Annotated in this window: 92 protein-coding genes and 1 tRNA gene (2 of these 93 cut by a window edge); 44 read left to right on the forward strand and 49 right to left on the reverse strand. The window is 33.1% G+C overall.

Annotated elements, in window-relative coordinates:
* Together EG348_RS02880 and EG348_RS02885 are read left to right on the forward strand one after the other, a co-directional pair.
* A protein-coding gene (locus tag EG348_RS02880) for an MBL fold metallo-hydrolase (protein ID WP_123980496.1) crosses the window boundary here: on the forward strand, positions 1 to 457 show its 3' portion. Its footprint begins 182 nt before the window's first position; the window shows 457 of its 639 coding nt (coding positions 183-639); the start codon falls outside the window, past its left edge; the stop codon is at positions 455 to 457.
* A 24-nt stretch (positions 458 to 481) separates the two neighbouring features.
* Entirely contained in the window at positions 482 to 1069 is a 588-nt protein-coding gene (locus tag EG348_RS02885) for a leucine-rich repeat domain-containing protein (RefSeq protein ID WP_123980498.1), read from the forward strand.
* A gap of 70 nt (positions 1070 to 1139) precedes the next feature.
* On the opposite strand, the gene EG348_RS02890 is transcribed toward EG348_RS02885, so the two are convergent.
* The 3 genes from EG348_RS02890 to EG348_RS02900 are packed head-to-tail and all read right to left on the reverse strand — an operon-like array spanning position 1140 to position 6306.
* Complete coding sequence (locus EG348_RS02890; protein WP_123980500.1) at positions 1140 to 3575, reverse strand: TonB-dependent receptor; 2436 nt, start codon at positions 3573 to 3575, stop codon at positions 1140 to 1142.
* Between the two features lie 26 nt (positions 3576 to 3601).
* Positions 3602 to 5074 carry a trehalase family glycosidase gene (locus EG348_RS02895; protein WP_123980502.1) on the reverse strand — a complete coding sequence of 491 codons (1473 nt, stop codon included), beginning with the start codon at positions 5072 to 5074 and terminating at the stop codon, positions 3602 to 3604.
* Between the two features lie 2 nt (positions 5075 to 5076).
* Positions 5077 to 6306 carry an MFS transporter gene (locus EG348_RS02900; protein ID WP_123980504.1) on the reverse strand — a complete coding sequence of 410 codons (1230 nt, stop codon included), beginning with the start codon at positions 6304 to 6306 and terminating at the stop codon, positions 5077 to 5079.
* 122 nt (positions 6307 to 6428) lie between these two features.
* Here EG348_RS02900 and EG348_RS02905 point away from each other — a divergent pair, with 122 nt between their 5' ends.
* Positions 6429 to 7334 carry an AraC family transcriptional regulator gene (locus tag EG348_RS02905; RefSeq protein WP_123980507.1) on the forward strand — a complete coding sequence of 302 codons (906 nt, stop codon included), beginning with the start codon at positions 6429 to 6431 and terminating at the stop codon, positions 7332 to 7334.
* A gap of 214 nt (positions 7335 to 7548) precedes the next feature.
* On the opposite strand, the gene EG348_RS02910 is transcribed toward EG348_RS02905, so the two are convergent.
* Entirely contained in the window at positions 7549 to 8103 is a 555-nt protein-coding gene (locus EG348_RS02910) for a thioredoxin family protein (RefSeq protein WP_123980509.1), read from the reverse strand.
* A gap of 301 nt (positions 8104 to 8404) precedes the next feature.
* Here EG348_RS02910 and EG348_RS02915 point away from each other — a divergent pair, with 301 nt between their 5' ends.
* From EG348_RS02915 to EG348_RS02930, 4 genes are all read left to right on the forward strand, one after another.
* The gene (locus EG348_RS02915) at positions 8405 to 9001 is read left to right on the forward strand and encodes a TetR/AcrR family transcriptional regulator (protein ID WP_123980511.1); all 597 of its coding nucleotides are present in this window, start codon (positions 8405 to 8407) and stop codon (positions 8999 to 9001) included.
* Between the two features lie 363 nt (positions 9002 to 9364).
* Positions 9365 to 10525, forward strand: a complete 1161-nt coding sequence (locus tag EG348_RS02920) for an efflux RND transporter periplasmic adaptor subunit (RefSeq protein WP_123980513.1) — start codon at positions 9365 to 9367, stop codon at positions 10523 to 10525.
* A gap of 45 nt (positions 10526 to 10570) precedes the next feature.
* Positions 10571 to 13753, forward strand: a complete 3183-nt coding sequence (locus EG348_RS02925; protein ID WP_123980515.1) for an efflux RND transporter permease subunit — start codon at positions 10571 to 10573, stop codon at positions 13751 to 13753.
* A 321-nt stretch (positions 13754 to 14074) separates the two neighbouring features.
* Positions 14075 to 15487, forward strand: a complete 1413-nt coding sequence (locus tag EG348_RS02930; RefSeq protein ID WP_123980517.1) for an efflux transporter outer membrane subunit — start codon at positions 14075 to 14077, stop codon at positions 15485 to 15487.
* A gap of 353 nt (positions 15488 to 15840) precedes the next feature.
* On the opposite strand, the gene miaA is transcribed toward EG348_RS02930, so the two are convergent.
* Positions 15841 to 16761, reverse strand: a complete 921-nt coding sequence (gene miaA / locus EG348_RS02935) for a tRNA (adenosine(37)-N6)-dimethylallyltransferase MiaA (RefSeq protein WP_123980519.1) — start codon at positions 16759 to 16761, stop codon at positions 15841 to 15843.
* A gap of 227 nt (positions 16762 to 16988) precedes the next feature.
* Here miaA and EG348_RS02940 point away from each other — a divergent pair, with 227 nt between their 5' ends.
* The 4 genes from EG348_RS02940 to EG348_RS21610 all read left to right on the forward strand — a co-directional run bounded on the left by EG348_RS02940 (position 16989) and on the right by EG348_RS21610 (position 19858).
* Positions 16989 to 17846 (forward strand): YicC/YloC family endoribonuclease, encoded by an 858-nt coding sequence (locus EG348_RS02940; protein ID WP_123980521.1) that lies wholly within the window; start codon positions 16989 to 16991, stop codon positions 17844 to 17846.
* A gap of 93 nt (positions 17847 to 17939) precedes the next feature.
* Entirely contained in the window at positions 17940 to 18512 is a 573-nt protein-coding gene (gene gmk, locus EG348_RS02945) for a guanylate kinase (protein ID WP_123980523.1), read from the forward strand.
* 99 nt (positions 18513 to 18611) lie between these two features.
* Positions 18612 to 19631: a quinolinate synthase NadA gene (nadA, locus tag EG348_RS02950; RefSeq protein WP_123980525.1), complete on the forward strand. Its 1020-nt coding sequence runs from the start codon at positions 18612 to 18614 to the stop codon at positions 19629 to 19631.
* A gap of 65 nt (positions 19632 to 19696) precedes the next feature.
* Positions 19697 to 19858 carry a bacteriocin-like protein gene (locus EG348_RS21610; RefSeq protein ID WP_164463244.1) on the forward strand — a complete coding sequence of 54 codons (162 nt, stop codon included), beginning with the start codon at positions 19697 to 19699 and terminating at the stop codon, positions 19856 to 19858.
* Between the two features lie 233 nt (positions 19859 to 20091).
* On the opposite strand, the gene EG348_RS02955 is transcribed toward EG348_RS21610, so the two are convergent.
* From EG348_RS02955 to EG348_RS21615, 4 genes are all read right to left on the reverse strand, one after another.
* Positions 20092 to 20277 (reverse strand): hypothetical protein, encoded by a 186-nt coding sequence (locus EG348_RS02955; protein ID WP_123980527.1) that lies wholly within the window; start codon positions 20275 to 20277, stop codon positions 20092 to 20094.
* A 54-nt stretch (positions 20278 to 20331) separates the two neighbouring features.
* The gene (locus EG348_RS02960) at positions 20332 to 20553 is read right to left on the reverse strand and encodes a bacteriocin-like protein (RefSeq protein WP_123980529.1); all 222 of its coding nucleotides are present in this window, start codon (positions 20551 to 20553) and stop codon (positions 20332 to 20334) included.
* Between the two features lie 8 nt (positions 20554 to 20561).
* The gene (locus EG348_RS02965; RefSeq protein WP_123980531.1) at positions 20562 to 20774 is read right to left on the reverse strand and encodes a bacteriocin-like protein; all 213 of its coding nucleotides are present in this window, start codon (positions 20772 to 20774) and stop codon (positions 20562 to 20564) included.
* 80 nt (positions 20775 to 20854) lie between these two features.
* Positions 20855 to 21028, reverse strand: coding sequence for a hypothetical protein (locus tag EG348_RS21615; RefSeq protein WP_164463245.1), 174 nt, complete (start codon positions 21026 to 21028; stop codon positions 20855 to 20857).
* Between the two features lie 61 nt (positions 21029 to 21089).
* On the opposite strand from EG348_RS21615, the gene thrA reads away from it, so the two are divergent.
* The 8 genes from thrA (at position 21090) to EG348_RS03005 (ending at position 29286) form a co-directional block, all read left to right on the forward strand.
* Positions 21090 to 23537, forward strand: a complete 2448-nt coding sequence (gene thrA, locus EG348_RS02970; RefSeq protein ID WP_123985010.1) for a bifunctional aspartate kinase/homoserine dehydrogenase I — start codon at positions 21090 to 21092, stop codon at positions 23535 to 23537.
* A gap of 10 nt (positions 23538 to 23547) precedes the next feature.
* The gene (locus EG348_RS02975; RefSeq protein WP_123980533.1) at positions 23548 to 24474 is read left to right on the forward strand and encodes a homoserine kinase; all 927 of its coding nucleotides are present in this window, start codon (positions 23548 to 23550) and stop codon (positions 24472 to 24474) included.
* Between the two features lie 25 nt (positions 24475 to 24499).
* On the forward strand, positions 24500 to 25804 hold the full coding sequence (thrC, locus tag EG348_RS02980) for a threonine synthase (RefSeq protein WP_123985011.1): 1305 nt from the start codon (positions 24500 to 24502) through the stop codon (positions 25802 to 25804).
* Positions 25805 to 25809: 5 nt separating this feature from the next.
* Complete coding sequence (gene folB, locus EG348_RS02985; RefSeq protein ID WP_123980535.1) at positions 25810 to 26178, forward strand: dihydroneopterin aldolase; 369 nt, start codon at positions 25810 to 25812, stop codon at positions 26176 to 26178.
* 37 nt (positions 26179 to 26215) lie between these two features.
* Complete coding sequence (locus EG348_RS02990) at positions 26216 to 27580, forward strand: DUF4403 family protein (protein ID WP_123980537.1); 1365 nt, start codon at positions 26216 to 26218, stop codon at positions 27578 to 27580.
* A gap of 36 nt (positions 27581 to 27616) precedes the next feature.
* Positions 27617 to 28117: an RDD family protein gene (locus tag EG348_RS02995; RefSeq protein ID WP_123980540.1), complete on the forward strand. Its 501-nt coding sequence runs from the start codon at positions 27617 to 27619 to the stop codon at positions 28115 to 28117.
* A gap of 60 nt (positions 28118 to 28177) precedes the next feature.
* Positions 28178 to 28248, forward strand: a tRNA-Cys gene (locus tag EG348_RS03000).
* A 96-nt stretch (positions 28249 to 28344) separates the two neighbouring features.
* On the forward strand, positions 28345 to 29286 hold the full coding sequence (locus tag EG348_RS03005; RefSeq protein WP_123980542.1) for a DUF5655 domain-containing protein: 942 nt from the start codon (positions 28345 to 28347) through the stop codon (positions 29284 to 29286).
* 38 nt (positions 29287 to 29324) lie between these two features.
* On the opposite strand, the gene EG348_RS03010 is transcribed toward EG348_RS03005, so the two are convergent.
* From EG348_RS03010 to EG348_RS03080, 16 genes are all read right to left on the reverse strand, one after another.
* Complete coding sequence (locus EG348_RS03010; RefSeq protein WP_123980544.1) at positions 29325 to 29708, reverse strand: DUF2750 domain-containing protein; 384 nt, start codon at positions 29706 to 29708, stop codon at positions 29325 to 29327.
* Between the two features lie 7 nt (positions 29709 to 29715).
* Positions 29716 to 33390 (reverse strand): DUF6443 domain-containing protein, encoded by a 3675-nt coding sequence (locus tag EG348_RS03015; RefSeq protein ID WP_123980545.1) that lies wholly within the window; start codon positions 33388 to 33390, stop codon positions 29716 to 29718.
* 8 nt (positions 33391 to 33398) lie between these two features.
* A complete protein-coding gene (locus tag EG348_RS03020) occupies positions 33399 to 36782 on the reverse strand; it encodes a hypothetical protein (protein ID WP_123980547.1) in 3384 nt (1127 codons plus the stop codon).
* A 9-nt stretch (positions 36783 to 36791) separates the two neighbouring features.
* Positions 36792 to 38336, reverse strand: coding sequence for a T9SS type A sorting domain-containing protein (locus tag EG348_RS03025; protein WP_123980549.1), 1545 nt, complete (start codon positions 38334 to 38336; stop codon positions 36792 to 36794).
* 535 nt (positions 38337 to 38871) lie between these two features.
* Positions 38872 to 40551: an NUMOD4 domain-containing protein gene (locus tag EG348_RS03030; protein WP_123980551.1), complete on the reverse strand. Its 1680-nt coding sequence runs from the start codon at positions 40549 to 40551 to the stop codon at positions 38872 to 38874.
* 1075 nt (positions 40552 to 41626) lie between these two features.
* The gene (locus EG348_RS03035; protein ID WP_123980553.1) at positions 41627 to 42364 is read right to left on the reverse strand and encodes a hypothetical protein; all 738 of its coding nucleotides are present in this window, start codon (positions 42362 to 42364) and stop codon (positions 41627 to 41629) included.
* Between the two features lie 147 nt (positions 42365 to 42511).
* Entirely contained in the window at positions 42512 to 43102 is a 591-nt protein-coding gene (locus EG348_RS03040; protein WP_123980555.1) for a hypothetical protein, read from the reverse strand.
* A 138-nt stretch (positions 43103 to 43240) separates the two neighbouring features.
* A complete protein-coding gene (locus EG348_RS03045; RefSeq protein WP_123980557.1) occupies positions 43241 to 46069 on the reverse strand; it encodes a type I restriction endonuclease subunit R in 2829 nt (942 codons plus the stop codon).
* Positions 46070 to 46074: 5 nt separating this feature from the next.
* A complete protein-coding gene (locus tag EG348_RS03050) occupies positions 46075 to 46701 on the reverse strand; it encodes an abortive infection family protein (RefSeq protein WP_123980559.1) in 627 nt (208 codons plus the stop codon).
* Positions 46701 to 47963, reverse strand: coding sequence for a restriction endonuclease subunit S (locus EG348_RS03055; protein ID WP_123980561.1), 1263 nt, complete (start codon positions 47961 to 47963; stop codon positions 46701 to 46703). The genes EG348_RS03050 and EG348_RS03055 overlap by 1 nt, the downstream gene beginning before the upstream one ends.
* A gap of 1 nt (position 47964) precedes the next feature.
* The gene (locus EG348_RS03060; protein ID WP_123980563.1) at positions 47965 to 49557 is read right to left on the reverse strand and encodes a type I restriction-modification system subunit M; all 1593 of its coding nucleotides are present in this window, start codon (positions 49555 to 49557) and stop codon (positions 47965 to 47967) included.
* A 269-nt stretch (positions 49558 to 49826) separates the two neighbouring features.
* Positions 49827 to 50777, reverse strand: a complete 951-nt coding sequence (locus EG348_RS03065) for a hypothetical protein (protein ID WP_123980564.1) — start codon at positions 50775 to 50777, stop codon at positions 49827 to 49829.
* Positions 50778 to 50836: 59 nt separating this feature from the next.
* Positions 50837 to 50989 carry a hypothetical protein gene (locus EG348_RS21620; protein ID WP_164463246.1) on the reverse strand — a complete coding sequence of 51 codons (153 nt, stop codon included), beginning with the start codon at positions 50987 to 50989 and terminating at the stop codon, positions 50837 to 50839.
* Positions 50990 to 50991: 2 nt separating this feature from the next.
* Positions 50992 to 51276: a helix-turn-helix domain-containing protein gene (locus EG348_RS03070; protein WP_123980566.1), complete on the reverse strand. Its 285-nt coding sequence runs from the start codon at positions 51274 to 51276 to the stop codon at positions 50992 to 50994.
* 105 nt (positions 51277 to 51381) lie between these two features.
* Entirely contained in the window at positions 51382 to 52323 is a 942-nt protein-coding gene (locus EG348_RS03075) for a hypothetical protein (protein WP_123980568.1), read from the reverse strand.
* 79 nt (positions 52324 to 52402) lie between these two features.
* Positions 52403 to 53698, reverse strand: coding sequence for a phage integrase SAM-like domain-containing protein (locus EG348_RS03080; protein ID WP_164463247.1), 1296 nt, complete (start codon positions 53696 to 53698; stop codon positions 52403 to 52405).
* 599 nt (positions 53699 to 54297) lie between these two features.
* Here EG348_RS03080 and EG348_RS03085 point away from each other — a divergent pair.
* Positions 54298 to 55125 carry a glycosyltransferase gene (locus tag EG348_RS03085; RefSeq protein ID WP_123980572.1) on the forward strand — a complete coding sequence of 276 codons (828 nt, stop codon included), beginning with the start codon at positions 54298 to 54300 and terminating at the stop codon, positions 55123 to 55125.
* Positions 55126 to 55489: 364 nt separating this feature from the next.
* Here the strand turns inward: EG348_RS03085 and EG348_RS03090 are convergent, their stop codons facing one another.
* On the reverse strand, positions 55490 to 55939 hold the full coding sequence (locus tag EG348_RS03090) for a hypothetical protein (RefSeq protein ID WP_123980574.1): 450 nt from the start codon (positions 55937 to 55939) through the stop codon (positions 55490 to 55492).
* Positions 55940 to 56249: 310 nt separating this feature from the next.
* Here EG348_RS03090 and EG348_RS03095 point away from each other — a divergent pair, with 310 nt between their 5' ends.
* The 8 genes from EG348_RS03095 to EG348_RS03130 all read left to right on the forward strand — a co-directional run bounded on the left by EG348_RS03095 (position 56250) and on the right by EG348_RS03130 (position 65753).
* Positions 56250 to 56795, forward strand: a complete 546-nt coding sequence (locus tag EG348_RS03095) for a YMGG-like glycine zipper-containing protein (protein ID WP_123980576.1) — start codon at positions 56250 to 56252, stop codon at positions 56793 to 56795.
* 55 nt (positions 56796 to 56850) lie between these two features.
* Positions 56851 to 58485: an LIC_10190 family membrane protein gene (locus tag EG348_RS03100; RefSeq protein ID WP_123980578.1), complete on the forward strand. Its 1635-nt coding sequence runs from the start codon at positions 56851 to 56853 to the stop codon at positions 58483 to 58485.
* Between the two features lie 50 nt (positions 58486 to 58535).
* Positions 58536 to 59606 (forward strand): chorismate synthase, encoded by a 1071-nt coding sequence (gene aroC, locus EG348_RS03105; RefSeq protein WP_123980580.1) that lies wholly within the window; start codon positions 58536 to 58538, stop codon positions 59604 to 59606.
* Between the two features lie 15 nt (positions 59607 to 59621).
* Positions 59622 to 60185 carry a thioredoxin family protein gene (locus tag EG348_RS03110; RefSeq protein ID WP_123980582.1) on the forward strand — a complete coding sequence of 188 codons (564 nt, stop codon included), beginning with the start codon at positions 59622 to 59624 and terminating at the stop codon, positions 60183 to 60185.
* Positions 60186 to 60358: 173 nt separating this feature from the next.
* Entirely contained in the window at positions 60359 to 60898 is a 540-nt protein-coding gene (locus EG348_RS03115) for a TlpA family protein disulfide reductase (RefSeq protein WP_123980584.1), read from the forward strand.
* Between the two features lie 85 nt (positions 60899 to 60983).
* On the forward strand, positions 60984 to 61331 hold the full coding sequence (locus EG348_RS03120; RefSeq protein WP_123980586.1) for a YkvA family protein: 348 nt from the start codon (positions 60984 to 60986) through the stop codon (positions 61329 to 61331).
* Between the two features lie 167 nt (positions 61332 to 61498).
* A complete protein-coding gene (pyrF, locus tag EG348_RS03125; RefSeq protein WP_123980588.1) occupies positions 61499 to 62878 on the forward strand; it encodes an orotidine-5'-phosphate decarboxylase in 1380 nt (459 codons plus the stop codon).
* 52 nt (positions 62879 to 62930) lie between these two features.
* Positions 62931 to 65753, forward strand: coding sequence for an aminopeptidase (locus EG348_RS03130; RefSeq protein WP_228414828.1), 2823 nt, complete (start codon positions 62931 to 62933; stop codon positions 65751 to 65753).
* A gap of 51 nt (positions 65754 to 65804) precedes the next feature.
* Here the strand turns inward: EG348_RS03130 and EG348_RS03135 are convergent, their stop codons facing one another.
* Together EG348_RS03135 and EG348_RS03140 are read right to left on the reverse strand one after the other, a co-directional pair.
* Positions 65805 to 66671: a lamin tail domain-containing protein gene (locus EG348_RS03135; protein ID WP_123980591.1), complete on the reverse strand. Its 867-nt coding sequence runs from the start codon at positions 66669 to 66671 to the stop codon at positions 65805 to 65807.
* Positions 66672 to 66894: 223 nt separating this feature from the next.
* On the reverse strand, positions 66895 to 67716 hold the full coding sequence (locus tag EG348_RS03140) for a T9SS type A sorting domain-containing protein (protein ID WP_123980593.1): 822 nt from the start codon (positions 67714 to 67716) through the stop codon (positions 66895 to 66897).
* 186 nt (positions 67717 to 67902) lie between these two features.
* Here EG348_RS03140 and EG348_RS03145 point away from each other — a divergent pair, with 186 nt between their 5' ends.
* The gene (locus EG348_RS03145; RefSeq protein WP_228414829.1) at positions 67903 to 71100 is read left to right on the forward strand and encodes a hypothetical protein; all 3198 of its coding nucleotides are present in this window, start codon (positions 67903 to 67905) and stop codon (positions 71098 to 71100) included.
* Between the two features lie 85 nt (positions 71101 to 71185).
* Here EG348_RS03145 and EG348_RS03150 read toward each other — a convergent pair whose 3' ends face one another.
* Positions 71186 to 73150, reverse strand: coding sequence for a T9SS type A sorting domain-containing protein (locus EG348_RS03150; protein WP_123980595.1), 1965 nt, complete (start codon positions 73148 to 73150; stop codon positions 71186 to 71188).
* A 201-nt stretch (positions 73151 to 73351) separates the two neighbouring features.
* Here EG348_RS03150 and dusB point away from each other — a divergent pair, with 201 nt between their 5' ends.
* Positions 73352 to 74347: a tRNA dihydrouridine synthase DusB gene (gene dusB / locus EG348_RS03155; protein WP_123980597.1), complete on the forward strand. Its 996-nt coding sequence runs from the start codon at positions 73352 to 73354 to the stop codon at positions 74345 to 74347.
* A gap of 56 nt (positions 74348 to 74403) precedes the next feature.
* On the opposite strand, the gene deoC is transcribed toward dusB, so the two are convergent.
* The 5 genes from deoC to EG348_RS03180 form a co-directional block, all read right to left on the reverse strand.
* Positions 74404 to 75150 carry a deoxyribose-phosphate aldolase gene (deoC, locus tag EG348_RS03160; protein WP_123980599.1) on the reverse strand — a complete coding sequence of 249 codons (747 nt, stop codon included), beginning with the start codon at positions 75148 to 75150 and terminating at the stop codon, positions 74404 to 74406.
* Positions 75151 to 75153: 3 nt separating this feature from the next.
* Positions 75154 to 75624 carry an Lrp/AsnC family transcriptional regulator gene (locus tag EG348_RS03165; RefSeq protein ID WP_066755185.1) on the reverse strand — a complete coding sequence of 157 codons (471 nt, stop codon included), beginning with the start codon at positions 75622 to 75624 and terminating at the stop codon, positions 75154 to 75156.
* Positions 75625 to 75664: 40 nt separating this feature from the next.
* The gene (locus EG348_RS03170; RefSeq protein ID WP_123980600.1) at positions 75665 to 76594 is read right to left on the reverse strand and encodes an endonuclease/exonuclease/phosphatase family protein; all 930 of its coding nucleotides are present in this window, start codon (positions 76592 to 76594) and stop codon (positions 75665 to 75667) included.
* Positions 76595 to 76966: 372 nt separating this feature from the next.
* Complete coding sequence (gene trmD, locus EG348_RS03175; RefSeq protein ID WP_123980602.1) at positions 76967 to 77644, reverse strand: tRNA (guanosine(37)-N1)-methyltransferase TrmD; 678 nt, start codon at positions 77642 to 77644, stop codon at positions 76967 to 76969.
* Complete coding sequence (locus tag EG348_RS03180) at positions 77641 to 78903, reverse strand: NAD(P)/FAD-dependent oxidoreductase (RefSeq protein WP_123980604.1); 1263 nt, start codon at positions 78901 to 78903, stop codon at positions 77641 to 77643. The genes trmD and EG348_RS03180 overlap by 4 nt, the downstream gene beginning before the upstream one ends.
* A 65-nt stretch (positions 78904 to 78968) precedes the next feature.
* Here EG348_RS03180 and EG348_RS03185 point away from each other — a divergent pair, with 65 nt between their 5' ends.
* The gene (locus EG348_RS03185; protein WP_123980607.1) at positions 78969 to 79832 is read left to right on the forward strand and encodes a glycoside hydrolase family 25 protein; all 864 of its coding nucleotides are present in this window, start codon (positions 78969 to 78971) and stop codon (positions 79830 to 79832) included.
* Between the two features lies 1 nt (position 79833).
* Here EG348_RS03185 and EG348_RS03190 read toward each other — a convergent pair whose 3' ends face one another.
* The 4 genes from EG348_RS03190 to EG348_RS03205 all read right to left on the reverse strand — a co-directional run bounded on the left by EG348_RS03190 (position 79834) and on the right by EG348_RS03205 (position 84128).
* Positions 79834 to 81480: an alpha/beta fold hydrolase gene (locus EG348_RS03190; protein WP_164463248.1), complete on the reverse strand. Its 1647-nt coding sequence runs from the start codon at positions 81478 to 81480 to the stop codon at positions 79834 to 79836.
* 125 nt (positions 81481 to 81605) lie between these two features.
* A complete protein-coding gene (locus EG348_RS03195; protein ID WP_123980611.1) occupies positions 81606 to 82121 on the reverse strand; it encodes a 5' nucleotidase, NT5C type in 516 nt (171 codons plus the stop codon).
* Positions 82122 to 82178: 57 nt separating this feature from the next.
* Entirely contained in the window at positions 82179 to 83312 is a 1134-nt protein-coding gene (locus EG348_RS03200) for an 8-amino-7-oxononanoate synthase (protein ID WP_123980613.1), read from the reverse strand.
* A 297-nt stretch (positions 83313 to 83609) separates the two neighbouring features.
* On the reverse strand, positions 83610 to 84128 hold the full coding sequence (locus EG348_RS03205; protein ID WP_317126997.1) for a DUF1761 domain-containing protein: 519 nt from the start codon (positions 84126 to 84128) through the stop codon (positions 83610 to 83612).
* A gap of 274 nt (positions 84129 to 84402) precedes the next feature.
* On the opposite strand from EG348_RS03205, the gene EG348_RS03210 reads away from it, so the two are divergent.
* Positions 84403 to 86289 (forward strand): ABC-F family ATP-binding cassette domain-containing protein, encoded by a 1887-nt coding sequence (locus tag EG348_RS03210; protein ID WP_123980615.1) that lies wholly within the window; start codon positions 84403 to 84405, stop codon positions 86287 to 86289.
* 163 nt (positions 86290 to 86452) lie between these two features.
* Here the strand turns inward: EG348_RS03210 and EG348_RS03215 are convergent, their stop codons facing one another.
* Positions 86453 to 87511 carry a Gfo/Idh/MocA family oxidoreductase gene (locus EG348_RS03215; RefSeq protein ID WP_123980617.1) on the reverse strand — a complete coding sequence of 353 codons (1059 nt, stop codon included), beginning with the start codon at positions 87509 to 87511 and terminating at the stop codon, positions 86453 to 86455.
* Between the two features lie 188 nt (positions 87512 to 87699).
* On the opposite strand from EG348_RS03215, the gene EG348_RS03220 reads away from it, so the two are divergent.
* The 3 genes from EG348_RS03220 (at position 87700) to EG348_RS03230 (ending at position 91288) form a co-directional block, all read left to right on the forward strand.
* The gene (locus EG348_RS03220; RefSeq protein ID WP_123980619.1) at positions 87700 to 89925 is read left to right on the forward strand and encodes a TonB-dependent siderophore receptor; all 2226 of its coding nucleotides are present in this window, start codon (positions 87700 to 87702) and stop codon (positions 89923 to 89925) included.
* Positions 89926 to 90019: 94 nt separating this feature from the next.
* On the forward strand, positions 90020 to 90535 hold the full coding sequence (locus tag EG348_RS03225; RefSeq protein WP_123980622.1) for a hypothetical protein: 516 nt from the start codon (positions 90020 to 90022) through the stop codon (positions 90533 to 90535).
* A 162-nt stretch (positions 90536 to 90697) separates the two neighbouring features.
* The gene (locus EG348_RS03230) at positions 90698 to 91288 is read left to right on the forward strand and encodes a hypothetical protein (protein WP_123980624.1); all 591 of its coding nucleotides are present in this window, start codon (positions 90698 to 90700) and stop codon (positions 91286 to 91288) included.
* Between the two features lie 106 nt (positions 91289 to 91394).
* On the opposite strand, the gene EG348_RS03235 is transcribed toward EG348_RS03230, so the two are convergent.
* Entirely contained in the window at positions 91395 to 92030 is a 636-nt protein-coding gene (locus EG348_RS03235; protein WP_123980626.1) for a peroxiredoxin, read from the reverse strand.
* Positions 92031 to 92129: 99 nt separating this feature from the next.
* Between EG348_RS03235 and EG348_RS03240 the strand changes: the two genes are divergently transcribed.
* Positions 92130 to 93008, forward strand: a complete 879-nt coding sequence (locus EG348_RS03240; RefSeq protein WP_123980628.1) for a mechanosensitive ion channel family protein — start codon at positions 92130 to 92132, stop codon at positions 93006 to 93008.
* Between the two features lie 237 nt (positions 93009 to 93245).
* Here EG348_RS03240 and sucC read toward each other — a convergent pair whose 3' ends face one another.
* From sucC to EG348_RS03280, 8 genes are all read right to left on the reverse strand, one after another.
* A complete protein-coding gene (gene sucC, locus EG348_RS03245; RefSeq protein WP_123980630.1) occupies positions 93246 to 94436 on the reverse strand; it encodes an ADP-forming succinate--CoA ligase subunit beta in 1191 nt (396 codons plus the stop codon).
* A gap of 423 nt (positions 94437 to 94859) precedes the next feature.
* Entirely contained in the window at positions 94860 to 96137 is a 1278-nt protein-coding gene (locus EG348_RS03250) for a chloride channel protein (RefSeq protein WP_123980632.1), read from the reverse strand.
* Between the two features lie 76 nt (positions 96138 to 96213).
* Positions 96214 to 96900 (reverse strand): hypothetical protein, encoded by a 687-nt coding sequence (locus tag EG348_RS03255; RefSeq protein WP_123980635.1) that lies wholly within the window; start codon positions 96898 to 96900, stop codon positions 96214 to 96216.
* A gap of 70 nt (positions 96901 to 96970) precedes the next feature.
* Positions 96971 to 97357, reverse strand: a complete 387-nt coding sequence (locus EG348_RS03260; RefSeq protein WP_123980637.1) for a DUF423 domain-containing protein — start codon at positions 97355 to 97357, stop codon at positions 96971 to 96973.
* A 1-nt stretch (position 97358) separates the two neighbouring features.
* Positions 97359 to 97997, reverse strand: a complete 639-nt coding sequence (locus EG348_RS03265; protein ID WP_123980638.1) for an RloB family protein — start codon at positions 97995 to 97997, stop codon at positions 97359 to 97361.
* Positions 97984 to 99279, reverse strand: coding sequence for an AAA family ATPase (locus tag EG348_RS03270; protein ID WP_123980640.1), 1296 nt, complete (start codon positions 99277 to 99279; stop codon positions 97984 to 97986). Before EG348_RS03270 ends, EG348_RS03265 begins: the two co-directional genes overlap by 14 nt.
* Before the next feature lie 62 nt (positions 99280 to 99341).
* The gene (locus tag EG348_RS03275; protein ID WP_123980642.1) at positions 99342 to 100412 is read right to left on the reverse strand and encodes a hypothetical protein; all 1071 of its coding nucleotides are present in this window, start codon (positions 100410 to 100412) and stop codon (positions 99342 to 99344) included.
* A 166-nt stretch (positions 100413 to 100578) separates the two neighbouring features.
* The gene (locus EG348_RS03280) at positions 100579 to 101907 is read right to left on the reverse strand and encodes a hydroxymethylglutaryl-CoA reductase, degradative (protein WP_123980644.1); all 1329 of its coding nucleotides are present in this window, start codon (positions 101905 to 101907) and stop codon (positions 100579 to 100581) included.
* Positions 101908 to 102108: 201 nt separating this feature from the next.
* On the opposite strand from EG348_RS03280, the gene EG348_RS03285 reads away from it, so the two are divergent.
* From EG348_RS03285 to recA, 7 genes are all read left to right on the forward strand, one after another.
* On the forward strand, positions 102109 to 103368 hold the full coding sequence (locus tag EG348_RS03285; RefSeq protein ID WP_123980646.1) for a putative DNA modification/repair radical SAM protein: 1260 nt from the start codon (positions 102109 to 102111) through the stop codon (positions 103366 to 103368).
* A gap of 117 nt (positions 103369 to 103485) precedes the next feature.
* Complete coding sequence (locus tag EG348_RS03290; RefSeq protein WP_123980648.1) at positions 103486 to 104244, forward strand: TIGR03915 family putative DNA repair protein; 759 nt, start codon at positions 103486 to 103488, stop codon at positions 104242 to 104244.
* 297 nt (positions 104245 to 104541) lie between these two features.
* On the forward strand, positions 104542 to 105528 hold the full coding sequence (gene pfkA, locus EG348_RS03295) for a 6-phosphofructokinase (protein ID WP_123980650.1): 987 nt from the start codon (positions 104542 to 104544) through the stop codon (positions 105526 to 105528).
* 26 nt (positions 105529 to 105554) lie between these two features.
* Entirely contained in the window at positions 105555 to 106559 is a 1005-nt protein-coding gene (gene gap / locus EG348_RS03300) for a type I glyceraldehyde-3-phosphate dehydrogenase (protein ID WP_072410691.1), read from the forward strand.
* 388 nt (positions 106560 to 106947) lie between these two features.
* The gene (locus EG348_RS03305) at positions 106948 to 107724 is read left to right on the forward strand and encodes a LuxR C-terminal-related transcriptional regulator (protein WP_123980652.1); all 777 of its coding nucleotides are present in this window, start codon (positions 106948 to 106950) and stop codon (positions 107722 to 107724) included.
* Positions 107725 to 107864: 140 nt separating this feature from the next.
* A complete protein-coding gene (locus EG348_RS03310; protein WP_123980654.1) occupies positions 107865 to 109061 on the forward strand; it encodes an oxygenase MpaB family protein in 1197 nt (398 codons plus the stop codon).
* A 475-nt stretch (positions 109062 to 109536) separates the two neighbouring features.
* Positions 109537 to 110544: a recombinase RecA gene (recA, locus tag EG348_RS03315; RefSeq protein ID WP_123980656.1), complete on the forward strand. Its 1008-nt coding sequence runs from the start codon at positions 109537 to 109539 to the stop codon at positions 110542 to 110544.
* Between the two features lie 59 nt (positions 110545 to 110603).
* Here the strand turns inward: recA and EG348_RS03320 are convergent, their stop codons facing one another.
* Positions 110604 to 113501: an alpha/beta hydrolase family protein gene (locus tag EG348_RS03320; protein ID WP_123980659.1), complete on the reverse strand. Its 2898-nt coding sequence runs from the start codon at positions 113499 to 113501 to the stop codon at positions 110604 to 110606.
* Between the two features lie 298 nt (positions 113502 to 113799).
* Here EG348_RS03320 and htpG point away from each other — a divergent pair, with 298 nt between their 5' ends.
* Positions 113800 to 115343, forward strand: the 5' portion of a protein-coding gene (gene htpG, locus EG348_RS03325) for a molecular chaperone HtpG (protein ID WP_123980661.1). Its footprint extends 349 nt past the window's final position; 1544 of the gene's 1893 nt are visible here — the first part of the coding sequence; it begins with the start codon at positions 113800 to 113802; the stop codon falls past the right edge of the window.

The following is a 115343-nucleotide window of genomic DNA, read 5'->3' on the forward strand; positions in this document are numbered from 1 at the left end:
CCATATCGATCATGTTTTAGGCTTGCAATGGGCTTTTGATACATTTAAAGTTCCTGTAACGATGCATCAGGATGATCAAGAAGTATTGGATATGCTCCAAGCAAGCGGAATGAGATTCGGTTTTCAAATTGATCCTGTAAAAGTTGAAGTAGAATACGTAAATGAAGGCGATGAATTGGAACTAGACGGAGAAAAATTTAAAATTTATCATGTTCCGGGACATTCTCCGGGAAGCGTAGTTTATCATAACGAAAATCAGAAATTCATGATCTCTGGTGATGTTCTTTTTGAACAAAGTATTGGGAGAACCGATCTTTACAAAGGAAACTACGAGCAATTAATTGATGGAATTAAAACTAAGCTTTTTATTCTTGATGATGAAACACAAGTTTTCTCTGGTCATGGAAATCCTACGTCGATTGGATTTGAGAAGGAACATAATCCGTTTTTGAAGTAAAAAAGAAACAAAATATCCCAAAAGATGCGCTTCTTTAAAAAAACTAAATTTTTAGCATTAAGTGATGCAATTCAAAATCCAAAGGATTGCAAAAAACTAAGTCTAATATTTATAGAATACAATCTAAAGGATAAAGGTGCTATTTTTTCACATTTCATCAACTTAAGAACCTTAGAAATTCAGGCTGATCCTTCTATTTATAATTTGGATGATTTTGAACTTCCCGAAGAAATTGCCAGCTTAAAAAAATTAAAAAAGATTTCACTTCTAAATCTTCCATTCAAAACCTTTCCTGAATGGCTTACTCAAATAAAATCATTAAAATATTTAATGGTTAGAGGAAATGATATAGATTCAATTCCGGACTCAATATGTCAATTAGAAAATTTAAAAACGCTACGTATTGAAAATTGCAAGTTGAATAAATTACCTTCAACATTAAATCAAATGCAAAACTTAAGAAGTTTAGGACTTTGTAGTACAGAATTAACAGATCTCAACCCTGATCTATTTCCCAAGAATTTAAAAGAAATAAGTTTATCTGGTTCAAGAAAATTCGATGATGATGATTTGGAAAGTTTGAAAAAAGCAATGAGAAGAACTAAGATATAATTTGTCAAAATTAAGAAACCGTCAGAAAAATCTGACGGTTTCTTAATTTGATATGAAAAAAACTAATTGTTTAGAAGTCAAAGGCAACTGACGCTCTTACAGCAGCACCCATAATTGGTCTAGCCATAATTGTCGTACTACCCGCTTGTTGTACAGATTGTGATCTTGGATCTCCTTCTGTAATTCCGATGGTATTGAAAACGTTTGTTGCGTCAACTGCAAAACGTATTTTTCCTAACTGATAAGACATTCCGGCACCAACTTCACCAAATGCAGGCAAAGTATCCTGATTGGTTTGATCCTGAAAACGCTTACCATAATAATTGTAGCTTACATACGTTCTCCATTCTTTTGTAATATTTATGGCTGGCGAAATATTAAAATATAATTTCGGAATTCTTCTTACTACATTCCCTTCCAAAACACTTCCCGCTTCCAAACCATCATATTTAGGATTTTGAATCGTTCCGTTAAAAGTAAGCTCTACAACATTATTAAACAATCGTGCATATCCTTCCAGCTCAACCCCAAAGTTTTTCGTATTGGCGAAGGTATTTTCTGAAGTTCCATTAGAGAAAACATCTGTAAACGAAAGGTTTTTAAGTGTAGAATAAAAAGGAATTACAGCAATATCAAATGTTCTTGAATAATATTTATATCCAACTTCCAATTGATTGGTTGATACAGATTTCAAAGGCTGATCCGGTGTCGGGTTAGAGAAATAATTATAATACGCTTCTTCGTTCGGAGATCTGAAACCATTAGAAAAACGCGCATACACTGCATTTTCCTTGTTGATTTTATAATTTGCAGCAAGGGTGAAAGAAACTTTATCAATATTGTAATTCCAATACGTGTATTTATTTCCTAAAACACTCATATTATCGTCCGCTGTTGTTGTTAAAAAACTATGAGTTCCGTCTGTCGTTAACCCTGAATTATTAAGATTGGCAGTCGTTGTGTTTGCAAAATTTCCTTTATAATAATCATGGCTGTAACGAAGTCCTGCATTAATACTTAAATCATCCGTAATATTGTAGTCTAAATTTGCATAAAGATCATTCAAACTTCCTTGAGTTTGTGTATCTCTCTGAAGGAAAGTCATATCTGTAACACCGTTGTATGTTTTAGAATATCCAACACTGTTTGGATTTAATGAAGTATCAACCAAATTAAGAAGCTCCGGTCTGTCTGTTGCTGTCGTTAAAATATTGCTCCAGTTCCAGTATTGATGGGATTTCCAATTGGATTTATAGAAACCTGCCGTTACATTTCCTTTATCGAATTTATAATTGAACTGTAAGTCATTCACAAAATTATTCATCTGCTTATCAATTGCCCAAAAACCTAATTCCTGTACAAATTGTGGATTTACAATAGCTCCGTTGCTTACTAATGAATATTGATAATTATTTCCTGCGATCCCATTATCACTTGCGAATTTAGCACCTGTTGCAGGTCCGCCAGCCGGGAAAATCCCAGTGTAATTCATATTGATATTGGTATATCTTGTTTTGTTTAAAACAGTGAAATTATTTCCAAGATCATATTTAAATTCTGCTCCCAACACATCAACTTTCGGATGAATTCCATCTTCTAAATTTCTGTTGAAAAAACCGCCTCCGGCTTGAGGAATATCCAACTGGCTGATCGCTCGGTAGCTGTACGTTCCATAATTTGCATCAAAACCGGCAAATTCTTTTATATCGTTTCCATCTCTTGTCAAAGGAATCGGAAGATAGAATGTATTTCTGTCGTCCAGTTTTTTATAATACACTTTAGCATAGCCTTTATCGAAAACGTATTTCAGATTCATTCTGATTTGTCCACCCTGATTGGCTTTAAACCCTGTTTTTCTGATTCCGTCATCACTTCTATAGAAACCACCGACATTGAAGAATAATTTATCCTGAACCAAAGCACCTCCAACATTAAGATCAGTACGCATCAAACCGTAAGTACTCGTCTCAAGTTTTGCGCTTCCTCTAAAATCGTTACCTCCTTCTTTTGTAATAAAGTTGATCAAACCTCCCGGAGAATTGGTTGCATAAATAGATCCCGAACCTCCTCTCAAAGCTTCTAATCTGCTTACTGAATTATCTACACGGAAGAAATTATCCGCATTCGCAAATTGCAAAGCTCCATCTTCAAAAACGGGTAATCCATCTTCCTGAACCTGCACAAATTCGTACGCTCCTGCAGAAGGAATACCTCTCGCGAAAAGGTTGTTTCCTACTTCACCACCAGAAGTTTCAACTGCAAAACCGGGAACTCTCTGTAATAAAGCCGCCGCACTGATTGGGTTTTGTTTCTGAATTTCTTTTGCACTGAATGTAGAAATTGCGGTACTGGATTCTATTTTCTTTTTAGGATTTGAGTTACCAGTGATCACAACTTGTTCAATAGATGCCGATCTGGTAGAATCCTGTGGAGTTTCCTGAGCATACGCATTATTGAAGTAAAGCGTTGCAATACCGGCAATTAAAAAGATCGATTTTTTTTTCATAGCCCTATGATTTTTTATAGTTAGTTTTAATTTTGTTTTAATTTTAAATAAACACCGTTCGTCCAGCCAAAACCGTCCTGATTAGGATATTCTCCGCCACCTGCAATGGTTTCTGTATCCAGAGCATTGTATTTTTCCATTAATTTTCCGGTGTTCTTGTAAACTCGTTCTACATTAGCACACCAGTTATTTTTAATTTTCTCGGCCAGATCATCAAATCCATAATTTTTCATTGATTTAAAACCTAACCATTGATACGGTGCCCAAGCATTCGGTAAATCCCATTGTTGCCCTGAGTTTTTGGTTGTAGTAACCAATCCGCCTTGATACAAGAACTTTTCTTCTATATTTTTTGCAACAGATTTCGCCTGTTCGTCACTGGCCAAACCAAGAAATAAAGGATAAAGAGCAGCAATATGTTCAGACGGTGTTGTTGTGTGTTTTTTTGTGTGATAATCTTTATACATGTTTTCATCCCAAAAGTATTTATCGATCATCTGTCTTCGCTTTACCGCTCTTTGAGTAAAGTAAATCTCCTTTTCTGTTAAATTCTGTAGCGCTGAAGATCTCGCCAATGTTTTTTCCAAATGCCATATAAGACAGTTGACATCAACCTCAGCAAGATTCAGAGTTTCTATTGTTTGTATCGTTTCTCCATCTGCAAACCATCTGCTTGAAAAATCCCAACCAGATTCGCAGGCGCTTCTTATATTTCTGTAAAATTCGTCTCCTGTATTTTCGCTGTCTTCAATATCAATTAAATAACTTTCGGGACGAGGTACATTTTCAGCATCATAATAACGGTTTAAAATATCGCCGTCTTTAGTTTTGACAACTCTCTTTGTATTAGAACCATTTTCCAAGCCTTCTTCACCATTCATCCAGAAAGCATATTCTTTTTCCAGTGTATCGTGATATTTGATATAAATATTTTCGTCTTTTGTTGTTTCAAAAAGCAAATCAAGCATCAAAGAAAAATACGGTGGCTGGGAACGGCTTAAAAAATGAGTTCTGCTCGCATTCGGAACAAATCCTACGGTTTGAATTAAATAAGAACAGTTTTCAATGATATTTTCCATCATTTCAACTCTTCCCGAAACCTGTAATCCAAGCATGATAAAATAACTGTCCCAATAGAAAAACTCGTTGAAACGCCCGCCTGGAACTACATAAGGTTTTGGAAGTTTTAATAATGTTCCTCTTTCTTCGTAAGCAGTTCTTGTCAGTTCCTCCCAAAGTTTTTCGATATGTTCGTTAATTGGCAACTGTTTTTCTCTCTTAATCGAAATTTTAGCGCCCAAAAAATCGAAATTTGACATCACAAAAGCTTTTAAATCAAAACTTTCTGTATCTTTTTCCTTATCATATTTTGAATTAATTTCAGAAATAGAAAATAATGGAACCGCATCTGTCATCATCTTTTGATCTTCAAAAACTTTAGATCTTTGAACATCATCAAAAAGAGCCTGAATTTCGTTTATGTAAAGTTGATTACTCATTTTTATTTTTTAGGATTTATTTTTAATTTATTCATGAAAATTGCTGAAACGATCAACATTGAAAGTGGAATTAATGAAAGGTAAAACGCCTGTTGTCCGCTAAATTTTTCAAATACCAAACCTGTGATTATCGAACCAATCGTTCCTCCGATTGCAGAAAAAACGACAATCAAACCAGACATTGCACTGTGTAAATATTTTGGAATTGATGCTAAGATCACAGAGTTGATACTTGGATAAATTGGAGCCAATAAACCGCCCATTAATGGAAATAAATACACAACCAATGGAGCATTCAGCCAAGTCGTTCCTGTATCAATATGAATATTGTGAGTTAATGGTAAAACCAACAAAATACTTATTGCAAAACCAATCACACAAAAGGAAACAACGTAAATCCAGCTAAATTTTTTCGAGAAAAAACCCGATAAAAATCTTCCTAACGCAAAAGCTCCCGCCAAAACCGCACCCGCCTGAATACTCATCGAAGTCGGAACTTTTAGGATTTCTTTATAAAAAGTTGGTGTCCATGTTTGAAAGCTCTGCTCTACCAACACAAAAAGAAAAGCACATAATAAAAAGAACAATACTTTTCTGTAACTGAATAAACTTGCGCTGTTTCTCAAATCTCCAAGCAAGTCTGTTTTTTCGCTTTTTGCTTCATTTTCATTCAACTTAGAAAAGAAAAGAAATAAAAATGATAATGTCGAAAGTGCACCTAATACCCAATAAACATTCAGCCAATGTGTAGATTTTGGGTTATGGTCGTCGATAAATAAGCTGAATAAAACATTTCCAACCAACACTCCGATCATGAAAAATCCTTCCAGATATCCCATAAAACTTGAGTGTTCTTTATCTGTATTCGTCACCAATCCGATGGATGTGAAAACCGAAATTTTAATCAAAGCGAAAGAAATTCCGACAATCGTAAATAGCAATTTGAAAAACCAGAACTCATTAGAAAAAGGCATTACAAAACACATGCAACTCACCAAAAATAAAGCGATCAACATTGATTTTTTAATACCAATCTTTGGTAAAAAAGATGCTAAAATGAACGAACAAATAGCAATCGGAAGATCTTTAAAACCTTCCAAAACACTTGCAGAAGATTTCGAAATACCGAAATTTTGCTGCATTTGTAATATTACCGTTCCCACAGAATTCAAAAGAATTGCGAAAACGAAATAATTTAAAAACAAAACCGCCTTTATGTTGAAATTTTTCATTAAATAATTTCTTGGTGGCTAAGATAGAAGCATTTATGTTAACGTTAATTTAACACAGTAAATGAATATTTGAACTATATTAATATAATTATTATTTTAGACGATAAAATACGATTAACTGAATGAAAGTTACATTTGAACGAGTGATCCCCGATGAAAAGAGCTCTTTTCGCACAATTCACAATAATTCTCCTATTTCAGAATTCAAATGGGAGTACCATTATCATCCGGAAATTGAGCTCGTGTGTATCATTTCGGGGAACGGAACGCGCCATGTCGGCTATCATAAAAGTAATTACACCAATGGTGATTTGGTATTGATTGGTTCCAATATTCCGCATTCCGGATTCGGTTTAAACTCTATTGATCCTCACGAGGAAATTGTTTTACAGTTCAAGGAAGAGATTCTGCAGTTTCCGCAACAGGAAGTTGAAGCGAGATCTATTAAAAACTTGTTGGAACTTTCAAAATATGGCATTCAATTTCATACCAAGATCAAAAAAGCAATGCTTCCAAGGTTAAAATTAATGTTGGAATGTGAAGGTTATAAAAGATATTTATTGTTGTTAGAAATTCTTTTCGAGCTTTCAAAATGTACTGATTATGAGCTTTTAAACAAGGAAATTATGCCGTACACGATTATTTCAAGAAATAAAACCCGTCTGGAAAATATTTTCACCTTTGTAGAACATAATTATGACAAAGAAATTAATATTGAAGATGTTGCAAAACTGGCGAATCTCACCCTTCCCGCTTTCTGTAATTTTTTCAAAAAAGCTACACAGATTACTTTTACTGAATTTGTGAATAGATATCGTATTAATAAGGCTTGTTTGTTAATGGCTCAAGATAAAAGTATTTCTGAATGCAGTTACAGCTGCGGTTTTAATAATGTAACTTACTTTAACAGAATGTTTAAAAAATATACGCAGAAAACACCTTCTGAGTTTATTAAAAATTATTCTCCTGGTAAGGTCGATGTAGATTCAAAGGTTGAAAATAAGGTTAAAATTAAGGCTAGTTTTTAAGACTAAAATTGTGGATAACTTTGTGGATAACCATGTTGATAACTTTTCAACCCAATAAAAAGTAATAAATTTAAACTTATTAAAATCTACACAAAACCTATATAAACAGATAGTTACAGTAGATCATTCTAGTAAAAATAATTTGTTAACAATTTTAAACAAAAAAGCTGTTCGATAATAGAACAGCTTTATATATTTTAAACAAAATGAAAAATTATTTCCATTTAATATTACAACCCATGCTCGGTCTTTGAAGCTCTTCCTGAGGTTCACCTAATAACAGATTTTCGAAAGCAATAATAAGATCTTCACCTGTAACATCTTTATTGTTTCCAGGTCTTGAATCATCCATTTGTCCTCTGTAGATGAGGTCTAATTTCTCATCAAAGAAGAAGAAATCCGGTGTACATGCAGCTTCGTAAGCTTTTGCAATTGCCTGGCTTTCGTCATATAAATAAGGAAAGTCAAAGTTTTTTTCAATTTGGAATTCAATCATTTTCTCCGGAGAGTCAGCCGGATATTTTTCTACATTATTAGCATTGATCGCAATGAATTCTATTCCTCTTTCATTATAGTCTTCATATAATTCATTCAATTTATCAATTACATGAAGAACGAACGGGCAATGGTTGCACATAAAGATAACCAATGTTCCTTTTTTACCTTTCAAATCATCCAATGATTGGATTTCATTACTTTTTGAAGGGTTCGGAAGCTCAAAAAAAGGAGCTTTTGTTCCTAATGCGATCATATTTGAGGGAGTATTCATATCTTTTTTATTTAGGCACAAAGATAAATATTTCTTTTATTATATAGGTAAGGAAGCTTGAAGCGGAAAGAAAGAAGTTACGCAATTTAAAAACATTTATAATTCAATCGACTCAGGCTATTTATCCTATTAATTTTTACAATAATTTCAAAATCATCTCCTTAAACTCCCATTTTTACTGCATTCACCTATTTATAAAATTACTTTAAAATCTTTAGCCAGTCTTAAATAGTAAAATACATTTGGAAGATATACTTAAAAGTTTGTAGTTTTGCTAACACTGTTAGTAAAATAAAAAATCATGGGCTTACATGAACGTCGTCAAAGAGAAAAAGAATCAATACGTGCCAATATTTTGGATGCGGCTTTTTCTTTGGCTAAAACGGAAGGTTGGGCCTCGCTTTCAATCCGTAAAATTGCAGACGCTATAGAATACAGTGCTCCAGTAGTTTACGATTATTTTGAGAACAAAGAAGCTATTCTGTATGAAATTTCACTGAATGGTTTTCACTGTTTACACATAGAATTATTAAAAGCTCAGAAAAAGCATGATACTCCCGAAGAACAATTAACTGCAATAGTTGATGCATATTGGAAGTTTGCTTTTAAGAATAAAGAATATTATCAATTAATGTTTGGTCTTGGGATGCAATGCAGTGGAAAAGGTCTTATGAAAGAAGAATTTTCTTCGTTTCAGGATATGATCTACGATTGCACTTATGAGATCATCAAGAAAAACGGATCTAATCCGGATAATGCTTGTCACATGTCTCACGCATTATTTTCGGCTGTACATGGTTTGATCTCTATTATGATGATGCGTAACGATGATATCCCTTCTACAATGAATAAAACTACATTAGACGAAACGGTTTCGGCTTTTGTTAAATCTTTGTAAATTTTTTTTGAACTAAAAATTAACACCGTTAGGAAAAGTAACATGGAATAATTAACATTATTCAATTTTATTTAAATTAAAAAAGAAAAAACTTTAAAATGAAGACTAATTTCATAGCATTACTTTATGTAATTTTCTTTCCTTACCATTAACACTGTTAGGAAAAATAACACCAGGCACATCATTTATACATTTAAAATCAACATTAAAAAAATTATAATCATGTAGACAATAATTTACTCAATATTAAGAATTCTGTAATTTTTTTTGAACTAATCATTAACACTGTTAGGAAAAATAACGGAATTTAAATTAAAAACAATACTACTTAATCTAACACTTCATTAAAAATTTAAACTTAAAATGAAAACACTTGCAAAAACAAGGATTATCATACTAATTTCAAGTATTATCCTTTTACAGAATTGCACCAAGGCAGCCGAAGGATCAAACGCTGCTCCACCTGCACCAGAATTGCCAGTTTATACCGTAATTACATCTCCTGCAACAGTTTATCAGGAATTCCCGACAGCTTTAGAAGGAAAAAATAATGTAGAGATAAGATCTCAGGTTGACGGATATTTAGATAGAATTTATGTAGAGGAAGGTGCTTATGTAAAAGCCGGACAACCTTTATTTAAAATAGATTCAAGAGCTTATGGTGAGCAAATGAATATGGCACAAGCCAATTTACAGGTTGCCAATGCAAACATTCAGAAAGCTAAAGTTGAGGTTGACAGACTTCAGCCTTTGGTAAGCGCAAAAGTAGTTTCTGATGTTCAGATGAAAACTGCAAAAGCAAATTACGCAGCAGCTGTTGCGGCAGCAGCTCAGGCAAAAGCTTCTGTTGGCGGAGCTAGAATCAATGTAGGCTTTACTACGATCACAGCGCCGGTTAGCGGATACATTGGAAGAATTCCTTACAAAAAAGGAAGCCTAATTTCAAGAACAGACCCAAGTCCATTGACTTTATTATCTGATATCAGCGAAATTTATGCGTATTTCTCTTTAAGCGAACTGGATTTTATTGCTTTTCAAAATAAATATCCCGGAGCAACTTTAAACGAGAAACTGAAAAACATGCCGATGGTAGATTTGGTTATCGCAGACAACAGTACGTATCCTGAAAAAGGTAAAATGAGCATTGTTGACGGACAGTTTGACAAAAGTACAGGAGCAATCAGCGTTCGCGCCGTGTTCCCGAATGCAAACGGAACATTGAGAACAGGAAATACTGGTAGAGTTCGTATGCCTCAGTTATTCACAAGTACACTTGTTATTCCACAGGAAGCAACTTTTGAAATCCAGGACAAAACCTACGTTTATGTAGTTGGAAAGGATAAAAAAGTAACCGGAAAACCTGTAAAAATCTCTGGAAAAACAGACAGCTATTACTTCATTTCAGAAGGACTTGCTGTCGGAGATAAAATCGTATTTACAGGAATCGGAGCATTGAAAGACGGTGTTGCCATTAAGCCAAAAGTTATTTCTTCTGATAGCCTTTTGAGAGCAAAACCTTTGTAACAATCCTTTTCAAAAAAACAGAAGACTTAAAAAAATAAACTTCTTATGTTAAAACAATTTATAGAAAGACCGGTACTTTCAACGGTCATCTCCATCATACTCTTACTCTTGGGAGCGATGTCGGTTTTCAACCTTCCGGTGACCTTATTTCCGGATATTGCACCTCCAAGTGTTCAGGTGACGGCATTTTATCCGGGAGCGAATGCAGAAGTTGTTGCCCGTTCGGTAGCGGTTCCTATTGAAGAAGCGGTGAATGGAGTGGAGAACATGACGTACATGACCTCCAACTCAAGTAACGACGGATCAATGACCTTGAGTGTATTTTTCAAACAAGGTTCAGACCCTGATAACGCTGCGGTAAACGTTCAAAACCGTGTATCAAAAGCGATGAGCCAGCTTCCGCAAGAAGTTGTACAGGCGGGAATCTCAACGCAGAAAGTTCAGAACAGTATGATCATGTTCATGGGATTATCCAGTGATGATCCAAAGCAATATGATGAGCTTTTCTTACAGAATTACCTTAAAATCAATGTAATTCCTCAAATTCAGCGTATTCCGGGGGTTGCACAGGCTCAGGTTTTCGGAACTAGAGATTACTCGATGAGAATTTGGTTAAAACCAGACAGATTAGCAGCTAATGGTCTTTCTCCACAGGAAGTTTTGGCGGCTATCAAAGACCATAACCTTGAAGCTGCTCCAGGACGTCTTGGACAGGGAAGTAAAGAAACTTACGAATATATTTTAAAGTATAAAGGTAAATTAAACAAAAACGAAGACTACGAAAACATCGCCATTAAAGCCAATAATGACGGTTCATTTTTAAGATTGAAAGATCTTGCAAGAGTAGAATTCGGTTCATATACTTACACAGCAGCGAACAGAGTTGACGGGAAACCGGTTGCAGGTTTTGCCATCTTACAAACTGCAGGTTCAAACGCGAACGAAATTTTAACTGAAATTGAAAAACAGGTTGATCAGTTTTCAACAACGCTTCCAAAAGGAGTAAAACCGATCATCATGTACAACTCTAAAGATTTCTTGGATGCGTCTATTCATCAGGTTGTTGAAACTTTAGTGATTGCATTTATTCTGGTATTTATTGTAGTATATATTTTCCTTCAGGATTTTAGATCTACATTAATTCCTGCAATTGCGGTTCCGGTTGCGATTATCGGTACGTTCTTCTTCCTTCAATTATTTGGTTTCAGTATTAATATGTTGACATTGTTCGCATTAGTACTCGCCATTGGTATTGTGGTGGATGATGCAATTGTCGTCGTTGAAGCCGTCCATTCCAAAATGGAGCAGACAGGAATGCCTGTAGAACAAGCGACTACGAATTCGATGAGTGAAATTTCCGGTGCCATTATTTCGATTACATTGGTGATGTGTGCGGTATTTATTCCGGTTGGTTTCATGCAGGGTCCTGCGGGAGTTTTCTACAGACAGTTTGCCTTTACATTGGTAATTGCGATCATGATTTCAGCAGTTAATGCATTAACATTAAGTCCGGCTTTATGTGCATTATTATTAAATGATCCTCAGGGAGAACATGGCGAACACGGTCATAGAAAAGGTTTTGGAGCTAAATTTTTCAATGCATTTAATGCAAGTTTCAACAAAATGACCAGAAAATATATTTACAGCCTTAAATTTTTAATTAAAAACAAGTGGGTAGCCGTTTCAGGTTTAGCGCTTATTATTGCTGCAAGTATTTTCTTAATTAATAAAGCTCCGACAGGATTTATTCCTACCGAAGATCAAGGTTTCGTTTTGTATGCAGTAAATACACCTCCGGGAAGTTCATTGGAAAGAACGCACAGAGCGACAGAACAAATCGATAAGATTGTAAATGGTGAAAAAGCCACCAATCACCTTTGGGTAGCCGATGGAATGAACTTCATCAGTAACGCTAACGCTTCTCCTTATTCTGCAGGTTTTATTAAACTGAAAGATTATGACAAACGTGGCGATATGAAAGATCCAGACCAAATTGCAGCTGCATTGACCGGAAAAGTAGCCCAGGTGAAAGATGCCAACGCATTCTTCTTCAACTTCCCTACGGTACAAGGTTTTGGTAACGTTTCAGGGTTTGAATTTATGCTTCAGGATAAAACCAACGGTTCTTTCGAGCAATTGGGGACTACCACTCAGGCGTTTATCGGAGAATTAATGAAACGTCCGGAAATTGCATTTGCCTTTACAACGTATGCGGCCGGAAATCCGCAATATACAATTGATGTTAATGCTGATAAAGCCAATCAATTGGGAGTTTCTATAACAGAATTGATGCAGACGATGCAGATTTATTACGGAAGTAGCTTCGTTTCAGATTTCAACAGATTCGGGAAATACTACAGAGTAATGGCTCAGGCAGATGTTCCTTATCGTACGGATGCGAATTCTCTGGAAGGAATTTATGTTAAAAATAATACAGGCGAAATGGTTCCTGTAAAGACTTTAGTGACTTTAAAAAGAACCTTCGGACCTGAAACTGTGACAAGAAACAACTTATTCAACGCTGTTACCATTAACGGAACTCCAAAACCTGGTTATAGTACAGGAGATGCGATTAAAGCAGTTGAAGAAGTAGCAAAACAATCACTTCCAAGAGGTTACGGTTACGAATGGACAGGTATTACCCGTGAAGAGATCAAAACTGGTGGACAAACAGCTTTTGTATTCATGTTAAGTATCTTATTCGTATACTTCTTATTGGCAGCTCAGTATGAAAGTTACATTCTGCCGTTTGCGGTTATTTTGACGGTTCCTACAGGAATTTTCGGAGTATTTGCTTTCACAGGATTAGCAGGAATTGATAATAATATTTACGTTCAGGTTGGATTGATTATGCTCGTCGGATTATTAGCCAAAAACGCGATTCTGATTGTAGAATTTGCCGTACAAAGAAGAAAAGCAGGAAAATCATTAATTGAATCTGCTCTTCAGGCTTCAAGATTACGTCTAAGACCAATTTTGATGACCTCATTTGCCTTTATCATCGGTATGCTTCCATTAGTTTGGACGCAGGGTGCGGCGGCAAAAGGTAACCACTCTATCGGTATCAGTACAGTTGGAGGGATGTTTACAGGAGTTGTATTCGGGATTTTCATCATTCCGGTGATGTATGTGATCTTCCAATATTTACATGAAAAAATGCCAAGCAGAAAACAAAAAAGACTGTTAAAACAAAAACAACAGGAAGAACTTTTAGCAACTGCTCATTAATAAAAATGAACTACAAACTTTGAGAGATTTGGCTTAACCACAAACAACACAAATATTTTCACAAATAAACACAATCATCTGTGAAAATCCGTGAAATCTGTGGTCAAAACAAAAAATAGAGAAGCAACTATTCAAACTACTATCATAAAAAGCAAAGTATTTTCTCCTACTAAAGACATCTTTGTTTTAAAATAAAACCTCTCAAAGTTTTGTATTCAATTAAAAGTTTAAAAACTATGAAATCGCCATCACTTGGAAACGAAAATTTCAATAAAACCCAGCGATTACATGTAACCTTTTAATAAAAATAAATATCTTCATATGAAAAGAATAAAGAATATTTTTCTCACATTTATATTGGCTATAGGCTCGGTTTCATGTGTCTCCAAATTGGCATATACAGAACCGGAGCTTGAGCTTCCAGAGAAATTCCAATACACAGCAACGGCAGATACAGCAAGTGTTGCCAATCTGGAATGGAAACAATTTTTCAGCGACCCTATTTTACAAGGTTTGATTGAAAAAGGAATTAAAAATAATTACGATCTACAAATTGCTTTAAAACAAGTCGCTTCTTCACAGGAAAGACTGAAACAGGCGAAATATCTTCAATATCCGGATGTTGGTTTCGGAGTTTCAGCGCAGATTTCAAAACCGTCAAAAAACAGTATGAATGGACAAAGCTTAAATCTATTTTTAGGGCAAAGCCATGTTGAAGATTACAACGCAGCCTTCAATCTCTCTTGGGAAGCTGATATTTGGGGTAAAATTAAAAATCAACAAGAGGTTTCAAGAATGCAGTATCTGCAGACTTATGAAGCTACAAAAGCAATTCAGACGCAAGTCGTTGCAGCAATTGCTCAAGGTTATTATAATTTGTTGATGCTTGACAAACAAATGAATATTGCAAAATCTAATTTAGAATTAAGCAATAACACCTTGTCTATCACAGAAAAGATGTGGCAAAGTGGTGATACAACTTCATTGGGCGTTCAGCAGGCAACTGCTCAGAAGCAATCTACGGAACTTTTGATCACTCAATTGGAACAAAATATTGCCATTCAGGAAAATGCATTGAGTATTTTGGTGGGTGAGAATCCAAATAAAGTGACCAGAACCATCGAAATGTCCGACACTTCATTACCTCAAAATATTTCTACAGGACTTCCTGCAGCGATGGTAAGCCGTCGTCCGGATGTTCGTCAACAGGAATTGGTATTGTTGGAATCCAATTCAATGGTCGGAATTGCTCAGGCAAATATGTATCCGGCATTGAAAATCACAGCTAACGGTGGCGTAAATTCATTTAAAATTGATAACTGGTTTCAGATTCCGGCTTCATTATTCGGATCTGTGTTGGGAGGATTAACTCAGCCTATTTTCCAGAAAAGACAATTGAAAACAGATTTAAATGTTGCTAAAATTCAGAGAGAGAAAAACGTTTTGGCGTTCCGTCAATCTGTTTTGAATGCAGTAGGTGAAGTTTCTGATGCTTTGGTTTCAAATGAAAGTTTAAAAGTTCAGGAACAGAAAGCAACAGAACAAGTTGCAACGTTGAAAAACGGAATTAAAAGTGCCGAAATGCTTTATAAAGGCGGAATGGCAAATTACCTGGAAGTAATTACAGCTCAGGGAAATTCTCTACAGGCTGAATTGAATCTTGCGTCCGTAAAAAGACAGAGATTAAGCAGTATTGTAGATTTATACCGAGCTCTAGGTGGCGGTTGGAAGTAGTAAATTAAATTAATATTGTTTGAAGTGCGGTTTTTCGGAATCGCACTTTTTTTTGTTTTAAATTGAGTTGCCTATTTGCCGTTCGCACTGTCATTCAGAGCGAAACGCAGTGAAGCGCGGAATCTAAGCTATGTTTGTAAAGATTCTTCCTTCGTCAGAATGACAATTGAACCATTAAGATTGAATTTATTTTTAAACGCAAAGGTTTAATATAAAAGAGTAATAATTTTAAGGTGCAAAGAAAAGCGACAAAGTCGCTGATAAAGATAGCTTTGTAAGAATCAATTTTATTGATTCAATTCTTTGCTCCTTAAAATATTCAGAATTAAAAATAAATCTTTGCGTTAAATAAATTACTCGCCAATTTCCCGATTAATATACTCAATCAAGCCATCAAAATCCTCCTGAGAATATCCTAATTGCAAATAATGAATATCATCCGCTTTTCTATACCAAGTCAGTTGACGTTTTGCATATCTTCGGCTGTTTTTCTTGATTTCAGAAACGGCAAAATCCAAATCCCATTCTCCATCAAAATATTTGAATAATTCTGCATATCCAACCGTATTTAAAGCGGTCAATCCTTTGAATTTCTCCAAACCTTCTGCTTCCTCCAACAAGCCTTTTTCCATCATAATATCCACTCTCCTGTTGATTCTGTCGTACAGTTCTTCTCGTGGAGCTTCAATTCCGATTCGGATCACATTGAAATCTCTTGAATCTTGTGAAACAGCAATTAATTCAGAATATTTTTTATTCGTTTGCCAAATAACATCAATAGATCGGAAAAGTCTTCGATGATTGTGAAAATCTACTACCGCAAAATACTGAGGATCGAGTTCTTTCAGGATTTCCTGTAATTTTTCAATTCCTTCGTTATCCAGAATCTTTTGGAGTTTGCTTTGATTTTCTTCATTAGCTTCAGGTAAATCATTCAGCCCTTCAATCACCGCTTTTTCATACATCATGCTTCCGCCAACCAAAATCACGGTATCATATTTTTTGAAAAGTTCTTTGAGTTTTTTTAAGGCATCTTCCTCATATTGCCCGATAGAATAATATTCCTGAACCGAAAGATTTCCAATAAAATGATGAGTTGCTTGCTCTAATTCTTCCTGCGAAGGCGAAGCGGTACCGATTTTCATTTCCTTAAAAAATTGGCGAGAATCACAGGAAATGATCTCTGTGCTGAAATGGTTGGCCAAATCAATTGCCAATCTTGTTTTTCCAATTCCGGTGGGACCTACAACAGAAATTAAGTTTTTCTTTTTCACAGCGCTAATTTACGAAAATTGATTTTTTGTTTTAACCACAAAAGTCATAAAAGACTTTCTTTGATTTTTAGATATTTAAAAGCTCAAAAAAAGTGGAACGTAAACTTTTTTTCTCTTTTGAAAACTAAATATTTTTAAACTTTTCTTTTGAGACTTTTGTGGTTAAAATTGAATATAGTGAGAACACATACACTTAAATGTTTATCTTTGTACGACAATAAAAAACTATGATTTTATCAATGACCGGTTTCGGTAGAGCCGAAGATGTTTTTGAAGGAAAAAAAATAACCGTAGATGTTAAATCACTGAACAGCAAAAGCTTTGATTTAAATATAAAAATACCGTTACGCTATAAAGAGAAAGAATTCGAGATCAGAAAAATTCTTAACGATAGAATTATCCGAGGAAAAGTGGATTGCTATATCAATATAGAAAATCTTGAAGAATCCAATGATGTGAAAATCAATAAAAAACTGATTGATTCTTACATGAATGAACTTCGAAATATTGCTTCGGATGCTCCGGAATTTGAGTACCTTAAAATGGCGGTAAGACTTCCTGATGCCATCACATCAAGACCAGATGAATTAACGGATGGCGAATGGGAATCTTTAGCAAAAATTGTTAATAATGCAATTGACAAGTTTGAAGAGTTCAGAAAAACGGAAGGGAAAACCTTACACCAAGAACTTGAGAAAAATATTAAAAATATCGACAAATATTTGTCCGAAGTAATTCCTTTTGAAGAAGTGAGAATCCAGAGTGTGAAAGAGCGTTACCAAAAATCTTTAAAAGAATTTGAAAACGTTGATGAAACTCGTTTCTATCAGGAAATGGCTTATTTCACAGAGAAATTGGATATTGCTGAGGAAAAAGTAAGATTGACTCAACACTTAAAATATTATCAGGAAGTAATGGATAATGAAGATTTCAACGGAAAAAAATTAGGTTTTATTTCCCAGGAAATCGGAAGAGAGATCAATACATTAGGTTCAAAAGCCAATCATGCTGAGATCCAAAAATTGGTCGTGATGATGAAGGATGATTTGGAAAAAATTAAAGAACAAACTCTAAACGTTTTGTAAAAAGTTATACGTTATTAATGATGAGTTATAAGTTGCTTCTTGCACATTTTCAATGACTCATCATTCATAACTTATCATTCATAACTAAAAAAAATGAATAAAGTTATCATATTTTCAGCGCCGTCTGGAAGCGGAAAAACTACATTAGTAAAGCATTCTTTGGAGATATTTAATGAGCTTCAGTTTTCAATTTCTTGCACGACAAGACAACCGAGAGGAAATGAAGCCCATGCAGTGGATTATCATTTTTTAAGTCCTGATGAATTCAGACAGAAAATTTCGGAAGATGCTTTTGTAGAATTTGAAGAAGTGTATACTGATAAATATTACGGTACTTTAAAGTCTGAAGTTGAAAAGATCTGGAATCAGGGGAAAGTTGTGATTTTTGATGTTGATGTAAAAGGTGGAATTTCTTTAAAAAAGTATTTTGGAGAAAAAGCCTTATCTATTTTCATTGAACCGCCTTCCATTGAAGAATTGGAACGAAGATTGATTTCCAGAAACACTGATGATGCAGAGACCATCAAAACCCGCGTAGAAAAGGCAGAAGAAGAAATGTCTTACGCAAAAGAATTTGATAAAATCGTGATCAATAACGATTTAGATATTGCAAAAGAAGAAATAGAAAGTTTAATAAAAAAATTTATAGAAGAAACTAGAAGTTAGAGATTAGAAGTTAGTAAAAAATGCCGGCAAATTCCGGAGCGAATCTAACTTCTAATTTCTAAAATCGAACTTCTATAATCAAAAAACATTGAGGTTGATATGAGTACCGAAACATTAGAAAGAGCTAAATCTGCGATTCCTGTAAGAGGATTTTTGGATATAAAAGATTTGGTAATTCCTCAAGGAGAAGAATTGGTGAAAGCTATTCTTAAATTGAAAGAAGAAAAAAATGCGGTTATTTTAGCGCATTATTACCAACCTGGAGAGATTCAGGATATTGCTGATTTCCTTGGAGATTCTCTGCAATTGGCGAGACAGGCAAAAGATACCAACGCTGATATGATCGTATTCTGTGGAGTACATTTCATGGCAGAAGCGGCGAAGATCTTGAATCCAACTAAAAAAGTAGTTCTTCCCGATACAATGGCGGGATGCTCTTTGGCAGACGGCTGTTCAGGAGAAGGTTTGAGAAAAATGCGTGAGCAGCATCCCAATGCTTTGATCGCAACTTACATCAACTGTAACGCTGAAACAAAAGCTGAAAGTGATATTATTGTAACAAGCTCAAACGCCGAAACAGTGATTGAAGCGTTGCCAAAAGACCGACCAATTATTTTCGCACCGGATAAAAACTTAGGAAGATATTTATCTCAGAAAACGGGTCGTGACATGATCCTTTGGGACGGAAGCTGCATCGTGCATGAAGCATTTTCAATGGAAAGGATTGCTCAACAATTAGCTGATAATCCTGATGCAAAATTGATTGCTCACCCTGAAAGTGAAGAATCAGTGCTGAAATTGGCTCATTTTATTGGCTCTACTTCTGCTCTTCTCAACTATGTTGAAAAAGAAGATTGCCAGAAATTCATCATTGCAACAGAGGAAGGAATTCTTCACGAAATGAGAAAGCGTGCGCCACATAAAGAATTGATTCCTGCTTTAGTTTTTGACGAAAGCTGTAACTGCTCAGAATGTTTCTACATGAAACGTAATACAATGGAAAAATTGTACTTATGTATGAAATATGAATTACCTGAGATCCTTATCGACGAAGAACTTCGTTTGAGAGCACTGAAGCCAATTGAGGCGATGCTAGATCTTTCGAAAAGTATAAAATAATTTTTTTCACTAACTATTGAATTTTTATTATATTTGATTCGAATCTCATAAAAATATTATTCAATATGAAAAATTTGAAAAAATTAGACAGAAATAGTTTAAAAAATTTAAATGGAGGTAGTGGATTTTGCAATTTAAACTGCAAAATCAACGAAACTTGTGGAATCGGCTGTGGAGGATGGCCTATATGTGTTCCAAAAGGAGAATACATTCCAGAACCTTGTTAAAAAGATTAAAGCACTGTTTTTACAGTGCTTTTTTTTATTAAACCATAGGTGCATAACAAGTTCCTCCAGGCTTTCGCCAACATCCCCATCCTCCTGAACGGAAGCACACATAAGCTTCACCGCCGCATGCGTCTATCTGAACTTGTGTAAAACCTCCCTAGATTTTCGTTTGTTCTATTCTTGACAATTTTTTTAGATTTTTCATAATGTATTTGATTTTGATGTCTAAACTATTATTGAGGAAAGCAATCCATACTTACCAACACTTTTGATTTACAACATGCCGGCAAAGCATCAAAAGCTTCACATGATTTTGGAAATCCTGGTCCGTAAGGTCCTGGAGGACATACATAATTACAAGTTGCACCACCATTAATCAATTTCAAATTTTCTCTGTTAATTCTTTTTATATTTTTCATAATATTTTGATTTAGTTTAGTTTAAAATATAAATTTCAGTTTTTACAATACTTTTTAGATCGCAGAGATTTGAACAAAGCAATCTACACTCACCATCACACACATTTTACAGGTCTCTGATAAACCAAAATAGGCTTCACAAGAAGCACTAGAGGAATCCGGCCATCCTCCTCCAGGTCCAAAAACCAGATGGGAAGGACATCCCTCACAACGTGAAACTCCAGCTCCATTAACCTGTTCTAAACTTCGTCTGTTTAATTTTCTCAAGTTTTTCATGGTACTATTTATTTTGATATTTGAACCGATACGAAACACTCCATGCTAACAAGAACACATTTTCTACAAGTCTCCGGAAGTCCCCAGTAAGCTTCACAAGAATGCGTCTCATTAGACCCAAAAGCACCAGTCGGACATCCGTTACAATGTGAAATTGGCGGAACCCCTGCTCCATTAATTTGTTCCAAATTTCTTCTGTTTAATTTTTTAAGATTTTTCATAATTATTTGATTTAGTTTAGCTTATAAATTTAATAAATATTTCTAATAAATCACAATATATTGAAAAATAATATTTTTAATTAAAATTTTTTATTTAAAAATAATTTGTACATTTGTTTCACAACAATGAAATGTACAAGAAACATATCTGATATTTCTACTCCGAAGTTTTCTACTTCTGAAGTATCTTCTGTTTCTACAGCTACAACTACTACCCCATAACGGGGTAAATTTTCACATATCATCACCGGCATCCGTGCTCTTTTTTTAAAGAGTGAAAAATTCTATTGTCAATAATTCAAAAAATCAAAAATGATGAAAGTCCTCAAATTCGGCGGAACATCTGTAGCCAACTCAGAAAATATTCTGAAAGTAGAAAATATCATTAAAAAAGAATCTTCACAGAAAATAGTTGTTGTAGTTTCAGCGTTACATGGCATAACAGATCAGCTGATAAAAGCAGCCGAACAAGCATCAAATAAAGACGATAACTATATTTCTATTATTAAAATAATTGAAGAAAAACATTTAAATCTTGTAAAAGAACTTATCCCTATTTTAGAACAAAGTGCTTGGCTGAGTTTTGTAAAAAAACATTTTAATGACATCGAAGACCTATGCAACGGCATATTTGTTTTAGGTGAATTTACAGGTCGTACCAAAGACAAAATTACCTCTTACGGAGAATTTTTATCCTCAAATATTATTGCTGCAAGATTTAAATTTGAAAAATTAGATGCCGTCTGGATGAATTCGGCGGATCATATTATCACAAATAGCAACTTCACCAATGCAAAAGTTGATTTTGAAGCCACTGAAAGAAATTTAATTCAATATTTTGAAGAAAACCAGCATCAAATCATTGTAGTTCCAGGCTTTATTGCTAAAGATCATAAAGGAAATATGACAACCTTGGGAAGAGGCGGATCAGATTACACAGCATCAATATTTGCTTCACTACTCAATGCAGAAGAACTCCAAATATGGACTGACGTAAGTGGAATGATGACTGCAGATCCCAAGCTTTCGCCCAATGCGAAACCTATTCCTGAAATTTCTTATCAGGAAGCTATGGAACTTTCTCATTTTGGAGCAAAAGTTCTTTATCCGCCAACAATTCAGCCGGTTATGGTGAAAAATATTGATTTAAGGATTAAAAATACTTTTGATCCCGAAGCTTCAGGTACTTTAATATCTCATAACATTAAAATTTCAGAAGGTGAAGAACAGCAAGTCGCAGTCGGAATTTCTAATATGAGTAACATCGCCCTTCTTACTTTAGAAGGCAGCGGAATGGTCGGAATTCCCGGCATTTCAGCAAAACTGTTTCAATGTCTTAGTCATGAAAAAATAAATGTAATCCTGATTACTCAAAGTTCTTCAGAACATTCAATTACGATTGCGATCAATGAAAAAGATACTTTTAATGCAGAAAATGCCATCAATTTTTCTTTTGAGGATGATTTAAAATTAAAAAGAATCTCGCCTGTAAAAATAGAATCCGGACTTTCAATTGTCGCTCTGGTTGGAGAAAATATGAAAAGCCGAAGCGGTGTTAGCGCCAAAATGTTTGGTTGTTTAGGAAATAACGGAATCAATATCAGAGCCATTGCTCAAGGTTCTTCAGAGCGAAATATCAGCATTGTGATCTCAGAAAAAGATATTAAAAAAGCTGTAAATGTACTTCATGAAGAGTTTTTTGAATCAGAAATAAAACAGGTACATCTTTATATTTGCGGAACAGGAAATGTAGGTTCAAAGTTGATCCAGCAGATTTATGACCAAAATAAATATCTGCAGGAAAATCTGTTAATTAATTTAAGAATTGCAGGAATTTCCAATAGCCGTAAAATGGCATTTTCAGATAAGGGAATTTCACAAAATGAATTGAATAAAAAACTAGAAAATGGTGAAAAAGCTTCTATTAATAAATTTGCAGAAGAAATTATTTCAAGAAACCTTCGAAACTCCGTTTTTGTAGATGTAACCGCCAACACAGAAGTTCCCGAAATGTATGAAACTGTATTAAAAAGAAGCATAAATATTATCGCATGCAATAAAATTGCTGCATCCTCTGATTTTGAAAAATATAAATCATTAAAAAATACTGCTAAAAACCACAGTTGCAAATTTTTCTTTGAAACCAATGTGGGAGCAGGTCTTCCTATTATCGGAACCATTAATGACCTGATAAGAAGTGGTGATCAAATTACTTCTATCCAAGCTGTATTAAGCGGGACATTAAATTTTGTTTTCAATAATTATGATGGAAGCAAAACATTTTCTGAGGTCGTAGCCGAAGCACAAAAACAAGGTTTCACAGAACCAGATCCAAGACTTGATTTGGCAGGAACAGATGTTGCGCGTAAAATTTTAATCTTGGCAAGAGAAGCCGGATATCCGCTTCAGTTTGATGAAATAGAGAATATCCAATTTCTTCCTGAAGAGTGCATGAAAGGGAATGTTGATGATTTTTATAGCATGATGGTTCAATATGAAGATCATTTTAAAAAGATTTTAGATGAAGCTAAAAAAGATGGCAAAATTTTAAAATATGTTGCCGAATTTAAAGGCGGAAAAGCCAAAGTCGGACTAAAGCACATCGCACCGGAAAGTGACCTTTTTCACCTTTATGGCAAAGACAATATTGTCATCCTAAAAACTTTACGCTATTCTGAACAGCCATTAGTCGTAAAAGGAGCTGGTGCAGGCGCGGAAGTAACAGCAAGCGGAGTTTTTGCAGATATCGTTCGTTCAGTTTAAATAATAAAATATGAAAAAGATAAAAATAAGAGTTCCCGCAACAGTCGCAAATTTGGTTTGTGGTTTCGATATTTTGGGAATGGCGATCAATCAGCCTTATGATGAAATGGAGTTTAAACTATTGGAAAATCCCGACATCATTATAAAACACACAGATAATTTCGGACTTCCTGAAAAAGCGGAAGAAAATGTTGCCGGAGTTGTTCTTTTAAAAATTCAGGAGCATTTGAAGCTTAAAAATGGCTTTGAAGTGATTATTCATAAAAATATAAAACCGGGAAGCGGGCTTGGCTCCAGTGCGGCTAGCGCCACCGGAGCTGCCTTTGGAGCGAATGCTTTATTAGGAAATATTTTATCTCAAAACGAACTGATCCATTTTGCGATGTTTGGAGAAGAATTAGCTTCAGGAGTGAGACATGCAGACAATATTGCACCATGCCTTCTAGGTGGAATAACATTAGTAAAATCAACCGATCCTATTGATATTATTCCGTTAAACTGTCCCAATCTATTTGTTGCAGCCGTACATCCTCAAGTTGAAGTAAAAACATCTGATGCGAGACAAATTTTAAAGAAAAATATTTTACTGAAAGACGCCGTACAACAATGGGGAAATATTGCAGGTTTGGTAGCCGGAATTGAAAAAAACGATCATGCTTTGATCGGAAGAAGCCTGAACGATGTTATTATAGAGCCTGTAAGAAGTATTTTAATTCCGAAATTTGATGAAGTTAAAGCAAAAAGCTTACAATTGGGAGCTTTAGGTGGTGGAATTTCCGGTTCTGGCCCATCTATTTTTATGTTGACAGAAAAGGAAGAAAATGCACAGAAAATTGCTGAAATGATGAAATCGATTTATGATGAAATTGATATTGACAGCTTCGTGTATGTCTCAAAAATCAATCCTTCAGGAATTGAAATCATTAATGAAGATTAGAATTAATTCAATTAAAACCAAGACAATGATCTACTATAATTTAAAAGATAAAAAAGAACAGGTTAATTTTAAAACTGCCACTATTAAAGGACAGGGAAACGAAAAAGGTTTGTTTTTTCCTGAAAAAATCCCTCAAGTTGAAAAAGATTTTTTTGAAAATTTAAATCAATTCTCGGATCAAGAAATTGCATTTAGATGCATGAAAGATTTCGTTGGTGATGAGATTCCTGAATCATTATTAAAAGAAATAGTTAGAGAAACAATCGATTTTGAGATTCCGTTGAAAAAAATCAATGATAACATTTCTGTGTTAGAACTTTTTCATGGTCCTACACTGGCGTTTAAAGATATTGGGGCTCGATTTATGAGTCAGTGCCTCTCCTATTTTTTAAAGGATGAAAATAAGAAAGTTACTGTTTTGGTAGCGACTTCCGGAGATACAGGCGGTGCTGTTGCTCATGGTTTTTATAAAACTTCGGGAGTAAATGTGGTTATTTTATATCCAAAAAACAGAGTGAGCCAAGTTCAGGAAAAGCAATTGACTGCATTGGGAGAAAATATTTCCGCCATTGAGGTCAACGGAACTTTTGATGACTGTCAGAATATGGTGAAACAGGCATTTTCAGATGAAAAAATTAACTCAAATTTATTTTTAACTTCAGCTAATTCTATCAATGTGGCGAGATGGCTTCCACAGCAGATTTACTACCTTTTAGCTTTAAAACAATGGCAAAAGATCAACACTGAAAATCCTGTAATTTGTGTTCCGAGCGGGAATTTTGGGAATATTTGTGCGGGAGTTTTGGCACATTTCAGAGGGTTACCTGTGGAACATTTTATAGCAGCCTGTAATGAAAATGATGTTGTTCCCAATTATTTAAATACACAAAATTTAGAATATAAAGATACTGTTGCAACCCTGTCAAATGCTATGGATGTTGGAAATCCAAGCAATTTTACGCGAATTTTAGAACTTTTTCACCATCAATTTAATGATCTTAAAAATACAATTTCAGGGTATTCTATTAGTGATGATGAAACTTTAAAAACCATTTCAAAAGTTTACAAAAATTACGGATATATGCTGGAACCTCACAGCGCGGTTGCTTTTGCTTCGTTAGAAAAATATTTAGAAGAAAATCCGGGTAAAAAAGGCTTTATTCTAGGCACGGCTCATCCTGTAAAGTTTCCTGATGCGGTGGAAAAAGCTACTAACATGAAAATTGAAGTTCCGGAATCATTGGCTGAATTAATGAGTAAAGAGAAAAAAACTGTAGAAATTAACGCAGATTTTGAAGAATTAAAACGATTTTTGCTTGATAAAAATTAAACGCAATGAGCAAAATCTATCTTGAAGATGTAAAAATATATGCCTATCACGGAGTTCTGCCAGAGGAAAATATCATCGGAACTTACTATATAATGAATCTGGAACTTCACACGGATTTGTGGAAAGCTTCAGAATCGGATGATTTGAATGATACGATAAGTTATGCAGATATCAACACGATCGTTCATGATGAAATGAAGATTAAATCTAAATTGCTGGAGCATGTTGCAGGAAGAATTATTTCAAAAATTCATGAAAAATTTTCTCAGATTTCTTATATTAAATTAAAAATCACCAAAACTGCTCCACCAATGCAAGGCGAAATGAAAGGCGCAAGTATTGAACTGGAAAAAAGTTTTAAACCTGAAAATTAAAATATCCTTATTTTCGTATTCTAAAAAACATAAGAAATTGAAATTCATCAAAATATTATTTCTATTAACGTGTATCAATATTTTTGGACAGACCAATGTTGATAATCAATTGGCGATGTATAATTTTCCGAAGATAAAATCCAGCATTACGATGCCGGTGACTATTCCGCTTTCGGAAATCAACAATATGATCAACGCTTCTGTGAAAGACCTCATCTATCAGGATGATTCTTACACCGATAACAATAATGATCAATTTAAAGTAAAAGTCTGGAAAACCCGTGCCATTCGAGTAGTTGGTGGAACTAATCAAAATTTATTAATTGAAGTTCCATTGAAAATCTGGGCAGAAAAAGGTATCGGAACCTTCGGAGTTTATACCTATCAGAATACCACTTTTGAAACGGTGATGTCGTTCAACACTTCTATAAGTTTTAAAAATAACTGGACTATTGTGACCAATACGCAACCCAATGGTTTTAAATGGGTTACAAAACCTGTTTTGGATTATGGAAAAATTAAAATCCCGATCACTTCTTTGGTTGAAAAAAGTTTAAAGGAACAACAGGAAAAATTCTGTAAAACCCTTGACCAACAAATGGCTACACAGTTGAATTTTCAACAGTACGCAATGATGGCTTGGAATGTTTTTACGCAGCCTTTTAATATTTCTGAAGAATATAATACGTGGCTGAAGGTAACGCCGATCAATATTAACATAACTCCATTAAAATTTTACGGAAACCAAATTGACACCAATATTGGAATTGATGTCTATTCTGAAACCTTCACAGGCAGTAAACCGGAATCTTCACAGCCTGTAAGAACAGCGAGTAGTTTTAATACAATTCCTGTTTTGGCAGATAAATTTTCACTTCAGACCACCGCTAATATTCCTTTTTCGGAGGCTACGAGTATTGCAAGAAAAACTTTTATGAATAAAGAGTTTGATCTACGAGGTTCTAAAGTGAAAATTACTGATATCAGGGTGTACGGGGAAGAAAATAAAATCATGATTGAAGCTCAAACCGACGGTTATGTAAAAGGCAAAGCCATTATTTCCGGAGTTCCTGTGTATGATGAAACAAAAAGAAAAATTGTTTTGTCTAATACCAAGTTTAAATTAAAAACTATCAATATTCTTCAAAAAACGGCTTCCGTTTTATTCCAAGGGAAAATTGTTAAAATGATTGAAGAAGAATATGGAATTCCTACTCAAGAATTGGAAGAAACATCACGAAAAAGCATTGAGGAAGCCTTTAATAAAGAATATTATAAAGGATTGAATATGAGAGGAAAGGTTTTTAGCCTAAAGCCAACCAATATTCTACTAAATCCCTCCGGGATTACCGCCGTTATTGACATTAATGCAACTTTAAAACTGATCGTCAACGGAATGTAAATTAAAAAAACTAAATTTAAAACTATAAACTAAACCATGAGAAAAATTTTAAGAATTGTTGAAGATAATAGAGCCTCTTCAGGAGTCAGATTTGTTAATTACACTGTAGATTTAATTGTTTTAATTGTCATAAATACTATCCTTTCCTTTGTCTCAGTCTGGATTTATAATTATACCTCAATAAATTTTTTCTACTTTTATAATAATGGAGGCTTACTTTGGGAGTTTTTTTGCGGAAATTTGGTAAGCTTCATTTACTACTTTCTATGGGAAAATTATTCAAATGGAAGAACTGTAGGGAAATATATTACCAATACTATGGCTATTAGCACAGATGGTGTAGATATGACAACTCAACAAGTTTTATATAGAACTTTATGTAGAATAGTACCATTTGATGCTCTTTCATTTTTAGGAGGCGGAAATGGATGGCATGACAACTGGACAGATACAAGAGTAATTAATATAAAAAATTATGTCGCTGAAAAACAGGCAAAAGAAGAAATAAACAGCATTGGCACGAAAGAAAATGCTTAAAAATATTTTGTAGCGTAATATATTTTATTATATTTGCACACCTCAAAAATGGTAAATCATGGTACTTTGGCCGAGCGGCTAGGCAGTGGTCTGCAACACCATCTACAGCGGTTCGAATCCGCTAGGTACCTCGATACAAAACCCTATTCTATTGATTACAAATAGTTTAGGGTTTTTTTATTTAAATTTGTTTCAACCAAATTTCAACCAAGTAAAAAAAAAGATACATGCAAATTTTTAATAATAATAAAATTCTTTCCACACTTAAAGAAATCCCTTTCAAGCTTGAAAAAGATATTCAAAATCTATTTGAACAAAATTTAGAGCTAATTACAAATTTTAAATTAATTAAATCGGAATTTACTATAAAGAATAACCGCATTGACACTCTTGCTTTTGATATTGAAAGTAAAGCCTTTGTTATTATTGAATATAAACGTAATCAAAATTACAGTGTAGTAGATCAAGGCGTTTCTTACCTAAATTTAATGTTAGAATACAAAGCTGATTTTATTGTTGAATATAATGAAAATCAGAAAGATAGTTTAAAACGAAACGATGTGGATTGGTCTCAGAGTAAAATTATTTTCGTTTCACCATCATTTACGGATTTTCAAAAACAATCTTCCAACTTTAAGGATCTAGCTATTGAACTTTGGGAAATCAAACAATTTGAAAATGAAATAATTGTAATTAATCCAATTAAAAAATCCAAATCTGCCCCCAGTATCAAACAAGTTCAACGTAATGATGATTCTGAAATAAGTAAAATTGCTAAAGAAATAAAAGTCTATACTGAAGAAGATCATTTACAGGGCAAAAATGATGATATAAAAGAACTTTATGATGTTTTTAAAAATGGAATTCTAAACTTATCTTCAGATATAGAAATAGATCCTAAAAAGCTTTATATAGCCTTTAAAAAACAAAAAAACATAGTTGATATTCATATCCAAAATAGATCATTAAAAATGTGGATTAATCTCAAAAAAGGAATTTTAAAGGACGAAAAAGAAATTACAAAAGACGTTTCCATTTCTGGACACTGGGGTAATGGAGACTATGAGTTATCGGTTGAAAAAAGTACCGGAGTCCAAATATATTTCCAATGGTTATCAAAATTAAAATCCCTCATGATTGATATTCATGAGGGATTTATTTTTCAATAACTTTTACCACTGATTAGGCGGCTTTTTTGTAATTTTTTTTACTGTATCTTTTCTAGTTCATCATTCAGATCTCTAGTGAATTCTTGGAGATTTACCACAAAGCCAGTTTTATCATAAATAGGGAAAACATTGATTAGACAATCATTTTCAGTAATAAAATCTATAATTTCATCTTCTAAATCATCGAGGCTAAGTTCTTTAATTGTATATTTCTCCCAACCACCTATTTTACATAACTCGGCATATTCTTTTGCACTCCATAAAGGAAGCAACTTGTAGTCATCTAATTCTGAAAGTACATATTCTCCATCTTCATCAAGTAATGTGAAAAATGTTTCCCAATCTGCTACCTTTTTGATAAAGTATTTATACCTTTCGATAGGTTCTAATGACACTACGTTTTCAATTTCTTTTTGGTTCATATTTTTTTTAATTAACTGGTCTTTCTTTATTTTTTCTTCCCCCGTTATCATATTTATGCTGATTTCTATGATCTTTTCTATTTTGCAGGTGAGAATATTCATAGGAATAACCCTTGGCTGCTTCTCTACCTCTTTCGTGCGCTAAATCTTTGCCAGGAGGATTTCTAATTGTTTTTCTTTTTCCTTGTTCAATTTTATTTATGTCAGATTTTAGCCATCCTTTATCTGCTTTACCTAATTTAGGGTCAGTAGATAATTCCCTTAATCTGGCTTGTTTACCACTTCTGCCTTTATTTGATTCAGATGAAGAGCTTGCTTTTTTATCACTCTTCATATTGTCAACGGTATTCTTCAAAATAACACCGGCACCTGCTAGCTCAATCGTTCCTTTTGCGATAGTCGCACTACTAATAAGTGCGCCTCCTGCTCCGGGTAAAGCTCCTACGCCTGAACCTGATGCTGAAACCGAAGCTACCAATCCCATCGTCCCACCTCCAATACTTCCTCCACCATCTACTGCCATTGCAGCACTCAAAATCATAGATGCTCCATGACCGGTAGTTACTCCGTTTCTATATTCATTAGAGTTCGTGGCATATTTGTTACGGAAATTTGTTCCCATGACATCGTCAGCCATAGCAAGGGTAAATCCTTTTAAATGCGCACAACATTCACTTACTGCATCTTCGGGAGCATTTCCGTCAGGATCAGTAAACCTTATCGGGTTATTAAACGCGTAATTATATGGAGACCAATTAGAAAACTCTTCGCTCAAAGGATCCGGACTCATCCAACGTACCCCGTCATTCATGTACATTCGGTTTCCGAAGTCATAAAATCCAGTTTCCTGAAGTTCTTTTTTACCGAATTTGTAATTTTTGAAACTGCTCTGCCCGAAGTAAGCATTACCCGTTTTCAGATGGTTCATTCCGAAAGGATAATAATCGTTACCATCAACAATTTCCAGAACGCCTGCGCTGTTTCTTGCGAAACTTACCCTTACATTTCCTAAATGATCTGAGTAGTTGTAAATATATTGATTTTTTATATAATCATAAAACCCTTCAGCAGTCGGGAAAAACTGTAAGTCAGGAGTTTTTGCATCCACAATAATACCACCACCTCCAAAAGGTGGATCAATAGTTGGCTCAATAATCCCTATTGGGGTAAATGCCTGTGGTTCAAAAGCACGTTTTGACAGCATTAATATTTCCGAGCTTCCGCCACCACTGCCTGAAGTAGTTGTATTAAAATACTGAAAACCGTCTAAATAGTCCGTAGTTTCCTTTGTGGTGGTAGTTCCGGTAACACCAACGGAAGTTTTGGTATTTTCCTTTCTTACTTTTATTCCGTCAGCTCTGTATTTAGTTAAAATTTGTGAATTAACCTGATCAAAACCAATGTTTACCGTATTGGGAAGGTTCAAATGGTTATAAGCGATTTTTGTAATCTGCTTATCCATTAAACTTTTCATATTCCCATTGGCATCATATTCTATTGGAAAACCTGCCGTTCCTTCATATCCTGTACTGTTCCCGCTATTATCCTTGATCTTTATTGCCTGATTTCCTGTATAGGTGTAGGCAAGATTATCGATAACCGTAGCAATACCGCTTCCGTACTCCATTACGGAGGTTCTGTAAAGATCAGTTACATTTCCGTTTAGGTCGTACGTTAGTGATTCCGTATTCTCTTTACTGTAAGGATTGTTAGGGTTTTGATAATAACCAGCCGTTAGCTGGTTTAATTTATCATATGCATACCCATATCTTTTTGGAGTAAGCAAAGGATTGGCACCTAATGTTTCAAAACTTCTCCAGTCTGTCTCTGCAACATTACCGTTAAATCTTGGAATTACATTTTTCCCTGAAAATAGTACCGTATCAGGATTTTCAATTCCGTCTCTGTTTGTATACTTAACTTTATAAGAAAACAATTTTCCACCAAGATCAGGCGTATTCATTTGGTTTTTGTTGATATCCGTCAACCATCCTCTGATATTATAATCATAATCGATACTCTGTAAATTATTACCGACTTTTTTATTAATCAGCTGAGAAATATCATTATATGAGTTCTCTGCTAATAATTGCTCAACATTGTTATCTACCTGATGAAACTGTTGTACCAACCTGTTTTGGCTATCGTAGACAAATCTTTCTTTTACCGTTACCCCGACTTCTCCCTGTTTTCTCAGGTGATACGTGTTCTTCTTTTGCGGAACGCCGGAAAAATCAAGCTCAGTTTCAGTTTTGGTATAACCGCCTAAGTGATTCGTTGTATGGGTTGAAATAAGCCTGCCTACTGAATCATAATAATTATAGGTTTTTGTCCAGTTATTATCTTCAATATTTTTCACATATGATGCCGTTTGAAGGCTGTTGGTTGAGGCATCATTACTCGCATCCAGTGTCTGCGGTAAGGTATACTGTCCCAAAATAGTTGTAGGAACTGAAGGTGCTTCAGGTGGATACGTATCGTAATAATTTACCGTTAAAAGCGTCATGCTTCCCGTAGGAAAAGCCTGTTTATCGTAATACACATCAAGTCCCTGTAAATTGAAAGGAGATGAATTTCTCTTCTCATTATTGTAAGGGTTAGCAGCCATACTGTTCAGCGCATTCTGCATTACCTGTCTCGTTGCTGTATTGGAAAAGAATCCGGTATAAGCCACTCTTCCAAACTCATCGTATTTGGTAAAAATCCAGCCTTTGCTGCTAAAATTGTTATTTACCGTTCTTAAGGCTCCATCCTGAGTTAAAACAGATCTGTCCTGTCTGTCATAAACCGTAAACTCCCAGTCTTTTCCTGGTAGTTTTTTCTCAACCTCCCTGTCTTGTCCATCATATCGGTATTGGTAACAGAGTTCGTTTAAAATGGCATCCGTAATCGTATTATTGTTTTGCTCAATTTGCTTTATTGCTTTAGGAGGGATAACAAAAGCACGCTGGTTGTATTCATTATAGATATAATAGGTATCAACATTTTGTGTACCGTCATCTTTACGGATCAAAATCTTTTGCCCACGTCCGTTTTCAAACTGTGTAACGGAGTTGCCATCTTCGTCAGTTACTGTATTTTTATACAATACCCCTGCCGGATAATATCCTGAGTTTGCGGTAGAAATAGAAAGTGTTGAAACCGTATTGGAGATACCACTTACCGTATTGGTTGAAGTATTAGCAACAAATGCCTTGACTTCATTTCCCGTATTGGCTTCGTACTTAAATTTCTGTGTTTTTCCGGAACTCATTTTCCAAGCATCACCAGCATTTGCTTGCTGCAACACTCGGTCTAACGGTGAGTTTTCAAATTCCTGTTCTGTAAAGGCATTGGGAACTCCATAATAGGAATTTGCCGTACTTTCAGTGGTAATTCCTGAATGGATATTCGAATTTTGGGTGGTAACCGGAACGGGTAATATATTTTTTGCCTGTCTTCCAAATCCGTCGTAGGTAACCGGTGTTACCAAATCTTTTCCGGTCGGACTTGCCTTAACATTAATGATTTGCTTAGGTCTTCCTAATCCATCATAGTAGATTATTGTTTCAGATTTCTTGGTACAATCATCATTTAAACAGGTTTTAGATTGGACATAATTTTCATTGGATTGCGCATTGACCATTCCCGAGATAATCAAACCGAAAATGGATAATGCTTTTATCGTTGAATATTTTTTCATATTTGTGATTATTGTTTGAATTGGTAATTATTCTCTTTGGCTTTCTTTTGGACATAAGTTCCTGCATTATTTTTCCCTCTTATATTTCCATCTCTCAGCCTGCCAGCCGAATCGTACACAAATGTTTCTCTTACTCCCAAAGGCGAAGTAATAGTAGTTACCCCAATCAATGGATCAAAAGTGTAAGTCGTTATTTTCTTACCCGCCAATGCAGATAATTTCCTGAAATCATTTAAAGCATTCAATAGTAAATTTTCTTTACTCGGATCAGAAGCATCATCATGGGAAGCGGAAATAATTGCTGTTGTAGAAACAGAAGCCATCAATTGATCGTACGTAATTCCTTCAATTTTTGCGATCGGCTGTATTTTATCATATCCCCAGATAATCGTTACAGGAATACCATCTTTACCTGTATATTGAATAATATTTCCCATATCGTCAAACTTATCATAGGTAATATCCGTAGATGAAGTATTATTTAATGTATCATAGGATTTTTCAGACAATGGCAATACCAGATTTCCGGCTTGTGTTGTGGGAAGTGAAGTTGGGTAAATAGTTTCTTCCCTGTCTACTGTTTTAGTGATATTCCCAACAGTTTGAGTTTCGATTGTTTCCAACGGTATTCCTACCATATTTTTATCAATCATTAGTTGATTCCCTTTTTCAAGCGCATAAGTATAGGAAGTTTCATTAACCACAGGGGTAATATCCATTGTAGTGGTTTTCTTTTTAGTCAACTGATAATGACTCGGATTACTATAGAAAAATTCATTTTTTGTGGTGATGTTATCCTTGGTAACCTCTTCCTTTTGCAAGAAATGATAATTGGTAAATAGCTCATAGCTTCCGCCTGCGCTATTGGTACTCTTTGAATCCACCAACGCTAGTTCCATAGTACAATTGGATGTCGGAATCCATTTGGTATAAAAGTTAAGACTGCTGGTATCAATTCCTTTTATTGACTTAGTATTAGCGTGATAATCATAATTATATGATTTTGAAGTATTAACTGAATGATAACTTCCTAAATTACCGGATTCCCATTGTCTTGACTGAGGTTCACTCGGGAAATGAAAATAAGGCTCTACAAAACCATATTGGTATTGATTCGTAATTACCTGGTTGGTTTGTACATTCACTTCCTTTTCCTCAACATTAGTGTAGGTTATGTAATTCCCTAAATCAACCAAGGGAAAATAACTTGATGAAGAAAAATTCAACGCATAGCCGTCAAACAGACCTAATATGCCACAAGGAGGTGCCCCGCTCTGACCTTTATAGGAAGCGTATTTAGCTTCTTTGATCTCCATATGATTGGGGTAAGAATAGAAATAACCGGATGATAAATTGGGTTTATCAGGTCTTACATAAGAATAGGTTTTCTTTAAAGTCGGATTGTTATTTTCATCATATGTTGTAATTTCTTTGACTCTCAATCCTCCGAAGTGATAGCTGTCCAAATCTTTTTTTGTTAGAAAGGTCATATTAAGAGACCAATCGGGAAGTGCCAGATTATTATTCATATAATAATTGTATTCCTGTTTTTTAACCTTGATATGTATTTCATAATTACCCGGAAGCAGATCGAACGTATATGTATCAACTCCCAGCGTTCTGTCAACCGGAAACACATTGGTATTGGTATCTACATTATAGATATTAAATCTTGAGCAGTCAATCGTATAATTTCCGTTCGCATCCATGACCTGACAGTCACCCGCAGTAGATGTATAATCTATTCCCCAGTTTTTCATAAAGGATTGGGGTAATATCAGTTTTTTCTTGAAAATATAATAGTTAGAATTTTGAGAAGTGGTCTCGTAATCCAGTGCGGAAGCACTTACCATAACGGTATCTGCTGCATCCATTATCGATAAATCAAGACTATCTCTTTTATAAGACGTTTTGTTATTTTCAAAATCGTAAATAGAATACCCACCCGTAGGATAGATGATCTTTTTAAGCATATTAGCCTGTGTATAATTAGGATTAATGCTTCGGTTAGCTCCAACATTCCTGTGGTGGCTGATCTGAATTCCGTATTGGCTCATGTATTGAGGATCAATAACCATGTTTGGGATTAGATTTCTGTTATGCTGACCATTGTAATACCCCCAATAGTCCTGAGCAAAAGAATTTCTATTCGGAAGATTGACAGACGTATTATATTCCAGCGCATAGCTGTTGACTTTAGTAAGATTTTTGTCATTGTAAATAACATTGTCCAGCTTCAGTCTTTTTGAAAGCTCATTCATATCCAGTCCCTGACCGCAACCATATTGCATAGCCACATAATTGTCTGTTGAATTGAAATAGGAGAAATTAAACTTGATCTGATTCTGTAACACATTATAGGAAAATATATCCACCGAATTAATCAGATTGCTGTATTTTAAGTCACTTCTCAAGCCTGCTTTTGAAAATACAATTTTAACATTATCAGAAATGATATTATCAATAACACTGTTTTTTCCTACCGTTCCGGTCAGACTGTACGAAGTATTATACTCAGCCTTAAGACCGTTGACCAATTGAAGGTTGGAGGTCATGGTATTGTTATAACAGTGATTTCCCTGATTAAAGTTCTCATCTCTGTAATTAAAATAAATATAATTATTGCTTACTGTTTTAATTTTGGTAAGCTTCCATGAGGTAATGGTGTAATCATAAGGCTGTACATTTAATGCAGGAAGAGAACCGTTTTCAGGATCATAATCGTAATACTTCATTTTGCTGTTGTCAAACGCATTATTTTCACCGAAATAATAGATCGTTCCGTCCGTATCAATCACCTGCCAGTAATTTACACCCTGTCCATATGGAGAAATAATTTTAATGTCAGACAGAGGATAAGTAATGATATTATTCTGATTATTCGCTTTATCCTGAGCAAACATAAACTGAACACTTTTTCCGTTGGGAAGCGAAATATTATATAGATCAGATTCATAATCAATGATGGATGTCCCACCCGAACCACTCATATAATTCTGTATAGTAGACTGTGTTGCTGTAGCTGCCTTTTTATCGGTATAAATGAAGCCGTTAGGCTCATTTTCATCCTTCATCCCCCTTACATTTCTAGTAATTTCTCCAAGCCCGTTTAGATTCCAGCCCAGCCCAAAGGAAGTCGCTATTTCGTTAACCTTTATTCCCTTTGCATGGTAGGAAAGGCTTAAATTTAAATCAATATCATCTTTTTTATAACTGTAAATGGGAATTGATATTTGAGGTAAGCCGGAAGCATAAGAAACAGGAGTTTCCGTATATTTCAGCATTTGGTAAGCCTGAGGACTTACAATACTTGGAATTCTTATTTTATGTTCATTTTGGGCACTTAGTGAATACCAAGTTGTTAGTAACAATAAAAATATTATTTTTCTCATTTGTAATTTTTATTTTTTTATGAGTTTGGCACTAGCCGTTTTATTCGTATCAGTCTTAACAGTAACCAAATAAGCGCCCTGAATGAGTGACTGAGTATTGATCTTGGTTACCTTGTTTTTGGTTTTCAGACTTTGGAGTTGTCTTCCTGACATATCATAGAGAATAATTTCAGCATCTTTGAAATCATTAAACCCAATTTCCACATACGCATAATCAGATACAGGATTCGGATAAATTTTGATGTCCTGCTTTACAATTAATTGGTCGATCTGTTTATCGCCAAGTTTTATGATCTTCCAATTTTCAGACCCAAGCGTTTCGGCACTGGTTCCTGCAAGGATAATACTTCCGTCTCTATTGAGCTTTATATCAGACAGCCTTTCTTCTCTCTGAGAGGATTCTCCTTTTACATATTTTCTCCACTGTTCATTTCCGCTCTGATCCAAATAGAGCATCCAAAACTTTTCATCATTGCTCTGAATTCTTCCTTCAGCTTGTGTGTAGCCTCCAATTAAAATCCCTGTAGAGGTCTTATCATCTGCAGAATGTAAAACACTCATTCCCATTAAAACATCTCTGCCATCAAAATTGTAAGATTTCTGCCAGATTTCATCCCCTCTTTCATTCAAGGAAATCAACCAAAGATCAGTTCCTTTTTCAATTCCAACGGTTTTATTTCCTGATCTCTCAGATCTGGATTCTCCACCAATTAGAAATCCTGTAGATGTTAAAACGAGCGTTCTCAAATGATCATCACCTTTTCCACCGAAGTTCTTTTCCCATTCAACCTTTCCTTCTTTGGAAAGTTTAATAATCCAATAATCTCCTTCACCAAAGTTTTCAGTTTTCTTTGAACCTCCGGCATTGCTTCTGGAATAGATGCCTAACAAGGCGCCGCCATCTTTCGTAGGAATCATTTTTTCTACTTCATCTAATCCTTTTCCGCCTAAAATTAATTGTGATAATTCTTTTCCGTTTTTGTCTAATTTGATAATTAAAACATCTTTAGAGCCGTAACCTTTAGCTGAGTTCTGAACGTTTCCAGCAACAAAAAATCCCAGATCAGTAGTTTGAATAACTGATCTTGCTTCTTCATCTGCGTTGCTACCTAGAGTTTTTTGCCAAAGTTCGTCTCCAAACTCATTTAGCCTTATCAACCAAATGTCCGATCCTCCTTTAGAATCATCTTTTTTGTCAAGACTTTTGCCTGAATATGAGGTTGATGCTACTAAAAATCCACCATCTTGAGTTCCGACAGTTGCTGAAAGAAAATCGTGGTTATTTCCAACAAAGAATTTTTCCCAAACTTCTTCTCCTTGTTGGTTCAATTTTACCAAGTGAAAATCGTAACCGTTATTCTGTTTGTTTTGTGTTGATACTTTGGAAGGCTGAATACTGCTTCCTGTAATTAAATACTGTCCGTCAATTGTTGTAGTGACTTGTGATAAGAAATCCTGTGTATTGGATTTAATATCCTTTTGCCAAATAACTTCCTGAGCAGATAAATGGAACAATGCGCACATGAGAAGTGCACCCGAATAGTTTTTTTTCATAAGCATTTGTAAATTTTTTAATGCGCAAATTTATAAATATATTTTGGTTCACAATATGGGGTTTTCCCCATTTTTTATTATTTGTTTTTAATATAAGTTTCTATTACTCTGTAGTTTATTCCTTAATTTATTAACTGTAGCAAAGATATAATCACAGGGCGACAAACCATGTCGTATTATATTATAGATGATATTTTATTTGTTTTGGTTGGAATTTTAAAAATAAGAAAGCGTGGAACTAATCCTACTGCCTTGGAGGTACTGGTATACCTAAGAAACAAATAGAGAAAAGCCCACGCCGGACGTGAGCATCACTATTCTTGTTTCTTTTTGAAATTACCAGTTTACCAAGACAAGAAAAAGCTAATGCTTTATATTTTTTTTCGTTAAAATCTTGCCACGAAGATATAAATATTTTTTCAACGCTCAGTGAGGGAAGCCGTAAGAAATGAAAAAAAGTATATTAATATCCGATTTCTATACAGGTAGAATCTTAAAAAAGTCAGTATATTGTTTTGTCAGGGAAATAATTGTTTTATTTTATTTGACGACGCACACGGATGGGACATAAAGAAAGTTTTGACAAATCCATATTCCACAAATGCTCATTTTTATTAACAATTAGCAAAGCCCTGTCTTTCAAATCAAATTCCTCTACAAAGCAATAATAAAGAAAACGGGTGAGTATCATTTGATTTCTGCTTACCTTTTGATGCAACCTAAAATAAACAGAGTAAGCTGTCTTGTCTTTTTTTAAATTAAGAGACATGATCTGTTCTTCTCCAAAATATTGCGTACCAATAACCCATCCACTTAAGCGCTTTATTCTTCCCATATTGGAAATCGCATATTTACCTTCAAAGCTGGGCAATGGTAACCAATACTCATTTAGAAGGTTCTTAAGAGAAAGATTCAAGATAGGTGGTGGATTTTTCTTATCTATTTTGGGGCTGCCCATTTTTTTCCAAAGAGCTTCATTTAATATTTCTCCTGAGTTAAGTAATACACGAATTTTATTTAAAATACATAAATCACTATTCTCTTCTTTTTTTTGAAGTTCACCATAAACTTTTTGTAATGAAAGCTTCGAAATATCGATATCCCATTTCGGTTCATTTTCGTTAATTATTATAAGTGTTTTATCGTTTATATCAAATTCTTTTACAAAGTAATAATAAAGCAGCCGGGAAACGGATGCGTATACTTTCTTTTCATTATCTTGAAGCTGGCAGCAAAGAAAATAGTTGGTATTGCTATTAAATTCTACAGACTGGGAAACAATCATTTCTTTTAAAAAGAATCTTCGCCCGGCAGAATTCCATCCTCCCAATCGTTTTATCCTCCCTTTATTAGAAATAGCAAACCTATTTTGAAATTCCGGAAGCTTTATTGTTTTCCATTGTTCTTCAACCATGTTATTGATCGACAAATTCATACATGGAGGTGGACTTTTGTGGTCAATAGACGGCTTTCCCAACTTTTTCCAAAGAGTATAATTAAGCAGCCTTCCTGAAGTATCTGGTTTTTCAGGTATTATAAAATCTTCTTCCTTTGGAGGATCGCTTTGCAAAAACCATCGGAATGTTCCTGCGGTTATGCGTTCCTTGTTGATTACGTTCAAAATATTTCCTAAACCAATCTTAAGATGTTTTTCTGCAGCATAAAAATTTTCGAAATCGGCTATGAAATCTCCTTCCGCTGTGTATTGACTGATGGGTCTTAAATAGTCAATATGCACATTCCTTGCTCTGTTCGATCGATATATTCTAAGGTTTTTTTCACGGGCAGAAACTTTCTCTAAGTTATGGCTGTGAACATGGAACCTATTGTTATCTTTAAAGGTAATGACAATAGTACGGTCTTCCCAATCAATTTTTTCAATAAAATAACAGTACACCAAACGGGCTATGGACTTTGCGTATTTTCTTCCCTCCCAAGACAGCCCGCATTGAACATTATAAAGATTATCCTGAAGATAATTGTTAAATTGTTTTGTAAAAATCAGCTTTAAAATCCGTTCTGGTATTATCCGTTCTTTACCGGATAATGAAGTATACCTGCGTTCAAGACTCTTTACGCGTCCGTAATTGGAAATTTCATAATTATCCTCAAAACCTTCAATGAGTTTCCATTCTTCATCAGGAAGGTTTTCCAAGGAAGTATTATATATAACTCTTTTTACATATTGGTCTTCTAATTCGGGAGGTAGCTTCATGAGTCGAAATTTTTTTCTATCTGCAAAATATAATCTATTGGTGTAAAGTAAAAATAAAACTACAAAATATAATGTATTAATAGAATAACGATTATTAAAGTTTTTTGCGCACGAAATGATAGGAAAAAACTCGGTTATGTACTTATTTTAGGATATTTTTATGAATTTTTGAAAGTCTAAATTTTTAAGAAACTTGAAATAAAAAAACAAAGCCGTTTTTTAACTGTTTGAGCGTTTATGATTTCTAGTTTAATGAAGATTAAAGAATAGTAGGAACCTTTTTTATGGGTAAGAAAACTCGGTTATTTTCAATTTTACTAAACATTTTCAAATATCTATCGATGTTTTTTAATTTTTTACCGGAGTACGCTTTTATGGTTCACTTTGCGGCTCTGTGTGAAACACATTCCGTTATTTTCCTTTGCATTAAAAAAACAAGGATGTAGCTGGTGTAGATCAAATAAACTTTTTTTGCATTCCATCATTATAAATCTGCTATAATTTATTATTTGGGGTTAATCCAATGGATTGTTTGGGTTATTTTTCAATGTAAAATTTGCTGGGTTCCAAATGGCAAGTTTTTTTCAAGTTCTAAATATATAATTTTGACAAGATATTTTTCTTGTTGGTAAAGCTTTCCTATTTTGAATACTAACATTTTTCTTTTTATGTCATCCAATTAGTCCAGTTTTTTTGCTCATCCTTTTTTGCTGTTAACTTACTTTTACTCAATTTTGAGTAATATATATTTAAGAGTTTCGGACAAAAATGACCAAAAGTCTGCATCTTTTTATTTACCTGCCTTTTACACAAAAAAATACCGGACAACTATTTTCCAAGGTTTCAGAGTGAAAGATTATTTCCATTGAGCTGTATTAATTTTAAATAAAATGAAAGGGATAGTTTGTTTTTTCTAAAAAAAATGAACACGATTATTTATTTTATTAATTAATTATATTATTTAACTATCTTTCATTAACTATCTTTTTTAAGGTGCTCATGTTTTGAAAAAATGTTTTGAAAGTTTCATGTAATGTTGTCAAAATTTAGGGGTTAATTTTTAAGGTGATGATTATCATTTTAAACTGTTTACATGGTGCTGATTTTTTATTTTCTCCAAAGCTGCGTCAAGAGCATTTTTTTTGTCGGCTTTTAAAACCTGCGTTTTCATACTATCCTTTCTTTTCTCTGCTTCATAAACCAATGATTCAAGCTCAATATCAAATCCTGCATAAAACCCTTTGGTATATCTCGAATAGTATTTAAGTCCCCAATTAATCTGTAATTCTGTCTTTATTTTATCAAGATGATACCTTGTAAAATCAAAGCCTTTTAAGGATTGGTAATCTTTGACCTTTTCCTTACCAGCCATTCTGGTAAATAGCAATTGATTATTGGTTTTGGCATATTGTTTTTTTCCAATAATCGATTTAAGCGCCAAAAAAGAAAAAAGGCACTCCCAATGGAAGTCTGTTTTGTCATTCTTATAAAAGTCCCAGTAAATATGTGTATTGAACCCTACAAATACTTTAGAGTTCCCATATTTTGAATACAGTTGACTACCTTGGGTTAAAGAATTCTTTAAATTTCCTAATGTTACGTTAAACCAGCCTGCTGATCTTTTAAATCTCTCCTCGTCTGTTTCCTCGTAATTATTTAGATCTTCAATAAGAACTGAATGCCTGTAAACAGAGTAATACAATAAGTTGCTTAGAAAATCTTTCTTAGTCTGCTGATTACCTCTTAAAACTCCCTGCATTAGATGAACAGGGAAATTAAAATATTTTACATCAGGCTTATCGGGAATTTTCATACATTTTAATTTTTGCTATATAAAACTATTAAAAATAGTTGTTTAAAACTTCATTGTTAGGTTCTATTGTTTCTAATATATGATTTTAAGTGGCTATAATTACTTCCGGCTTTATAAACTAATCTTATTACCTTTAACCTATTTAAATTAAATATTCAAGAAATAATTATTCAATTCGTTCAAATCTCCCGTATCTCTCTGATTCAATTTCTTTACTATCCTTGCATATCGCTTTGTAATTTTTCCGTTGTAGAATTTTTTAAAATATTTACTATACAACTCTACATATAAATGGTCGTTAAATTCTGCACCAAATGCCTTATTCCATTGTCTCCAAATTTTTGGTTCTATCTGTTTCTCATACATTAAATGAGGATTGGCGGTACGATGCTGAAAATAGCCATTTATCAAGTATAATTTTCGACAATATTGACCAGTAAAAGGACAAACAAAAAACCAAACTAAACCCTTTCCTAAATTTGATATTTTTGAAATTAGTTTAATTTGATAATTGATTTTCTGTTCCTGATTTAGTGTGTATTCTAGGGTTAAAACTCCTGAATCATTATTTATATTGCTATGTATAGAAATACTGTTCTTGTCTCCTGATTTACTGCTCCATGTTACAACACCCGACCTTATAGAGTTAGACTCTAAATAATGATGTTTAGATAAAAATTTAAGCTCTAAAAATCTTAAATCTTCAATTGTTGTTGGAAAAGTTGCATATCTTCCCATAGATTAAGTTTAGCTCTACTAATATACGAAACCTAAATTATTAAGGAAAACCATGGATATGAAATAAGTGAACGTCAAATAAAATAACAATCTCAAAGCTGTCTAGTCCTGAATTTACCCTACATGTTTAACATTGATCTAATCCTTAAAAAAAGTATTTATAAAATTTATAAATTTATTTAAAATTACATCTCCTATAGAAGACCTTTGTAGTATCGATGGCTGGTTTTCCAATAATCCAACAACTTCCTGCTTGGTTGGGGTTCTTTGGGTAAAAATGTAATCTTCTGTTAATTTTTTGAGCTTTTCGGCATTCAACTTTTCCTCCTCTACAAATTTATTGAATGCTTTTAATTTTTCGGCATCCATAAAGGTATTATAGTCATCTTCTATATTGTCGGATTGGATTAATGGAAGATTTTCTATTATGAATTTTTCAATTAATTCTCTTTTGCTACGTAGTTTGGTTTCTCCTGCTACTAAATCTAATATTTCTTTTTGTCTACGTTCTTTTTCTTCTACAGTTGTAGCTTTTAAATTAGCCAATAATGCAAGGATATAGCTTACAGTAATATCATCACGATGAATTAATTCTAATTCAAAATCTACTTCATCAAGTATTGATGTCTTTGCTTTTACTTCTCTTGTTTTATCGTATAGATCTAAATATTTTGATTTATAATTTTCAAATTCTTGTTCATCTAAATCAATATCCTCAAAACTAAAATCTACATAAGAAGAAATTACATTTTTTAAGCGAATTACATCTCTAAATGCTTTTATAAATTCTAACTCATCATCTTCTGAAGCCAAATCATCAACAGCTTCAAAGTTTGGAACAACTTCAATTAATTTTTGGTAGGCTTCGTTTATGTCTTTTACATATTTTTCATAGGGCTGCATTATGATAATTTCTTTAGCTTCCTTATTTGAAAATAATGCAATGGCATCATCAGTAGCTTTTTTAAGATTTCTGAAAGCAATTATATTTCCTTGCGATTTCTTTTCTCCTAAAATCCTGTTTGTCCTTGAATACGCCTGTATTAAGCCGTGATGCCTTAAATTTTTATCTACATATAAAGTATTCAATGTTTTACTATCGAAACCTGTTAGAAACATATTTACTACAAATAAAATATCTATTTGTTTTTGTCTTACTCTATTTGCAATGTCTTTGTAGTAATTGTAAAATAAAATACTATCTCTGGTTGAATAGTTGGTTTTAAATGTTTGGTTGTATTCTTGAATATATTCTTCCAATACATCACGAGTATGGGGATTTACTTTTGCATCTGTAAAATCAAAATCCTCTTCTTCGATGCTGTTGTGGTTCTTTTCATCTTCGTTGGCTGTATAACTGAAAATTGTCGCAATATTAAGATTATGCTTTCCTTGTTTTTTAAGCTCTCTAAACAAGTTAAAATACTTAATTAAAGTCTCAACACTATTTACACAAAATATAGCTGTAAATTCTCTATTGTGCGTTTTTATTGAGTGTTGCTGAATAATATAACTAGCAATCTTTTCTAATCGTTGTGGACTTTCCATTAACTCCTTTGTGTCAATAGATTCTACTTCAACATCTATCTCATTTTGTGAGTTTTCTTTTTCTTTATATTTCCCAACATATTCGACTGAAAAGCGTAATACATTTTCGTCTTTAATCGCATCAGTAATAACGTATTGATGTAATTTTTCACCAAACAAACTGGCAGTTGTTTGTTTAATCCCTCTTATAGAAGTTGCATTATCTACAAATATTGGCGTTCCTGTGAAGCCAAACATTTGATAGTTATTGAAATACTGCGTAATTTTTTTATGGGTATCTCCAAATTGGGAACGGTGGCATTCATCAAAAATAAAGACAATCTTTTTATCCTTAAGATTATCCATCGTTTTTAAATGATGCTCTTTTGTTATGGCGTTATATAATTTTTGAATGGTAGTTACAATTAGCTTATTATTAGCATCATTGAATTGATTTACCAATGATTTTGTATTGTTCGTTGTATCTACACAATCAGGTTTAAAAGCATTAAATTCCTTGGCAGTCTGATAATCTAAATCTTGTCTATCTACACAAAAAACAACTTTATCAACTTTTGGTAACTGTGAAAGAATTTGACTTGCCTTGAAAGATGTTAAAGTTTTACCTGAACCTGTTGTATGCCATATATAACCATTATGATTACTATTTTTCACCTTATCAATAATTCTTTCTACTGCAAAGAACTGATAAGGTCTTAAAACCATTAGCATTTTATCTGTATCGTGCAAAACTATATACTTGGTTACCATTTTAGACAAATGACATTTTTCAAGGAATGTATTTGCAAAATCCTCTAATTTAGAAATACGTTTATTGTTGTCATCTGTCCAATAAAATGTTTGCTTAAAATCTGGCTTTTTATTACCAAAATTGCTGAAGTATTTTGTATTTACTCCGTTGCTGATAACAAATAATTGAATGAAATTAAATAATCCTGTATTTGAAGAAAATGAATGTTTTTGATAACGGTTGATTTGATTATAAGCTTCTTTTAATTCCAAGCCGGTTTTCTTTAATTCGATTTGAACTAACGGTAGACCGTTTATTAAAATAGTTACGTCGTAGCGGTTTTTATACGAACCTTCAACTGTTATTTGATTGGTAACTTGGTATTCATTTTGACACCAAAAATCCATATTGATAAACTCAACATACACTAACTCATTATTATCATTTTTGAATGCAAACTTATCACGAAGTAACAAGGCTTTTTCAAAGATGTTGTTTGACTTTGAAAGGTGGTTTAGAATTTGTTTGAAATCACTATCAGAAAAAACCTTATTGTTATGTTTTTCCAATTGCTTCTTAAGATTAACCAATAAATCTGATTCATCTTTAATTGTTACTTTATCATATCCATTAGCAGCTAATTGACCGATTAAGTTTTGTTCTAATATTAATTCTGATTGTGATGTCATTATTTTTATAATTCAATATCTGGATAAAAGTTTTGTAATTCTTGTTCGTACCTAATATAATCCATTTCATATAGTGCAAAGCTGTAACTACTAAAAAAGCCAGCACTATCTTGTTCATCAAGCCATTGATTAAATTCCTCGTAATCTTCATATTTATACTTATTATCTGTTTTGCTATCTATTGAAAAGAATAATTTTAATATATAATAAATATAATTATCTGTAGAATTAATAACCATAACCGCAAAATCGACATCGCTTGAAATTTCTTTTGGAGATGGTCTACCATGAGATATATCTCCTCGTTTATTTCTAATAGTTCCAATTTCCGCAACAAAAACAGAAATATAGTTTAATTCTTCTATTTCAGTAAATTCCTTTAACTTTTTAAACATTATTTTGACTAATTGCTGAACTGTTTTATCTTCAATTTCAGACGTAGAATAATTGACATCTAAAGTTGATAATATTGACTTAGAAATACCCTCAAAAAGTGATTTACAACTTTCTATTGATATATCAGGATTTGTTTTTATGTTATTTTCTATAAGTTCTAAAATAGTATGATAATATTGAAAGTTTTCAAAAACTTCAATATGCTCATTAATAATATTTCTAGTCAATTTCATCATCAAACAAACATTTGTTGTAATAAACCTTTTTTATATTCTTGTGTGTCTTGTATTTGATTTGAAACTAATTCTATTTTTTCATCAATTCCTGAAAGGAAATTGGCGATTTTAGTTTGTTCACCAATTGATGGTAATAATATTTCTAAATTTCTAATTATTCCTAATGATAAAAACTTTTGTGTACCACCAACATTTTCTTTTTTGAATTGGTTTAGAATTAAACTCGAATTTAAATAGTGTATTAAAAAACTGTTTTTTAAATCTTTTTTTTCTTTAATCAATGCAACATTTTTAATAGCAAATTCATCAGATTTTAATAATACAGGATTTCCAATTGTACCAATCATTCCAAAAATAATATCACCAATATCAACTTTAGACCTTTTGTTAATTTTATCAAAGTCAATTTGAGTAATAAATTCTACATTTTTGAAATCAAGTTTTCCATTTGAATTTAAATTTTTAGAAGTAATTAAGGGATATCCATTGTCAACATATTTTGGGCTATCGTGAGTACCATCTCTGACATCACTAATATTACCTAAAACAACTTTCTCCCAATCTTCAAAGTCATTACCATTATTATCTTTAAACCTTATTTCTTGGTTGAATATTTTTTGCATAATGCCTTTTTTATAGTCTTCTAAAAGTACTTTTTTTTCTTTTAAAAGGTTTAGTTTTTCATCTACTGCTGAAAGGAAATTGGCAATTTTGGTTTGTTCTTCAATAGATGGAATATTAACTTTAATTTCTGACAATCTAGTTGTAGAAATACTTAATACTTTCGTTCCTTGAGCAATTGTTTTAATTTGAATTTTAGAGTAATCAGATTTCATTAAATAATTACCAAAACCCAACGCAATATCGTGTAAATCTGGTCTTGCAATAAAAGTATGTAATCCTGCCAATACATCTTCTTCATTTAAATCAATTATTTCTAAACACTTTCCAATGTCGTCATAATCCTCTGAAGCATCTGCAATAACTAAATCCTTTACTTTTAAAAAATTTTCATTTGGTATTTTTTCTAATGAAATATCATCATTAATATATGGAACTAATTCATTTTCAATTTTAAACAATGAATTAAATTTTGAATGAATATCACCATAATGAATATTTTTTACAAGTCCATTTTCATAATTTAGCTTATCTCTTGATAAAGAATTTGTACTTCTGAAAGAATAAATTTCTTTAAAATATTTATGCTTCCAATCATCCCTAAACTCTTGAAATCTTAATTTTGGTTGAAGTGATTTCATATTAAAAAGGTGTTTTAATATTTAACTCTTTGCAAAATGTAGCAATTGTATTGTCAACCTCTTTCATTTTAATTTTTACTGTTTGTAATTTATCTGCAATTGCATCAATATTAATTTCAATAGCTTCTTCAAATGTATTTACATAACGAGGAATGTTTAAATTATAATCGTTTGCTTTTACTTCTTCGAGTGTTGCAATGTTTGAATATTTTTCAATTACAGTTCTGTTTTGATAAGTAGCTATAATTTTATCAACGTCCTGTTCTCTTAAAACATTTTGATTTTTTACTTTTTCAAAATCGTTACTTGCATCAATGAATAAAATGTTTTCTGGAGTTTCTTTGCATTTTTTTAAAACCAAAATACAGGTTGGAATACTTGTTCCATAAAATAAGTTAGAAGGCAAACCAATAATTGCATCAATGTAGTTTCTATCTTCGATTAAATATTTACGAATATGACCTTCAGCAGCACCGCGGAATAAAACACCGTGAGGAGCAATACAAGCCATAATTCCGTTATCATCTAGCTGGTGTACCATGTGTTGAATAAAAGCAAAATCGGCTTTAGTTCCCGGTGCAAGTCTTCCGTATTGTGAAAATCTGTCATCATTAGAAAATAAAGGATTTGCAGACCACTTGGCAGAAAATGGAGGATTAGCTACAATAGCATCAAATTTAAAATCTAAGTGTTGTGGTTTTTCAAGCGTGTCTTCATTTTTAATATCGAATTTATGATAATTGACATCGTGCAAAATCATATTCATTCGAGCCAAGTTGTATGTTGTACGGTTTTGTTCTTGTCCGTAGAAATGCCCTACTTCTTCAACTTCTCTAGCTACACGAAGCAACAACGAACCACTACCACATGTTGGATCATAAACAGATTTTAATTTGTTTTTACGGGTAGTTACAATTTTAGCTAAAACAGTGGATACTTGTTGCGGTGTATAAAATTCTCCTGCTTTTTGTCCTGCACCTGCTGCAAATTGTCCTATTAAATATTCATATGCATCACCCAAAACATCACCATCAGTATTGTCTAGATCGAAATCAATTTCATCTAATGCAGTTAAGATTTTAACAATAACATCGTTTCTGTCTTTTGTCGTTCTTCCAATTTTAGTTGAGTTTAAATCTATATCATAAAATAAATTATCAAAGTCGTCTTGGCTCTCCGAACCCATTGTACTTTTTTCGATACTATTTAAAACATTGGCTAAATCTTCTAAAATGAATGTGCTTTGTATTTGCTCTTCATCATCTTCATTAATAACCTTTGCATTACCTTTTTTAGCAAGATTTGTAAATAGTTCTGATGGCTTTAAGAAATAACCTAATGCGTCAACAGTTGCCTCTTTTAAGGCTTCTAAAATAACTTTTCCGTCCGTGCTGTTTTCGTCTATTTCACTAAATACTAATCCATCTGGTTTTAGGAATTCATTTGCCTTTCTTTCTAATTTCTCTGAAAGGTATTTGTAGAATATAAAACCAAGGATATAATCTTGAAATTGATTCGCGGAAATTTTACCTCTTAATATATTGGCTATTGCCCATAATTGGGTTTCTAGAAGTTTCTTTTGTTCGTCTGACATTACTAACTTTTCATTATTTTGGTAAATATATAATTTAAAAATATTTTTTATTTATTGTTTTTTTCTTTTTTTGATTGCGCTCTCAAATGCACGACACCTTATTATTGAATATAATCAAGGTAAGAATGATTTCAATCAAAAATTCAACCCCCCTCTTCTTTTGATAGTGGAATTTTATATATTACAAGATTGTCCCAGTTGAATGCCATTCTTTTAATAGTATGGTGCAAATTGTCAGTTTATCTCTTTTGGAACATTTGCTTAAACTATTATTCCAACCTGTGTATAATGGTTTTCTGTGGAAAATACGCACCACTTGACCAGTTTAAAATTTTGTCAATAATTTGAATTTTTATTTGAAGGTGGGGATTGTTTTTAGTCTTCAGGATTTTATAATATTTTTCCTTGTATCTGGCAAATTTATTACGATTGGCTTCCTGCTTCAAATCGTCCCAAAACTCAACTTTTCTACTTTTACTAATAAACTGCACCTCCTCTGTTTTTAAGTTACTAAAATCAGGTGAATTGTTTATTATTAAAACATTTTCCCATTCGCTTAAAATTTTCTGTGCTAAGATTGCGTATGTTTCAATTTTCAATAAATCTGAAACGGTCTTGATTCCATATTTATTAATATTTGCACTTTTCTTACTTTTAACTTCAAACCGAAAAGTATCTTGGTTAATACCATACTCCGGAAATTCCGAAAATTGTAATCCTTTTGCATATGCTTTTATTTGTTTGTAGTTCGTCGCATGTGTAATTTTAAAATATTTATTCTTAGATTCGGGAATCATAAAGACTGTCTTTTTATAGAAATACAATCCGTTGACAAGGGTTTTAACATCAATATCAGGAGTAAGATTTAAACCAAACTCAATATTTACCACTTTCAGAATATTGTATTCGTGGGGTTCTATTTTTAAATAAGTCAGAATATCTAAAACGGTTTTAATACAATTGTCAGGCGTTAAATCATTACCATTATGGTGGTATTGGTTATAATGATAATGTGGGCTTATTGAAATTTCCAAGTGATGAAAACCGACTAATCCACCATTTTCAAAGCTCTTTCTAAAATCCAATCTCATCAATTTACCATACTTACAAAAACCAATATAATTATTATTACGGTGTTTGTATTTTTCAAACCCTTGAACTTTTGCAAGTCTTTGGATAATGCCCTGATCTGTGGTACTTAGCTTAAGATTATCTAACATTCAATATCTTTGTTATTGTATGGTTGCCACTATAACATATTTGAATACAAAGAGAGCTGTTAAAGGCTCTCTTTTTTATATTCAAAAAGTTCTGAAGTGATATTGCCTAAATAATCTATTAGCCCATAATCATAAACAATACAAAAAACGACATCAAAAGGCAAACTACATTCTTTTGATATTTCTAAAAGTTCTGATATAAAAGATTCCATTATTAACTCAATTTATTTTGATTAATAATCTGATCTACTTCATTTCGTTTGAAGTACACACGGTTGCCAAATCCGTAACTTGGAATCATCTTGTCCTTTCTCCATCTGTGGAGTGTTGATAAATCGATTTTTAAGAGTTTACAGACTTCCGAACGTGTTAGATATTCGGTGGGTTGGATGGGTTGGAATTTGGCAGATAGTTGTACCGTTAGTTCAGGAATCAAAGAATTTTTTAATTCTGTGATCAGGTCGGTCGGGTTTGTGCCGATAAATTGAATTTGTGTCATAATGATAATTTTACCTTGTTATTATGACACAAAATTATAGGTATTGAAAACTGAGGGAGTGCAAAAGCACTCCCATTTCACTCCCGTATGATATTGCAATATGTTTTAATCAGTATTAGAAATAAGCCTTTTCATTTCTTCAAGATATTGATAAGAGGTATATTTCTCGATTTGGTAATTAGGTGATTTTGATTTTAAGTTGAGTCTATTTTTATAAACAAATTCTTTTGGGTCAGCATCCAATAAAATTCCTGTAATTTCATTTGCTTTTGCTTCGCCAAGAGTTGTAAATATAGGCAGATCGAAAAAACCTAGTTCCTGTAACAAAGCTAATTTTTGAGGATTCTTATATTTTATTTTTAATATGTTTTCCTTTTTTTTAGAGGCTTGGAGAGATTCAGCTCTATTTATTAAGAATTTGGCGATCTTATGATATTCAATATATTCATTCTTGATAAATCTAGAATAATCAAATTTAATAGACTTGTTTTCTATATAAGCATAACTATGAAGAAATTTACGAGATAAATCGGTTAAGTAAAGTTCTGAATTAATACTCATCATTCTTTCTAAAAGTATTTTTAATACTTCATTTGTTATTTTTTCATAATGAACTATATATACATTATTTCCTTTATGCGTAACCGTCTCATCCCAATTAATTAATTGAGGTGGAAATAAAAATATTTTCCTTTTATAACATCTTAAAATATAATTTTTGATAGCTTCTCGTAATATATTACTCAAATTTAAAGTGTCAAATTGTACATCTATAAATGTTCCATATTTCCTTTCAGATAATGTAAATTTAAAATCCAACGGATGAACTTTATATTTATCATATTTATTAAATAAATTTTCCCCTATAAATGCATATTCATCTTCAGTGGGATTATATTTTAAGTATTCTTTTAAATTTTTCGAATATTCATTTTTGAAACTATCAAAATTATCATATAAAGGAATATGGTAATCATCCATATTATTAAGATTTAATAAGTTATTTAGCTTTGTCTGATTGTATTTTTTAACAAATATTTTTTTCATGATTATGTATTCTAAGTCTAATAATAATTTTTGCTATGTAAGATTATATAGAATTTTTTTTGAAAAATACGCTGATAAATTATGATGTCTTTTGCTTTTCTGACAATTCTTTAAAAGTCTGAGCCGTTTGCATAGCCCAATCATCCGCAGTCTTACCGATATAGTTTAAAAACATAGATTCTGTTTTATGACCTGTAATACTCATAAGCTGAGGTGTAGTAAACAATTTATTTCCATAAAAGTTTGTAGCAAATGAACGTCTACAAACATGAGACGAAACTAAATTACATTTTTCAGTTTCTACAATTTCATTCTTTTTGGTAATTTCATTGTAAACTTTCCCTTTTACAATTTCATGAATACCTGCCAATTCACATACTTTCTTTATATGTTTGTTAAATAAAGTAGAATTTGAATCAGGATTATCAGCAAATATTGGAGGAAAATCACCATTATATTTATTTAAAATAGTTTCAACTTCATGATGTAAAGGAATAACAACTTTCTCTCCTGTTTTTTGTTGTGTAATTTCAATGAATCTAAATGAATTCCCTCCAGAATCTGTTTTAGTATATATCATTCTTTTTGTCATTCTAAGCAAGTCACTAGCTCTTTGTCCTAAATAACATCCTAACACTAACCAATCACTAGCAATCCTCCAATCTGTATTTAAAGTAATAATATCTTTTACTTTTTCAATTTCATTTAAAGACAGAAATACTTTATGCTCACTATTAGTCGTTCCAGTACTAAACCCTGCTATTTGATGATTGATCTGCTTTCCATTATTTCTTGCATCAAAAAGTACAGTTTTAAAGTTTTTAATAAATCTTGTTGCCGTAGTATCTAATAGATTACATTCGACAATAAGATAGTTTTTAAATTCTAATAAAACCTTCGCACTGATTTCTTCAATCAAATATTTTTTTTTCTTATTCTTTTGATAATCTGTAAATCTATCTTTTAAGTTATTATACTTCCCAATAGTACTGTTGGTATTAGAAGCGATGCTTTTTTTGAAAGATATAAAGTTTGAAAGATAAATTAAGAGAATACTATCATCCATTTTTTCATCAATACGATTATAAAAAGAATTTATTTTTTCCTCTAACCATTCTTTACAAAATATAATTCCTTTTGCATAATCTGAGTTATAACTTTTCATTACAAAAGTTTCTAATTCATTAAGCTCTAAAGCTAAATTTTTAAATTCCGGAAGTTTTTGAATTGGTCTTGCTGTCTTGCTACTCCAAAATGCTGGATTAATTGTTTTACCTGTTTTAGCTTGAAAAACTTTTTCTCTACTTAATGAAAAGCGTAAATATATTTGAGCATTATCTGAATTATGCAATACGCGAAATTTAACTGTTGCCATCAATTGTATTTTTAATAATTCAAATATACAAATTATTCCAACCATATTTCAACCATATTGAAATCTATTGAATCTTATTGCAATTTAAAAACACTATAAACAACTATAAATAAAACATATAACGTAGCATATACAATCTTACCATTGCTTTAAAATTCAATATTCAGGTACGCTAGGTACCTCAAAAACCTCTAATCGATTGATTAGAGGTTTTTTTATTTTATACACTGCAAATAAATGTAACCTTTAACATGTCTCCTTATTTTACTATACAAATAATAATTGTTTGAAGGAAATATAAAAATTACAGCTAAATATTTTCATTTCACCTACGGCAAAGTTTTCAGCATTTTTAAAATATCATTATAAAGATTTCATGGAATTATTTTTAATTCTATTACTTAATTATGGAAAAAAGTTTAAAATAAATCAATAAACGCTTACAATTCAACAATTAAAATATATAATCCATAAAATAAATCCAAACAGCATTATTAACTATAAAATATTAAATTATTTACAAATAAACATTGATTTAAATCATGATTTTAAATTAATTTAATTAATAAATTTGAAAAAGAATTATAATTCACTCAAATATGAATAAAATATCTATTCTTATTGCAAATTATAACAACGGAAAATATTTTCTTGAATGCTATAATTCAATTATTGGTCAAACATATCAAAATTGGGAGGTTATAATTGTAGATGACGCATCAACTGATAACTCTGTTGAAATAATTAAGAGCATCATAGGTAATGACAACCGTTTTAAACTATATCAAAACCCATTAAACAAAGGTTGCGGCTACACTAAAAGAGAATGCATGAAGTATGCAACAGGAGAAATATGTGCATATCTGGATCCTGATGATGCACTTTATCCTAGAGCTTTGGAAGAATCTGCCGAAGAATATTTATTTAACAATAAAATTGTTGCTACTTATTCGAAAATGATGATGTGTGACGAACACTTGAATCCTCAGAAAACTTTTAGTGCCACAAAAAGAATTTTTAATGACATCTATTTTTTTAATTGTCCTATACAGTTTGCTCATTTTTTCACTTTCAAGAGAGAAGTATATTTTAAAACAAAAGGAATTAATCCTGAATTGAAAAGTGCAGTAGATCAGGATCTATATCTTAAAATTCTTGAATTAGGAAATGTATCATTTATTAATGAAAATCTTTATAAGTACAGACTTCATGCGGATGGAATTTCTCAACACAATTCAAAGCAAGATGCAAAGGATTCTTTTGCAAAAGTGATTCATGAAGCCATGAAACGAAGAGGAATTAAAAAAATTCACGGTAAAAACGTTCCAGATCAATTTACTAACGCAGACGAGATCTATAAACTTCTAGAGTATCAGACAGAGCCTTTATTTAGGATAAGAAATAAACTCAATATAGCATTCATGTAGATTCTAAAAACCGATGAAAATATTTGTTACAAAACAAATTTTGACTGTATTACTTATTCCCAATCTTTATAATTCCTTTATTAATATTCATTAAAAAGGTCTCCCTTGCGGGAGACCGTAAAAACACAAATGATGAAAAAAATCTATCCGGAAATGAAAACCCGAATAGAATATCGTAAAAAGTAATTTGCATTACTTTATTAGTCTTTTTTAATTATAAATCTATAATAAAAAGGTTTTATCTTAAAATCCTAATTCAGTACCTAGTTCACATATAAGCGAATAAAAATTACTTATAGACAACATTTTATAAAAAATATTTACAAACTAAGATTTTACCATTGCAAATATAAACTAATTTTTATTATTCTTCCCATGCAATAGGAATATAAACTGTAACATATCCATCTACATCTAATTGAGCGTCAGAAACCACACCTACCACCGAGCCATAACCAACCCAACCACCTTGCCCCTGCATCGCGGTAAAAGTATAAGTTCCGGCAGGGATTCCGTCATAATATTTGGGTAAAGACTGAAATCCTCCACTTGCATATGTGTCATACGATTCTCCCGTAACATTATTTGTGGCAACAAAACTTCCTACATCATAATTGCCGGAAAGGATTTTAGTACCTGTACTGGAAAGTAATCCGTAACGTACATGATAAGTCTTTGTTTTTGATACCTCTTTTGATTTTTTAGTATTCACATTTGCCTGAGAATCCATCATAAGATCATCGTTTGAAGAACAACCTGTAAAGATTGTAGCCAATGCGGCAAAAGCTAAAATTTTAACTATTGAATTTTTCATATTAATATAATTTGGTAATTCAAAAATATAAATTTTATATTAATCCAATGAAAATCAACAGTTAACATTTGTTTATATTAAATCGATATGAAATAAGTACGCATGTAGAAAAGATGTAGAAAAATATAATGAAACTTAAATTCATTCAAAATTAAATAAACATCAACCCAATTTTACAATTAGCAAAACAACATTTTAATATATTTTTAGAATATTTAACATTAGTTAACTAAAGGTTGGCTTCATAATTGAAAATATTCTTACAGTTAAAGTCTATTCGACTAAAACAACCCTTATTAAAATTTGAGTTATGAAAAATATAGTATTAACAGGGCTTTTGTCAGTTTTTTTATTGACGGCCTGTAAGAAAGACGATCAAGTAGCTGAAAAGTCTCTTGAACAGCAGAAAATAGAATTTCAGTCAAAACAACTTGAAATAGAGAAGCAAAAATTAGCCATTGAAAAAGAAAAAATGGCTTATGAAGCTCAAAAAAAAGCAGACAGCATAGTTGAAGTTCAAAAAGCTAAAACTGCAGCCAATAATTCAAAACCACAGGTCATAAGAGAAACAAAAACCATTTACAGAGATAGAGAATCAAATTCTAGCTCTAACAATGGAACATACGCAGATAACGGAAACAGTTCTACAGGAACCACTGCAACCAAGAAAAAGGGGATGAGTAAAGCTGCAAAAGGTACCATTATCGGTACAGTAGGTGGTGCTGCTGCAGGTGCGATCATTGCTAAGAAAAACAGAGGTCTTGGTGCCGTGATTGGAGGTGTAGTTGGTGGTGCAACAGGCTATACAATTGGTAGAGCCGGTGACAGAAAAGATGGTAGAGTTCAACCAAAATAATTAATATTTTCACAATAAATTTAAAAGATTGCTTATTTTTAGGCAATCTTTTTTTATGATCTTAATTCTGCTTTCAACGATTATCCTTATTCCAACCTTGCTGGGTTTCGGGAAAATTATGGAAAATGTTTCAGGTTCTTTATTTGAAGGAATTTCTTCTAAAATCTTTTCCGGAATATTGGGAATCAGTTTAATATGGACGATTCTTGCCTTTTTTATTCCTCTTAATATTTATGTAGAAATTGTTACTATTTTATTAGGGCTGCTTTATTTTTTTAAAGAGAAATTATATGAAAATTTCTATATATTTTCAAGAAAAGATGTAATTTCAATTGCACTCATTTCAATTGTCATCCTATTAGCAAGTTCTTATTATCCTTATATATTAGATCATTTCGGTTATTATGTTCCGACCATAAAATGGCTCACAGAATACGGACTGGTAAAAGGTATTTCAAATCTTGATCTTACGTTGGGACAAATGTCTATCTGGCATATTTTCCAAGCTGGATTCTCAAATTTTTCAGATCCATTTTTAAGAATTAATGCTGTTTTATTAATTGTTTACACAATTTATATTACTGAAAAGAAAAGCTGGATTCAACACTGTTTCATTCCAATTCTTCTATTATTTTCACAATCCCCAAGCCCGGATTTGCCTGTCATTATTTTTTCATTGATTATCTTAAAAGAGATTCTTTCAGGAAATAAAAATGCGTCGTTATTAATAGGATTTTCAGTCTTTATTTTTGCCATAAAACCTACGATGATCTGGCTTCCAATTTTAAGTTTCCTCTACTCTATTCTTATTATTAAGTCAAATTTTAAAAGTCTGATTTTTGGGACTTTAATTCTTATTTTATTTTTCATTAAAAATATCTGGACTTTCGGTTATCCGATTTTCCCGGTTTCAATCGGCGATTTGGGAGTTAACTGGCAACCCAATCCCGAAGTTTTAAAAATCTCGTCTCAATATGCTATTTTGAAGACGTATGATATGCAATATTCTTATCAGGAAATTCAGCAATTTTCTACAATCGATTACATTAAAAACTGGCTTTTATTAAATGGTATTAAATCAAAAATTAACATTCTTTTTATTGTAAGCCTATTAATCTTTATATGTTTTACAGTTATTAAAAAAAATAAAATCATAACGCTGATTTGTATTTCATTAATCATAAAAACCGTTTTAGTTCTTTTATTTTCTGCACAATACAGATTTTTTATTGATGTTTTTTTTGTGATATTTTTTGTAATGTTCATTAATTATTTCACCAAAAAGAAAGCTTTTTTTGTTTTTATATCATTAAGTATATTTTTCGTCGGATTTTTATCTTTCCCGAATCTTATTCAAAAATATGTGCCAAGCTTTAGATTAAGCAAATTCATGGGAACATTTGAAAAAGAACAATTATACAAACCATCAAGCTATATTTATAATAATTTCAGCACGCAAAAAGTCGGAAATTTGAAGTTTAATATTTCAAAAAAATATTCTTTTAGTTTTGACACACAACTTCCTGCAATTTCTACAAGTTATATTTCTGATGATGTAAAAGCAGAAATTTTTCCACAACTTATTGATGAAAACAATATCAAAAAAGGATTTATCTGGAAAAAAATGACTCCAAAAGAGAAAAAAGAAGCCCAAAACGTTATCAATACTATCGAAAATACCAATAAATAGAACCAATCCGGAAACTTTATTATGTGGAGAAAAATCGGTAATTTTGTATCATGTTCAATACTTTAGGTAATCTTCTCAGTCTTACAACATTTGGAGAAAGTCACGGTGTGGCTTATGGTGGAATCATCAATAATTTTCCGGCAGGTTTGGAAATCGATCTTGATAAAGTTCAGTACGAATTAGATCGCAGAAAACCAGGTCAATCGGCTATTGTTACACAAAGAAAAGAAAGTGACACCGTAAAATTTCTTTCAGGAATGTTTGAAGGAAAAACCACCGGAACTCCAATTGGTTTTATCATCGAAAACGAAAATCAGAAATCAAAAGATTATGATCACATCGCCAATTCTTACCGTCCGAGTCATGCAGATTTTACGTACGATCAAAAATATGGGATCAGAGACTATCGTGGTGGTGGAAAATCTTCTGCGAGAGAAACAATCAACTGGGTTGTTGCTGGTGCGCTTGCAAAACAACTTTTATCAGATATCGAGATCAACGCTTACGTTTCTTCTGTAGGCGATATTTTCTGTGAAAAACCATATCAGGCTTTAGATTTTTCTAAAACCGAGAGCAATGAAGTTCGTTGTCCTGATGCAGAAACAGCAGAAAAAATGATCGCAAGAATCAAAGAGATCAAAAAAGAAGGAAACACGATCGGAGGAACGATTACTTGTGTAATTAAAAACGTTCCTGTCGGAATTGGAGAACCTATTTTCTCTAAACTTCAGGCAGAACTAGCAAAAGCGATGTTAAATATCAATGCCTGCAAAGGTTTTGAATATGGAAGCGGATTTTGCGGAGCTAAAATGACAGGAAGTGAGCACAATGACGGTTTCAACACAGATTTCACAACAAAATCTAATCTTTCTGGAGGAATTCAAGGTGGAATTTCGAATGGAATGGATATTTATTTCCGTGTTGCTTTCAAACCTGTGGCTACGATTTTAAGACCTCAGGAAAGCGTTGACAAATACGGAAATCCTGCTATCGTGGAAGGAAAAGGAAGACATGATCCTTGTGTGGTTCCAAGAGCTGTTCCTGTAGTAGAAAGTTTAGCAGCTTTCGTTTTAGCAGACTTATTTTTGATCAACAAAACAAGAAACATCAATAATTTTTAATATAAAATTAATAGTATGAAAAATTACTGGGATAAAGGAATTTCTTTCGAAGAGTATGTAAATACAGGAAGAGAAAGATTAGAAAATCCAACCACTGAACAGGACAAAGATTATAAACAATATTACGAATTGGGACTTCAAAGAATGGAAAGAACTTTAAAAAAGTACACTCCGGATGAAGAACAATTAAAAGAATTAGAATCTAAAAACTTCGACGGAAAAATTTTAATCATTTCTGAAACTTGGTGCGGTGATGCAAGTGCAACTGTTCCTGCTTTGATTAAATTTTTCGAAGGTCACAACGAAGTAAGAATATTTTTAAGAGACAGCGATAAAAGTCTGATCAGTCAATTTCAAACCAACGGAACAGAATCTATCCCGAAAGTTATTATATTGGATAAAGATTTTAACGTAAAAAATTCTTGGGGACCTCGTCCAAAATTCGGAAAGGAATTGTTAATGAAATATAAAGCCGATCCTGAAGCATATACAAAAGATCAGTTTTATAATGATCTGCAATTGTATTATGCTAAAAACAGAGGTAAAGATGCTGTTCAGGAGATTTTAGAATTGCTTTAATTATTAAATATTAATTACTAATAAATATGCACATAGTTTGTCATTCCGTAGGAATCTAAGCTGAGTTTGTTAAAAATTTATTACTAATCACTTTGTTGAGATTCCTCCGGAATGACAAATATTATGTTTAAATTCCTAAGTTTAAGATTTACAATTTTTATTAAAAAGTAAAAATGAAAAAAAATATAATTTATATAATATTAATCGCCATTATCGGTGTGATTGCTTTCGTTCCGGGAGTAAAGCATACTCTTAAAGATATGTTTTTCCCGATCGCAACGATTGAAAATGCAGTACACATCAGCGAAGAAGATTATGATATCGAATTAAAAGGAATCAACGTTCCAAGTACGAATCTTAAAAACTTTAAAGACAAACCTGTTTTCCTGAATTTCTGGGGAACCTGGTGCCCGCCTTGCAGAAAAGAGTGGCCTTCAATTCAAAAATTATATGACACCAGAAAAGGAAATGTAGATTTTGTATTAATCGCAATGAATGACCAAGAACCTGCTGTAAGAAAGTTTTTAGAAGAAAATAAATATAATGTTCCTGTTTATATTGCTCAAAGTCCGATCTCAGAAAAGCTGTTGCCAAAGGTATTCCCAACTACTTTTCTTTTAGATAAGAATGGTAGAATTTTAATCAAAGAAGATGCATCAAGAGATTGGAACACAGAATCTACCCATCAATTTATTGATAATATTATTAAGTAATATTTAACTAAAATTTTTATTGAGTTGGTACGGAATTTGCGAAATTTGTATAGTTGAAAAAAATTATTTTAAAACTAAACACACAATGAAGTATTCAAAATTAAATCTGGCAAAAGAAGCCATTAGCCATAAAGGTTTCGTAAAAAAAATTCCTGATATATTCAGGATGATAAAAATGTGGAGAAAAGGAGCTTATCCTGTCAATTCAATTGATATTATTCTTCCTTTATTAGGTCTTGTCTATGTGATCTCACCGATCGATCTACTTCCTGAGGTTGCAATACCTGTTTTAGGAGTTTTAGATGACTTGGCAGTTTTATCATTAACGATTCCTAAACTGGTAAAAGAAGTAGACAAGTTTTTACTTTGGGAAGCCGAAAAAGAATACAGCTCGGGTCAGACTAAAGTAATTGACGCGCAATTAATAAAATAGTATAAAACCATTCCTTTTCGGAATGGTTTTTTTGTAAAATATTTTCAGTGTTAATTGCTAATAATTATCATTCACAATTAACTTACGAAGTAAAATTGACAATTGACCTTTTTCATTTCTACTTTTCGCTTCCAAATCCTTAAATTTGCAACATCTAATAAAAAATAATGGAAAGTAAAAAAGAATTCTTTTTGGAGTGCTACAAGCTAGGTATCATTAAATTCGGAAGATTCACTTTAAAAAGTGGTATTGAAAGTCCGTTTTATGTAGACTTAAGACCTTTAGCCTCAGATCCTAAAATTTTAAAAAGTCTTGCTAATTATTTATTGGACATGCTTCCTTTAGATAATTTTGATTTGATCTGCGGAGTTCCTTACGCTGCACTTCCGATGGCAACAGCTATGTCTTTGGAAAGCTACATTCCGTTGATTATCAAAAGAAAAGAAGCAAAAGATTACGGTACTAAAAAAATGATTGAAGGAATTTACCAAAAAGGACAAAATTGTCTTTTGGTAGAAGATGTGATTACGTCAGGAAAATCTTTAGTAGAAACTATTGGTGAAATCGAGCAGGAAGACCTTAAAGTTGCCGACATCGTTGTTGTTCTAGACAGAGAACAAGGCGGAAAACAACTTTTAGAAAGCAGAGGATTCAGAGTTCACACACTTTTCAATATTTCAGAAGTTTGCGAGATTCTTCAGGAAACAGGAGATCTTAGTGATGAAGAAGTAAAAAGAATTCAGGATTTTCTTCAAGGGAATCATATTCAGTTTGAAGAAAAAACAAGATGTTCTTATGAGCAGAAATTACAAAATGCTCAACATTCGGTTTCTAAAAAATTATTAGAAACAGCTTTAGCAAAACAATCAAACCTTATCGCTTCTGCAGACGTTACCACAACCCAGGAATTGTTGGAACTGGCAGAAAAAGTAGGTCCAAATATAATTGCATTAAAAACGCACATCGATATTATTTCTGATTTCGATTACGAAAAAACAATCGTTCCATTAAAAGCATTGGCTACAAAATATCAGTTCTTATTAATGGAGGACAGAAAATTTGCCGACATCGGAAATACTCAGGAATTACAGTTCACAAGCGGAGTTTTTAAAATTACAGATTGGGCAGATTTTGTAACATCTCAAGTTATCGGAGGTTTTGAGTCGTTGGATTGCTTCAAAAACGTAGGTGTTGTGGCCATCATTGGAATGTCTTCAAAAGGAACTTTAACAACAAACAGTTATAGAGAAGAAGCTCTTAAAGTAGCCTTATCTCACCCAAATGTAATCGGAGGTGTTTCTCAAAACCCTATTCCTGAGGAGATCTTATTATTTACACCAGGCGTGAATCTGGCAGATTCAGGAGACGGAAAAGGACAACAATATAATACTCCGGAGCATGTATTTAAAACCCTTCACACAGATTTCATCATTGTAGGAAGAGGAATTTATAAATCTGATAACCCTGAACAGGCTTCTATCACGTATAAAAACGAAGGTTGGAGCGCCTATTTAAATTCTTTAGAAAAAAAAGCAATTCAGAACTAAAATCTTACGAAATCTATTCAAAATAAGTTATATTTGGTACTTTATCAGAATTTTGAAAAACGTTATTAGTATTTGTCTTGTTTTGTTTTTGGGTGTTGTAGAAGTTTCTGCGCAGAAAGACAGCATTTATATTGAAGCAAAATTGTCTTCGGATAAAAAAACGCTGAACATTAATCAGGAAATTGTTTATTACAATAATTCTGAAAAAGATTTAGATACCGTAAAACTTTTAAACTGGGTTTCAGCGTACAAAAAAAGAGGAACTTCATTGGTTTACAGAAAGCTCGAAGACAGAAATAATGATCTGCATTTCGCAAAACCTGAAGAACAGGGAAAACTTTTAAGTTTAAACATTAAAAGTTCCGACAATCAGGAAATTTCTGTAAACAACATTTCAGAAGAGAACCTTTTTCTTCCTTTGACTAAGGCTTTAAAACCTGGTGAAAGTGTAAAATTACAACTGCAATATCAGATGCAGCTGCCTGATAAAAAATTTACAGGCTACGGAACATCTGATAAAAATATAGCTTTAAAATATTTCTTTATTGTTCCGGATCATTTTGATCCGGACAATATTTCTCAGAGAAATTACCATGATATTGAAGAATCTATCAGCTTTAATACGTACTGGACAATCAATTTTGACATTCCCGTAAATTATTTTATCGAAAGTAACCTTCAGCAGATTCAGATGAATTCTTTTAAAGGATATTTGGATTCTGATCCTGAATTTTTGATCTCACAAAATGAATTTCCTTCCATAAAAATTACTACTTCGGATATTAACACAGAAGTAAAATTTGGATATAATCTAAAACCGGAAGAAAAACAGAATTTAGAATTTTATTTACCGTTACATTTAAAATTCATTAAAGAAAAAACAGGTTCTGTTCCTGAAAAAATTTTTATTTCAGACAAGTTCAGAGATAAAGAAGATTTCTTTGGAAACAATGATATCACGTTCTGGAAATTCAAATTCAGATTATTCACAGAAGCTGAAAAGACTGATATGGATTATTTCGGCATTATAGCTAAAAAAGTTCTTGATGAAAGTATTATTACAGACAAGCTGGATAACCATTGGTTCAAAAACGGTTTAAAATCATATCTTGAAATTCAATATTTAAATAAATTTTACCCCGAAACTAAGCTTTTAGGAACTTTACCCGAGACTAAAGTATTTGGTGTGAAACCTTTAAAGTTATTTCATGCTTCCAATGTAAAATTAGTTGACCGCTATGGTTTGGCGTATCAATATATCATGTCTCAAAATCTTGATCAGAAAATTGATGAAAAATTTACTGTTTTAAGCAACTTTAATGACATGGCAATAAGTGGTTTTGAAACAGGAAGTCTCTTCAATTATTCAGCCGACAAAATGGGTTATGAAAAATTCAATACTCTACTAAAAAATTATATAGCTGAAAATACCGATAAGCAAATTTATCCAAAGGATTTCTTAAAAAAGCTTTCTCAAGAAGATAAAACAACAAATTATCTGACTGATTTCCTTGAACATAAAAACAGAGTTAATTTTAAATTACAAAGATTTAAAAAAGAAGATGATTCTTTAAATATCAAAATATACAGAAATACACTTTCTTCAATTCCCGTTAAATTAGAAACTGAAACAAAGGAAAAAGAGAAAAAAGAATATTGGATAGAAACTGATGAAAACGAAAAGACAAAAATGTTTTCTATTCCCGCTTTAGATATTTACAAGATCACTTTAAACAACGACTTTATTTTTCCGGAATCGAAGTATAGAGATAATTTTCTTTATGCTAAAGGTTTCTTTTCAAACACGAAAAGAATCAAATTAAAACTGATAAAAGATATTCCAAATCCGGAATTCAACGAAATTTATGTAAGTCCGAGAATACGCTTTAATAATACGTATGATAAATTTTTGATAGGATTTAATTTTAAAAATCAATCTTTTTTTGATCAGAAGTTTTTGTATTCCGTAACTCCTACTTATAGCACAGGAACAGGAAAACTGACTGGTTCAGGATCTGTTTCCTATTCTTTTTTACCTGCCGAAAGTATTATCAGAAGTTTAACCTTTGGAGTTTCCGGATCTTACTTTCATTATGATTATGATCTGGCTTACAGAAAGGCATCTATTTTTTCTAATATAAATTTCAGGAAAAATCCTAGAAGTACGGTAAGCAGAGGAATTGGTATTTCTTATAATTATTTTGAACGTGATCTAAGCCCGGCAATGATCGCTAAACGTGATTACGATAAGTATAATCTTTGGAGTGTTGGCTACGGATATTCCGACAGTCAGATGATCCACGAAAAAAGTTTAAGCGTAAGTACACAAGGGATGGAAGATTTCCACAAGATCACCGCCGAAGCTTTTTACAGATGGGAATTTGCTCCAAAACAAAAATTAAGTGTAAGATTATTCGGAGGCTATTTCCTGAGAAATGAAACCAGAAATAATACCTTCAATTATGGTATTTCCAGAGTTTCAGATTATTCATTTTCCTATAATCTTTTAGGACAAAGTGCAAGCAGCGGAATCTTGTCACAGCAGTTTATTTTGGCTGATGGTGGTTTCAAATCATTCATTCCGGGAAGTGTTAACAAATGGATCACTTCTGTGAATGTAGATTCAAGTGTCTGGAAGATATTCCATGTATATGCTGATGCAGGTGTTTATAAAAATAAAGATCAACCTACACAATTTATTTGGGACACAGGCGTAAAAGTAAGAGTAATTCCTGATTTTCTGGAAGTGTACTTCCCTATTCAGTCTTCTTTGGGATTTGAGCCTTCATTTAAAGATTACGCAAAACGTATAAGATATACATTGATTCTTAACTTAGGATCGATCATCAATGCGGCAAGAAGAGGATGGTATTAAAAAAAACAGCTACAAATAGCAGCTGTTTTTATGTACAAAAATTATTTAAATTTAATCTTTTAATATTTTCTGAGAAACAGGTTCATTATCAATTGTTCCTGTGACAATATAATTTCCTTTTGGTAAATCTGAAACATCTAAACTTAAAATATTTTTCACAGAAGTTGATTTTAAAATAGCTCCTACTGAATTATAGATCTTCACATTTTTCACTTCAGTACCGAAGATAAGCTCATTTTCTTTTACAAATCCATTTTGGATGAAATTGAACTTTCTGGAATTATTGTAAATATCCGAAACCGCTAATGTCCCACCGGAAGAATTACCCGGAGAAGCTGTCGCAATGGTAAAATCTACTACATTATTGTTAGTATCACCCGAGATTCTTGTAATAGAAGTCGTAGTGGTTGGTGATGGCGCAGGTCCCGGCCCTTCAAATTGATCCGCTGTAGAACCATATCCTACAAAATCTAATACATTTGTAGCCGTAGGTCCTGTAACCTGTGTTGCATTACTCGCCAGGACAATTTTACCTGAGGTAACAGCAATTCCGATTCCGACAGAAGGATTTGGATTTCCGTTAAAATTAATAACAGTAGTTGCAATAAAATCCGGAGTTGGGAGATCAACAGTTCCGCCACCGCCAGTTGCTTCCTGAATCAAGTAAGCTTGTCCTGGACTCAAAGTAATGGTCGGTAAATTATGATATTGAGTAAAAGCTCCTGTAGCCGGAGCATATTGAATGGTCGCCCCTGTTAAAGTAGCTACCGCCGAACCAATATTTTTCAGTTCTATGAAATCATTCTTCAATGTTGATCCCGAATTTCCGCCGCCGCCGTATATTTCGCTGATAACAATCTGAGCATTCGTTAATGCAACCGTCGAAAGTAATCCGACAATAGTAAAAAGTTTTTTCATAATAATACGATTTTGTGTGATGTTATCATGAAAAAGCAAAAATAATACCGAAATAACATCATTAAAATCAATAATATATTAAAATATTTCAACAAAACATAAAATAATTCACTTAAATAAATATTATTTATACTTGATACATTTTATTTAATGTAAATTTAATTCAATAAAAAACCGCTGCTTCAATGAAACAGCGGTCTATATATCTAAAAATTATTTCAGATTAGTCTTTCAAGATTTTTTGAGAAACCGGTTGGTTATTTACCGTTCCTGTAACGATGTAGTTACCTTTTGATAATTCAGCAACATTTAAAGTTTCATTTTCTTTTACAGAAGCAGTTTTTACAACTTGACCAAACATATTGTAAACTTTTACATCTCTAGCCTGAGATCCGAAAGTAATTCCTTCATTTTTAACGAAAGTGTTTTTAACGAAGTTTCCTTTTACTTTAGATAGATCAGAAACAGCTAAAGTTCCTGTACTAGAATTTTGTGGAGTTGGTGTACCTGATACAAAATCAGCACCATTATTGTTAGTATCCCCACTAAATCTAGCAATTGAAGTTGTATTAGATGGTGCCGGTGCAGCTGCTGCTCCCTCAAAATAACTTGCAGTTGCTCCAAATCCAACAAAATCAATTACGTTAGTACTTGTTGCAGAAGTCACAGCCGTGCTGCTAGAAGTTAATGCAACTTTACCAGCCGTTCCAGACAAGTTAATTGCACCTGTAAAATCTGGAGTTGGCAAATCTACCCCATTTGCACCTCCTGCTTCCTGAATTAAATAAGTTTGTCCTGAAGCCAAAGTTATATTTGGTAAAGAATGTGTACTTGTTCCTCCATTAAAAGTTCCCGTTGCTGATGCATATTGTATAAATGCTCCTGTTAAAGTAACCGAAGATGAACCAATATTTTTCAACTCAATAAAATCATTTTTGTAAGGAGCACCTGAGTTACCTCCTCCTCCATAAACTTCATTAATCACAATCTGAGCATTTGCAGACGAAATAATAGCAATCCCTAAAATAGTAAAGATTTTTTTCATAACTTAAATTTTTAATTATTAATAATTTACAGCACAAAATTACATTGTTTTTTCTATTGAATACAATAATTGGATTAATTTTTTGTTAATAACGCTAAAAGGCTTACCATTAACATTTTTTAAGTATTTTTACCAATTATTATTAAAAGCTTGCGGAATTTTATCCTATTATTCTCTTTGTTTTTTATGGGCCTATTCTTGGGAAATGCTCAGGTCTTTTCGTGGAAAAACCCCAATATTCCGGAAGACAGTATAAAAAAGGACAGTATTCTTGCTGCCAGACTAGAACAGGACATTTTCACAAAAGATACCTTAGACTTTGTAAGAACCAGCAACAGAATTATTGTAGATGAAGCTGTATTGGCTAAAAATGATAAAAAAAGATTCTTAGGAGAACTAAATTCTAAAGGTTCAATTATTAGAGGGATAACTTTTGGTAACAATCAGGGGCAGTCTGTACAAAGTTCGATGGATCTGCAAATTTCCGGGAGACTTTCTAAAGATGTAACTATTCTGGCCAGTATTTCGGATCATAATTTACCTATTCAGGCAGACGGATACACGCAAACTTTGGAGGAATTTGATAAGATCTACATGCAGCTTAATATTAAGGATAAATCTATTCTTAGAGCCGGACATCTTGATCTTAATGAATCTAAAAACTATTTCGCAAAGTACCAAAGACGAAGTATGGGACTTCAGTTCCAGACAGAATTTGGAAAGGACAATAAAACTTTTGTAGATGTTTCAATGGGCGTGGCTCGAAGTGAGTTTCATAGAGTTCGTTTTCAAGGGGTTGAAGGAAATCAGGGACCTTATCGTTTAACCGGTAAAAACGGTGAACAGTTTATCACCTTAATTTCAGGTTCTGAACAGGTTTTTATTGATGGTATTTTAATGAAACGTGGCGAAAACCAGGATTATATCATTAATTATAATACAGGTGAGGTAACTTTTACCAGTTTCCGACCTATTTTCCAGCAAAATTTCATTACTATTTCTTATAATTATGCGAATAGAAATTATTCGAGATATTTATTTACAGGAAAACTTGAGCATAAGAGAGAAAAAATGAAGGTGGGCTTAAGCTGGTTCATGGAAAATGATAACAAAAATGCTCCTTTAGCGCTTAATCTTTCTAAAGAGGATGAACAGATCCTGGCAGATGCAGGAAATGATCCTAATTTAATGTACGCTCCGTCAGGCGTGATCACCGAATATGATGTCAATAAGATTTTATATAAATTGACACAAAACGGTAATGGAAACTTCTACGAATTTTCCACCGATCCTAATGAAACGCTTTATCAGGTTTCATTCACCTATTTCGGAATCAATCTTGGAGATTATAAAATTACGCAGACCACCAATAACGGTCGTGTTTTTGAATATGTAGGACCGAATGCAGGAGATTACAGAGCCGTAAGAAAACTGCCTTCGCCACAAAAATCTCAGGTATATTCTGTAAATTCTGAATTTTTACTAAAAGACGGAAAAATTGGAGCTGATTTTTCATTAAGTAATTATGATTTAAACTTATTCTCTTCAAAAGATTCAGATCAAAATATTGGCTATGCAGGTCGTATTTTCGGGAATAAAACGTTCACAAAAAACAACTGGAAAGGTACTCCAAGTTTTGAGTATCAATATATAGATAAGCAATTCCATATTTTAGACAGAATTAATGATGTAGAATTTTCAAGAGATTTCAACTTGGCTCAGGAATTCAGTGGAAGAACGCAAAACAGATTTATTTTCAGCTTTTTAAATAAATGGAATAATAAATCTACCTTAAACTACCGTATCAATTATCTTGATGAGCAAGATTCTTATAAAGGAATGAAGAATGATCTGGATTTTGGCTGGATCAAAGGAAAATTTTTCACAAAAGGAAATTTATCTTATTTAAATACTAATGCTATTCAGCAGGATACGAAATTCATTAGAGGTGGTGTTTCTACAGAATTCACAGGCGCAAAAGGAAGCTGGGCAGTCGGTGGAAGTATGGAACACAACGAGAAAAAATATAATGACACCCAGTTGATGGATGTTACAAGTTTTAGTTGGAAAGAACTATTTGTTCAGAAGAAAATCGGTGACAGTACGAGAACTAAATTATTGGCGAAAGTTTACATGAGAGATAATGACTCTGTACGCGACAACAGACTTCAAAATATGAATAATATTTTAGGAGTTATGGTGGAAAGTCAGCTTATTAAAACAGAAAAAACAACCTTAAACGCATTAGTTCATTACAGAAAATTCTTCTATCAAAATCAGGATATTGATGTATCAAGAAACAATGATTTCGTGGTAGGAAACATTCTTTATAATCAACAGCTTTTCAGAAATGGTATGCGCTTGCAGGCTTTTTATGAATTAGGAAACGGACAGGAAGCGCAAAGAGAATTTCAATATCTAAAAGTTACAGACGGACAGGGTATTTATAAATGGACCGATTATAACGGGGATGGCGTTCAACAGCTTGACGAATTTGAAATTGCAGAATATTCGGATCTAGCACAATACATTAGAGTTTACACCAATTCTGTACGATATATTGCATCCAATAAGAACAAAATTCAGTTGGCATTATTCGTAAATCCTTCTATTGTTTTTAATTCTGAAAATAAATTTTTAAAGCGTTGGAATTTCAATATTTCCTTAAATTCTCAAAACTCGTTCTACAAAAAAGATAAGGTCTTGGTAATAAATCCTTTTGAAAAAAATGCTGACCAAATTCTTAAAAATCAAAATATATTAGCTTCGGTTCAGTTCAGTCCGACAGAAAAATCGGGATGGAATGGTAACTACCGTTTTATTTCCAACGACAACCTCATCAATGCTAATTTCAGTAATGAAGAAAGGGAGCAAATTTCTCATTTCTTAAATGTTGGATATTGGTTTAATAAAGAATTCAGGGTAGATTGGGAAAACTCCGTTCATGATATTCAAAACTCTTCCCAGCTTTTTGCTACGAGAGATTATCGTTTGAATAATTTTGAGACTAAACCAAAAGCAACCTATAAATTTACGGATGCCATTCAGGCTGAATTATCGTCTGCTTTCCGTCAAAAACAAAGAATGGATGGTGAGGAATTATTAAAGGCCTTTGACATCACAGGAACGATACAGTGGGATCGCAAGAAAACTTCCATCAGAGGGAATTTCTCTTTCATTAACAATAATTTTAATGGAAATAACTTCAGTATCGTTGGAAACCAAATGTTGGATGGTTTAAAACCAGGAAAAAACCAAGTTTGGAGTGTTTTCATTCAACAGGCGATCAATTCTTTCTTACAACTAAACTTAAATTACGAGGGAAGAAATTCCGGAGACAGAACGATACACATCGGGAGTATGCAGGTGAAAGCGAGTTTCTAATTTAATCTTAAAACTTCAACCCTTACATTTCAAAAACAAAAAACCCGACTTAAAAGCCGGGTCATAATTTTAATTCTATTTGGTTTTATCTTTTTATAACTTTTATGGATTGTGATTCTTTTTCAGAATTAACTTTCAAGATATAAGTTCCAGCAGGTACTTTTCTCATATCTATTAATGCTTTATCTGAATTTACATTTTCAACAATCACTCTTTGTCCTATCGTATTATATACTTCTACATTTTTGATTTTATTCACATCATTAATAGAGATAAAATCAACCACAGGGTTTGGATAATAATTAAGTTTCTTCTTAGCAACATCCTGTACCGCTAAAACAGTTGTAGTAAACTCATAGCCACCAAGATCCGGTGTTGTTGCACTTCTGGCATTTCCATCAGCATCCACTGTCACTTCTGCAACCGGTGTTGCTTTATTATCAAGAGTAGAATTACCCGCTGATGCTAAATGAAAATCTGTAGCAGAAACAAATGCAGGAAGAATATTGAGAGAATTTACGTTGCCTCCAAAACCTGTTTGTATATCTGATAAAGCAGCTCTTGCAGAACCTATAAACCCAAGATTTGCTCCCGATGAATAATAATCATTATAATTAATATTGGAGAAAACTGTGTTTGCAGCACCAGAATAAAGCACATATCTGTCGCCAGCCTGTGTTTGGCTGTTTACAAAAATATTATTTCTTAAATCTATTGCTCCCGCAGTAGTAACAGTTGACAAAGCATTGAATGCTGAAGGTCTTCCTGCCACTGTCTGGCTCGCATCCATTACAACAGTATTGTAATATATTTTATATCCGCCGCCTGTGCCGACTACAATTCCGTTACCGTTATCATTTACTCCGCCACCTGCAGCGTATCCGTATCCTGATACACCATTTACAATATTATTTGATATCAAAGTATTTGCAGCAGGATTTGTAGAAGCTACATAAATACCTTGAGAGCCGTAGCCATTGATATTCGTATTTTTAATGGTACTTACTTTATTTTTATCTATAATTACTCCATTCGTAGCTGTACCCGCTACATAAATTCCGGTAAAGATAGTACCCGTTCCGCTTGACGTAAAATTGTTAATATTATTACTTCTTATGATAACATTAGCAGCTGCTGATGCCCCCGTATTTCCGGATGTAACCGTAATTCCTGTTGCTCCTCCTGCGCCGGTACCGGTATATCCAAGATTCGTAATTGTATTTGAAGTTATTGATGAATTCACCGTTCCAGTCGCAAACCAAACTCCTCTTTTAATTTCGGCATTTGCGGTTTCAAAATTCCCAATCGTATTATTGGTAACTGTTGCTCCGTCTAATCCTTGTAAATATATCCCCACCAATCGGTTAGCATCTGCTCCGGTCGCAGTAAAATCATTACCTGTAACCAATGTATTTGCTCCGTTACCAGCAGCTATCGCCGTAAACAGATACATTCCTATATAAGATTTTTTTACGGAGTTATTTTGAAGAGTAACATTATTAAAATATCCTCCCGTAGGCGTTGTATTTCCGTCATACATGATAAAAGCTGAAGAAGTATTAATACCATTAACGATATTTAAATTCTTAACAACAATATTTGTATTTGCTGCCGCCGCAGAGGTAGCTATAAAGTTAATAACCTGCGGTGCTGTTGTAGCTGTATTGGTAAATGTAAGATCACGCGTTGTTCCTGCGGGTGTATTACTTCCGTCTAATGTAATATTACTTCCCAGAATTCTTACGAGCGTTGAGCTTGCTAAATTTCCTGAAATAGTTGGAGTTGCTCCGGTTGCGGGTTTTATAGCAACAGAAGTGTAATTTGTTGTTCCTCCACTTGCATTTAAAACAGCCACCGCTGTTTCTGTAGTATTTGCTGTAATACTTATATTAATAGCTCCCTGATGTGTTCCTGCATTAATTGCGTCAAATGCATCTTTTAATGTAGTATAGGTTCCCGTTGTTGTGCCTGAAGTAGCAGCCAAACTTACTTGTGCATTTAAGTTCACTGCAGCAGCACTTACAGCAATAAAAAATAGAATTTTTTTCATGGTATCGTTATTTGGATTTGATTATAAATATATGTAAAATATTCAATAAAAATTTAAAATAAATTAATTTAACACAAATAATTTAATATCAAACTAAATAAAAACCAATTAATTAAGTGTTTTTAACATCAATTCAAATCCCAATATATGCATGATAAAACTTACTTTTTTTAATGTTTTATAATTTCGTAAATTTGCACCATGATAAAGATAGGCAACATAGAACTGCCGGAATTTCCGCTTTTGTTAGCGCCCATGGAAGATGTAAGTGATCCTCCATACAGACGCTTGTGTAAGATGCATGGTGCAGACTTAATGTATTCAGAATTTATTTCTTCTGAAGGGTTAATTCGTGACGCTATGAAAAGCCGAAAAAAATTAGATATTTTCGATTATGAAAGACCTGTCGGCATTCAGATCTTTGGTGGAGACGAAGAAGCAATGGCAATGTCTGCAAGAATTGTAGAAACCGTAAATCCTGATCTTGTAGATATTAATTTCGGATGTCCCGTAAAAAAAGTAGTATGTAAAGGTGCCGGTGCAGGAGTTTTAAAAGACATCGACTTAATGGTACGCCTTACAAAAGCTGTTGTAAGCTCTACCCACCTGCCTGTAACCGTGAAAACACGTTTGGGATGGGACAGTCATACGATTAATATTGATGAAGTAGCAGAACGTCTGCAGGATACAGGGATTAAAGCGTTAACGATACACGCAAGAACGCGTGCTCAAATGTATAAAGGTGAAGCTGACTGGGATCACATTTCAAGAATTAAGCAAAACCCAAATATTGAGATTCCAATTTTTGGAAATGGTGATATTGATTCTCCTGAAAAAGCTTTAGCATACAAGCAAAAATATGCCTGCGACGGAATTATGATAGGTCGTGCAGCTATTGGCTATCCTTGGATTTTTAATGAAATAAAACATTTCTTTAAAACTGGAGAACACTTGCCGGAACCTACAATTTTCGACAGATTATTAGCCGTTCGTCAACATGCAGAATGGAGCGCAGAGTGGAAAGGAGAAAAATTGGGACTTATCGAAATGAGACAGCATTACAGCAATTATTTCCGTGGAATTCCTCATTTTAAAGATTTCAGAAGAAAATTCTTAGAAGTATATACTTTAGAAGAAATGGATGAAGTGATTAAAGAAACTCAAGCCTTTTATGAAGAATATCAAACTCAATTATAAACAAAAAAGACCATCAATATATGATGGTCTTCTTTTATTATTTAAAATTAAATATTTTAATATCCTTCTGAAGAAGACTGATTTTTAATTAATCCTAATGCTGAAGAAGTTCCTATTCTTTTCACTCCCATGTTGATCATTTTCTCGGCATCTTCAGGAGTTCTTACACCTCCCGCTGCTTTCACAAGAAGTTTTCCGGCATTATCAAGCATAATTTTTACACCTTCAAATGTTGCTCCGTTAGGCTTTCCACCGGTAGTTTCATAAAAGCCTGTAGAAGATTTCACGAAAATATTCGAAAGATCATTTTCAGAGAAATTTTCTTCTGCCCAATTGGACATTTTTTTAGTAAGATCAGCAATCTGCTCATCAGTTAAAGCCGCGATCTCAATGATCCATTTTGCAACCTTCTGATTTTCAATACACAATTGTGTACATTTTACAAATTCTTCTTTTACCAGTTCAAAATCTCCACTTAGATAGGCATTATAATTAATAACAAAATCTAATTCGTCTGCTCCGTGTTGTATTGCTTTTGAGGCTTCTGCAAGTTTTTCATCAACAGAATAAGTTCCTTCATGAAAACCAATCACAGTTCCTACAATAACATCTGAATTCCTTTCCTGAATATACTTCTTGATCTCGGACACATAATCCGGACGGATCATTACTGCAAAGATGCCATTATCAATAGCTTCTTGAGCGAGATCTTTGTCTTTCTGTAAAGTTTCTTCGTTTGAAATACCCGATTGCGCAGGAGTTTTCAAATATGTTGAATCCAAATATTGAGCAATATTCATAATCTGTTATACTTTCAATTGTCTGTAAATACCTTGCTCCAAAGATATGAAAGTTTCTGTTCTTGTCACTCCTTTTAGCTTCTGAAGTTTACTAAGAATCATCATCAAATGATCATTATCCTTACAAAGTACTTTTAGGAAAATTGTATAATTTCCTGTGGTGTAATGCGCTTCTACTACTTCATTGATTTCTTTTAAAGCTTTTACAACTTCAGGATAATGACTTGGCTGATCTAAAAATACACCGATATAAGAAATTACTTTATACCCGATCTTTTTAGGATTCAGAAAAGAGATTGAATTCTCAATAACTCCTGCATGCTCCAGCTTTTTAATTCTCTGGTGTACAGCAGTTGTTGAAATTCCTACATTTTTTGAAATGTGAGCTAAAGAAGTCTTAGCATTATCCATCAACATGTAGATGATCTCCTTGTCGATTGAATCTAAATGGTAGTTTGCGTTTGTTGAATTTTTCATTTTTTCTACTTTTTTTAATTATTTATGTTTTTACATTGTGTTATAAATCTCTAAATTTTACAAAAACCGGAAAATGATCGCTATACCCACCCAAATACCGTGTACCGGCATAAGTTCGGAAGGGTCTTCCTTCAAAATTCCTGTTCCTACTGCTTATTTTCTCAGAGTTGAACACTTCAGCCTCCTGAAATGATAAACCTACATTATCAAATAATGATTTTGATAATATAATCTGATCAAACAGCAATCCGGATTTATAATGAAAAGTAGAATAATTTCTTGTGGAAAACAGTTGCTGGAAAGGGTTTTCTAAAACCTTCTCACTAGCATTGTCATAGAGAATTTTTACTAAATTTTCATCATCTGGGTTTTCGTTAAAATCACCACACAAGATTACATGTTCCTTATCATTTATTATATTCAAGATCCGCCCCCGAATCTCGTTCAATATAAAAGCTCTTTTGGGTTTATTAATATCTTTTTCTCGCTTTGAGGGAAGGTGCGCGATAAAGACATTAATAATCTCTCCTTTATATTTCACTTTAGAATACAATACATCTCTTGTTGTGTCGTAGTTTTCTGTGTTTTTATCTATAATTTCAAAGAAGAAAGTAATGGTTTCTGAGTCTATTACTTCTACTTTATTTTTATCATATAACAGGGCAACATCTACATTCCTCTCATCCATAGAATTGTAGTGAATGATGCCATATTCTGAATTAAAGGGTTCCAATTCTACAAGATCTTCCAATACTTTCCTTCCGGATACCTCAGACAGACCTATCATAAATGGTAATACCCCATTTTCCTCCTTCATTAATTGAAATACGTGCGCAATTTTTAAAAGCTTGTTCCTGTATCTTTTCTCGTCCCAGTTTCTTAATCCTGATTTTGTAGGATCCAATTTATGAATTGGTGTGGGATCGGGCAAAAATAAATTTTCAACATTGTAAAAACTGAACAACTCCATTGTCTCGCATTTCTATTCTTTATTTTTATACTTTAATTTCAATATGTAAATTTATTATTTTTTTTCAAATATGGTTAATTTATTTACAATATATTTACATTAATTTAATACTTAAAACAACCATAATTAAATAATAAAAATAACTAATTATAAATATATAATTAAAATTTTTAATCGTTTTTAAGTTTACTTTTATAAAACCAAAGCAAAACAGTATATAAAATTTAAAATATTTAGAATAATAATCTATTTTAAGCAGTATTAAACGATTATATTTAAATCTTACACACTCTTATTGCAATTATTATTCCATTTTTTCAATTAATTATTCTAAAAGTAAAAAAAATGTTTCTGATTAACGAATTTAAGTAACTATTTCGAGAGTAAATCAGGACGTTTTTCTTTTGTAATTCTCATTGCTTCATCGTGACGCCATTCTTCAATTTTAGCAAAATTACCGCTTAATAAAATTTTAGGAACATCTAAACCTTTATAACTTTCAGGTCTTGTGTAGATTGGCGGCGACAGAAGATCATCTTGAAAACTATCTGTCAAAGCACTCTGCTCATCATTCAAAACTCCAGGAACCAAACGGATAATTGAATCCGCAAGAACACATGCAGCCAATTCACCACCCGTAAGAACATAATCTCCTATCGAAATTTCTTTGGTAATATGCAGATCTCTAAGCCTTTGATCGATGCCTTTATAATGTCCGCACAAAAAGATCAAATTATTTTTAATAGAAAGCGTGTTGGCTATTTTTTGATTTAAAGTAACACCATCCGGTGTAAGATAGATTACTTCATCATATTCTCTCTGAGATTTAAGCTCTGAGATACATTTATCCAACGGTTCGATCATCATTACCATTCCTGCTCCGCCTCCGTAAGGCTCGTCATCAATCTGCCTGTGTTTATTAATTGACCAATTTCTCAATTGGTGAAAATGAACTTCTACCAATCCTTTATCTACCGCTCTTTTCAAAATAGAAGTCTGAAAAGGACTTTCCATCAATTCAGGAAGTACGCTTATAATGTCAATTCTCATTGTACTGTTTCGTTTTTCTTATTTGGTAAAATAATCAATCTTAAAGATGAATCTTTATTAAAATAGCTCCACATCCAATTGAAGAACACGGCAAGTTTATTTCTTACACTCAAAATCAACATTAAGTGTAAAAACATCCAAAAATACCACGCAAAAAAGCCCTGGAATTTTATAAATGGTAAATCCACAACTGCTCTGTGTTTCCCGATGGTTGCTAAAGATCCTTTATCTTCATATTCATATTCCTTCCATTCACCGGAATTTTTCTTCAAGAAATTTTTACCTAAATTTTTTGCTTGATTAATTGCTACATTGGCAACCTGTGGATGCCCCTGTGGATATTTTGGAGTTTCCATGTAGGAAATATCTCCGATTGCATATATATTATCGTATCCTTTTATTTTATTAAAACGATCTACGATATATCTGTTTCTGTTTAATTTGTCCTGAGGAAAACCATCTACAACGTTTCCTGTGACTCCAGCTGCCCATATTACATTGTTTGAAGGAATACTTTTTCCGCTTTTCATGTGAACTTTATCGCCATCATAATCAGTCACATATTCTTCACTCATAAAAGTTACTCCCAGATCTTTAAGATATTTTTCTGACTGAACCTGAGCTTCAGGACTCATTACCGCAAGGGGTTTTTCTGTAGAGCTTATCAAAATGATCTTTAGATTATCAAAATTCATATAAGGATAATCTCTTGGAAGAATTTCTTTTTTCATTTCAGCAAAAGCTCCGGCTAGTTCAACACCTGTCGGTCCGCTTCCTACGATAACGATATTCCAGTTTCCGTCGTCGCTTCGGCTTTTCTCAATGATCAGCTTTTCGAAGGTCATCAAAACATGATTTCTGATACCGATTGCTTCCTGAGTATTTTTCATCCCGAAAGCCTTACCTTCAAGATCTTTATTACCGAAAAAGTTCGTTTTACAACCTGTCGCGATGATTAATTTATCGTACGTAAATTCTGCTTCATCAGTGATTACTTTATTATTGACAGCATCAATTTCTCTAACCTCCGTTAAACGAAATTGCGTATTTCTCGATTGCTGAAAAATTTTCCTGAAGGGGAAAGAAATATTGGAAGGTTCTATCCTCCCACACGCTACCTGATAGAAGAGCGGCTGAAACATATGATGATTAACTTTATCCAGAACAATTACCTTTTTGTTCTTGTTATTCAACGTTTTTGCAAGTTGTAGTCCCGCAAAACCTCCTCCTATAATGATGATCTTTTCGCGTGTTTCCATATTATACAAATTTACTGATTTTATTTAGCATTTTAGTCGTTAAAAAGTTAGTTTTGCAAAACTTTATGACACAAAAAAAGTACACCAAAAAAACTGCCAAAAAAATTCATAACAACAGGCGAAAAAATTATTTTTTCCGTCGGAAAATTGTCTTGGCAATTTTAATTGTTGCTTTATTGGGAACCGGATTATATTTAAAACAGTCTGTAAGCTATTATTACGCACTATACTTTAATAAATTCATTCATAAAAAACTTCATAATAACGAAACAGAAACCTTAAGAATTCAAAAAATTCTATCAAATAATCTTGATAAAACGTATGGTTTCGACATTTCTCATTATCAAAACCGGGAAGATATAAAATGGGACAGCCTGAGCATCGGCAATAAAACCATTCCACTGGAATTTGTCGTGATGAGAGCCACAATGGGAAACCGAAATGCCGATAAACATTTTGACGAATTTTGGCAACAGGCAAAAAAACATGAGTTGATCCGTGGAGCTTATCATTTTTACAGAGCTGATGAGGATCCAGTGATTCAGGCGAATAATTTTCTGGCTAATGTAAAACTGGAAAGTGGAGATCTTCCCCCAATTTTAGATATTGAAAAAATTCCGAAACGTAAAACGAATAAAAAGTTAATTGAAGACTTAAAGGTTTGGTGCAAGATTATTGAGGAAACATACGGAGAAAAACCTATTATTTACACTTATTATCATTATTACAAAGACTTTTTAAAAGGTGAATTTGATGACTATCCGCTTTGGCTGGCCAATTACAATGACGTTCCTACTCCATCTCCTGAAGGTGACTGGGATTTCTGGCAGTTTACTGAAAACGGGATCGTTCACGGAATCAATACCAAAGTAGATCTGGATATTTACAATGGAAGCTTATGGTCTTTGAAGAGATTGACGATAGATTAAATTATTTTCCCAGAAATTCTAAAATATCATTATTTAATTCTTCAGGGTTTTCAAAAGGGATAAAATGCGTTCCATTTTTATAGATTTTAAGTTCAGAATTAGGAATCTGCTTCGCGATAAATTCCGTATGTTCTTTTTTAATCACATCATTTTCTCCGGCAATTACTAAAACAGGATTTTGAATTTTGTTTAAAGAATTTTTAGGGATATTCGGTTCTTTCAGCATAATTTTCAACAAACGGATCTCGTTGAATTTCGCAGGATTATTTTCAGCCTGCAAAACCTGAAGCTGAGTTTTCATATTATTCAAAAGTCGCGAATCTACTCCTTCAGGAAATACGTTAGCTCCTATCGTTACAAGTTTTTTTAGATGATCGGGATATTTTAAAGCAAATTCAAGACCTGTATTTCCGCCATCACTCCATCCAACGATATTTATTTTTTTCAAACCTAATTCATCAACCAAAACTTTTACATCATCAGCGAAAATTTTATAGGTAAAATAGGTTTTTGATGTATCTGTACTTTTCCCCTGACCTCTTGTATCCAGTGCTATTACTTTATAATATTTAGAAAGTTCAGGAATCTGCTGATAAAATTCCTGAATACTTCCACTGTTTCCATGAAGCAAAACCAAAGACTCACCTTCGCCATATATTTCATAATACAGATCTGTATTTTTTAGCTTTAATACCTTTCCTGCAGAGGAATTTTTACCGTAAATAGAATTTTCTTTTTCCATATTATATTTGCTTAGATCCGGAATAAGACCTGTAAGATTTTCATCAGAAGCAACAGTTTCGTCTGTTACATTTTTACCGTTTTTATCCACTTTTACATCAATATTTATAGCAGGAGCAGCGATCGACATTTTCTTCCAATCTCCATAAAACTCCCTAATATAACCCGTCCTGAATAATGCAGCACTAATAGTTATCCGCCCCTCAAATCTCTTCAGAAACTGTATTCCTATAAAAAACTTTCCCTGAACCCAAATATTTCTATCATTAACGTCTAAGGTAAAAGCTCCGTCTTTGATCATATCTTCGGTTAATTCTACCGTAATTTCATCATCCAGAATCGTTTTATCCGGAAAACCATTCTTTTCAGAATAAATACTGTAACGCATCAAAACAGGTTCATTGGATTTATAACTTGCAATATTCAGATGAATATTTTTAATCTTTGCTCTTTTATTAGTATTAAATTCTAAAGCTGTTTCACCCAAAAAGTTAGTATTATTCAAATCAGGGTTTACGTTGTACATTACACTTTTTGTTTTTGTATTTACACCCCAATTTTTGTCAACCAATTTCTTAGCCACAATTTTTACTTCCTCAATATTTTTAACTTTCTCATTTAAAAATATTTTTTGAGAATTTTGTTTTGAAAAGTTTTGAACAGACTCCGAATAATTTACATAACCGGGAACCTCTATCCTCACTTTATGATTTACATCACTCCTTGAAAGATCAATTGAAAAATTTCCTTTTTCATCTGAGATCACTCCAGTTTTTTCTTTTTCAACACCGATTTTCACATAAGGAATTGGCTTATTTTCTTCTTTAGAAAAAACAGTTCCGGAAATAACCTGTGCATTAAAGTAAAAAGCTGAAAATAGAAGAAATAAAATGTTGAATTTTTTCATGGTAAAGTTTAATGCAAAAATGTTCATTTCTTTCATTAAAAATTCCCAACAGCGTATTAAATTTAACTTCCGTTTAGTTAAATTTATGGTAAAACATTACAAATAGATTACATCAAATTCTATCGTTATAATATATTCATAATTTCTGCCCAGGAATTCACTCTTTTATACTCCTCGTTTTCTAAAAGCTGATTATGAGGTTGTGTAAATATGAATTTTTCTCCCTGAAAATGATTTAAATTCTTCGGATAATCATCAATCATTATATCTCCTGAAATTATTTTTTTACTACCACAAAGGACAATCTGCTCCCAAGTGATGAATGGAAAATGCTCCGCCAGCCAATCGTATTTTTCTCTCAGACTATTTGGAAACTCCATCCCGGCAGAAACTACATAAAGCTCATATTTCTCATTTAAATATTTTATTGCCTCATAACTTCCTTCCATTAAACGTGCCGTCCTGAAAAAACCAGGCTCATGAACATGTGTTTTGCAATTTGGAAATGCTTCCAACTCAGTAAGACCAATTAAATCTGCTACATTCAGTTCTTTGCCGGAATCTCTTTTTTCAAGGGCAATAAGCTGATGATATAAATCCGACATCACCCCGTCCATATCAACAATAATTCTCTTCTTCATTTTGAATATTTTAAATTAAAAAACGAATTTACAATATATCAAAAAAAATAAAAAATATCATTTTCTGAAAGGTCTTCTTTGAACCCATTCAGCTTTTGGATTTAATGAAGAAAATAGTCTTCCCATGAATTGATTCAAAAGAATATTATTATGTTTTATCAAACCGAAAATTTCAATGGGCTCTGCGCCAATAGTTGACTTTATTTCTAACGCAGTCCTTCCGAAAATAATTCTTTTAAATTTGTTATTAATTGAAGATTCCACCATGTCTAAAAGCATATTCAGATACAATTGCTTTTCCTTTTGAAGCTCTTTATTGTAGCCTAAAAAGTACGTATCAATATCTTCATTATTGAGAATTAAAGTGTAAAATCCGATCAATTTTTGATCTAAAAAATATCCGAAAATTTTAAAATTTTGATTTAAATTTTCCTTCATGCTTTGAAAATGATTTTCAGCAAGAAAAAAAGTATTGAACGGAGCATTTTCTGCTACGTTTTGATAGAGAATATTCATTTCATTTTGATATTTTTTTATATTTTCAAAACTCATCTCTTTTTTGTCTATTCCTTCGAATTTCTTTCTGGCAGAGCGGGCTCTTGTTCTGTATTTTTTGGAAAAATCATTCAAATAATCCTCAAAAGTGCTCCAATTTTCTTTTAATTTCAACATCATATTGGGCTGAACAGAAAATCGAAAATATTCCTGATGGTTTTTATCTTTAAAATATTGAACAAAATTGGACTGATAATCTTTGTAAATAATCAAAGACGTTTTTCTGATCTTTTTCTGCATTGTCTGAACAGCCAGATCCAAAAGTGGAATAACTTGTTCTAAAGTAATTTTGTCAGCATCAAAATAAAATCCGTTCTGGCCTGTCAACATATTGTTTCCCAGGATCATCACATCTTTACTGAATATTCGGGCAAAGAAATTTCTGATATTACCCCAAATTTCATTTTTCTGAAAAGTTGCATGATTCTGAAAATTTAAATATTGAAATAAAGCGCCGCCAATCAAATCATTATCAATGAAAAATCCGACATAATAACATTGCATATTATCAGGTCTCGAAGATTCCAAGACATGGAAATATTCTTTGGAAAGCATAATGTTTTTATTTCCGAGCGCAACATTCCACTGTAAAGGCAGTTCCGAAACACTATTATATATTTTTAAATTATATGGCACCCGTTGTGTATTTTGGAAATAAAATTTTAAATAATTGATAATCCATAGTTTTTATTTTCGTTTTACTTACATAAACGAATGAGCTTTGCTTTTTCTTTAATTATATGATTTATTTTTCAATCCATCTTTGTTTATACTTGCAATAATTAAAAGCAAAATAAAAGCTACTATTAGAATATACTAGATTAACCTGAACATAGATGTTACTTATATTTAAAAACAAACTTTCGACTGCACAGAGAGCTATATAACATAAAAAAGGCCACAAATGTAGCCTTAATTTAGAACGTTAGAATTTTATTTTTGGGTAACCCAGTTAAAACTGTCTGGCGCGTACCAACCACAGACAATTCCGCCCATAATGGTGATCGTTATCGTCCAATATGCAGTATTAATGAAAGTATATTTCCATGATTTCCTTTCAAACATCGCATTAATTGCCGTGAGTGGAAATACAAATAAGACTCCAGCCATAAAACAATGCAAAGCGCCGTGGCCAAAAGAACGATAAGCTGTTCCATAATCTTTCATAAAGGCAAAAAAAGAAGGTTTTGCGTTCATTTCATCTCCACCTACCATTCCTAAAGCTCCAAACTGATGAATAGTAATCATTTGCAAGAAAAAAGCAATTAGAAATGATAGAATAAATGCAAAAACAAAGGCAAATCCCATGTTTGAACCTTTCATTTTCTCTTCGGTCAATCCGACCTCCTGCATCCAAACAGTTCCTAAAATTTTTGGATGGTACCAGATAAATCCCATAATAAGGGGTACTAATGCGGCTACCGCAATAGCCAAAAAGTTAATTTGCATCATAGTTTTAGTATTTTAATTTATTATATCAAATCTACATCAAAAATCAATATAAAATAAATTTTACACAAATCAAAACCACTTTTAACTAATAATTAAAAGCAAAACAGAAGAAACTTAGTCAAAAACCCAACATCAATCTGCATTTTTATACTAATCATGAAAACAATATATGGTTTAAAAGATCTTTATATAATAGTATTAATAAGTTTTAAGTGTTTACATTTTCGTATTTTTGCCGCTCAATTGAATTCTTAAATCAAACCATTACATTCCAATGAATTACGTTTCTGTCGAAAATCTCACCAAATCTTATGGCATCAAAGTTTTGTTTGAAAATATCTCTTTCCATGTAAATGAAGGAGATAAAATTGCTATTGTTGCCAAAAATGGAAGCGGAAAATCTACCCTTCTTAAAATTTTGATGGGAAAAGAAATTGCAGACAGCGGAACTGTAGTTATTAATAAAGACATTCAAGTTGTTTTGTTTGATCAGGAAATCGAGTTTGATTCCGATCTAACGATTGATGAGTTTATGATGACGCTTGATTCAGCGCCCATTCAGGCACTGAAAAATTATCATAAGTCACTACTTTCCACAGATTACGATTTTATTGAAAAAGCTTTGGCTGAAATGGAAATCCATAAAGCTTGGGATCTTGAGAATGATATGAAACAAATTCTTTCTCAGCTAAAGATCACAGATCTTGATGCCAAAATGGGTACGCTTTCCGGAGGGCAGATCAAACGTGTTGCGTTAGCAAAATTATTGACTGAAACCAGAGCTGAGCACCGCCACACACTTCTTATCATGGATGAGCCTACCAACCACCTTGATGTGGAAATGGTAGAATGGCTGGAAAGTTATTTGAGTAAGGCTAAAATCACATTAATACTGGTAACGCACGACAGATATTTCTTAGATGCTGTTTGTGGAATTATCTGGGAAATGGAAGATAAAAATCTGTATTTCCACAATGGTTCTTATGCAACGTATCTTGAAAATAAAATGATTCGTGAGGATAATATGAATTCTACCATCGACAAGGCCAATAATCTTTACAGAAAAGAATTGGAGTGGATGCGAAGACAGCCAAAAGCACGAACTACAAAATCGAAATCCAGACAAGATGACTTTTACGAAACTGAAAAAATAGCTAAAACCGATACCAGAAAAGAATCCTTGGAGCTTGATTTCGAAATGAAAAGGCTCGGAAATAAAATTCTGGAACTTAGAGATATTTCTAAAAGTTATGGAGATAAATTATTATTAAAAGATTTCAGTTATCAGTTTCAACGAGGGGAAAAAGTAGGAATTGTAGGAAAAAATGGTGCCGGAAAATCTACATTATTAAATATTATCCAAGGTCTTGAACCAAAAGATTCCGGAGAAATTGAAACCGGAGAAACCATTAAATTCGGGTACTTTTCACAAAAAGGACTTAAATATAAAGAAGACGAAAGAGTAATTGATTTCATCAAAGAAATTTCTGAAAACTTTCCTTTAGCCAACGGAAGAACGATCTCTGCATCACAGTTTTTGAGGTTATTTTTATTTGATGATCAAACACAATATTCACCTATCTCAAAACTTTCAGGAGGTGAAAAAAGAAGACTGCATTTGATGTATATTTTATATCAAAATCCAAACTTTTTGATATTTGATGAGCCTACGAATGATCTTGATCTTCCGACTTTGACGGTATTGGAAAATTTCTTATTGAACTTCCAAGGAAGTCTAATCATTGTTTCTCACGACAGATATTTTATGGACAGAATTGTTGACCATATTTTAGCGTTTGAAGGTGAAGGAAAAATAAGAGATTTTATTGGAAATTTCTCAGAATACAGAGAAAATTTAAAATTAGAAGAAAAAAATCCGAAAGCTGTTGTTGAGAAAAAAGTTGAAACACCTGTTGCTGCTCCTACTCCCGTTTCATCTCCACAGGCTCCCAAAAGAAAACTTTCTTTTAAAGAACAAAGAGAACTGGAAACTATTGACAAGGAAATTCCTCAATTGGAAGAACAACGTGCAAAGATTCTTGAGCAGCTTAATAATGAAAGCGAATACGAGAAAATTGCTAAACTTTCAGCAGAGTTAGAAGCAATTTCTGAGAAATTAGAAAACCATGAAATGAGATGGTTGGAGCTTCAGGAAATTTAATTGAGTTATAAGTTTTGAGTTATAAATTATAAGTTGAGATGCTTCGACTACGCTCAGCATGACATTTCTAATACTAAACTGTCTAATTTTAACAGTAAATTTTTAGCGATGTAATGCTGAGCGTAGTCGAAGCATCTCTTTTTATATAAATTTAACTTATTCTTTAAACCAAATTTATAATCTTCCCAGCATTAGAACTCTCCCACGCAGCATCAATAATCTTCATATTCTGAATGATCTCTCCTGCCGGTGACGGTAAATAATATCCGAAAACAATGTGTTCGTAGATATTTTGATAATAATTCATGTAATTTCCGGGTTCGCTTGAAGTAAGAATTCTTTCCGTTTCTGAATTTTCATTTAAAATATTTAAAATTCCATCTGTTTCTTTTAAAGGAATCGTCCAGTCTTTACCATAAACAGGAATTGCCCCGGCAACCAATTCATTTTCCTGATTATCTGTTCTTTCCTGTAAAAAGCTTCCTTTTTCACCGTGAATTACATAAGCATAATGCGCTTCTTTACTGAAAACAGAAGATTTTAATCTTACTCGTAAATCATTCTTATAATAAAGAAGAATCTCAAAATAATCATTCGCAAATTCTTCTCCTTTCATTGAAAATACATCTGCAAAAAGTTTTTCAGGAAAACCAAAATACTGTACTGCCTGATCTACCAAATGCGAACCCAAGTCATGAAGTGATCCCGAACCAGTTGCTTGAGGATCTTCTTTATGGGCTTTTCCGCTCGCAGTTGTACGGAAACGATCAAAACGAATTTCAGTTTCTTTGATTTCACCTAATTTTCCTTCACTGATTATTTTTTGAACCTGAAGAAAATCACGGTCAAATCTTCTGTTTTGATAAACACTTAAAAATAAACCTTTTTCTTCGGCTAATTTTACCAATTCTTCGGCTTCAGAAACATTTACGGTAAAAGGTTTTTCAACAATAACATTTTTCCCAGCTTCAAGAGCCATTTTAACATATTCGAAATGAGTCTGAACCGGAGTGTTTACTACAACCAATTCAATATCAGCATGAGCTAACATCTCTTCTACCGATTTGTAGATCGTAGCATCAGGATATTTTTCTTTTGACTCTTCTTTACTTCTTTCCACAACAGCCGACATAAAAAATCCCGGATGTTCTTTTAAAAAAGGAGCATGAAAAATTTTTCCACTCATCCCAAAAGCACAAAGACCAACTTTTACCAATTGCATAATTTTATTTTTAACAAATATATTTATAAAAAACTTTCTATCATATAATCTATCAATTTTATAGGAACAATCCATCATTGTTTAAAAATATGATATAAATCATGATATTATTTTAAATTAGTCTAAATAATATATCTGCTTATTCATACATTTGCGCCTTATTTAAAACCACTCTAAATAAAGTAAGAATGAAAAGACAAGTTACAACCTTAAGCTTCATCGTATTGGCTACCACTGTCAGTGCACAAATGAAGTTTACACCTGAAAATGATACAATTAGAATCCAGACCATCGAAGACGTAAATCTTCATAAAACAGGAAACCCTAATAAGGCAAAGCCACTATCTATCAAGTCAAATCTTACGATAATGGAAACGCCACAGCCGATTTCGATTGTTACTCACGAAATCATTGAACAACAACAGGCAAAACAATTGAGTGATGTTCTTCAAAACGTAAACGGTGTTTATCTTACTTCTGCAAGAGGTGGTTCGCAAGACAGTTTCGGAGGTCGTGGTTTTATTTTCGGAAACGATAATATCTTTAAAAACGGATCAAGAATTAACAGCGGAGTTTTCCCTGAGGTAAGTGGTTTAGAAAGAGTTGAAGTTTTAAAAGGAGCCAATGCAATGCTTTATGGAAATGCTGCTGCAGGAGGTATTATTAATATGATTACTAAAAAGCCTAAGTTTAATTTCGGAGGAAGTGTTGGATTAAATGGCGGAAGCTGGAATTCTTACAAACCTACAGTTGATATCTACGGCCCATTATCAAAAAATATTGCCTTCAGAGTAAATGGAGCTTATGAATATGCAGAAAGTTTCAGAGATGTGGTACAGTCTACAAAATATTATTTTAACCCTTCATTTTTATTCAATATCAGTCCAAAATCACAATTGATAGTTGAGGCTGATTATCTTAAAAATGACATTACACCGGATTTTGGAGTTGGATCAATTGAAAATAGAGATAAAAGCTATTCTTTGAATACTGGTGTAGACAGAAATGTCTTTTTTGGAACAGATTGGCAGTATCAGAATGTTGAACAAGTTTCGACGAATATTACTTTTAATCATCAATTTAATGAAAGATGGTCTTTAAACACTACTGCTGCTTATTCTAATTACACTAAAGATTATTTTTCTTCAGAAAGAGTACAGTGGGCTTTTGACAAAGTGCAAACTAATCGTATTTCATGGGCAAGACCTTTTGGTAAAACTTACAACGAACAAAACTATACTTCTGCACAGGTGAATTTGAATGGTGAATTTAACACCGGAAAAATTAATCATAAAGTATTATTTGGTACTGATGCAGATTACAACCAAGCAGATTCTTATGCTTATAATGTAAGTGCCCCAGCGAATGTATTATTCTTAGACGATCCTTCAACATGGGGAAATGTACCAATGCCAAATAGCAATAAAAATTCTAAGACTAGAGTAAATACCAGAAGAATAGGTGTTTATGCTCAGGATTTTATCAGCTTAACTAAAGAGTTTAAAGTAATTGCAGGATTACGTTGGTCATATATTCAAAATATGCCTTCTATAAAAGAAACTGAAGCTACTAACAGTAAACCTTATGACAAGAGTTTCGTTTCCAATTCTTCTACTTCAGACCAAGCTTTTTCTCCAAAAGTAGGTTTAGTTTATACACCAAATGAAAATCTTTCTGTTTTTGCAACGTATACTAATTCTTTTATAGCAAATACCGGACAGACAATATTTAATGAAGCTTTGAAGCCAACAACTGTTGATCAATATGAAATCGGAGCTAAGAAAAATATTTGGAACAATGCAGTTGCCATTAACTTATCTCTATATCAAATCATCAATCAAAATTCTTATCAAACTGCCCTATTTAAAGCAGATGGAACTACAAATATTGACACCAACTTTAAAGAATTTGTAGGTAAAATGCGTAGCCGAGGTGTAGAATTGGATATCACAGGTAATCCGATGCCAAACCTTTCCATTATTGGAGGTATTTCTTATAACAATTCAGTATATTTAGATACGCCAGACAAAGTGGGTTATATAGAAAATCAAAGATTGGTGAGAACGCCTGCTACAACAGTAAATGCCTCTGTATTTTATACCTTTACTAAAGGAATTAAAGGCTTGAAAGTAGGAGCAAGTGCTTATTATATCGGCGATAGATTGGCAGGATGGAATGACACAAAAACGGGAAGCAGTACAAGTTTAGAAGCAAGAAATGGCGTAAGCAGAAGTTTTGAATTAAAAGATTACACAACTGTTTCACTATCTCTAGGCTACGAATGGAGTAAATTCTCAATCCAAGGAAAAGTGGGTAATTTATTTGATGTTGTAAATTACAATGTTCACGAAAATTATTCTGTAAACCCTATTACGCCTAGAAATTACTATTTCACATTAACATATAAACTTTAATAATTTAATATTATTAATAATTTCATCATTCAAAGTGGAAGTTGCATTTTTGCAGTTTCCACTTTTGAAATTTAATAAACAAAGATATTGATACATGGATAAGATTAAGGACACAAGAAGTTTTATGAGAATTACCCACCGTTATCTGGGATATTTCCTTGCAGGAATTATGGCGGTGTATGCTGTAAGTGGTGTTTTGCTAGTTTACAGAGATACAGACTTCCTTAAAAAAGAAAAAAAGTACGAAAAAACATTTGCTAAAAACCTTAGCGAAAAAGAATTAGGCAAAGAAATAAAAATAAAGAATTTCGAGGTAGAAAAAACGGAAGGTAATATTTTAAAATTCAAGCAGGGGACTTATAATTCTGTTACAGGTGAAGCCAAATACTCTAAAAAAGAACTGCCATTTGTTTTAGATAAGATGACAAAACTTCACAAAGCGCAATCTAAAGACACATTATCACCATTAAATACATTTTTTGGCGTGTCTTTATTCTTCTTTGTCATATCAAGTTTCTGGATGTTTAATCCAAAGACTAAAATCTTCAAAAGGGGAATGATTTTTACCGTTGCAGGGCTTATAGTTTCTATTATTCTCTTATTAATATAATATCATAAAATTATTCCCTAAATGTTAAAATAATCTGATATAGAAATCATTAATTCACGCTCTAGTTCTAAAAAAAACACCTGACATTGAGCAGTCTGGCACATTTGTTGTTTAATCCTTACTTTAAGAATAATAAACATTAATTATTAAAAATTATAAATTATGAAAAAACTAATTCTATCAGGGATATTAGCTGTAGCTGGATTAACTACTACAATGAATGCTCAAATTCAGGAAGGTAACTGGTTAGTTGGAAGTAGCCTTTTATCTAGTAATTTTGGGTTAAACACTGGTGGTGGTTATAGCATTGCATTACAGCCAAAAGGTGCATATTTTATTAAAGATAATGTAGCAGTTGGTGGATATGTAAACTTAGGTATCAGTAAAGTAACAAATGGTAGCCCGACAGACTTCACTTACGGAGTTGGTGCTTTAGGTCGTTATTATCTATCTCCGGGTGAGAAAGGTGTTGATAACTTATTAAACCACGGACGTTGGTTCTTCGAAGGTAACTTAGGCGTTGGAGGTAGATCTGTTGAAGGAGGTAACTCTACAACTGGTTTAGACTTCGGTGTTGGTCCTGGTTATTCTTACTTCATTACGCCAAATATTGGTCTTGAAGGTCTAGTAAAATACCAAGGTCAGTCAGGATTCGGTAACGAAGGGTTAAACTCTAACATTACTTTCAACGTAGGTTTCAGTATTTACTTACCAACATCTAAAGGTAAGCAGATTCTTAACGACGCAAAATAAGAAATCACTTCACATATACATATAGTATACAAATGAAATCGCCCCGAAATATATTTCGGGGCGATTTTCGTACAAATTAAAACTAAACTATAAAAAATCAAATAAATCACGTATTCGGTTGTGGTGTATATCTCAGATAAGGCTTGATTTCTGTAACGCCTTTCGGAAATATTTTCCTCGCATCTTCTGTTGAGATCGACGGCGGAACAATAACATCTTCACCATCTTTCCAATTCACAGGTGTTGCAATTTTATGTGAGTCAACTAACTGAAGAGAATCCAACACTCTAAGAATTTCATCAAAATTTCTTCCAGTTGAAGCAGGATAAGTAATAATTAATCTTACTTTTTTCTCAGGGTCAATAATTAGTAAAGAACGAACTGTTGCTGTCAACGAAGCATTCGGGTGGATAAAATCATATAATTCGGAAACCTTTCTGTCTTTATCTGCAATGATAGGAAACTTTACGTCCGTATTCTGAGTCTCATTAATATCTTTGATCCAATTCTGATGATCTTCTACCCCATCTACACTTAAAGCAATTACTTTGGTATCTCTTTTTTCAAATTCAGATTTTAATTTTGAAGTGTAGCCAAGTTCCGTGGTGCACACAGGTGTATAATCTGCGGGATGCGAAAACAAAATCCCCCAAGAATCTCCCAAATAATTATAAAAATCTACATCTCCTAAAGATGATTCAGCCTGAAAGTTGGGTGCGGTATCTCCTAATTTAATTGACATAATATTCTGCTTTATTAGTCTACAAATTTAGTAGACTTTTTGAGACTGGCAAAATATTTGTTAAGAATTTATATATTTATTTAATAAAATTTTTATTTCATGCAGAAAAATGGTTTAAGTTACATCGATGTTGTATATAGAGTCTTGGAAAACTGGTATTTAAAGTTCGCAGAACTTACCCCAAAATTAATTGTAGGGATCCTGGTTTTCACCTTTTTTCTGATTACAAGTAAATATTTAAGTCAGACAGCTGTAAAAATCTTCCATAAACTTTTCCCGAAAAGCAAAAAAGAAAGTTCTTTAGTGACATTGATCGGAGTTTTCAGATTTCTGATCATGATCATGGGAAGTTTTATTGCCTTGGAAATTATGGGATTCAGTGGTTTCCTTTGGAAATTCATCGGAAGTTTGGGAGTTGCCGGAGTTATTGCCGGGGTGGCTTTGAAAGATCTTGTTTCAAGTATATTCTCTGGAATGCTTATTGGGATTGATAAAGCCTTTAAGATCGGAGATTATATCACAATAGGCGCTCATTCCGGGACGGTGCAGGAAATTGGTTTTTTAACCACAAAACTCATCACAGACGACGGAAAGAAGGCTTACATTCCCAATCAGGTAATTTTTAACGCTCCTTTTTATAATATTACGGCTTCACCTCAACGAAGAATTATTTTAAATTTTGAAATTCCGGGAGATGAAGACCTCAACAAAGCTCAACAAGGTATTTTAGAGATCATCAAGAGCCTGGAAAATGTTGATAAACTAGATACGTTAGAAGTTATTTTCACAGACCTGAAACAAGGTGCATTCACGTTACAGGCGAAATTCTGGATGAAGGTTGGGGCAAATATGGTTCAACTAAAAAGTGAAGCTTTAATGAAGATCAAGCAACGTCTTGATGCAGATAATATTCAGCTGGTAACGCCCACAAGTATTAGTATTACGAATGGAGAAAGCCTTATCAATGAAAAATCATGATTAAATAAATAGAAGTTATTTATTACTAACCACAAAATATACTCTAAACACGTTAGAACACTTAAGTATTTAAAGTTTAAATATGAGAAAATAAAAAACTTAAGTGCTCTTTTAAGTATAATTAAGTTAACTAAACAATAACTTAAGTGTTAAAAATAATTTTATTTTCTTAGATTAAAAAAAGAAAAAACCGTTCCAAAAATGAAACGGTTTTAATTTTATATAAGAATCTTAGTCTTAAGCTAAAACTTCTTTTACTTTGTTTGCAGCTTCTTCTAAAGTAATTGCAGAGTGTACAGGAAGACCTGACTCGTCAATTAGTTGCTTAGCTTCTACAGCGTTAGTTCCCTGTAATCTTACGATCAATGGAACCGGAAGGCTACCCATTGCTCTGTAAGCATCTACAACACCTTGAGCAACTCTGTCACATCTTACGATACCTCCGAAGATGTTGATCAAGATTGCTTTTACGTTAGGATCCCTCAAGATGATCCCGAAAGCAGTCTGTACTCTCTGAGCATCAGCAGTACCTCCAACGTCCAGGAAGTTAGCAGGGCTACCACCAGATAATTTGATGATATCCATAGTTGCCATTGCAAGACCAGCTCCGTTTACCATACAAGCAACGTTACCGTCTAGTTTTACGAAGTTAAGACCAGCTTCACCAGCTTCAACATCCATTGGATCTTCTTCTCTTGTATCTCTTAATGCTTCAAGATCTTTGTGACGGAACAATGCGTTACCATCCAAAGTTACTTTAGCATCTACAGCGATAATTTTGTTATCAGAAGTTTTCAACACAGGGTTGATCTCGAAAAGAGAAGCATCAATTCCTGTATAAGCATTGTAAAGAGATGCAATGAATTTTGTGAATTCTTTGAATGCATTTCCTTCAAGACCTAAGTTGAAAGCAATTTTTCTAGCCTGGAAACCTTGAAGACCTAAAGCAGGATCAATGATTTCTTTGTGGATCAAATGAGGAGTTACTTCCGCAACGTGCTCAATATCCATACCACCTTCAGTAGAATACACGATTGTATTTTTACCTTCAGCTCTATCTAAAAGAATAGAAACATAAAATTCTTTAGTTTCAGTTTCTCCCGGATAATAAACATCTTCTGCAACCAAAACAGAGTGTACTTTTTTACCTTCAGCAGAAGTTTGTGGAGTAACCAACTGCATTCCGATGATGTTTTGAGCGTTTTCTTTAAGTTTATCCATGTTTGGAGAGAACTTTACACCACCACCTTTACCACGACCACCTGCGTGAATTTGTGCTTTTACAACCCAAGCCTGAGCTCCTGTTTCAGCAGTCAATTTTTCAGCAGCTGCTACAGCTTCTTCTACATTGTTCGCTACGAAACCACGTTGGATAGCAACTCCGTACTTTGATAAAATCTCTTTTGATTGATACTCGTGAAGATTCATATTATTTTTATTATTTTATTTTAAATTTTAAAGGTTGACAAATTTACTAAAAAGACATGGAAGTTCAAGTTTATTGACTTAAAAATTCAGACAGTCTTTAGTATTTTTTCCGCGATCTAAATTAAGCAAAGATTTAAAATATAGAAAACTGCAAAAAAAAGATAAAATTTTCAAAGTCTTTACGACCCTATTTGTACCTAAATATAATTGACGAAGGTTTAAAACACCATTGTTTGAACCAAATACAAAATACATTTATCGAAAATACTATTGTTTGCGACCACATAAAAACTATTTTTATTTAAAACAACAGTGTTTGTAATCAAATACAAAGTACTTTTGTTTCCCACAATATTGTTTGCAACTAAATACTGTTTTATTTGCAATAAATCACTCAAATTATTATCAGATTAGTAAAAAAAATCATTCTTCTTCCAATCTTTCTGACTGGGATCCAATAAATGGAATTCTCGGAGCAAGAAAATATCCTGTTAAACTTGCAAAAAGTATCGGAACAAAATATGTAAACCCGGTTAAAGTACCCAAGATAATGGTTGTACTCATCGGAGTTCTCGTTACACACGCATTAATAGCCGCCATACAACTTACAATTGCTAGTGTTGTATCAACGGTCGGAAATAAATTATGAATAATCAACCCCAATGTTGTTCCCACAAAGAAAAGCGGAATGATAAAACCACCTCTCCAACCCGAAGTTACGGTAATTGCGATGGCTAATATTTTAAAAATTAAGATTAAAATTAAAAAGTTTAATGCAAAATTTCCGTTGATAATCTGGTTGATCTCGTTATGCCCAAAATATCTTGTGATCGGAAAATAGAAAGCGATAATTCCTAGAATAACTCCGCCCACAAAGGTTTTAATATAAATTGGTAAATTTCTGTATTCAAAAACTTTCTTGAAAAATTTAACGACAAAAATAAAGATCCAGCCAAATAAAGTTCCTACAATTCCAAAAGCGGTTGCATAGGCAAAATCGTAAACTCCTGTGTAATGGTATGCCTTCAGATCCCAAGTCGCCCCGATTCCCAAATGGATGATCAAAGCAAACATCAGATAACTGAAACAGCTCGCTACCAAAGCAGGAATAATGGCTTTATAATATTCAACGGCATGTTTATGATGTAGAATTTCTAAAGAAAAAAGACTTCCTCCAAGCGGAGCACCAAAAAGTGCCGTAAAGCCAGAAGCCATCCCGGCAATACTCAAAGAACGGAGTTCTTCACCTTTCAATCTGAAAATTTTCCCAAGCCAAGTTCCGGTAGAACCCGTCACCTGAACCAAAGGCGCTTCCGGACCTAAGCTTCCACCCGATGCCACACAAAAAAGTGATGACAAAATCATGGAAGGATTATTTTTCGGTTCTAATTTTCCTTTATTAAATCTGATATTGTTAACAATCAAATGAATTTCTCCCGGATCTCCGATAAAGTGAATCACCAAACCTGCCAACAGACCACAAATCGCCATCGTCGGAATGACCATCCAACCTTGAAATTGAGCTAAAAACTCAGTGAAATGTTCAAGGACGATCCAATATAATCCAGCAATAACTCCACCGACAAGACCTGTAAAAGCCCACATAAAAAAGGTTCGACTAAACACAAACGGATTAAATCTGATGGGTTGATCCAAAAGATCAAATGTTTTGATAAGTCGCCTTCTTCTATTGATTTTCATTTTAATTTATTTTTAAACAGTAAAAGAATCTCATCATTTGTCCTTACTGATTATTACAGCGTTTACAATACGTGCTTTATTCAAATCTTAACACAATTGGCTGTGCAAAGTTTTGAACAATAGGTTTTTTGTTATAAATCAAAGGTTTCTCCAAACCTCCAACCGTATAAAGGAACAATGCGCTGATGATACCGAATTCTGTATCAGATGATCCGCTATATTTTACTTTTTTGAACTTCCCATCCACATCAATTGTAAAATTCAATTTACAACGGTAGACTCCACCATCAATATCTTCTATTAAATAAACAGGAAAATCAACCGTCAACTGTTTCTTCAACGCTCCAAGCTGTTGGTAATTTTCAACCTCAGCAATATCAATCGAATTATTTTTCACTTCTTCCGGAGGGGTAATTCCTGTTTGACGTACATTGTTTTCGATCTGTATTCCGGTTGTTGCTTTGAATAAAATCGTTGGATCTGCCTTTCCGATCAGCACCTCTTTGTCATAGATGCTTTGATACAGGCTTTTCAGATTCTTTAATTTTTCACCGTAAAAACCTCTATACTTTTGACTATATAAAGCCGCATCTTTTTTGTAATCATAACGTTTTACACTATCGGAAAAACGTTTCTGTATCTTTTTTATTTCAGTTAAAATATTTCCATTCATTAATGGTTGCTTCTCCTGGGCGTTTATTTTTTGAACACTTAAAGAAGAGATAATGAGGGTAATAAAAAATAATAAGAAACGATGATTCATGGTGTGATTTTTCAATAAACAATCTACACAAAATATTGCAGATCTACTTTTTTTGCTTGAGTTGCAATGATTAAATTCTATGCTTAGCAAAATAAACGATCAGCATTCCCCAGCTTACGATCATCAATAAACCTCCAAGCGGTGTGATTGGCCCTAAAAATTTTAGATTTGCTCCCAAATAATCTTGCAGACTCAAGAAATAAATACTGAACGAAAACAACATTGTTCCCGCGATCATTAAAATAGAAACCCACTTTTCTGATGATGTTTCAAATTTTAAAATATATCCAACGATCAATAAAAAGAAAGCTGCATACATTTGATATCTTACTCCTGTTTCAAAACTTTCCAGTCTTTCAACAGATAATATTTTCTTTAAAGCGTGCGCGCCAAATGCACCTAAAATCACTGACAACATGCCGTAAACAGCACCAAAGACTAAAGTTATTGTTTTCATGTTATTTAATAATAAATTTTATATTTTCATCTTCAAAAAATTTCCACATTTCCGCCATTGATTTATTTGGATTTTGTATATCAAACTCTCCAAGCTTTTTAGCGTTAGCAATAGCAGTTGGAATCTTATCTTTTAGTTGAGAATAGATATCTTTTTGCTTAGTAAAGTATGTTTGACTTTTTTCATAGTCCTTTAAGTACTTTTTTAATTCTTTTTGAGCTTCATCACAATTTGAGAAATTCTTCGAAGTGAAATTGAAATGAAGCAAAAACCAAAATTCTAAACATGTATTATTTACAATAACAATTACTTTTTCTGAAAGTTTTTTCTGAATATATTCATAATATTCTTTGAACTCTTGACTTCTTGGTTTATCGCCTTTTTTACATTCTTTAGATTCTCTTTCAATCACATCGTAATCTACAATCCAAAAAACCCTATTATAATCCTCGGCTAATTCCTTTATTTTTTCAAATTGTTTAGCTAATGTACTTTTTTGTGCTAACTTAGGTTCTATATTTATTTGAATTTCTCTTTCAATTCTTTTAAGCATTTGAAAAAACCAGACTTCACAACCACCGTCACCGACAATTGCATATGCTATTTTTATTTCACGTAAGATTCTTTTATTCGCTTTCATTCAAATCAATATAATAATCTCCTAAATTTGGAACTCCCCCCAATTTTCCAGACTTATAAGCGTTAAAAACATTTGATGTATCTCTCACAACAGAAGAGTCAAAATCGGCTAACGAATAAAGTTCAGTTGCTGAATCTTCATTTTTATCTGTAAACCAAATGACATCATCTCGGAATAAATCTCTATTATTTAAAATTTCTCTGTTATGAGTTGTCACGATTAGTTGAGAATTTTTTGAATTCACAATAAATAAGAATAGAAAATGTTGAAACAAGTCAGGATGTAAAGAAGCTTCTAATTCATCAATTGGCATTATAAATCTCTCGAATTTAATTAACATATTTAATAATCCAGAATAACCTAAATATCTCTGAGTACCTTTTGATTCGGAATCTACGTTTAATGAATAGTTCTTACCTTTGACATTATGTGTCAAAGTTACTTCTCTAATTTTAGCTTTATCTCTTAACTCTTCAACGGCCTTATTTCCATACTTTTTAGAAAAGAAACTTACTGTATCATCATCTAAATCCTCATTTTGAATATTTAAATCTAAATCACTAATATTTAGATCAGCTTTCTGTAAAATATTTAGTATAAATGATTTACTTATATTTTGCTCTTCTAATAAGAGTGTTACAAATTCTTCAGACTTTTTATTATCAATAGCTAAATTTAATAAATTTTTAAACCATTCCGAACTCTCCATAAGTTCAAAACTATCTAAATTAGCTTTTTGAAACCCCCCTAAAACCGTATTATTCCAAAGTGTAAATATTTCAAGATTATCTTCTAAAGTTTTGCGTTTTTTAATCTTGCTTCCAAATTTTATTGAAGTTAATTCCTTCTTTTCGTTAGTATGCCTTTCAAAAATTAGAGCCTTATTTGTATTGTAATTAAAAAGTTTCTCAAATATGATACAGTTCTTATTTAATTCAACTTCATAAAAATATTTTACTCCACTTTGAACAAATTCTAATTCAAATTTTGTATTTTCTCTAGGAGTATTTTCATCAAAGAGAAAAGGTTCAAAATTGAATTTATCAGTTTTTTTATCAAAGGGATTTGTACAAATCTCTCTTAAAAAATCCAGCGCTTTTAAAACCGTAGTTTTTCCAGAGGCATTTGCACCATAAATCAAAGCTAATTTATTAAGACGTAATCCTTTAATTGGCTCAATAATATAATAATTTTCTAAATGGTCAGATTTATTGGCTAAAAAAGATAGAGTTTGCTTTTCTTTTATAGATCCAAAATTTTCTACACTGAAATTAATTATCATTTTTCATTTTATTTTTGTAAACCATTTACAAATTTATATATAAAAATTGAATTATATTAGAATTATAATTCTTCTAATTCTAGATTTAAATATTTTTTCGTTTTATAATCCTGCCAGGTTCCTATGATTTTATTTCCTTGCAGATCCGCTTCTACAAAGCCTCTCAGTATCCATTGTCTGGCTTCTTCACTGTAATAATCACTTTCTACAAGCGAAAGATGACTTCCTTGTATCTTTCCATTCCACTCGATCAGTTTTTTATTTTTATCATACCAATATATCGCAGAAAAACTACCGTCATCATACAACCGGTTGATCAAAACGGTAACAGGATATTTTCCATCAATTTTTCCTTTATATAGTTTATTGCTAAGGCTTGTTTTATCAATTTGCGTCGAACCTGATAGCAAATTTTTAGCATAAGGGCTCCAATATTTATCCAGTTCATTGTAAGGAAACTCAACGACATGACTGCCCAGCTCATCAAGCGCTCTCATTGCATGGTTAGAGCATCTGCCTGCAATAAATCTTATTTTATCCTTTCCGAAATAATACCCTATATCATCTAAACTATATGCTGTAAAACATTCTTCATATATGGAAATCTGATCTAAAACCTCTTCTGAAGGATTTTTCTCTGATTTTAATTGTGAAAGAAAATCATCAACCTCTTTCTTTACCTGTTTCTGAATTAAATTTTCAACTGTTTTTATTGAATTGGCTTGAAATAAATTTTTAGCATTAATAAAGTTCCCCGTTCTCAAATCAAAATTTTTCCAGATTGAAAAACTTTCAGGATAAGCTCCCGAAGCTTCACCATCTAATGCAATGCTTAAAATATTTTTAGGCGTTTCTAATTTTTCCCAACTGTAAAAATAAACGTAATTGGAATATGAAGTTTTTCCTGTAGAAACCAGCTTAAAAGGATTTCCTTCTGCTCCGGGAATATATTGTAATTGATTAACCTGCAAAAAAGTATTGATCTTATTTTCTACTCTAGGATTTTCAGTATAAGAAACCAATGGAAAAACAGAATCTTCAGTCTTCGGTTTCAAATCTGTTATTTTTACATTTTTCTGTTGCGAAAAACTTAAACCTGAAATAAGCAAAAAGAATAAAATTTTACTTCTCATTACTTAGATTTTAAATAAAGGGTAATAAATCTGGCTACCAACGTAGAGATCCCCAAAATGATAAACATAATGGCGAATTTCTTTGAACTTCTGAAACCCGGATTGTTTGTTTTCTTTAAAAATATTCCGAATATGATAAACAGAATTGGTAAAGCAATTTGCAGCATTATTTGTTTCTTAATCTGTTAAATTCGTTGATAACTTCGTGGTGCGTTACCGTTTTATCTTTAAAATACGTCACAAAATGTTGCTTTTCTTCTTCCGTAGCTCCCATTTGATTCAAAATGTTGAACAAATGCATTTTCATATGACCTTTTTGAATCCCCGTTGTCACCAAAGAACGTAACGCTCCAAAGTTTTGAGCCAAACCGGAAACCGCCAAAATACTCATCAATTCCTGAGCGGAAGGTTTTCCTAATAAGGCTAAAGAGAATTTTACCAAAGGATGAAGATTCGTTAAACCTCCCACAACTCCAACTGAAATTGGAAGATCGATCCAGAATCTGAAAATTCCGTTATCCGTTGTACAATGAGTTAATGAAGAATACTTTCCGTTTCTTGCTGCGTATGCATGAGCGCAGGCTTCTGTTGCTCTGAAATCATTTCCTGTTGCGATCACCACAGCATCTACTCCATTCATCACGCCTTTATTGTGAGTTGTCGCACGGAAAGGTTCAATTTCAGCAATCGTAACCGCCTGTTTGAATTTTCTTGCAAATTCTTCATTGGAAATTCCGCTGTCGTCTTTTAAATCTTCAATTTTACATGAAACCTCAGCTCTTACGATACAATCAGGCGTAAAATTGGAAAGAATATTCATCACAATCTGCAAAGAATTTCTTTCTTCTTCCGTAAAATCTTCACTGGTGGCAACTTCCTGCTTTAATGTTTTCCCGAACTGTTCAAGACAAGAATTAATAAAATTCGCCCCCATCGAGTCTACCGTATCAAAGCTTGCTTTCAGCTGGTAGTAATTAGGCATTTCTGCGGTTTTATCAATTAATTTAATATCTAAAATTCCGCCACCACGATTTCTCATGTTTGCCGTAATTATTTCGGTCGTTTCGAGTAATTTTTTCTTTAATTTAAAATTAAAAAAATGCTGCAGTTTATGAGATTCTACATCAAATATAAAGTGAGTGTGACCTAGTTTTTCGTTATTGATAATGGTAGTTTTAAAACCTCCTTTATCAATCCAGAATTTTGCAGCTTTAGAAGCCGCCGCTACCACCGAACTTTCCTCAACAGCCATCGGAAGAGCGAATAATTTTCCATCTATTAGGAAATTGGGTGCAATTCCGTAAGGCATGTAAAAATTGGAAATTGTGTTTTCAGAAAACTCTTCGTGAAGCTTCTGAAGCTCAGCATTATCGTTCCAATATTGTTTTAATATATTTTGATATTCCTCGTTTCCTTCAAGATATTCTGTGACAAGCCAGTCGATTTTCCCTTGTTTTGTCAGCTTGGAAAAACCTTCTACGGGTTTATGGTTCATATGGATAGGTTTTTATTTCTTATTATAGGTATGAAAAATCGCAAGTTTACGATTTCACTCATAAATTAATGACCGTAAATATACTAATTTTGTCTCTGCCAATTGTTGATAACTTCTATCAAAAAAGATTGACATTTATCAATTTTGGAACTACATTTGAACAGAAAATAATATTTAATAATAACATTTTCAATAAAAAAAATGAATTTTGAACGTCTGAAAGAAAAACTCGAAATCCTTGCCGATGCAGCGAAATATGATGTTTCGTGCTCATCCAGCGGAGGATCGAGAAAGAATAAAAAAGGCGCTTTGGGAGACAGTTCCGCAAGCGGAATTTGTCATACCTATACGGAAGACGGGCGATGTGTCTCTCTTCTCAAAATTCTATTGACCAATCACTGTATTTACGACTGTGCCTACTGTGTGTCCAGAAGTTCGAATGATATTAAAAGAGCCGGTTTTACGGTTGAAGAAGTCGTTGATTTAACGATAAATTTTTATCGCAGAAATTATATTGAAGGATTATTTTTAAGCTCAGGTATTTTTAAAAATGCCGACACGACGATGGAACGTTTGGTTCGTGTTGCAAAAAAATTACGCCTTGAAGAAAATTTTAACGGATATATTCATTTAAAATCAATTCCCGGAGCAAGCGACGAATTGATGCAGGAAGCCGCTTTGTATGCAGACAGATTATCTATTAATATTGAAATTCCAACAGAAAGCGGATTAAAATTATTAGCTCCTGAAAAAAATCGACAGGATATGCTCAATCCGATGAAATATATTCAGAACGGGATTTCTCAATATAAAGATGAAAAGAAAATTTTCAGAAAAGTTCCGAAGTTTGCGCCTGCCGGACAATCAACTCAAATGATTGTTGGTGCAACGAATGAAAATGACCTTCAAATCATCAAAGTGGCTGATCATTTTTATAAAAATTATAATCTTAAAAGAGTTTATTATTCAGGTTATGTACCAGTTTTGGAAGATAACAGATTACCCGCTTTAACAACGGCAGTTCCAATGCTTAGAGAAAACCGTCTGTATCAATCTGATTGGTTGATGAGATTTTATGGTTTTAAAGCAGAAGAAATTTTAGATCCGAATATGCCGTTTCTTGATTTGGAAGTCGATCCGAAATTGAGTTGGGCATTAAGACATTTGCATCAATTTCCTATTAATCTCCAGACTGCAGATTATCAAATGATTTTAAGAATTCCCGGAATTGGCGTGAAAACAGCGCAGAAAATTGTCAGTGCAAGACGTTTTCAGGTGTTGACAATAGAACATTTGAAAAAATTGGGAGCAGCGGTGAATCGTGCTAAATATTTTATTGATTTTACTGCAGGGAATATTCATTTGAGACATTTGACTGATATTAATCTCAGAAAACTGTTGATTGGTGGAAGTACATCTAAATTCCAGAATCAGTTTTCACAGCAATTAACTTTATTTTAAACTTCTTAAGCACAAATGTTTTTCACGAATTTTACTAACAATTCTAAGACTTAAATACCAAATAAATTCACTCTAAAAACTCCCAAACTCTCCAACTCAATAACTCTCTAACTCAACATGACTACCTTACTCTACGACGGAAGTTTCGACGGACTTTTCACAGCGATATTTGAAGTTTTTGAATATCGTTATAAAGATGTAGAAATTGTAAGTCGAGAAAGGTTTTATCAGGAAAATATTTTTGCTGAAATTCATGAAGTAATCACTCAAAATGAAAAAGCAGAAAGAGTTTTAAATAAATTGGAACAAAACATCGGCAAATCCGGGATTCATGAATTATTAAAAGTTTTTTTATCCGAAGATATTGAACTTGAACAGCTTATTTTATCTGCTGTAAAACAATCGATACAACATCCAGATAAAAATATTCTACAAAATTATGCAGATCATGATATGTTGAAAATCTCTAAAATTGGGAAATCCGTAAGTAGAGAAAGACATAGAATGACCGCATTTGTTCGCTTTGAAAAAATGCAGGATGACGTTTTTTTCGCCAAAATAGATCCTGACTTCAATGTACTTCCTTTAATCAGAAAACACTTTAAAGACCGTTACCAAGATCAAAAATGGATGATTTACGATCTGAAAAGAAATTACGGAATTCTCTATGATCTGGAAAACTGTGATTTTTTTTATCCTGATGAAAAATTAGACTTACAGAAATATCAGCAGAAATTTCATGATGAAGAAACGCAATATCAAACGCTTTGGCAGAGATATTTCACGAGAACTAATATTGTGGAAAGGAAGAATTTGAAATTACATATTCAACATGTTCCGAGGAGGTACTGGAAATATTTGACGGAGAAGAATTAGTATATTTTTTTTCTTTCTACCACAGATTACACGAATTTGTACAGATATTTGAAAAAATTATTTTAATCAGCTTTTAGGAATTGCTCAATCGATTCACCTACTCTCCAATCCTTTTAGTAAAAATATTTTGTAGTGGTAAGATCTAGATATCAATGCCTCAGAAACCAAAACTGCGAGATATATTTTTAAACCGACAAATTTTAGAAGTTTTTAATAATTTATATTCAAAACAATTATAAAGTTACTGCCATTATCTGAACTTGTTTTTGTAAATTTGTGTTCGAAATTTTTTACTAGATGAAAGAGAGTGCTGTAAAAAAAATTGCAGTTCTTACTTCAGGGGGTGATTCTCCGGGTATGAATGCAGCATTAAGAGCGGTGGTAAGAACCGCAAATTACTATAATATCGAATGTTACGGAGTAAGAGAGGGCTATAATGGTCTTATCCACGACGAATTCCTGAAAATGGGACCTCGTTCCGTAAAAAATATAATCAACCAGGGCGGAACTATTTTGAAATCTGCCAGATCCAAGGAATTTAGAACCAAAGAAGGCCGTCAGCAAGCCTACGACAACTGTGTAAAACATGGTGTTGATGCATTGGTTTGTATCGGTGGTGACGGAACTTTCACAGGAGCAAAGATCTTTAATGAAGAATTCGGGATCAGAGTAATTGGCGTGCCGGGAACTATCGACAATGATATTTTCGGAACTGATAATACGATTGGTTACGATACTGCTTTGAATACCGCAATGGAAGCGATCGATAAGATCCGTGATACGGCAACTTCCCACAACAGAGTTTTCTTTGTTGAGGTAATGGGTCGTGATGCAGGTTTTATTGCACTGAACAGCGGATTGGCAACGGGTGCTTTAGATATTTTAATTCCTGAGAAAAAAGACAGCATAGATGAGCTTTTTGCAACATTCAGAAATGCTGAAAAAACAGGAAAAGCATCAAGTATTGTTGTGGTAGCTGAAGGTGAAAAATTGGCTAACATTTACGAATTAGCAGAAAAAACAAAGCTGGAATTCCCAGACTACGACATCCGTGTTGCTATTTTAGGGCACATCCAGAGAGGAGGATCACCAAGCTGTGCAGACAGAGTTTTGGCAAGCAGATTGGGATATGGCGCTGTTACAGGATTAATGGAAGGAAAAACAAATGTAATGGTAGGAATGCGTTCCAACGATATGGTATATACAGCCATTGAAGAAGCCATTAAAAAACATAACGAAATCAACAAAGATCTATTATTGATTTCAGAAATTTTAGCAATCTAATATTTTATAATTTAAAACAAACTATTATGTCAACAATTAAAGTAGGTATCAACGGGTTTGGTAGAATTGGACGTCTTGTTTTCAGAGCAATGACTGAAAGAAGCAACATCGAAGTTGTAGGAATCAATGACCTTATCGATGCTACATACATGGCTTACATGTTAAAATATGATTCTGTACACGGAATTTTCCCTGGAGAGGTATCTGTAGAAGGTAACGATCTTGTGGTAAACGGTAAAAGAATCAGAGTAACTGCTGAGAGAGATCCGAACAACCTAAAGTGGAACGAAATTGGCGCTGATTATATCGTAGAATCTACAGGTTTATTCTTGTCTAAAGATTCTGCTCAGGCTCACATCAATGCCGGTGCAAAAAAAGTAATCCTTTCTGCTCCTTCTAAAGATGATACCCCAATGTTTGTAATGGGTGTAAATCACACTGAACTTACAGACGATATCAAAATCTTATCAAACGCTTCTTGTACTACAAACTGTTTAGCGCCTTTAGCTAAAGTAATTCACGATAACTTCGGGATCGTAGAAGGTTTGATGACAACGGTACACGCTACAACTGCAACTCAAAAAACTGTTGACGGTCCTTCTGCGAAAGACTGGAGAGGTGGTAGAGCTGCTCTAAACAATATTATCCCTTCTTCTACAGGTGCTGCTAAAGCGGTAGGAAAAGTAATCCCTTCATTGAACGGAAAATTAACAGGTATGTCTTTCAGAGTACCAACTGTTGACGTTTCTGTAGTTGACCTTACGGTAAGATTAGAAAAAGCTACTTCTTACGAAGAGATCTGTGCTGCTATCAAAGCTGCTTCTGAAGGTGAATTGAAAGGTATTCTTGGATACACTGAAGATGCTGTAGTTTCTCAGGACTTCATTGGAGACAAGAGAACTTCTATCTTCGACAAAGACGCTGGTATCATGCTTTCTCCTAACTTCGTAAAACTTGTTTCTTGGTATGACAATGAAATGGGTTATTCAAACAAGTTGGTTGATATGCTTGTACACGCTGCTTCTTTATAATTAGAAATAATTTTAAGCAATATATAAAGTCTTCCAATTTGGAAGGCTTTTTTGTTTTAAAGTCACCTTCCGACAATAAAAAAATACCTCTCAAAAAAAATTTGAGAGGTTTTTAGTTTATCCTTTTCAACAGCTAACGAAAATTTTAAACTTTATCATTAATACACTGTTCTCTGCAAAACAGCGTATTTCTTATTTTTTATTGTTTGATTAAAATTTTTCTGAACGAAGAATAAGTGTAGAAATATTCAACTGTAAAGCTAAACAGTTTAAAGAAAGTTTTCACGGTTATTAACTACACAAAGTTTAGAATTTTATCCCGATAAAAAAATCCCCCTTTTGAGGTATTTTTAAGAAAATTTTAACTATTTTTAAGCAAAACTGAATCATGCAGAACTCGGAGAAAGAACACCCTTTAATTGAAATTTGGAATAGCTATCCTGGCGTCAGGAAAAATGATAAGAAAACTCTACAAAGGCCTCCGATAGAAAGAATCATTGGAGAAATGTTCGCTATTGGAAAGTTCTATTACTATGTCTTAAACCTTACCAACAGTACAGTTTCTCATCATCATGAAAATATTTTACAGCTTCATGGTCTAAAAAAATATCCGGAAAATCTAAAAGAAGTTATAGATCTCACCCACCCCGATGATATTCCGTTTGTCATGAAAGCTGAACAAACCGTCATCGAAAAAATGCTGGAAATAGGTCTTGATCACCAACTTTTCATAAAATCAAGTTATTGTTTCAGAATGAAAACCGCTAATGGAAGTTATGAATTGTTTCATCATCAGGCAATTCCGACTCTGGAAGATGAAAACGGACATATCATTCAATCTATAAATATTCACACCAATATTCATCATATCACAAAACAAAATCCGTACACCGTTTTGGTTTCGGGAATAGGTCCAAGAAACGATTTTCATCAAATCAAAATTGAAGATGAATTGTTATCAAAGCATTCCTGCATGAATTTAACAAAAAGAGAAACCGAAGTGATATCACTTATCGCTAAAGGATATTCCGGCGCTGAAATATCAAAAATGCTTATTTTATCTGAACATACCGTACGGACACATCGAAGAAATATTTTAGCAAAAACAAGCTCAAGAAACAGCAAAGAACTCGTAAAAAAAGCTTTTGAATGGGGACTTGTTTAATGTAAATTGTGAATGGTCAATAGTGAATTAATTCTATCAAAAATTCACAAGCAAAGCGATTTAACAATTAACTATTCACCTTTAAATCCTGATAAATCTCACCAAGGAATTTCGGCTTAAAACTTGTATTTTTATACTTGATGGAAAAAGCAATTTTACAACCTCGTTTTAAGGACTCTCAACATTTCAAAGACTTTTGGAGTAAAGGCAACGGAAAACAACTTACTGAATTTTCAGGAGCAGAAGTGAGTTTTAGAGATTTTGAAAAATTCGCTCCCTATTTTTATCATGTTGATGAAATTGGGGATGAAGTTGTAAAAGACGTTTATCTCACTAAAAAATTCAGTGAAGGCTCAAAAGAAATTGAAGGCTACATCCGAAATGGAGTTTCAGAAAATGACAACGTTCCTGAAAGTGTAAAAAAGTTGTTTTCACAAACACAACACGTCCCTGAATGGCTTGATTATGATTTGCTTAAAAGCGGCGCCGAACTTTGCATGAGAAGTAATCTGGATTCTTTAATCTCCCTGAGAGATTACTGCTTAATTGGTGGTTACGATTATGCTTACCTCAACAAACCACTTATTGTAACCGAAGCTTTGAAGAAAGGAGCCGTAAAACGTCTTTCCGAAACATTGGATTTCTGGGTCAATGCAACAAGGTACAATGCTCTGGAAATCCACGCAAAAGGTTATGAATTTGCCATCAAAACTCGATTAATCCATTCCTACGCAAGACTTTCGATTAAAAAACATTACAAAGAATGGGATACCGAAAATTGGGGTGAACCCATCAATTCCTGGGATATGATGGCTACGTACATTGGCTTCAGTCTGGTTTTTCTTCACAGTCTTAAAAAATTAGGAAATACATTTTCCACTGAAGAAGAAAAAGGCCTTTTCCATCTTTGGAAATATGTCGGATATCTTTTAGGTATCCCCGAAAATCTTTTACCGGGCGATAAAAAACAAGCTACAGAATATTTTTATTTATGGACTTCCGTTCAGCCACCTGCCGACAAGGATTCCGCTTTATTGGCTCATTCTCTTTTGAATGAATCTTTAGAAAATCCAATCTTAAAATTTAAGTTTCAACGAAAAAATTTACGCTATCTACACATTTGCTGTACATGGTTTTTATTGGATGATGAAGTTTGCAGAAGATTGCAAATTCCGGATGTTCCCAACAGAAATTTATTTCCCAATACCAAAATAATCATTAATAAAATTTACGACAATTTGGTGAATCGTAATGCCAGAATTAAGAGAGGTAACAAGGCTCAATTGAAAGTGTTGGAAGATTATTTGAGAGTTACCAAAAATTCAAATTTTCATTAATTTTTTTAGAAGCTAATTCCCGCTTTCCACTATATCTTTTTCGCCAACGCTTTTTTTCAAAGCCATTTCAGAAAAAGGATGTCGTTGCAATCGGGGCTAGATTGAGATTGTATTTTCAACAGTTCAACGTAGAACAAAAGTTTGTCATCCTGAAAGGATCCAAACACTAATCTTTCCATCATATTTTCTAATACTATTTCGAGATCCTTTCAGGACAACAACCTTTGTGGATGATTGTTAAAAGAAGAAAAGTTTAAATAAGCTCAATATTAAAAGAATGTTTGAATAGTAAAAATATTCACAAACTTTACCCCTCAATAAACAACACGACTTTAATCCTGCATTTAATTCGTTTTGAATAATATACCCTATCGAATTTTATATTTTTTTAACTATAAAATCAATTTTCAGGAGCAAATAATATTAGTTTTTGAAGGTAAAATTCCGTATTTTTGAGCAATTATTTTAACAACAGATGAGCAACATAGAAGATAAGAAAAAAGCATTAGCATTAGTGCTTGACAAGCTAGATAAAACATACGGAAAAGGAACTGTAATGACGTTAGGAGATAGTGCAATCGACACTACTATCGAAGTTATTCCTTCAGGATCTTTAGGATTAGATATCGCTTTAGGCGTTGGTGGTTATCCTAGAGGAAGAATCATTGAGATCTACGGACCTGAATCTTCAGGTAAAACAACTTTAACGCTTCACGCGATTGCAGAAGCTCAGAAAGCAGGCGGAATTGCTGCATTTATCGATGCAGAGCACGCTTTTGACAGAGGGTATGCAGGAAAACTAGGAATTGATCTTGAAAACTTGATCATTTCTCAACCGGACAATGGTGAACAGGCTTTAGAAATTGCTGACAACCTGATCCGTTCAGGAGCAATTGACATTGTGGTAATTGACTCAGTAGCTGCCTTGACTCCAAAAGCAGAGATCGAAGGTGAAATGGGAGATTCTAAAATGGGTCTTCATGCAAGATTGATGTCTCAGGCGTTGAGAAAATTGACTGCAACTATTTCTAGAACAAAATGTACCGTAATTTTCATCAACCAGTTGAGAGAAAAAATCGGTGTAATGTTCGGAAACCCTGAAACGACAACGGGTGGTAACGCATTGAAATTCTATGCTTCTGTAAGAGTTGACATCAGAAAAGCAAGTGCACCTATCAAAAACGGAGACGAAGCTGTAGGAAGCCGTGTAAAAGTGAAAATTGTGAAAAACAAAGTTGCTCCACCTTTCAAAATGGCAGAATTCGACATTATGTACGGTGAAGGTGTTTCTAAAACAGGAGAAATCCTTGATGCTGCAGTAGATATGGGAATTGTGAAGAAAAGTGGTTCTTGGTTCAGCTACGGCGAAACTAAGCTAGGGCAAGGTCGTGATGCTGTAAGAGATCTATTAAAAGACAATCCTGAGCTTTCTGAGGAATTAGAAAACAAAATCAAAGAAGAATTGAAAAATAAGGCTAACTAAGTTTTTCAATAAAAAATAAAAATCGGCGGAGCTAAAAGCTCCGCCGATTTTGTTATTAATTAAGGCTTTTCGTCTGTTAACTCAAAGCCCCAATCTTTTCCTTTTTGCGTGGCAGGAACTCCTTTTACCATCCAAGCCGGAGCTTTAGCATCTTTAAGATAATAATCAAAAAACTGCTGTTCACGGATTTGGATATCTTTTCTGTTCTGGCGTTTTATAAGATTATGGTCGTCACCATTATAATTCAGAAGCCAAACCGGTTTTCCGAGACGGCGTAATGCAGTAAACATTTCAATTCCCTGATACCAAGGCACAGCTCCATCTTTATCATTACTCATAATGACTACCGGAGTTTTCACCTTATCAATCGTAAAAAGTGGTGAATTTTTAATATAAAGTTCCGGTGCTTCCCATAGATTTTTCCCTAATCTGCTCTGCGATTTTTCATACTGAAATTGGCGATTCATTCCTGAAGACCAACGGATTCCTCCATAAGCAGAAGTCATATTGACGACCGGTGCACCACTCCATGCTGCAGCGTACATATCGGTATGAGCAATAAGATAAGCTACCTGATAGCCACCCCAGCTTTGTCCCTGAATTCCTATTTTTGTGCCATCTACCCAAGAATTTTGTTTCAACTTTTCAACTCCGGAATTAATGTATTCCATCGCAGATTCTCCAGGTAAACCATCGGTATAAGAAATATCAGGGGTGAAAACCAAATATCCGTTGCTCACAAAATAAGAGATATTCAATCTTGAAGGCGTTGGAGCCGGAGCTATATAACGATTCAGATTATCAGAAAGCTTTTCATAGAAATAGACGATCATAGGATATTTTTTATTCGGGTCAAAATTTTCCGGTTTGTACAAAACTCCTGTAGATGTATTTCCTTTTGACGTTGTCCAGTGTATTAATTCGTCAGTTCCCCAATTGAAAAGCTTTTGCTGTGGATTGGTATCACTCAGCTTTTCTTGTTTAGAGAAATCCGATGTCGCAAAAATATTGGGAGAATCGGTGTATGATTCTTTAGTTAAAATATATTCCTCTGCATTTTTCGCTTTTTGAAGCGTTTTGTATCCCCAGACATTTTCCATTTGAATCTTTATAGGATCAGCGTTCGAATGAATAGATGTTTTAAAAATTCCGTTCGCTTTGGATGTATTATCAAAAGCAGATAAATAAATAGAAGATTTTCGGTTTAAGCTTTTAATATCTTTGTCTAAATCGTACGTATCAAATGTTATTTTATTTTTTCGTCCAAATCCGTTCGTGATATTTCTTGGCTTTTTTGAGTCGTTCAGGAAAAACTCCCAAAGATCATAGCGGTCTCTGATAATCACAGATTCATCATTATCTGTCCAAGATGCAATCCCATACGGATCAGGAAAATCCGGCATATCAAACTCCTCATCCACGAAAGAAACCGATAATTCGTTATTGAGAGGAAGTATTTGTTTTGTTTTCACATTATAGCTGAACCACTTCCCTTTTTCTCTGTCGAAAATGACAACAAATTTTCCAAGCGGAGATACAGCAACCGAGCCGTTCAGATTTTTAATAATCTCTGTTCTTTCACCTGTTTTATTATCAATAAGGAAATACGTCTTCTTTGTTGAACCTTCCCATTGCGAAGAAATACGGTTGTTCAAACTGGTAATACCCAACGCAAATTCGGCATTTCCTTCATTTACCAATCGTAAAGTATCCAAATCCTCTCCATCGATATTTCTGAAGAAATTTGGTTTTTCGGTTTGCATTACTGCTGCATAAGATTTTTTCAGATCATTTTTCAATTCCTTTAGCTGTACTGTTTGCAGATAATCATCTTTATAATTCCAAATATCCACCACAGCATGATCATTTGCAATCATTGCAGTATCTTTTGCTATAGGCTTTGGAGCTACTCCAAAGTACAGCTGCTTACCATTTTTGCTGAATTTTGGGAACCTATTTTCAGAAATTACCCAATTCTTCTTCATTTGCACATTATCATTGGCGAGAATTTCCTTTTTATTGTTTTTAAAATTAAAATAGTACAATTGATACAGTTTCACCAAATCATTCTGTGCAGAAAAAGTCGCTACAAATGCCAGCTGATTTCCTTCTTCATCAAAAGACAATTGTGAAAAATCGCCTTCCATTTCAGAAATTTTATTTACAGCTCCAGTTTGTAAATTAAGTACCTGTACAGTTTGAAGCGTATATTTCTTTGGCTTTGATTTGTCGGTAACTTTTTTATCTGCAGATTTATCATCTAAAGAATCTTTCTTCTCTTTTTTATCTTTATTAGCTTTTTCTTCCGGTTTTTTGGTCACAAAAACGAGTTGTTTCCCATTGTTACTGAATTCATAGCGGAAAACATTATCATATGTTGTACTTTTTCCATCTAAAAGATTTCGTACTACCAACTGCAAAGGTTTTGCATTTTTATCGTCGTCTTTCTTTTCGTCTCCATCTTCTTTATCAGAAGCATCATCCGAAGATTTGTCTTTCATATTTTCTAAAAGATAAGCGACATAAGAACCTCCTTTTTCAGGAATTTTAAAACCTTTTACATTAGGAATTTTCTCCGTTTTACCACTCGAAAAATCAACGATGGCAAGACTGTCTTTTGTTAGTTTATTCTGTTTTAATTTTTTATCCTTTACCGCTTTTATATCTTTATATAAAGGGCGGATTTGAAAAACACCAAACCTTGAATCATTTGTAAATTCTACTTTCGTTCCTCTAGGAAACTTCTTCGAATTTTTATTTTTAACAGAATATAAAAAAAGATTAGGATTTCCTTCCTGAGCATCTACAGAATAAGCAATCCACTTTCCATCATTTGAGATTTTTCTTGAACCTATATTTTGCCAACTGTCGTAAACAGAATGGTCTAAAGGCTTTTTCTGTCCATACATAAAACAGGTCATGATGAGCAGAATAAAAACTGTACATTTCAACTTCATTATTAAATAATTTTAAGGATTAAAAATAAGGCATTTCATTGACAAACTTGTCATACGTTATTGTTATTTTGTCGGAAGATAGATAGAAGTTAAAGTGAGTCCTGATATTTTAATCTGTGTAAAATTTATTCATTATAGCTTAATAAACCTTTAAATTCAATACTCTTCCAAATAAAAAAGCGCAGCAAACGTCCTTCCTTAAGCTTCCTTCGTTCAACAAAAAACAATGTCAAAATGTCACTTTTTTTTGTGTGGTATTTTTTTTGTGAAGAATAAAACAAATCAAAACTAAATTATTATGACTAAAGGAAATATTAATGTATCTGTGGAAAATATTTTCCCGCTTATCAAGAAATTTCTTTACAGTGATCACGAAATATTCCTGAGAGAATTAATCTCAAATGCAACTGATGCTACTTTAAAATTAAAACACCTAACAAGCATTGGTGAAGCTAAAGTAGAGTACGGAAATCCGAAGCTTGAAGTGAAAATTGATAAAGAACAAAAAACACTTCGCATCATCGACCAGGGAATTGGAATGACTGCGGAAGAAGTTGAAAAATACATCAATCAAGTTGCTTTTTCAGGAGCTGAAGAGTTCTTGGAAAAATATAAAGACACCGCAAAAGATTCAGGAATTATTGGTCATTTCGGACTTGGATTTTACTCAGCGTTCATGGTGGCTGAAAAAGTTGAAATCTTAACTAAATCTTACAAAGACGAGCCTGCAGTTCGCTGGATCTGCGACGGAAGCCCGGAATTTACTCTTGAAGAGACAACAGATAAAACTGACAGAGGAACCGAGATCATTCTTCATATTGCAGAAGATTCTTTAGAATTTTTAGAAGAAGCAAAAATCCGTGAACTGTTATTAAAATATAACAAATTCATGCCTGTTCCTATTAAGTTCGGAACAAAAACTCATACCTTACCTTTACCAGAGGACGCTCCGGAAGATGCTGTTGCTGAAACTGAAGAAGTTGACAACATCATCAACAACCCAACTCCGGCATGGACAGTTGCTCCAAGCGATTTAACGAGTGAAGATTACATGTCATTCTATCACGAGTTGTATCCAATGCAGTTTGAGGAGCCTTTATTTAATATTCATTTGAATGTTGATTATCCTTTCAACCTGACGGGGATTTTATTCTTCCCGAAATTGAGCAACAATTTAAATATAGAAAAAGATAAAATTCAATTATATCAAAATCAGGTGTACGTAACAGATGAAGTAAAAGGTATCGTTCCAGATTTCTTGATGCTTCTTCGTGGAGTAATTGATTCTCCGGATATTCCGTTGAACGTTTCCCGTTCTTACCTTCAGGCGGACGGTGCCGTAAAGAAAATTTCGTCTTACATTACTAAAAAAGTTGCCGACAAAATGGCTTCTTTAATTAATGAAAACCGTGCTGATTACGAACAAAAATGGAATGACATTAAAATTGTTATCGAATACGGAATTGTAACTGAAGAAAAATTTGCAGAAAAGGCAGACAAATTCACGCTATATCCTACAACTGACGGAAAATATTTCCTTTGGAATGAATTAGAAGAAAAACTGAAGCCTACACAAACTGATAAAGATGGTAATTTGATCATTCTTTATGCTTCTAATGCGGATGAACAACACAGCTACATTCAGTCTGCGAAAGATAAAGGATATGAAGTTCTTCTTTTAGATTCTCATATAATTCCTCACGTGATTCAAAAATTGGAATCTTCTAAGGAGAAAATTTCATTTGCAAGAGTAGATGCTGATCACGTAAATAATCTGATCAAAAAGGACGAACCAACTATTTCTAAATTAAATGAAACTGAAAAAGAATCATTAAAAAAGAA

It is taken from the genome of Chryseobacterium sp. G0201, from assembly GCF_003815655.1.
Taxonomy (GTDB): domain Bacteria; phylum Bacteroidota; class Bacteroidia; order Flavobacteriales; family Weeksellaceae; genus Chryseobacterium.

Excerpts from the sequence above, each read along its gene's own strand:
- EG348_RS02885 (WP_123980498.1), top strand. The coding sequence starts at position 482 with ATGCGCTTCTTTAAAAAAACTAAATTTTTAGCATTAAGTGATGCAATT.
- EG348_RS02890 (WP_123980500.1), bottom strand. The coding sequence starts at position 3,575 with ATGAAAAAAAAATCGATCTTTTTAATTGCCGGTATTGCAACGCTTTAC.
- EG348_RS02895 (WP_123980502.1), bottom strand. The coding sequence starts at position 5,074 with ATGAGTAATCAACTTTACATAAACGAAATTCAGGCTCTTTTTGATGAT.
- EG348_RS02900 (WP_123980504.1), bottom strand. The coding sequence starts at position 6,306 with ATGAAAAATTTCAACATAAAGGCGGTTTTGTTTTTAAATTATTTCGTT.
- EG348_RS02905 (WP_123980507.1), top strand. The coding sequence starts at position 6,429 with ATGAAAGTTACATTTGAACGAGTGATCCCCGATGAAAAGAGCTCTTTT.
- EG348_RS02910 (WP_123980509.1), bottom strand. The coding sequence starts at position 8,103 with ATGAATACTCCCTCAAATATGATCGCATTAGGAACAAAAGCTCCTTTT.
- EG348_RS02915 (WP_123980511.1), top strand. The coding sequence starts at position 8,405 with ATGGGCTTACATGAACGTCGTCAAAGAGAAAAAGAATCAATACGTGCC.
- EG348_RS02920 (WP_123980513.1), top strand. The coding sequence starts at position 9,365 with ATGAAAACACTTGCAAAAACAAGGATTATCATACTAATTTCAAGTATT.
- EG348_RS02925 (WP_123980515.1), top strand. The coding sequence starts at position 10,571 with ATGTTAAAACAATTTATAGAAAGACCGGTACTTTCAACGGTCATCTCC.
- EG348_RS02930 (WP_123980517.1), top strand. The coding sequence starts at position 14,075 with ATGAAAAGAATAAAGAATATTTTTCTCACATTTATATTGGCTATAGGC.
- EG348_RS02940 (WP_123980521.1), top strand. The coding sequence starts at position 16,989 with ATGATTTTATCAATGACCGGTTTCGGTAGAGCCGAAGATGTTTTTGAA.
- gmk (WP_123980523.1), top strand. The coding sequence starts at position 17,940 with ATGAATAAAGTTATCATATTTTCAGCGCCGTCTGGAAGCGGAAAAACT.
- nadA (WP_123980525.1), top strand. The coding sequence starts at position 18,612 with ATGAGTACCGAAACATTAGAAAGAGCTAAATCTGCGATTCCTGTAAGA.
- EG348_RS21610 (WP_164463244.1), top strand. The coding sequence starts at position 19,697 with ATGAAAAATTTGAAAAAATTAGACAGAAATAGTTTAAAAAATTTAAAT.
- EG348_RS02955 (WP_123980527.1), bottom strand. The coding sequence starts at position 20,277 with ATGAAAAATATAAAAAGAATTAACAGAGAAAATTTGAAATTGATTAAT.
- EG348_RS02960 (WP_123980529.1), bottom strand. The coding sequence starts at position 20,553 with ATGAAAAACTTGAGAAAATTAAACAGACGAAGTTTAGAACAGGTTAAT.
- EG348_RS02965 (WP_123980531.1), bottom strand. The coding sequence starts at position 20,774 with ATGAAAAATCTTAAAAAATTAAACAGAAGAAATTTGGAACAAATTAAT.
- EG348_RS21615 (WP_164463245.1), bottom strand. The coding sequence starts at position 21,028 with ATGCCGGTGATGATATGTGAAAATTTACCCCGTTATGGGGTAGTAGTT.
- thrA (WP_123985010.1), top strand. The coding sequence starts at position 21,090 with ATGAAAGTCCTCAAATTCGGCGGAACATCTGTAGCCAACTCAGAAAAT.
- EG348_RS02975 (WP_123980533.1), top strand. The coding sequence starts at position 23,548 with ATGAAAAAGATAAAAATAAGAGTTCCCGCAACAGTCGCAAATTTGGTT.
- thrC (WP_123985011.1), top strand. The coding sequence starts at position 24,500 with ATGATCTACTATAATTTAAAAGATAAAAAAGAACAGGTTAATTTTAAA.
- folB (WP_123980535.1), top strand. The coding sequence starts at position 25,810 with ATGAGCAAAATCTATCTTGAAGATGTAAAAATATATGCCTATCACGGA.
- EG348_RS02995 (WP_123980540.1), top strand. The coding sequence starts at position 27,617 with ATGAGAAAAATTTTAAGAATTGTTGAAGATAATAGAGCCTCTTCAGGA.
- EG348_RS03005 (WP_123980542.1), top strand. The coding sequence starts at position 28,345 with ATGCAAATTTTTAATAATAATAAAATTCTTTCCACACTTAAAGAAATC.
- EG348_RS03010 (WP_123980544.1), bottom strand. The coding sequence starts at position 29,708 with ATGAACCAAAAAGAAATTGAAAACGTAGTGTCATTAGAACCTATCGAA.
- EG348_RS03015 (WP_123980545.1), bottom strand. The coding sequence starts at position 33,390 with ATGAAAAAATATTCAACGATAAAAGCATTATCCATTTTCGGTTTGATT.
- EG348_RS03020 (WP_123980547.1), bottom strand. The coding sequence starts at position 36,782 with ATGAGAAAAATAATATTTTTATTGTTACTAACAACTTGGTATTCACTA.
- EG348_RS03025 (WP_123980549.1), bottom strand. The coding sequence starts at position 38,336 with ATGAAAAAAAACTATTCGGGTGCACTTCTCATGTGCGCATTGTTCCAT.
- EG348_RS03030 (WP_123980551.1), bottom strand. The coding sequence starts at position 40,551 with ATGAAGCTACCTCCCGAATTAGAAGACCAATATGTAAAAAGAGTTATA.
- EG348_RS03035 (WP_123980553.1), bottom strand. The coding sequence starts at position 42,364 with ATGAAAATTCCCGATAAGCCTGATGTAAAATATTTTAATTTCCCTGTT.
- EG348_RS03040 (WP_123980555.1), bottom strand. The coding sequence starts at position 43,102 with ATGGGAAGATATGCAACTTTTCCAACAACAATTGAAGATTTAAGATTT.
- EG348_RS03045 (WP_123980557.1), bottom strand. The coding sequence starts at position 46,069 with ATGACATCACAATCAGAATTAATATTAGAACAAAACTTAATCGGTCAA.
- EG348_RS03050 (WP_123980559.1), bottom strand. The coding sequence starts at position 46,701 with ATGATGAAATTGACTAGAAATATTATTAATGAGCATATTGAAGTTTTT.
- EG348_RS03055 (WP_123980561.1), bottom strand. The coding sequence starts at position 47,963 with ATGAAATCACTTCAACCAAAATTAAGATTTCAAGAGTTTAGGGATGAT.
- EG348_RS03060 (WP_123980563.1), bottom strand. The coding sequence starts at position 49,557 with ATGTCAGACGAACAAAAGAAACTTCTAGAAACCCAATTATGGGCAATA.
- EG348_RS03065 (WP_123980564.1), bottom strand. The coding sequence starts at position 50,777 with ATGTTAGATAATCTTAAGCTAAGTACCACAGATCAGGGCATTATCCAA.
- EG348_RS21620 (WP_164463246.1), bottom strand. The coding sequence starts at position 50,989 with ATGGAATCTTTTATATCAGAACTTTTAGAAATATCAAAAGAATGTAGT.
- EG348_RS03070 (WP_123980566.1), bottom strand. The coding sequence starts at position 51,276 with ATGACACAAATTCAATTTATCGGCACAAACCCGACCGACCTGATCACA.
- EG348_RS03075 (WP_123980568.1), bottom strand. The coding sequence starts at position 52,323 with ATGAAAAAAATATTTGTTAAAAAATACAATCAGACAAAGCTAAATAAC.
- EG348_RS03080 (WP_164463247.1), bottom strand. The coding sequence starts at position 53,698 with ATGGCAACAGTTAAATTTCGCGTATTGCATAATTCAGATAATGCTCAA.
- EG348_RS03085 (WP_123980572.1), top strand. The coding sequence starts at position 54,298 with ATGAATAAAATATCTATTCTTATTGCAAATTATAACAACGGAAAATAT.
- EG348_RS03090 (WP_123980574.1), bottom strand. The coding sequence starts at position 55,939 with ATGAAAAATTCAATAGTTAAAATTTTAGCTTTTGCCGCATTGGCTACA.
- EG348_RS03095 (WP_123980576.1), top strand. The coding sequence starts at position 56,250 with ATGAAAAATATAGTATTAACAGGGCTTTTGTCAGTTTTTTTATTGACG.
- EG348_RS03100 (WP_123980578.1), top strand. The coding sequence starts at position 56,851 with ATGATCTTAATTCTGCTTTCAACGATTATCCTTATTCCAACCTTGCTG.
- aroC (WP_123980580.1), top strand. The coding sequence starts at position 58,536 with ATGTTCAATACTTTAGGTAATCTTCTCAGTCTTACAACATTTGGAGAA.
- EG348_RS03110 (WP_123980582.1), top strand. The coding sequence starts at position 59,622 with ATGAAAAATTACTGGGATAAAGGAATTTCTTTCGAAGAGTATGTAAAT.
- EG348_RS03115 (WP_123980584.1), top strand. The coding sequence starts at position 60,359 with ATGAAAAAAAATATAATTTATATAATATTAATCGCCATTATCGGTGTG.
- EG348_RS03120 (WP_123980586.1), top strand. The coding sequence starts at position 60,984 with ATGAAGTATTCAAAATTAAATCTGGCAAAAGAAGCCATTAGCCATAAA.
- pyrF (WP_123980588.1), top strand. The coding sequence starts at position 61,499 with ATGGAAAGTAAAAAAGAATTCTTTTTGGAGTGCTACAAGCTAGGTATC.
- EG348_RS03135 (WP_123980591.1), bottom strand. The coding sequence starts at position 66,671 with ATGAAAAAACTTTTTACTATTGTCGGATTACTTTCGACGGTTGCATTA.
- EG348_RS03140 (WP_123980593.1), bottom strand. The coding sequence starts at position 67,716 with ATGAAAAAAATCTTTACTATTTTAGGGATTGCTATTATTTCGTCTGCA.
- EG348_RS03145 (WP_228414829.1), top strand. The coding sequence starts at position 67,903 with ATGGGCCTATTCTTGGGAAATGCTCAGGTCTTTTCGTGGAAAAACCCC.
- EG348_RS03150 (WP_123980595.1), bottom strand. The coding sequence starts at position 73,150 with ATGAAAAAAATTCTATTTTTTATTGCTGTAAGTGCTGCTGCAGTGAAC.
- dusB (WP_123980597.1), top strand. The coding sequence starts at position 73,352 with ATGATAAAGATAGGCAACATAGAACTGCCGGAATTTCCGCTTTTGTTA.
- EG348_RS03165 (WP_066755185.1), bottom strand. The coding sequence starts at position 75,624 with ATGAAAAATTCAACAAACGCAAACTACCATTTAGATTCAATCGACAAG.
- EG348_RS03170 (WP_123980600.1), bottom strand. The coding sequence starts at position 76,594 with ATGGAGTTGTTCAGTTTTTACAATGTTGAAAATTTATTTTTGCCCGAT.
- trmD (WP_123980602.1), bottom strand. The coding sequence starts at position 77,644 with ATGAGAATTGACATTATAAGCGTACTTCCTGAATTGATGGAAAGTCCT.
- EG348_RS03180 (WP_123980604.1), bottom strand. The coding sequence starts at position 78,903 with ATGGAAACACGCGAAAAGATCATCATTATAGGAGGAGGTTTTGCGGGA.
- EG348_RS03185 (WP_123980607.1), top strand. The coding sequence starts at position 78,969 with ATGACACAAAAAAAGTACACCAAAAAAACTGCCAAAAAAATTCATAAC.
- EG348_RS03190 (WP_164463248.1), bottom strand. The coding sequence starts at position 81,480 with ATGAAAAAATTCAACATTTTATTTCTTCTATTTTCAGCTTTTTACTTT.
- EG348_RS03195 (WP_123980611.1), bottom strand. The coding sequence starts at position 82,121 with ATGAAGAAGAGAATTATTGTTGATATGGACGGGGTGATGTCGGATTTA.
- EG348_RS03205 (WP_317126997.1), bottom strand. The coding sequence starts at position 84,128 with ATGATGCAAATTAACTTTTTGGCTATTGCGGTAGCCGCATTAGTACCC.
- EG348_RS03210 (WP_123980615.1), top strand. The coding sequence starts at position 84,403 with ATGAATTACGTTTCTGTCGAAAATCTCACCAAATCTTATGGCATCAAA.
- EG348_RS03215 (WP_123980617.1), bottom strand. The coding sequence starts at position 87,511 with ATGCAATTGGTAAAAGTTGGTCTTTGTGCTTTTGGGATGAGTGGAAAA.
- EG348_RS03220 (WP_123980619.1), top strand. The coding sequence starts at position 87,700 with ATGAAAAGACAAGTTACAACCTTAAGCTTCATCGTATTGGCTACCACT.
- EG348_RS03225 (WP_123980622.1), top strand. The coding sequence starts at position 90,020 with ATGGATAAGATTAAGGACACAAGAAGTTTTATGAGAATTACCCACCGT.
- EG348_RS03230 (WP_123980624.1), top strand. The coding sequence starts at position 90,698 with ATGAAAAAACTAATTCTATCAGGGATATTAGCTGTAGCTGGATTAACT.
- EG348_RS03235 (WP_123980626.1), bottom strand. The coding sequence starts at position 92,030 with ATGTCAATTAAATTAGGAGATACCGCACCCAACTTTCAGGCTGAATCA.
- EG348_RS03240 (WP_123980628.1), top strand. The coding sequence starts at position 92,130 with ATGCAGAAAAATGGTTTAAGTTACATCGATGTTGTATATAGAGTCTTG.
- sucC (WP_123980630.1), bottom strand. The coding sequence starts at position 94,436 with ATGAATCTTCACGAGTATCAATCAAAAGAGATTTTATCAAAGTACGGA.
- EG348_RS03250 (WP_123980632.1), bottom strand. The coding sequence starts at position 96,137 with ATGAAAATCAATAGAAGAAGGCGACTTATCAAAACATTTGATCTTTTG.
- EG348_RS03255 (WP_123980635.1), bottom strand. The coding sequence starts at position 96,900 with ATGAATCATCGTTTCTTATTATTTTTTATTACCCTCATTATCTCTTCT.
- EG348_RS03260 (WP_123980637.1), bottom strand. The coding sequence starts at position 97,357 with ATGAAAACAATAACTTTAGTCTTTGGTGCTGTTTACGGCATGTTGTCA.
- EG348_RS03265 (WP_123980638.1), bottom strand. The coding sequence starts at position 97,997 with ATGAAAGCGAATAAAAGAATCTTACGTGAAATAAAAATAGCATATGCA.
- EG348_RS03270 (WP_123980640.1), bottom strand. The coding sequence starts at position 99,279 with ATGATAATTAATTTCAGTGTAGAAAATTTTGGATCTATAAAAGAAAAG.
- EG348_RS03275 (WP_123980642.1), bottom strand. The coding sequence starts at position 100,412 with ATGAGAAGTAAAATTTTATTCTTTTTGCTTATTTCAGGTTTAAGTTTT.
- EG348_RS03280 (WP_123980644.1), bottom strand. The coding sequence starts at position 101,907 with ATGAACCATAAACCCGTAGAAGGTTTTTCCAAGCTGACAAAACAAGGG.
- EG348_RS03285 (WP_123980646.1), top strand. The coding sequence starts at position 102,109 with ATGAATTTTGAACGTCTGAAAGAAAAACTCGAAATCCTTGCCGATGCA.
- EG348_RS03290 (WP_123980648.1), top strand. The coding sequence starts at position 103,486 with ATGACTACCTTACTCTACGACGGAAGTTTCGACGGACTTTTCACAGCG.
- pfkA (WP_123980650.1), top strand. The coding sequence starts at position 104,542 with ATGAAAGAGAGTGCTGTAAAAAAAATTGCAGTTCTTACTTCAGGGGGT.
- gap (WP_072410691.1), top strand. The coding sequence starts at position 105,555 with ATGTCAACAATTAAAGTAGGTATCAACGGGTTTGGTAGAATTGGACGT.
- EG348_RS03305 (WP_123980652.1), top strand. The coding sequence starts at position 106,948 with ATGCAGAACTCGGAGAAAGAACACCCTTTAATTGAAATTTGGAATAGC.
- EG348_RS03310 (WP_123980654.1), top strand. The coding sequence starts at position 107,865 with ATGGAAAAAGCAATTTTACAACCTCGTTTTAAGGACTCTCAACATTTC.
- recA (WP_123980656.1), top strand. The coding sequence starts at position 109,537 with ATGAGCAACATAGAAGATAAGAAAAAAGCATTAGCATTAGTGCTTGAC.
- EG348_RS03320 (WP_123980659.1), bottom strand. The coding sequence starts at position 113,501 with ATGAAGTTGAAATGTACAGTTTTTATTCTGCTCATCATGACCTGTTTT.